Genomic DNA, 93898 nt, shown 5'->3' on the forward strand with positions numbered 1-93898 from the left:
GACGTGCTGGCCGCCAATCGAAGGCAAGCTAGGCCGGTTCAGGAACCTTTGCAAGGAATAATGTTAGCGGTAGCAGACTCGTTTCCATTATCGCTATCGCGCACAACTTTTTCAAATAATCGTTAAATATCAGATTATTATGCGAAATCTTTGCCCCTTACGGCAGAGCCGTTGAAGCTGCCGACTTAAGAGAAATAAGCAGTATCGAGATACCGGTAACAGCAAACGCGCATCTAGGCGAATTCCCCTGGCCCATGGCACAGGCGCCCCCCTGGCAGAGCCGAGCGTCAATCGGAAGGCTCGGCCACGACCGCGTTTGTCATTGCTGGAAGGGCTATGCGTGCCTGCCGCTAGCCAAGATATTTGCTGAGTATCGACATGCCGCCCGAGCGAACCGTTTCGGGAGTCATTTCCTCGACGATCTCGCCATGCGCCATGACATAGAGCCGGTCGCAGACCCGGGTTGCGACATCGATGCGTTGTTCGACGAGCAGCAGCGATGCACCACGCTTGCGCAGTTCCAGCATCGCCTTGACCACGATGTCGACGGCGACCGGCGACAGCGCAACGGAGGGTTCGTCGAGCAGCATGATCTGAGGATCGCTCATCAGCATGCGGCCGATGGCAACCATCTGTTGTTCTCCACCGCTTAGGAACGACGAAAGCCGATGGCGGTAGTTCCTCAGCACCGGAAAAAGGTCGTACACCGAGCTCAGCAGCCTCTCGGCCCTGGGCCGGTCGTGCCGCAAATGCAGCGCGCCCAACAGCAAATTGTCTTCCACCGACTGGTCGAAAAACAGCCGCCGTCCCTCCGGCGCGATGGCGGCGAGGCCTCGCGCTATGCGATGAGTAGGCAGGTCGGAGACATCGGTCGAGCCAATGCGGATCAGGCCGCGGCGCTGCTTGACCAGGCCCATGATCGCGCGCAGCACCGTGGTCTTGCCGGCGCCGTTGGGGCCAAGCAGTGCCACCGCTTCACCCTTGCCAACCGAGAGCCCGATGTCGCGCACGACGTCGAAGCGACCATAGCCAGCGCTCAGCGAGCTGATCTCCAGTACGGGGGACGATTGTTCGTTCATTCGCCGAGATAAACCTGTCTGACCATGGGGTCGGCACGCACCTCGTCGGCCGACCCGGTTAGGATCACTTCGCCGGCGTTGAGCACGGTGACGCGATCGCACAGCGGAAACAGAAAGCGCGTCTGATGCTCGATGATAATCATCGTGACGCCTTGGCTCTTGAGATTGGCGAGGATCGTGGCCAGATGTTTCACCTCCTTCGCCGAGAGGCCGGTCGCCGGCTCGTCGAGAACGATGACATCGGGCCCCGCCACGCAGACCGACGCGAGTTGGGTGAGCTGTTCGATGCCGTGCGGAACATCTCCGACCTGCCGGGAAGTCCATTCGCCGGCCCCGACAAGGGCAAGGGTTTCGGCGGAGCGACGATGCATTGCCGCCAAATCGCGGCCGCCGGACGCAAGCATCGGCCAGAACGCGGCACGGCCCATGATGCGCGGCACCCGATCGAACAGGCCGACCATGACGTTCTGCGTCGGTGTCAGTTCCTTGACCAGTTGCGCGGCCTGGAAAGTTCGCCGGAGCCCGAGTTTCGAGCGGCTGCTCGCGGGCATGCCGTCGACCCGTGTCCCCTTGACCAGAACCTGGCCGGCATGAGGCGTGAGACGGCCGGAAATGACGTTGGCGAGCGTGCTCTTTCCGGAGCCGTTCGGCCCTATGAGGCCGTGAATGTGGCCGCGCTGAACCGTGAGATCGACATTGCGCAGCACCTTCGGCCCAAGTCCATAACCGAATTCGATGCCGCGGCATTCGACGATGATCTCGGGCGGTGTGGTCGGGAGCGCGGTGGCGGGAAGGATTGCCGCAGCGGGGGGCGGTTCGTCGACGGCAACAATCCCGGTCGCCGGTGCAGAACCTCCAACGCGAGGCGCCAACAGGCGCTTGGCCACTCCAACGACGCCATCCGGCAAGAGAGTGATGGCAAGGATGGAGAGTGCGCCGTAGACGATCTCCTGCAGCCATGGATTGATGTTGACGACATTCGGGAACATCGAGACGAACATCGCGCCGATCACAGGGCCGACCGTGGTGTTGATGCCGCCGATAAGCACCATCACCAGCACGTTGAGCGACACCGACCAGTCGAACTGGCCCGGGGATACGACACCAAGAAAGGAAAAGAGCCAACCCGCTCCTCCAGCCATCGCGGCCGAGACGCCGAAGACGCCGACCTTGATCGCGGCTGTCCGCGCGCCTGCGGCCTCGGCAAACGGCTCGGCATCGCGGATCGAGAGCAGGACCGGATAGAACGGCGAATGCCTGACGTTCCAGACCAGCGCGAGACTGAGGAAGAGCCCTGCCATGGTGCACCAGACCAGCGGCGTGCCGAGCCATTGCAAGCCGCCTGGGAAATCCGGAAAGGCCGGGCCAAGCAGGCCCTGGAGGCCGCCCGTGACATTGACCATATCGGTCGCGAGGACGGTCAGCACCAGCGTGAAGATGAAGGTGGTGATGGCGAAGTAGAGGCCGCTGACACGCAACGACATGGCGCCTACCGCCACACCGACGAGGCCGGTCGCGGCAAGGACGAGGACAAGCAGTGCGAAGACATTCCAGCCATAGTCGTTGGCGAGAATTGTCGTCGCATAGGCACCGATCCCGAAAAACCCACCCTGACCAAGAGAATAGAGGCCCAGCATGCCCGCTACGAGGTCCAGGCTGATGGCGAGGATACCGAAGACGGCGGCCACCAGCACGAGGTTCTGAAGGCCGAGATCGGATTGCGCCACATAGGCCGTCGCCGCCAGGTAAGCGAGGCCGACGGCAAGAAGCCCCACGGTGCGCCAGCTGCCGGCTTGTGATCCCGGGATGGCCGCCGATGCCTGGCGATCGCTCGTCAAATTCATACCCCGACCCTCAGCGGCTCGCCGCCGCCGGACGTCGCGGACGGAAGAGCGGATTGCTGGCGCTGAACAGCCCCTTGGGCGAGACGATCAGGATGACGACAAGCACGATGAAAGGAAACCAGTCCGAAGCCTGAGAGTTGATGAGCCCGTTGGCGCCTTCGGCGCAGATGCCCAGCACCAGACCGCCGAACATGGCAGCGATCGGCCGCTCGGTGCCGCCGCCGATCATCATGGCTATGAAGCCGTAGGTGCCGAACGTGTCGCCCAGATAAGGATTGGCGAAGGTCGTCGGCCCGATGAGCAACCCGGCAATGCCGGCAAAGGCGGCGGAGACGGCGAAAGCGATGATGGCGACTACGGTGGTGTTGGCGCCGATGGCGGATGCCATTTCCGGATCCGCCGCCGTCGCCATGCCGAGCTTGCCGAACAGCGTGTATCGCCGCACGATTTCAAAGCCGGCGGCAAGAATGGCGGCCGTGACGATCGCGAGGAGCTGCTGGCCGGTGAGCACGGCACTGCCGATCGGTACGCTGATGTTGTTGAGGATTGGCGGGAAGGCCTGCGACGTCGGACTCCAGATGTAGGCAGCCGCGTTCTCGACGATCACCGCGAAGCCCAGCGTAGATACCAGCCAGCCGAAGCTGAAGCGGTTCGACAGCAGGATTGGCCGCACCGCGATCAGATAGGACAGAATGCCAATGATACACGATGAGACCAGACCGGCAGCCGCGGCCAGCCAGACAGGATAGCCGGACGATACCAACTCGGCAGTGATCATCACCGTCACCATCATCAGCTGGCCCTGGGCGAAATTGATGATGCGGGTGACATAGAACGAAATCGCCAATGCCATGCCGATGAGACCGTAGATCGATCCTATGGCAATGCCACTCAGCAAGAATTGCAGCACCGTTGGCTCCCCCATCATCCGGACGTCACCGGCTTTTTCCCGCTTCAACAGCTCCGCGGAAGTCGCATGGGCCGAGCTTTCCTGTCGCAACGTCCGGATTTGGCATGTTGCGCCGATGCTGAACAACTAGTCGAAAAAGCCCCCGCGGAAATAGCTTATGCCGGTGACATAACAGCTATGAGGAACGCGACGAACGGTGCGCCCGACCCGATCGATGGCGTAAGCCGTAAGCTCTGACAGGAAACGCATGACTGATTTATGAATCAATCGCATGCGAGACGATAAATCATTTAATACCAATGACATAATCTAATGAAGGAGCGCGCTGATATGAGCTTCGACCGCCGAGATCGCGCCAATGGAATTCCTTCCGGAGGCTGGATTTTGAGCGAGGTCCCAACCCGTCTCGAGTGCCTTGCCCCGCGTTGACAAGATGGGGGTCGTGGGTGGCAAAATTCCGGGCGAAGACACGCGCGTCCCGATGAGGCGCAGGGCAAAACGGGCGATCGGATTGTCGGAGACAAGCCCGCCGATCGCAGGGAGGGAACAATATGAATAAGCTCGCGACGACGTCTACCTTGCTGCTGGCCGCAACGGTCTTATGCGGTGCAGCCATCCAGACGAATGCTGCCGACGACTATCTTGTCGGCCTGATCGCGGGCACCACCGGTGCCTACGGTTCGACAGGCGTTGCCACGGTCAACGGGTCGCAGATGGCGGTCGATGAGGTCAACGCCGCCGGCGGCGTCGACGGCCATATGTTCAAGCTTGACGCGCACAATGACAACGCGTCGGCGACACTGTCGGGCCAGCTCTACCAAAAGCTGATGTCGGCCGGTGCCATCGTCATCGCGGGCTCCCCCGATACCGGTCCGGTGACCGCGCAGCTTGCCGAGCGTCACAAATTTCCGACCATCGGCGTCGTCGACGACGGCGGACTGACCGTCAATCCGAAGGGGCCCACGAGCCCGCCCAATCCGTGGGTGTTCGACTTCGGTCTCAACACCTTCGCCTGGGGCGAGAAGATCGGCGAGCATGCTCTGAAGCATTGCCCCGACGGGCTTGCCGTGCTGCACGATCCCTCGACCTACGGACAGGGCGGACTCTTCGGCATCCAGCTGGCCTATGACAAGGCCGGCAAGAAAATTGCGATGGATCACACCATCACAGAAAACTGGTCGACAGGAGCCACCGCCGGCCTGATGCCCGAAGTCAACGCCATCAAGGCGGCGGGGATCAAATGCGTGGATGTATGGCTGACGCCGCAGGACCAGGCCGCCTTCATGCAGGACCTTCATTCGATAGGCTACGAAGCGATCGTCTACGGCAATGACGAGACGAATGCCGACGACACCTTCTCAAGCCTTGCTGGCGACCTGTCCGACGGCATGATCACCGCCATGCTGACCACGGAACTGCACCCGAGCCCGGAACTCCTGGCGTTCCGCGACACCTATAAGAAGAAATTCAGCGTCGATGCCACACCCTTCTCGGCAGGCGCCTACGACAGCATCAAAATGCTGGCGCAGGTGATCAAGGATGTGAAGTCGACGAAGCCGGGGGACCTGCAAAAAGGCTTCAACGCCGTGAAGGACTTCAAGGGCATGACAGGCAATATCGGCTTCTCGGAGACAAGCCATATCACCATCACCGCGGCTCAGGTCACGCTCGTCAAGCATGACGCCAAGAGCAAGACCTGGGTTGAAGTCACCGACTGATCGGACTGTCGCACCTCCCAAGCGCGAACAGAAACGGGCCGGCTCCCCCTGGAGCCGGCCCTTGGCATTTTCATGAACCGCCTAGAGCTGGACCCGCCAGGCTTCGGGTACAAGCCGAAAGCCGTCATCCGCCTTCACCAGATGGGCAAAGCCCGGCAGATGCAGGTGGCCGCCAGTGACGAGCAGGCGCTCGCTTGCGACATGGTTGAAAATCTTGCGGCGGTTTTCAGCTGCCAGCGCCTCATCGACATCGAACTCGCTGGTAATCTGAGGCAGGGGAATCTGGAGTTCCGGCACGTGCACCGTGTCGCCCCACATCACCAGCGTCTCGCCGGCCGAATCGAGTTGATAGCCACTGTGGCCCGGCGTGTGGCCGGGAAGCGGCAACTGGGTGATGCCCGGCATCACTTCGCCTCCGTCCACCGGGCGAAAACGCCCGCGATGGCTTGAAAGCAAGGCGTCGGCGGAACCTGTGTAAGGTACCGCAGCCGCCGAGCGACCGCGTCGCTCGGTATCGGACCAGAAGTCGAAGTCATCCTTGTGGACGATGATGTCGGCGCGCGGGAAGAGTGGCTTGCCGGCTTCGTCCATCAGCCCGCTCGAGTGATCGGGGTGGATGTGGGTCAGAAGAACAGTGTCGAAGTCCGAGAGCTTGAAGCCCGCCGCGGACAGGTTGTGCGGTAGTTGCCCCATCGAATACACCGTTGTCGACCCGCCGCCGGCGTCGACGAGCATCGTGTTCCTGTCGGTCGCGATGACAAACGCATTGACGGTGAGGCGGGGACCGCCCTCGTGGAAATGCTCCCGCATCAATGCTTCCATGTCGCCCCGTTCCGTCCCACGCAGAATGGCCATAGGGATATCGAGAAAGCCGTCATTGATCACGGTGACCATGGCGTCGCCGACCTTGCGTCTGTAGACGCCGGGGGTCTGCTTTCGCGGCTCATCGGTCATTTTTGGCCTCCTCCACCAGACGACGTACGCACGCAGGTCGTCCCTCGCGGGTCGTCGCAATGTGACGCTCACGCACGGCCAAGTGAAGTGAACTCAATGCTCAGCTTTGCGATAACAGATATATCGCTTCCGGCATGAATGGCGCTGATGACCAGGAGAGGGCCGATCCGTTGCTTACGGCTTCGGCTCCCAGATTCCCATTTTGCGCAAAGCGCGCACTTCGTCGCGTATCATGGTCGTCAATGCCCGGATAACGGTGGTGGTTGGCCGCTGACTTGATGTTGCGAGCAGCAGCTCCCTTTCTATCGACGGATTCTGGATCCGCCAGTAACTGATCTTGCCTTGCGCAACCAGGTCGTGGCAGCTCGAATAGGACAAGATCGTATAGCCCATTCCGGCCTCCACGAGGCGCAGTGTCGAAGGCATCGCCTCGACCTCGACTTCGATCCTGGGCTCGATGCCGACCGCGCCGAAGATGTGGTCGAGCAACACCCGCAGTCCATGCGGACGGGCGGGAAGGATCATCGGTATCTTCGAAACCACCGCGGCGTCGACGGGCGAGGAACCGAGATTGCAGGGATCGTTCTTGGCGCCGAGGAGGAATAGCTCATCGCGCAGGATCGGCTCCGCGAGCAAGTTGTTCATGCGTGGCGCATTGTAGAGCACCGCCACGTCGATCTTGCCCATGACGAGCCATTCGAGGAGATGGCCACTGAACCCCTCGACCACCCGCATGCTCACCTGCGGGAACTGCTCGTGAAAATGCTGGACGAGCGGCGCGGTCAGGACAACTCCTACGGATGGCGGCATTCCAAGCACGATCGCGCCGCGCGGGTTCGACCGCATTGCTCCGAGCTCGCTCGTCGCACGCGAGGCCTGCTCGAGGATTGCAGACGCATAGTTCTGCAGAAGCTTGCCCGCCTCGGTCAGGACAATGCCACGACCGTTGCGGTAAAGAAGCGCGATACCGACGCTCTCTTCCAGGGATTTGATTTGCCTGCTGAGAACCGGCTGGCTGACCGACAGCGCGACGGCGGCCCGCGAAAAGCTCCCGAATTCCGCAACTGCTATGAACAGCTGGAGCTGCCTTAGATCGAACATGGGCTTGCCTCGTTGCAAAATGCGGAAGATCGGATTTCCGTTGTCATGCAACGAATTGAGGAGTTTGGGATACATCGAAAGCGTTGACAAGCGTTCGGCGGACCCTTGGCAAAGCTGTTATGCGCGTGGCGAGCATTATCGCAAGGGCAGGAACTGGCCTACTCTGAGTCAATCCGAAGGCTGGCCAAATCCAATATAGTTAGAGAGGAAAAGTCGTGCAGCGTCAAACGCTTGGGTTCATCGGCCTCGGCCGCATGGGTGCGCCGATGGTGCGCCGACTGACCGAGGCCGGTCACCACGTGGTCGTCCACGACACGCGGCCGGACGCTGCGAAGGAGCTGCCTACGGAACACACGACATTTGCCGCATCCCCCAAGGCCGTCGGTGACGAGGCCGGCATCGTTTTCTGCAGCCTGCCAACGCCCGCCATCGTCAAGGATGTGGTGTTGGCTGCGAACGGAATCGCGGCCGGCTCGAAGGTCAAGACCATTATCGATGTGTCCACCACAGGACCGACCATGGCAAAGATCATCTCGGAGTCCTTGGCGGCCAAAAGTATCGCATGGGTGGACGCACCGATATCGGGTGGGATCGCCGGCGCGAGCAACGGCACGCTCGCCGTTATGGTTTCTTGCCCCAAGCAGACCTATGAGGAAGTCGACCCGGTGCTGGCCAATTTTGGCCGCAGGTTTTATTGCGGAGAAACGCCGGGAAGCGCTCAGGTTGCCAAGCTTGGAAACAACATGATCGCCGCCGGCGTCATCCTTCTGTCGGCGGAGGCTCTCGCAATGGGCGTCAAGGCCGGCCTGGATCCCACGGTGATGTGCGACATCATCAATGCTTCGAGCGGGCGAAACAGCGCGACGCAGGACAAATTTCCTCGTGCCGTGTTGCCAGGAACCTTCGACTTCGGATTCTCGACCGCCCTGTCCTACAAGGACGTGCGCATGTGTGTCGATGAGAGCGAGAACTTGGGGGTTCCCATGGTTGGTGGTTCTCTGGTGCGCCAGATGCTCGCCGCCACCAACGCCCGCTTTGGGCCGGAATCGGATTTCACGTCGATGGTGCGCATCATCGAGGAATGGGCCGGCGTGGAGATCCGCGCCTAGGGCCCGCGTTGTGGAGAGCAGCACATGACGACGCGCTCACTGGAACTGGCAACTGCATTGGCCAACCTTGCCGCGCCAGTTTTTGGTCCGGCAACCATCGGCAAGGCCAAGCTGTGCCTGCTGGATTTTCTTGGCTGTGCGTTCGAGGCTTCGGAACTGGAGCCAAGCCGACAGGCGGTCGCGGCGATGCCGGCAGCGCCTGGCGGCCACATGATCGGGGAAAGCGCGACGGCGACCCCGGCGGACGCAGCATTCGTGAATGCCGTGAAAGGCCATGGTCTGGTCAGGGAAGACATGCATGCAGCATCGGTTTGCCATCACGGCGTGGTTGTCTGGCCGCTGCTTCTGGCGCTGGCTGAAACGGATACTGTTTCCGGCATTGAACTGCTCCGGTCGGCGGTGGTCGCCTATGAGGTCGGCGGACGTCTCGGAAGGATGCTGATCGATCCGACGGTGTCCTCACTTTTCCGCCCGACTGGACTGGTCGGCCCAATCGGATCGGCATGCGGTGGCGCCTGGATGCTGAAGCTCGACCAACAGCAGATGGCGGCAGCGATTGCCTTGGCTGCGAACACCGCGTCCGGGCTGAACCAGTGGCCGCACAGCGGCGGCTCGGACATGTTCTTCCATCCCGGCTTTGCGGCCCGAAACGCCTGGATGGCGGTTCGGCTGGCCGAAGCAGGGGCGTTTGGAAGTCCAGACATATTTGAAGGACGTTCGGGATACTTTGCCGCGCTCGCGAGGCGGCCAATGCCTGGCCGGATCGAACTCTTTCCCGATGGGGAGGCGGATATCCTCAACGTCTATCACAAGGCGGCGCCGGCCTGCAATTTTGCCCAGACGGCCTGCCAGACCGCATTGAAGCTCGTCGAGATGATCGGCCCCGATGCCGCACCGGTTGCGCGTATCCGCATCAGCGTTCCCACCGCCGCTGCCGCGTATCCAGGGTGCGACCGGACCGGACCGTTCGACAGAGCGCTTCAAGCGAAGATGAGCATTCCATTCGGCGTGGGAGCCGTGTTTGCACACGGCCGGCTGTCGGAGGATATCTACAGCGATCTCGCCGATCCCGAGACGGTACGCCTGATCGGGGTGAGCGAACTGGTTGCCAGCCCGGATCTGACCGCGCTCTTCCCTGGCCAGCAGGGCGCGGCGATCGATGTGGTGCTCGGCGACGGCCGCAAGCTGTCGATGGGCCTGCCCGACGTCGTGCCCGCTACCGAGGCACAGGTGCGCGAGCGCTTCCGCCTGGCGGCGGCGAACATCCTCGGCGCTGCCGAAGCCGATGCCATCGAGGAATTCGTCGACAGGCTGGACACCAAGAAAGATGCCGGTCGGCTGCTGCCGCTTTGCGCGGCAAAGCGAGTAGCCGGAAGACAAGCAACGCGAACGCGGGCACAAGGGCCTGGCGAAGGTAAGCGTCTGCCGTCGAGGCAGAGTTTATAGACATCCCCAAAACAGGAGCAGTTCATATGTCTAAGGAAGTCCTCGAACGCGGTTTGGCGATCCGCAAGGAAGTGCTGGGCAAGGAGTTCGTCGAGAAGTCGTTTGCCGCGGCGGACGACTTCAACCGTCCCATGCAGGAGCTCGTGACCGAGTATTGCTGGGGTGCAGTCTGGGGTCGCGAGGAACTGCCACGCAAGACGCGCTCGATGCTGAACCTTGCCATGCTCAGTTGCCTCAACAGGCCTCACGAGCTCAAGATGCACACCAAAGGCGCCCTGCGGAATGGCGTCAGCCGCGAAGAGATCCGCGAAGTCCTCTTGCAGGTGGCGATCTATGCCGGAGTGCCCGCCGGCGTGGACTCGTTCCGCATCGCGCGCGACGCCTTCGCCGAGTTCGATGCTGAAGAAGCGTCTGCGCAGCGCTGAAGTCCGAGCATGAACGACGACCGGCAAAGGATCGCTTTCATCACCGGTGCCGCGAGCGGCATCGGACGGGCGGTTTGCCTGAGCCTTCATGGCAAGGGCTGCCGCATCGTGCTGGCGGATCGCGAGGAAGACAGCCTCGCCGTGTTGGCTGGCGAGCTTGGCGCCGGCGTCTTCCCGCTCCACCTCGACATCACCGACGGCAATGCCGTAGCCACCTGCCTCGAGCGCTTGCCGCCGGAATTCCGCGACATCCACATACTGGTCAACAATGCCGGTCATGACATCGGCGGGCGTACCCGCTTCGACATCGGCTCGGCCGACGATTGGGCGGCGATCATCGAGACCAACCTCATCGGCCTGATGCGCGTGACGCGGGCGATCCTGCCCGGAATGATCGAACGCGGCCGCGGCGACATCGTCAACATGAGCTCCATCAGCGCCATCCGGTTGGTGCCGGATCAAGCGCCCTACTCCGCCAGCAAGGCCGGCGTGCATATGCTGAGCGACATCATTCGCGGCGAATTGGCAGAGACCGCCATCCGCGTGATCGAGATCTTGCCGGGGCTCACCCGCACCAACATCGTCGCGTCCCGCCTTCGCGGCGACGAGGAGGCGGCCCAGGAATATTTCGAGCGGTTCGGCATGGCGCTCGACCCTGAAGACATCGCCCGGTGTGTCTTATTCGCGCTTGACCAGCCGCCCCATGTCCAGATCGCGCAAATGTTCGTCGTGCCCACCAACAGGTGGTAGGAACCGGCGCATCGGCGTCACGCAGCACCCGTTCCCGCCAAGGGTTTTCCGATCCATCCCCTCGAAACGAACCGCGGCCGGCCACTGCCGGCCAGCTTGGCATGCTCAGTGAACGGCCGCATACATGATCCGGCTTTCGGTTGCCTCATCGATGTCCATCTCCTCGACGATCCGCCCCTGCCTCGCCACAAGAATCCGGTCTGACAGCGTCTTGATCTCGGGCAGGTAGGACGAAATCACCACCACGGCCATGCCGCTGTCGGCAAGCTCGTTGATGAAGTTGTGAATCTCGACGATGGTTCCGACGTCGACCCCGCGTGTCGGCTCATCGAGGATCACCAGCTTGGGCTTCTGGATCAGCGCCTTGGCCAGAACCACCTTCTGCTGATTGCCGCCGGAGAGTTCGATGACGCGGGCATCGGCATCGATCGCCTTGACGCCGAGCCGCTTCGTCCACTCGACAGCCAGTTCCCGGCCCTGCCGCGGAACGACCGGCGTCAGAAGGTTGTTGCCTTTGGCAAGGTGTCCGAGCTGGATGTTGCCGGCGATCGTCATGGTTTCGAAAAAACCCTCGATCTTGCGGTCCTCGGTGACATAGACGATACCGTCACGCACCGCCGGCCGTGGCGTCCGGTAGCGGACGGGCCTGCCTTCGAAGCGCACCGTGCCGCCGTGGAAATAGTCGCGCTTCAGCACCCCGGCGACAATCTTCATCGTTTCCGTGCGTCCAGCACCGACAAGTCCGAACAAGCCTGTCACCTGGCCGGCGAACACGGAAAACGACGTGTTGCGCACCGTATTGCCCATCGACAGATTTTCGACGCTGAGGATCTTTCTGCCCATCGGCCGCGCCACGCGTGCCTGACCGGAATAGAGTTCGCTGGACAGGCTGCGGCCGACCATTGCCTGCACGATCCGCTCGCGATCGAACTTGCTCGTCTCATCGGTCACGACCACCTTGGCGTCGCGCATCACCGTGATGCGGTCCGCCAGGTGCAATGCCTCCTCCAGCGCATGGCTGATGAAGATGATCGCGATGCCCTCTTCCTTCAGGCGGCGGGCAAGATTGAAGAAATGGAACTTTTCCTCGGGGGTCAGCGTGGCGGTCGGCTCGTCGAAGATGATGAGCCGCGCATTGTGGTGAACGGCGCGTGCGATCTCGACCAATTGCTTCTTGCCGGCTCCCAGGAAAGACACCTGGGCGGTGGGATCGACGTAGAAGTTGAGCGACAGCAGATAGCGCTGTGCCTGAATGTTCAACCCGCGCAGCCGGTTGAACAGCTTCTCGTCGCCAAGGTAGATATTCTGCGCCACCGACATCGATGGCACCAGATTGGTCTCCTGGAAGACCATCGCTATTCCGCGGTTCAGCGCGTCGGACGGCGAATTCAGCGTCACCGGCTGGCCGTCCAGCAGCATCTCGCCGGAGCTCGGCTGATAGACGCCGGCCAGCACTTTCATCAGCGTCGATTTTCCCGCACCGTTCTCGCCCAGAATGGCGTGTATCTCGCCCGGCCGGATTTCGAAATCGACGTTCGAGATCGCCTGGACGCCACGGAAATCCTTGGAAACGCCGCGCAGTTGGACGAGCGGTGTCATGCCATGTGCCCCGCCAGTTCTTGGATCGCCACGATCTTTCCCGATCCCCTTGCACCAACGAGGAGCTGGTCACCGACTTCGCACAGTGAGGTCACGCCGTGCACATCGCCATCGGCGCGGCTTTGATAATTTCGCACCATGGCCATCTCCTTGTCACAGCGCACGACGAGGCCCGTCGACCAGGTCGGCGACCAAGGCTTCAGCATGTTGAGCTTCTTGCGCGCACCGCCCTGTATGGGTTCGAGGAAGCTCCTTCCCGTGGCAAGCGCGGGCGCGATCCAATAGTCCGGGTCGATTGTTTCGATCATGCGCGCGCGATACTCGTCCTCCTTCAGGACGAATTCGACAAGCGGGTTGCGCGGCGCGAACATGGCCAGCCAGAAGCCGCCTTCCGATGCCGGCGCGATGCGCCCGGGATAAGCGGGCAGCGAGCCCAGCGCGGTCTGTTGGCGTGAACCGTCGACACCCATCGAAAGGACACGGTGGCGCCATGCCTCCGAGACGAAGACGCGGTCGTTCGACACGGTGATCCCGGATGGAAACGCGAGCCCCGAAGCGATCGAGACGGCAGTGTGGGTGCCGATGTCGATACGCCAGATCGATCCCGCCGCCGTCTTGGTCATCAGATCGCGCTTCCAGCCATGCGCCGGACTGCGGTCGGACCCGACCGCGACGAGCAAGGTGGAGCGATCGGCGAAAGCCATCGCGGTGACGCAATGCGCATTGAGTGTCCCGATTGCGATCAACTCCGAGGATGCACCGTCGGGGCTCTCGATGCGGATACCCTCGCCTTCGACGGCGACAGCCAGCAGGTCCGCGCCCGCCGCCATGCTGGTCACCGGTTTGTCCATGCTTCTGGATCGGCTGATGGAAAGCCCGTACCCGCTATCGCCGGCCGTCGGCGCCAGCGTATGGATCTCCCGACCGACCGAACAGACGATCCGTTGCCCGCAGACCACGAGGTTGTCGACATCGGCAAGATCCAGCAGCACCGGAGCCGCGTCGAGCTTCGAATTCGGCCGCAGCGGGCCGTCCATCGGCGGCACCGTACTGCCAGTCAGATCGAAGCCACGGAAGTTCGCCCACGCCTGCTTGATGGCGCCGATCATTTACGCGGGCCCCAATAGGCATCCTGCGCGCACCAGTTGGGGTCGGCATCGGGCAGCTTGTAGCGGCCGATCCGGTTGTTCGAAACGCCGCCCAGATACAGCCATCCCTTGTGCTCGCGCATCGAGGTGATCATCGGGTGGTTGCGGCCCCCGAGATCCCACAGATTGTCGAGGATCTCTCCCTTCTCGTTGAACTTCACCACGCAGCCGGTGTTGATGTTCGGATACAGCCACTGATCAGGCGCGACGCGGCGGGCCATGCGCTTGCGGAAGCCGGGCATGCGCATGGCAAGATCGAGCGCCGGCCCGCGCATGCCGAGCAGCGCCAGCCAATAATTGCCGTCCGAGGACCGGTTGATGTTGTCGGGGTAGCCGGGCAGGCTGGAGATGACGCGCTCGGTCTTGCCCTTCTTGGGTCCGTCGAACCAATATCTGCTGATGGAACAGGTCCAGCTCTCCGCGAACATGAAGGACTGTCCGTCGGGACACATGGTGACGCCGTTGGCGAAGACCAGCTTTGGAATCTCGGTGTGGGTCTTGCCCGTCTTCGGATCGTAGCAGATCATGCGCCCGCTCGCCCGGCTTTCCAGTGCGTCGGTTGCCCAGTCCTCCTGCTCGTAACGGATCGTTGCCTCGCTGAAATAGATGCGCCCGTCGGGTGCGACGTCGACGTCATCGGCCAGGCGAAGACGTGAATCGTCCACCACGGACGTCCAACTCCTGTTCGTCTCGTCGGTGAGTTTGGTGACGGTCCTGTCGGGGGCAACCTGGAACAGACCCATGCCGCCGATGCAGACGAGCAGGTTTCCGCTGCGATCGAAAGCCATTCCGAGGGGATGGCCGCCGATATGCGCGAACACTTCGGAACGTTTGTGGTCGGGACCGAAGAAACGGACAATATCGCCATGCCGGGTGCCGCAATAGAGATTGTCGTCACGGTCGAGGATAACGTCTTCGGGGCCCTCGATCTGCCCGAGCCCGATGATCTCAACGGAGCGCAAGCGATCGTTCAGCACATAGGGCGACCCGGGTGCGTCGACCTTCGGAGCCGGCGGCAGGGAAAGGTAGGCGGGCGAGACATAGACCTTGGCGAGAATGCGGTGGCGGTGCTTCTGCCAGCGCATGTCCACGAAGACGGCCGTGAGCAGGATCACCCCCAGGATGGTCGAGGTGATCGGGCCGCTGATGCCGAGGTTGATCAGGCCGTTGGTGAGCATCAGCACCAGCAGGCTGCCGATGATCGCCTTTGCCACCGAACCCCGGCCGCCGCCGATCGCCGTGCCGCCGAGGACGGCCGCGGTGAGCGCCTGCACTTCGAGCCCGACGCCGGTGTCTGATCCGGTGCTGCCCAGCCTGGCTGCGAACAGGAAGCCGGCCAGCGCGCACATGGTGCCGGAGGCGACATAGGTGAGGAACACCATGAAGCGCACGTCGATGCCGGCGTTGAAGGCAGAACGTCGCGCCCCACCCACGGCGGTAAGCCGCCAGCCAGGACGCATCCGCGACAGAACGAGATGCCAGGCAAGGGCAATAACCAGCGTGATCACCAGCGAGGTCGGGACACCGAACACCGTGCCTTCGCCGATGAACAGCCAGAGGTCGGACATGGAGAAGCCCGACATCATGGACGTCGACATCTTCACGAAGACGATCTCATAGATCGAGCGGAAGATGATCAGGCTGACCAATGTGGTCAGGAAGGCGCGCAGCCGCAGATAGCCGACAAGCAGCCCGTTGATGGCGCCGCAGCAAATGCCCATGACCAGGATGCCGGCCAGCACGACCGGTATTGGCAACTCGTAGACGTTTACCCCGATCAGCGAGAAGAGCACCGCCAGCGAGAAAACGGAAGCGACCGAAAGGTCGATGCCGCCTGAAATCATCACGACTGTCAGGGCAAGCACCACGAGCCCGAATTCGGCGAACTGCCGGGCGAGGTCGGAAAGGCTCGACAGGGATAGAAAGTCGGGAATGATCGAGCCCAGTATCACGATCGTGAGCACTAGGGCGGAAAACGGGATCGCATTGTCGACCCAGCGCTTCGACAGGATCTCCCCGATCAGGTGATCGGGGAGATAGCGCGAACGCAGATAGGCAATTGTGTCGCTGCTGGCCATGATGATCTTTGATGTCTTCCGTTGGCCTACTTCAACTGGTCGAGCTGCCAGCAGGTACGCGGACCGATATTGTCCTTCGTCAGCAGCGTGAGAGGCGTGTAGTAAGAGGTCTTGCTCTCTCCGGCCTTGGCTGGCGACAGCAGCGATTGCACGATCTGCTGGTTGATAGCATTGCCCTGGAGCGGGACATCGTAGCTGATGATCAGGTCGAGCAGGCCCTTCGTGATGTTGTCGCAACCGATCTGGTTGCCGCCGCCGGAGGTGACGACATAGACGTCGTCGGCCTTTCCGGCCGCCTGGATCGCGGCGCCCGCGCCGACGTCCTGGTTGTCCCAGTTTCCGACGACACCGCAGAGGTCGGGATGCTGCTGCAGCACCGTCTCCATGATCGCGCGCGCCTTGGCAGGATCATACTGAGCCGCCTGTTCCGACACGATCTTGATCGACGGATCCTTGGCGAAGGTTTGCTTGTAGGCATAAAGCTCGTAAAGGTCGGAAGCAGCGGTAGGCTGGCCACGGATGATGGCGATCTTGCCCGACTTGCCGGAACCGGCCCCGCACTGTTTCACCAGCGCATCTGCCTCGATGTAGCCCACCCGCGACCAGTCGGCGCCGACATAGGCGTCGGTCGGAACAACGGATTCGAGATTGAGCTGGACCACCTTGATGCCGGCGTCCATGGCACGCTTCAGCAAGCGAGCGTAGGATTGCACATCGGGATTGTGCGCGATGATGAGGTCGGGCTTCTCCGCGATCAGCGCGGTCAAGGCCCGCGTACCGGCATCCGTGCTCCAGTTCGGATCGCGGATTTCGAGCGTGTAGCCGAGATCGGCTGCCTGCTTGCGCATGATCGCGGCCCACCCTTCCGTAAGGTCGAAACCCATCGCCAGGGGGATGAAGACAACGCGCTTTCCCTTCAGCCCGTCGTAGAATGGATTGCGCGACGGGTTATCCAAGCCGTCATCGGCATGCGTGGTGCCCACCAGCCCGAGGGCCATCAGCCCTGCGGCCAGAATAGTGCGAATTTTCATGGTTTCCTCCCGTTGAATCGCAAACAAGATATCGTTCAGATGTCCCCTTGGCTTTGTTGCGAGGTCTGCTCGTCCCTGGGGTTGATGAAGCTGTCCACCATGATCGCCAGCAATAGGATCAAGCTCTTGATCAGGTTTTGTGTGGTGTAGGTGATGTCGAGAATGGTCATGCCGTTGAGCAACACGCCGACCAGCAGCGTTCCCACCAGCACGTTGCGCACGCCGCCACGGCCGCCGCTCAGGCTTATACCGCCCAGCACCACGACGAGCAGTACATCGTAGATCATGGTGGAGTTGTAGACACGCGTGCTCATGCCGGACACAGCCGCCGCCATGACGATGCCAGCAAGGAAGGCGATCAGCGAACTCACGACATATTGCACAACGATCAGCGGCCTTAGCGGCAAACCAGTGATGCGGGCCGCCAGCGGATTGTCCCCTGCCGCGTAGACGAACCGGCCAAAACGGGTGCGCAGCAGCAGCAAGGCAATCAGGGCCGCAAGTACGGCGAAAGCGGCGATCGGCATCGGCAGGCCGAACAACAAACCACGTCCGAGAAAGTCGAACCATTCGACGCCGGTCGGGGAGTTCTGCACGTCGATCTCAAACAGGAAGGCGCGCCCGGATCCGTAGATCACCAGCCCCATGGCCAGGGTCGTGAAGATCGCCGGGATGTCCGCATAGGCAATCAGGATGCCGCTCGCCAGACCGATGGCAATGGTGAGCAGGAAGCCGTAGGCAAGGGCGGTATCGAACGGCGTGCCGGACTGCGCCAGGGACAGGACCCAAGACAGGGAGACCACCATCGTGGCGACCATTGCGAGGTCTATTCCCCGACCGATCACCACCAACCCCATGCCGAGCCCGAGGATGCCCAGAATCGAAACACTGCGCACCAGCGCTATGAGGTTGCCGGCGGTCAGGAAATTGTTGAGTGAGACCGCGAAGACGGCGAACATCGCAACGGCCAGTGCGAACACCACGCCCTCTTGCGACAATTGCACCTTCCCCATTCCGGACCTCCCAGACCGGCCGATGCCGATCCGCGGATGCGAACCCGCGCGATCGGCATCAAGCTGGCACAACATCCCTTTTTTGGAGGAGCCGAGACAGACCCGTCGATGGAATATCAGTTATGCTGGCCCGCCGCTCTATCGAGTCCGCGGCCCAAGCGGTGCCAAGCCCGTGTGGGCAGTCCGCGGCCCAGCCGCCGTCGATGATCATGGCGTCCCCGATCATCGAGCAAGACGCGTAGGTTGCATGATGGGACTATTTGGCCATGGGCTGCATTGATGGTCGATTCGAGGGTTTGCCATGTCCGTCATCGACAGCATCACTGGAATTTTCTCCTCGAAGCAAGAGGCCAAGAGGCCGTCTGCAAAGGCTGCTCCTAAGAAAGCCCTGCAAAAAGGCTGTTCCGGCTAAGTCAACAACGAACAAGAACAGCGGCCCCGCACCCGCGATGGCAGCCCATTCCAAAGATGCCGCGAGCAAGGGCAAGTCAGGCCAACCTAAGGCTGCCAGCTCAGAAAAAACCGGTTGAGCCAAGAAGGGAAACCCCGCTTCGGCGGGTTTCGCCGAACGAGAGCCATATGTGCAAGCAAGATGATGCTCGCTGATCTGGCCGCCACGGTCCGCCACTATCGACGGTCGTCCTACAGAACACTGGGCTCCGAGTCGCTGCCTCCTTCTCGCGAAGAGTGCTGCCGAAGGCACCTTGTTTGGCTCGCGGACGTTGCTGGCAAAGGCTACGTTGATCGTAGCATCACAAGGAATGGGTGGCCCGCAGCGCGTCGAACGGTCCTCGAAGGTCGCAGAGGCGACACTGCTTTTCTTTTCGAACGGACCAACAGTCCCGGCCTTGGGGCGGTGTAGACGCGCTTACTGGCGTGACCGGGTCTCAGGATGTTTTCCTGTGTGAAGACTGACGGTAGGGATTGCCGATTGCAAGAGCGGGTCCATAGTGACGGGGATGGGGGCGCAGTACGTTGATCTCGTTTTACTCGAGCAATCGCTGGCCGATACCGGTGGTTCTAATCGCCCGTTCTCTGATCGCGTGACCGACATTGCGCAGAAGACGGCTGGCTCCGTGCTGTTCGATGTTCGCGTCTACGACAATCCTGGCATTCAACGGATCGCGGCAATCGCCTACGGGGCGGACGGCGTCGTCGCGATCGTTATGGCCAGCGATGGAGGACTTGCTTCGGTGCCAGTCGATGATGGCAACTACGTTCTGATCGCGGAACTTAGCGCCTGGTACGCGCTGCCGATGGCCGAACAAATAAACACCAGTTACCTCGAGGCGGCGACCAAGCTGCTTGTCGAGCTCGCCTAGGCTGGCCGCATCCACAGGCGCATTCCGCTGGGAATCCTCGTCGGAAAGCGCCGTCACAAGCTTGATGGCCTCGTTCCAATGTCGCGCCACGTCAGCACGGGTAATGGTGCGGTCAGGTCGATAGGCCGGCAGAGCCCGAAAGTGCCTTCAGGTCGCGCAACACGGACGCAATGTGCGGCCATGGGAAATCGGTCGGATCGCCAATATCCCTGTCGGCGCCAACAATCATCTCCAGCTTTGCGATGACCTAGCGAGCGACAGCCCCATTTGTACCACAATGGGTAACACAAAAATGGAAAATTGCCGCGAGACCGCTCACCGGAATCCGGAAAGTCTATAAAGAATTCAATGGCCTATAGGAAAGCCGATGGTACCGTTGGCTGGGATCGAACCAGCGACCTCCGGATCCACAATCCGGCGCTCTAACCATCTGAGCTACAACGGCACGTTGCCTGAGCGGATCGAAACAGAAACTCATCCGCCCGCTCTGTCGTTCGGCGATGCGTCCTTACGGGCTTATGGATTCTAATTCAAGGCTTTTGGAAAGCAAAGGTCACTTCCCCACATCGGCGCGGCATTCGCCCAGCAAGAAGGCGCAGGCAAGGGCCGGGCGACGGACAAAGAAAAAGGCCGGCGGGAGGAGGTGCCGGCCTTTTCCTGTTACGAGCCAGCGGGAGGAGGTGCTGGCTGGTCACCCCGGGGAGCAGAGGGAGGAGGTTCCACTCACCGGGTATTCCTTGATGGCTGCCATTATACACCTGATCGTTTTTAAGAAAATGCGACCTTTTGTTGCATCTTCAGATCATGCGCAAATGTTAGGCAACCTTGATTTCCTTCATCGCCTTCTCGAAGGCGGTCTTGATCGGCTTGGAGACGTCCTCGGCCGCCTTGGAGGCAACGGCCTGGAAGTCCTTGGCCTGCTCGACGGTCGATTCGACGCGCTTGCGCAGGAAGGCGGTCTGCAACTCGACGACTTCCGACAGCGACTTGGCGCCGATCAGGGCCTCGAGGTGGGAAAAACCTGCCTCGGCATTGGCACGCAAAGCGGAGATGGTCTTGAGCGACAGGTCGTTGGAAACGGTCTTGGCGGTCTCGTAGGTCGACTCCAGAGCCTTCTGGGTCTCCTCGGCGCCGGTCTTCAGCTTGGCATAGGCCTCTTTCGACTGCTCAACGCCCTTTTCGGCGAAAGCGCGGATCTGGTCAGTGGCCTTGGAAGCGTCAAAGCTCGGGAATTCAACGTTTTCGATCGTCTCGGCGGTCTTGGTCCTGGACATTTTCCATCCTTTTCAGCGGCAGCGGCTTTGACAGAAAGCCGTCTCGTTCATGTATGATGGCAATATAAAGGCAAATTTTGTGCATTGCAATATCTTTGTTGCAGTGCACCATAAATTTCTTTTGGGCCGTTAACCAAGAGCCCAGATTCCAGCCTTTGCACGTTCTGGCTTGTGGACCTTCGCGCCTCCGGCTTTTATTAACAAAGCGTTAACTGCAAAATCGCCGCTCCGTGAGGTCCGCCAAGCGCATGCCGTCCGAATATTCCTTCCTTGATGTCGCCGTGCTCGACGCGGTCCGCCAGCGCTTTGCCGCAGGCGACGCGATCGCGATCCTGTCGGCGGATCTGGAGCAGGTTATCTGGGCCAATGGGCCAGGAGCCGCGATGTTCGGTTATCCCGACATCGAGGCGATCATCGGCGCCTCGGCGCAGTTGCCCGTGATCGCCAGGCGCCAGATCATGGCGACCAGCGGATTTCCAGAGATTGGCAGTGACCGTGCCATCATGGTGCGGCTGGCGACCGGAATGACCAGCCGCGCCGTCGGCTTCCTGGCCAGTGCGGTGACCATGCCGGACGCCGAAAAGGCGATCATGCTGGCAGTGCCGGCGGCTCAGACCGGGTCACGCAGTGCCAGCGAAATCGCCGCTCGCGCCATTAGCGGCTTCACCGAGGATGGCCACTTCATCGCCTTTGTCGACGCCGGCGGCCATGTCGAGGCGGCCTCGGAAGGATTTTTGGCACTGGGCATCCTGCCGGAGACGCTGGCTGCGCTCGTCGCCGACGTCGCGGCCGAGAGCGACCGCATCGTCAAGCGCCTCGTCCCCGGCCGCACGGTCTCCTATCCGGCAGGGCTGGCAAGATTGACCGAGGAACGGCATCTGCTGGTGGTGATCGACGAGGACCAACTCGACGACAAAGCCTCTGCCGACGAGAGCGTCGTGGAACCACAGCAGCCAGCCCCAACCGAGATTGCAGCTGCGGAAAGCACGATCGCCCAGCCGGAACCGGATCAGGACAACAGCCCGACAGTCGACAGCGAACACCCGGCTGCAGTGGACGAACCGAGCGTTGCGGAAGCCGCCGAGACCATATCGGTGCCTGCCGAGCCTGAGAATGCCTATCCCGCCGAGCAACCCGCGGAGGCGGCGGACAACGACTTGGGGAGTGCCGACGACACGCCGGCGCAGCATGATCACTGGTACTTTAATGCCGGTCAGGATGATGCACAACGAACCGACCGGCCAGCCGCAACCGATCCCGTTGAGCCTCCCGGCACCGTCGCGGAGGTTGCAGCGGAAAATCCGACGCAGGACGGCACGAAGGCCGCCGGGCCTCTCGAACGCCCGGTGGCGCGGTCGATAGACCGCGCGGCGGCGCCGGTACGCTTCGTCTGGCGCACCGATGCCGAAGGCAAGTTCAGCGCGCTGTCGCCGGAATTCGCCGACATCGTCGGCAAGCCGGCGGCCGACGTGATCGGCCGACGCTTCAGGGATGTCGCCGCTACATTCGGCCTCGACCCCTCCGGCGAGATATCGGGGCTCCTCGAACGGCGCGATACCTGGTCCGGGCGCTCCGTGCTGTGGCCGGTCGTCGGCACCGATCTGAAGATACCGGTCGACCTGGCGGCGCTGCCTGTCTATGGGCGCAGCCGCGCCTTCGAGGGTTTCCGCGGCTTCGGCGTCGCCCGCGCCAGCGACGCGGTCGTCGATCCGGAGGCCATCGGCATGGCGCTGGTGCCCAATGGCGAAGCGCCGGCAGCGCCGGAATCGAAACCCGTCGAGCCCGCGTTCGAAAAGCCGAAGGCTGAAGAGCCGAAGGCCGAGGACGCTCAGGCATCGGATCCGTTCAAAGGTGAGGTGCCGGCGCTGACCATCGTGCCGAAACCGGAACGGCGCTTTGCCGACAAGGTGATCCGACTGGCCGAACATCGCCAGCCAGCCAACGACAAGGGCCTGTCGACGCTGGAACGCAGCGCGTTTCGCGAGATCGGCGAGCGGCTGAAGAAGGACAGCGCCCCGGTCGAGCCGGCAGAGGCCGAGAAGCCGGATGTGCCGACAGCGGAGGCTGAGACTCCGGTCAAGGCGGCCGGCGAGGTTGCGTCGACGCCCGATGCCGTCCAGCAAGAAGGCCCGACGCATACCGGCGAAATCCCTGCGGCAGAACCAAGGAACGAACCGGTCGAGCCATCCGAGACCAATGTCGATGCCGAAGACGAGCAGGATCTGGCGCGGCTTGACGGCGGCCACCCGGACGAAGCGGTTCATGAGGGACCCTCCGAACCGAGTGTGACGGGCTCGTTGCTCGACTATGCCGGCCATGATGACGAACACGGCCCTGTGGTGGCGGAACCAGAAAGCACCAGGCCCGTCGCGACTGGCGAAGGGCCTGAAGCCACTGACGCGCCACATGACGTCCTCGATGATGACAGCATGACGTCAGCAGATTTTCGCGATGCCGAAGACAGTGAGGATTGGGCGCAGCCTGACGAGGAAGCCGCGTCGCCCGACAAGCAGGCGGTTGCCGAGGAAACCGTCGATGCAGGCGACGCCGCGGAAATACGCGTCGAGCGCCCTCGCCTGCAGGTTCCGCCGCTCAAGGCCGAAGGTTTCGTGCCGTCCGCGTTTTCCGCCGGAGATGAACACAAGGCTCCGGACACGTCGCTGCTCTGCAAGCTGCCCGTGCCGCTGCTCATCCATTCAGGAGACCAGTTGCACTATGCGAACGAGGAATTCCTCAGCCTGACCGGCTACGAGGCGCTCGACGATCTGGCGGATGCCGGCGGCCTCGGCGCGTTGTTTGCCGACCCCTATGCCGACGACGGCGTTTCCGACGGCACCGATCGCGCGCTGCGGCTGAAGACGCGTGATGGACAGGAATTCCCGATCGAGGCCATTTTGCGCTCTGTCCCCTGGCGCGACGGCAAGGCGCTGATGCTGGTCGTGCGACGCTCCGGCGAGGATGATGCGCCGGCGAGCCTGCATGTGGTTGGCGACGAGCAGACGCAGCCGGATATTTCCGAGCTCAAGGCGCGCATCGCCGAGATGCGCACCATTATCGACACCGCCACCGACGGCGTCGTGCTGATCGGCCGTGACGGCACCATCCGATCGATCAGCCGGCCGGCCGAAGCACTGTTCGGCTTCGACAGCGACGATGTGACCGGCAAGCCGTTCGCCTCGCTGTTTGCGATCGAAAGCCAGCGCGCGGCACGCGACTATCTCAATGGACTGTCCGAGCCCGGCGTGGCGAGCGTCATGAACGACGGCCGCGAGGTGATCGGGCGCGAATCGCAAGGACGCTTCATTCCGCTGTTCATGACCATCGGCCGGCTGCCCAACGACAGCGGCTTCTGCGCCGTCGTTCGCGATATCACGCAGTGGAAGCGGGCCGAAGAGGACTTGACGCAGGCACGTGCGGTGGCCGAGCGCGCGTCCTCGCAGAAGACCGATTTCCTCGCCCGCATCAGCCACGAGATCCGCACCCCGCTCAACGCCATCATCGGCTTTTCCGAACTGATGGTCGACGAGAAATTCGGACCTGTCGCCAACGACCGCTACCGCGACTATCTGCGCGACATCAACCGCTCGGGCAATCATGTGCTCGACCTGGTCAACGACCTGCTCGACATCTCCAAGATCGAGGCTGGCCAGCAGGAGATGGCCTATGAGGCGGTGTCGCTCAACGACACGCTGGCCGAGACGGTGGCGATGATGCAGCCGCAGGCCAACCGCGAACGGGTCATCATCCGCTCCAGCTTCGCTTCGCGGCTGCCGGAAGTGGTGGCCGACCTGCGCAGCGTGCGCCAGATCGCGCTCAACATCCTGTCGAATGCCATCCGCTACACCCAGGCCGGCGGCCAGGTGATCGTCTCGACCGCCTATGAGACCTCGGGCGACGTCGTCATGCGGGTGCGCGACACCGGCATCGGCATGAGCCATGCCGAGATCGAGCAGGCGCTGAAGCCGTTCAAGCAGATCAACGCGCTGAAGCGCGGACGCGGCGACGGGACCGGGCTTGGACTGCCGTTGACCAAAGCGATGGTGGAAGCCAACCGTGCACGCTTCACCATCAATTCGACACCGGGCGAAGGTACCTTGGTCGAGGTCGCTTTTCCGTCGACCCGTGTGCTCGCGGAATAGATCAGCCCTCTCCGCGGTACGGTCCCGATAAAAAGAAAAGGCGCCCAAAGGACGCCTTAAGAGATGGGATTGCTGTCACAACGGGGGCTTGAGCGAATTCGGATCCTCGGGGCTGAGGAACGGGATTTCTCCCTCAAGTTACCTGCGACTATCGACGCCGGACCTTAACAACTCCTTACCGGGGCGGCGGAAAATTTACGAATGTGTACCACTCATGAAATCTAGGTAAATTCTAGCGAGATATTTCGTTAACCATGCCGGAAAGCCTTTTTCATGCATGTCGTTGTCTCCAAACCGGAGCCACTTTTGAGCGACATGCCGTAGCAGTTACTCGGCCAGCTGCGGCAGGTTCTTGAACAGCTCCAGCGCCTCTGGATTGGCGAGCGCCTCCTTGTTCTTGATGGCGCGGCCATGCACCACGTCGCGTACCGCAAGCTCGGTGATCTTGCCCGACTTGGTGCGCGGGATGTCGGTGACGGCGACGATCCTTGCCGGCACGTGACGCGGGCTCGCGCCGCTACGGATTTTTGCCCGTATGCGTTTTTCCAGATCCTCGTCGAGCTGAACACCGGCGGCCAGGCGCACGAACAGGATGACGCGCACGTCGTTGTCGAAGTCCTGTCCGATGCACAATGCTTCCAGTATCTCAGGCATCTGCTCGACCTGGTTGTAGATCTCCGCCGTGCCGATCCTCACCCCGCCCGGGTTGAGCGTGGCGTCGGAGCGGCCATGGATGATGAGGCCGCCATGCTCGGTCCATTCGGCGAAATCGCCGTGGCACCAGACATTGTCGAAACGCTCGAAATAGGCCGCCCGGTACTTCTTGCCCTCGGGGTCGTTCCAGAAGCCGATCGGCATCGCCGGAAAGGCTTTTGCGCAGACCAGCTCGCCCTTTTCCTGCCGGACCGGCCTGCCGTCGTCGTCCCAGACATCGACCGCCAGGCCGAGGCCAGGTCCCTGGATCTCGCCGGTCCAGACCGGCTGCGTCGGCACGCCGAGCACGAAGCAGGAGACGATGTCGGTGCCGCCGGAGACCGAGGCCAGATGCACGTCCTTCTTGATGCCGTCATAGACGAAGCGGAAATCTTCCGGCGACAGCGGCGAGCCGGTGGAGGAGATTGCCCGCACAGTGGCCAGATCATGCGTGCGGACCGGCTTGAGGCCGGCCTTGCGCACGGAATCGATGAACTTGGCCGAGGTGCCGAAGAAAGTCATCTTCTCGGCATCGGCGAAATCGAACAGCACATTGCCGTCGGGGTAGAAGGGCGAACCGTCATAGAGCAGCAGCGTCGCACCCGAAGCGAGACCCGATACCAGCCAGTTCCACATCATCCAGCCGCAGGTGGTGAAGTAGAAAAAGCGGTCGCCGTCGAGGAGACCGGCATGCAGCCGGTGTTCCTTGACGTGCTGGATCAGCGTGCCGCCGGCCGAATGGACGATGCATTTGGGAATGCCGGTCGTTCCCGACGAGAACAGGATGTAGAGCGGATGCGAAAACGGCAGCGGCTCGAAGGCAACGGGCTTGCCGGCGAAGGGCGACAGCGCCTCTTCCAGCGCTACCGCCTTGTCGATGGTCCCGGCGACATCGCTCGATGTGCCGAGATAGTCGACTAGCAGGATCTTGCGGACAGTGCCGAGCTTGGCCGCGACCGCGGCGATCTTGTCGGCGACTTCGATCGCCTTGCCGTTGTACCAATAGCCGTCCGGCGCGATGAAGACGACCGGCTCGATCTGGCCGAACCTGTCGAGCACGCCCTGCTCGCCGAAATCGGGAGAGCAGGACGACCAGACGGCGCCGATCGAGGCGGCGGCCAGCATGGCGGCGACGGTCTCCGGCATGTTGGGCATCATGGCGGCAATGCGGTCGCCCTTCTTCACCTTGAGCGACAGGAAAAGCTGCTGCAGCAGCGAAGTCAGAGCGTGCAACTCGTTCCAGGACAGCCGGCGCTCGACCTTGTCTTCGCCGCGAAACACGATTGCGTCGCCTGAGCCGGTCTTCTTCAGCAGATTCTCGGCGAAATTGAGTGTCGCATCGGGAAAGAAAGAAGCGCCGGGCATCTTGCCGCCGTCGACGAGCAGCCTATCGCCCTTGTCGCCGACGATGCCGCAGAAATCCCAGACCAGGCTCCAGAACCCTTCACGGTCCTCGACCGACCAGGCATGAAGCTGCGAATACGAGGAAAACGCTGCGCCGGCTTTCACTCCGGCGACCTTGGTGAAGGCGGTCAAGGGTGCTGCGTCAATCTGGTCTTGCGTCGGGGTCCAGAGCGGTTGTCCGGCAGCCATGATCGTTCCTCCACGGTCGCCATCGCTTATGCATATCGCAGCGCAGCAGAGCAAGATTTTGTTCGGCTGATGCGACCAGATGTGCGCAAATGCCATCGCCGGGCCATAAAGACTTGAAATGCCTCAGCCCTAAGTCGTAGTGACAACTTGAAGTCGTAGTGGCGGCCGGAAGTCGTGGTGACGACTGCAGTCGTGGCGACGACTGGGGTTACACCCGTCGGGCGATTTGTCGGAATGGAAGCATACGGGGCCATATGCCATCATCTATGATCCGGCGCGGAATATGGGCGATCGGCGCTGCCGTGATCGTCGTCGCGCTGGTCGTTGCCGCCCTGCCGCTGATTGCCTCCACCCGTATCGTGCGCGACCGCATCGCCTGGGAAATGAGTGCGTGGAGCGGCTTCCGGGTCGCCATCGACGGTTCGCCGCGCATCGAGGTCTGGCCGACATTCCGCGCGATCCTGACCGATGTGACGCTTTCACAATGGACCGACACCGAGGCGCCGCCGGTGGTCGAGGCAGAACGGGTCGAGGTCGACCTTTCCGCCATGGCGGCGCTACGCGGCGACGTGGTGTTTTCGACGGCGCGGCTGGTGCGGCCGACGATCCGGGTTCAGCGCACGCCTGCCGGCCTTTTCCTGCCTGCTGTCCCGACCGGCGGGCGCATCACGCGCTCCATCGACACGGCGCGCGGCCTGGTCAACGCCGACCCCGCCAAGCCGGACCTCGACAAGCTGCCTACCGACACCTTCGGCACGGTCGAGTTTCGCGACGGCCGCATGGTAGCCTCCATCGGCGGCAAGGACGTCGAGATCCTGAGCAGTTTGAACGGTCAAGCGAATTGGGCGGCGATGAACAGCAATGCGACGCTGTCGGCAACAGGGATCTGGCGGGGCGAAAGCGTCGCGCTGGACGTCGCCTCGGCCAAACCGCTTGTGCTGTTTGCCGGCGGCACGGCGCCGCTGACGCTGTCCTTCAAGGCAGCACCCGCCACCTTCTCGTTCGACGGCACGGCCAGCATGTCTGAAAATACCTATTTCGACGGTCAGGCGAAGTTCTCGGCACCCTCGCTGCGGCGCGTCCTGGAATGGTCGCAGGCCGGCATCGCTCCGGGTGCGGCGATCGGCTCGGTCAGCATTTCGAGCAAGATCACCGCGACGGGCGGGCGCGTCAAGTTCGACAACACGGCAATTGCACTCGACAACAATCCGGGGATGGGTGCACTGGACCTCTCGCTTGGTGAAGCACAACCTGTGATCTCCGGCACGCTCGCCTTCGACACGCTCGACCTCAGATCGTTTCTGTCGGCCTTCACCCCGCTGGTGCCGACCGGAGGGGCGGGACCCGGCGAAATCGACACAAGTTTCGCCGACAAGATCAATCTCGATCTGAGGCTGTCGGCAGCCCACGCCACGGCGGGGCCTATCCAGCTCGCCGATGTCGCCGCCACGGCCCAGGTCAAGGATGGTCTGTCCGTCTTCGACATCTCCGATGCCTCGGCCTTCGGCGGCAACATCCAGACCAGCCTTCGCTTCGATCGCAAGCCGGAGGGCTCGCAGGTCGAAATCCGCCTTCTGGCGTCCGACATCGACGGCGGTGCTTTCGGTACGGCGGCAGGGATGACGCGGCTGGTGCCGGTCGGCACGGGCACCGTCTCGGTGATCCTCAAGGGGCCGGGCAGAACCTGGGATTCCATCTTCGACAATGCCGACGGCTCGGTCTCGGCGACGTTCGGACCGGGTGCGTTGAGCAAGCTCAACCTGCCGGCCTTCCTCAAACATACCGAACAGGGCGGCTTCTTCGCGCTCGACGATGTCTCCGACGGAACATTGCCGATCGACGGCGCCGAGATCAAGGCCACCATTTCGAAGGGCGTGGCGCGGATCGACAAGGCCGAGGCCAATTCAGCGAAGTACAAGATCTGGCTGTCCGGCATCGCGTCCTACGCCGGGCGCGGACTGGCTTTGTCCGGCGGCGTCATTCAACCTGACCAGGCGGCAACGCAGGCCAACGGCCAGCAAGGTCCCAACCAGTCATCGTTCTTCGTCGGCGGAACCTGGAGCACGCCGTTCATTTCCCCGATCAGCCGCGGCGTTTCGGGGGAATAGGCCGCCACCGCGCCTTCTGTTTTTCACCCGCGCTGCGCCGCCTGCTCATCGAGCTGGCGCTGCACCTCACGCCGTTTGTTGGCAAGCGAGGCGATGATGACGCCAATCGCCACGACGGCGATCAGGATGGTGCAGGCAGCGTTGATTTCCGGCGTCACGCCGAGGCGAACCTGGCTGTAGATCTTCATCGGCAGCGTCGTCGCGCCCGGCCCCGAGGTGAAGCTGGCGATGACCAGATCGTCGAGCGAAAGCGTGAAAGCCAGCATCCAGCCGGAAACGATTGCCGGCATGATGACCGGCAATGTGATCTGGAAGAAGGTCTTCACCGGCGTCGCGCCAAGATCCATCGCGGCTTCTTCCAGCGAGCGGTCGAAGGTCATGAGGCGCGACTGCACGACCACGGCGACGAAGCACATGGTCAGCGTGATGTGGGCGAGCGTCACGGTGAGGAAGCCGCGGTCTAGCCCGACGGCGACGAAGAGCAGCAGCAGCGACAGGCCGGTGATGACTTCCGGCATGACCAGCGGCGCAAAGACCATGCCGGAGAACAGCACCCTGCCCTTGAAGCGCGTGTAGCGGGTCAAGGTGAGTGCCGCCAGGGTGCCCAGTACCGTCGCAACCGTGGCCGAGATCAGGCCAACACGCGCCGTCACCCAGGTCGCGTCCATGAGACCCTGGTTGTGGAACAGCGAGACGTACCATTTGGTCGAGAAACCGCCCCAGACCGTGACCAGTTTCGATTCGTTGAACGAGAAGACGATGAGCAGCACGATCGGCAGATAGAGAAAGGCAAAGCCAAGCACGATCGAGGTAATGTTGAAGCGGCTCCAGGTGGCGTTCATGAGGTCACCTGTCCATTTCCTGAGCGCGCGCCTGAGCCCGCTGGAAGAGCATGATCGGCACGATCAGCAGCAATAGCAGGATGACGGCAACGGCCGACGATACCGGCCAGTCGCGATTGGCGAAGAACTCGTTCCACAACGTCTTGCCGATCATCAGCGTCTGCGAGCCGCCGAGCAGATCGGGAATGACGAATTCGCCGACAGCCGGAATGAACACCAGCAGACAGCCGGCGATGACGCCGGGCAGCGACAGCGGGAAGGTGATCTTCCAGAACGCGCTGGTCGGCGGACAGCCAAGATCCTTGGCCGCCTCGATCAGCGAATAGTCCATCTTCTCGAGAGCGGAATATAGCGGCAGCACCATGAACGGCAGGTAGGAATAGACGATACCGATGAAGATAGCCGTGTAAGTGTTGAGGATGATCAGCGGCTGGTGGATGACGCCGGTGGCGAGCAGCAGCTGATTGAGCAGCCCTTCGGGCTTGAGGATGCCGATCCAGGCGTAGACGCGGATCAGGAACGAGGTCCAGAACGGCAGGATCACCAGCATCAGCAAGGTTGGGCGGATCGTGGCCGGCGCGCGCGCCATGCCGTAGGCGATCGGATAGCCGACGAGCAATGTCAGGACCGTCGAGACCGCGGCAATGATGACGCTGGTCACATAGGCGTTGAAGTAGAGCGCGTCCTGCGTCAGCCAGGTGTAATTGTCGAGGCTGAGTTGTTTCAGCTGAGCAAGGAACCCTGAAATACCGCCGCTGAAATCGAGCGCCGGCGTATAGGGCGGAATGGCGATAGCCGTCTGCGACAGCGAGATCTTGAAGACGATGACGAACGGAATGAGGAAGAAGAACAGCAGCCAGACATAGGGGATGATGATGACCAGGCGGCCAAAGAAGGCAGCACCCAGCCTGGCGAGGGCGGATTTGCCGGCATTGGTTGCCGGAGGGGCTGAGGCGGTGGTGGCGGTGGCGCTTGACATGGTCGCCCCCTACCGCGTCAGCACGACGCCGGCGTCGGGCCGGAAGGAAACCCAGGCGCGGTCGTTCCAGCTCAACGGATCCTCGGTGATGCGGGCCGCGTTCATGGTGCTGGCGCGCACCACCTGGCCGTCGTCCAGCCTGACATGATAGACGGTCATGTCGCCGAGATAGGCGATGTCGTAGACCTCGCCCTCGATGGCGTTGACCGCCTCGGCCGGCTTCTTCGACGACACCTTGATCTTTTCGGGCCTGATGGCGAAGGTGACGGCCGTCCCGGCGCCGGCGGTGCCGGCATTGTCGGTGCGGATGGTGATGCCGTTGCCGGCATCGATGCTGGCGCTGCCGGCCTCGCCACGCGCGATCTTGCCCTCGAACATGTTCACATTGCCGACGAAGCCAGCGACGAAGCGCGACCCCGGCGCCTCATAGACTTCGGCCGGCGTTGCCACCTGCATCACCTCGCCCTTGTCGATGATGGCGATGCGATCGGCCATGGTCATCGCCTCTTCCTGGTCGTGGGTGACGACGACGAAGGTCAGGCCGAGGTTCTGCTGCAGGTCCATCAGTTCGAACTGCGTCTCTTCGCGCAGCTTCTTGTCCAACGCGCCGAGCGGCTCGTCGAGCAGCAGCACCTTCGGCCGTTTGGCGACCGAACGGGCGAGCGCGACGCGCTGGCGCTGGCCGCCGGACAGTTGATGCGGCTTGCGCTTGGCGAACTGCTCGAGTTTGACCAGCTTCAGCATCTCGGCAACGCGCGAGGCGATTTCGGGCTTCGGCATGCCGTCCTGCTTCAGGCCGAAGGCGATGTTGTTCTCCACCGTCATATGCGGGAACAGCGCATAGGACTGGAACATCATGTTGACAGGCCGCCGGTAGGGCGGGATACCGCGCAGATCCTGGCCGTCGAGCAGGATGCGGCCGGCTGTCGGCTCCTCGAAGCCAGCGAGCATCCTGAGCAGCGTCGACTTCCCGCAGCCGGAAGCACCGAGCAGCGCGAAGAACTCGCGCTCGAAGATGGTCAGAGACAGATTGTTGACGGCGGTGAAGTCACCGAACTTCTTGGTGACGTTGTCGAACTGGATGTACGGCTTGGCGTTCGGGTCGTTCCACGGTGCAAAATCCCTGCGGATGCTGCCAAGCGATTTCATGTCCCACTCCGTCCTGATTTTCTTGCTTCTTGCCCCAGATAGAAACGGTCCCGGCAGGTGGCTGCCGGGACCGTGTCGGATTGCTTACTGGCCAGTGACGATCTTGGTCCAGGTGCGCGTGATGACGCGCTGGGTCTTGGGATCGTAGGGCGAGACGGTGTAGAGCTTCTTTATGGTCTCGGCATCGGGATAGACCGAAGGATCATCCAACAGCGCCTTGTCGACGAATTGCTGCGAAGCCTTGTTGCCGTTTGCGTAGAGCACGTAGTTCGACGACTTGGCGATAACTTCCGGCTTCATCATGTAATTGATGAACTCGAGCGCCTCGGCGACATGAGGTGCATCGGCAGGGATCGCCATCTGGTCGAACCACATCTGCGCACCCTCCTTCGGCACGGAATAGCCGATCTCGACGCCCTGCTTGGCCTCGACCGCGCGGTTGCGGGCCTGGAACACGTCACCCGACCAGCCGACCGCCAGGCAGATATCGCCGTTGGCGAGCGCGTTGATGTATTCGGAGGAATGGAACTTCCTGATGTAAGGCCGCACCTTGAGCAAGGTCTCCTCGGCCTTGGCGATATCATCGGGTGACGTGCTGTTCGGGTCGAGGTTGAGATATTTCAACGCCGCCGGGATGATATCTGCCGGCGAGTCCAGCACGTAGACGCCGCAGTCCTTCAATTTGGCCAGGCTATCGGGATTGAAGAAGACGTCCCAGCTGTCGATCTTGTCAGTGCCAAGCGCCGCCTGCACCTTCTTGATGTTGTAGCCGATGCCAACCGTGCCCCACATGTAGTTGACCGAGTATTCGTTGCCGGGGTCGTACTTGGCGGTGCGCTCGGTAACCGTGTCCCACATGTTGGAAATGTTGGGCAGTTTCGACTTGTCGAGCTTCTGGAACACGCCGGCCTGGATCTGGCGCGCAAGGAAATTGCCGCTGGGCACGACGACGTCATAGCCGCTGCCGCCGGCAAGCAGCTTGGTCTCAAGGATTTCGTTGGAATCGAAGGTGTCATAGACGACCTTGATGCCGGTTTCCTTGGTGAAATCGTCGATGATCGAACTGTCGATGTAGTCCGACCAGTTGAAGACGTTGACGACACGATCCGCGGCGTGACCGCCGACGGTGAACAATGTCAGGAATGCCGAGGTTGCCGAAAGCCAGAGCGCTTTGCGGATCATGCTATTCTCCTTTGATGAGTGTTCCTTCACCGGCTCGTCGCGATATCAGCGCGACCGGCATTTTCTTCAGACTATTGAGCTTTCCAAGGGGCGACAAGCGCGAACTGCCGAGACCATGCAGGCGGTTCGATGAGATGGCTGGACGCCCCTGAGGCGGCCTGGGAGGCGTGCCAATACCGTCATAGGCTTTCGCCGTGGCGCGGGCAGAGATACGACGATATGGTCCGGTCCCGATCGGACCGGCTGGGAGACTTGGCAAGATACGCCTGTCTTGTTGTTGCCGTAATACCAGCCTGCCCGTGCTGCAGCGACGTTGTCAATGGCAAAGCTGCAGGCCGCTTCAATTAGGCGACGGCACCCCGGTGACCCCTGCGCGTTCGGGGCGTGCCTGGCGCTTGAATTCGAGCCCGATATGGACGAGCAGCGCCGTGACCACAACCGCGCCGCCGATGATGGTGCGCCCCGACGGCACCTCGGAATGGATGAGCCAGACCCATATCGAGCCGAGGATCGGCTCGAACGTGCCGAGCAGCGCCGCGATGGCCGCCGGGATCAGTCGCGCGCCGGTGGCGAAGAAGGCGAGGCCGAGGCCGAGATTGACCACGCCGAAGGCAAACAGAAAGCCCATGTCACTGACTGACACGGTGAGGGTCGATGCCTGCGAGACGGCAAAGCCGGCCGCGAGCATGGTGCCGAGGCACGTCGCCGGCGTCATGCGCACGCCGGAAAACCGTCGGGTGATGACGGTGGCGACCGAGAACATGACCGCGATCAACAGCGCCAGCCCATCGCCTATCGGCGAGACGGCGCCATCCAGCGATTCCGACACCATGATGGCGACGCCGGTGATGACGGCCGCGATTGCCACCCAGGTGGCGACACCGACCCTTTCGCGAAACAACGCCCAGGCAAACAGCGCCGCCAGCAACGGCACGCCTGCCTGCATCAAAAGGATGTTGGCGACGGTGGTGTAGGCCAGTGCCACGACGAAGGCGGTCGACGCGGTGGCAAAGCAGATCCCGACGGCAAGGCCGGGCAGACCCATGTCGCGGAACAGGTTCAGCGTGCCACGCCAGCCGTCACGCCAGACCATGAAGCAGACCAGGAAGGCGGCTGCCCAGACGGAGCGCCAGAAAATGACCGTCCAGCTGTCACCGACGGTGATGAAGCGGGCGATGGTGCCGCCGAAGCTCCACATCAGCGCCGACAGGAAGACCAAAAGCATGCCGACGCGTTCCTCGCGCGGCGAGACGGCTGGCGATGCGACGATCGGCGATGCGGTATCGATCATGGCTGCCACTGTCGGGCTTTTGTGGACGGGACGATGCGCAAGGGACGACAAAAAGATGCTCTGTTCGCGTAACGCAAAGGCGCAGGCCGGAACTGAGCCAGCGGCCGGCGACAATTGTGGCACCTTGCCCCCATTCAGAGGACACGGCGTTACTGGAAATCGAAGGCACTCAGGCCCGTCACCATCTCGTCGAGGCCGAGCGGACGCGTCACCGGCGGTTCGGCCCGCGCCAGGCAGCCGACTCGTTCGCAAAGCCGGCAGGCAGGCCCGACCGGCGTCGCCGCGATGCTGCCGGCCTTTGCGGTGATTGCCGCACCGGGTAATGCCGCGCCATAGACGATTTCGTCACGAAAGCCGATGTCGCAACCGAGCAGCAGTGCGGTGCGGCGCGGGCGTTCCGAGAATGCGCCTTGCGGCCCTTCCAGCGTGCGGGCGACGCACAGGAACTCGGCGCCGTCGGGCATTTCCACTGCCTCGACGAAGACCTGGCCGGGCTGGGTGAAGGCGACATGCACGGGCAGCTTGGGACAGCCGCCGCCAAAGCGGCTTTGAGGAAAGCCCTGGCTGCCGGCCTTGCGGAAGCGGTTGCCGGCATTGTCGACCTCCAGCATGAAAAACGGCACGCCCGAGGCACCCTGCCGCTGCAGCATGGTCAGCCGGTTGGCTGCCTGTTCGAAGGAGACGCCGAAGCGCGAGCGCAGGACATCGATGTCGTAGCGGGCGCGCACGGCAGCCGCGTGAAAAGCCTGATAGGGCATCATCAGCGCATGCGCCGCATAACGGCCAAGTTCGAAGCGGGCCAGGCGGCGCGCCTCGTCGGTGCTCAGCTTGAGCGCCTGGATCTCGCCGGCGACCGCGACCGTCATGCGGATCAGGCAGGCCTCCATCGCGACCTCGCGCAGCTGGTCGAACGGCGACAGGCGTTCGGACAGGAACAGGCGCTGCGAATGACGATCATAACGGCGGCGCCAGTTCGGCATGGTGGCGACCGGCAGCACCTTGACCACGATGCCATATTCGCGCTTCAGCCAGGCCTTCAGCGCGCCGAACAGATCGTCGCCGGGATCGAGCACCGAGGTGAACGCCGCGGCCTCCTCCTCGAGGGCAGCAAAATGGTTCGGCCGGCGCTCGAAAATCTCGTGCACCTCGTCGATCGGCAGGCGGGCGCCGGAAAGCGCCGTCGCCCGACCTTCGCGCGCCAAAAGCTCGTTGAGGTCGGACAGGCGCTCGGCCTGCTCGCGATAGGCGCGGAACAGTTTTATCACCGCCGCGGACGCATTGGGCGCCGCCTCAGCAAGCTCGATCAGTTCCTGATCACCCGGCAGCTCGCCGACCAGAAGAGGGTCGGTGAACACTTCTTTCAAGGCAGCGACAGATCCCCTCGCCTCGCCCTGCAGCTCGTGTGGATCGACCTTGTAGACGGAGGCCAGCCTGAGGATCAGCTGCACCGTCAGCGGCCGCTGGTTGCGCTCGATCAGATTGAGATAGGATGGCGAAATGCCAAGACCCTCGGCCATCGCCGTCTGGGTCAGGCCCTTGGCGTTGCGGATGCGGCGGATGCGCGGCCCGGCGAAGATCTTCTGGTCAGCCACGGACTGTCCTTTACAGCATTTACACGAATTTTCTGGGCTTTGGCCTTTTACAACGATGACAAATTTACAACGCACCTCTGTCAAACACAACACAGGTTTTCTCTTATATTGTGCCGGTTTTGTGGATTTATGTAGCTGATTTCGCGCAGAAATGTAAATCCAGTCATACCCAATGACCCCAAATTCTTTACGCCTTGACACAGATCAGCAATCCCTCGGAGTGACCAATGACTGATTTTTACAACCTCGTCCCATCGGCCCCGGAAGGTCGCTTTGACGGTATCGAACGGCCCTACTCCGCGGCGGATGTGAAGCGCCTGCGCGGTTCGGTGCAGATCCGCCAGAGCCTCGCCGAAATGGGCGCCAACCGGCTGTGGAAGCTGATCCATGAGGAGGACTTCATCAACGCGCTCGGCGCCATGTCCGGCAATCAGGCGATGCAGCAGGTGCGCGCCGGGCTGAAGGCGATCTACCTGTCGGGCTGGCAGGTTGCCGCCGACGCCAACACGGCTGGTGCGATGTATCCGGACCAGTCGCTCTACCCGGCCAATGCGGCGCCCGAACTGGTCAAGCGCATCAACCGCACGCTGCAGCGCGCCGACCAGATCGAGACCTCCGAAGGCAACGGGCTTTCGGTCGAGACCTGGTTCGCGCCGATCGTTGCCGACGCGGAAGCCGGCTTCGGCGGACCGCTCAACGCCTTCGAAATCATGAAGGCCTTCATCGAGGCGGGCGCCGCCGGCGTCCACTATGAGGATCAGCTGGCGTCGGAAAAGAAATGCGGCCATCTCGGCGGCAAGGTGCTGATCCCGACCGCGGCGCACATCCGCAACCTCAATGCCGCGCGCCTGGCGGCGGACGTGATGGGCACGCCGACCCTGGTCGTCGCGCGCACCGATGCGGAAGCCGCCAAGCTGCTCACCTCCGACATCGACGAACGCGACCAGCCTTTCGTCGACTACGACGCCGGGCGCACGGTGGAAGGCTTCTACCATGTCAGGAACGGCATCGAGCCCTGCATCGCCCGCGCCATCGCCTATGCGCCTTACGCGGATCTGATCTGGTGCGAGACCTCGAAACCCGACCTGGCACAGGCCAGGAAATTCGCCGAGGGCGTGCGCAAGCATCATCCCAACAAGCTGCTCGCCTACAATTGCTCGCCGTCGTTCAACTGGAAGAAGAACCTCGACGACGCGACGATCGCCAGGTTCCAGAAGGAGCTCGGCGCGATGGGCTACAAGTTCCAGTTCATCACGCTCGCCGGCTTTCACCAGCTCAACTACGGCATGTTCGAACTGGCGCGCGGCTACAAGGCGCGGCAGATGGCGGCCTATTCCGAGTTGCAGGAAGCCGAGTTCGCGGCCGAGGCCAATGGCTACACCGCGACCAAGCATCAGCGCGAAGTCGGCACCGGCTATTTCGACGCCGTGTCGATGGCGATCACCGGCGGCCAGTCGTCGACCACCGCCATGCATGAATCGACCGAGCACGCGCAGTTCAAACCGGCCGCCGAATAGCGAGCCGCAAAGTACAGAGGAAACGCCCAACAGGGCTTGGACACAGGAGAAGACCAATGGCATCGATAAGCCGTGTCAAGGAACGCGCCGAGGAACAGTCGACGACGATGAGCGTCGACCAGCAGGCGACGATCCGCATGCTGGCCAACGACCTGCACCGCCTCAACCAGTCGGTGATGAAGGCGGTCGAGGCGGGCGTCTCGGTGGAACTCGTGCGCTCGGCACGACATCACGGCGGCGACGGCAACTGGGGCGATCTGCTGATCCCGGTGATCGTCACACAGCAGAGCCACGGCTGACTGAAATCCATGCAACCGACCCTTCACCTGCGCAGCCCTTGCGCAGGTGAATTTTCTTTTTATGAAATTCACGTGTGGACAGTTGAGTACAGTAGCGTTGCTTGAAATTCACTGCTCCTGGCGGTGATTTCGGGCACTTTTATTTCAACTTGACATAGGCTCCGATCTCACGCCAATTGCGCTCCGGATTCAACTCTGCATTGAAATAGGGGCGAGCTTCTTGGCCGACTTGTGTGCCCGGTGAATCGCGAAGGCGAGACTCCAAGACATCCGAATCTGGTGACCCGCGACTCAACCACCGAGGCGGTCCGTGATCCGTCGCAGGTGCTTGTCGTCGGCAAATCGCCAATCAATCGCGTGGTGATTTCAAAGATCGTCGAGCGATCCGGACTCAAGCCGATTTCGGAATCTCCCGACACGGCGGCAAGGATCTTGCGGTCGCTCATTCCCGGCGCGGTTGTCCTCGACGGCGGCGCAGACAACAAGGACTGCGACAATCTGATGTCCAGTATCGAGGCGTTGCGCCGTGCCTCTGGCAAATCGCTGCCACCGGTAATCCTGCTGTCAACCAAGAACGGCACGACGGAAAGTCTGGGCCTGTCTGGTATCATCGATGTGGTGGTCGCCAAGCCGATCACGCCCGAACGGTTGCAACCGGTGATCGATCGCCTGATCGGCCGCTAAGGCAATTGCGGGAAAGTGTGTAACGGTTTTCCGTCCGGAATTGAGCGAACTAAGAGTAAGGCCCGGCGATTACGGATCGCCCAGCGATCACGGATCGATGATGCTTTCGATCAGTCCGGGCAGTTGTCCGAGATCGGATATTTGACGGAACCTCGATTCGGTTACCGGCGCCTCGACATGCTCCAGCACCCAGGTCAGTTCGTGCGGCACATGGACACCCCAGCCGCCGGCCTCGATGGCCGGCACCACATCCGACTTCAGCGAGTTGCCGACCATCATGCTTTTCGCCGGACCATCGCCGTGGCGGTTGAAGAGCCTGCTATAGGTGGCGGCATTCTTGTCGCTGACGATCTCGACCGCGTCGAACAGATCGCCAAGGCCAGAGCCAGCCAGCTTGCGCTCCTGGTCGAAGAGGTCGCCCTTGGTGATCAGCACGAGGCGGAATGCGCCGGCAAGCTTTTCGACCGTCTCGCGGGCGTGCGGCAAGGCCTCGATCGGATGGCTCAGCATCTCGCGGCCGGCATCGAGAATCTCCGCTATGACCGAGGCCGGCACGCGGCCTTGCGTGACCTCGATCGCCGTCTCGATCATCGACAGGGTAAATCCCTTGATGCCGAAGCCATAGACGGCGAGGTTGCGCCTTTCGGCCTCCAGCAATCGTGCCGAGATGTGCTCGGCTTCGCCATGGTCGACGAGCATGGCGGCAAAGCGCTTTTCCGTCAGGCGGAAGAACTGCTCGTTCTGCCACAGCGTGTCGTCGGCGTCGAAGCCGATCGTCGTCAGTTTGCCGTCGCGCCGCATGCAATTTCTCGATTAAGATTGGAAGTGGGACGCCCGAAACTAGGCCGATTGGCGTGATTTTCAACCGCGCCGGCCAATGCCCGACGCGGCTCCCCTTCCCTTCCATAGGAGGGCACGGCTATACTCCACAATCCGCAACCCAATCTGGTGAATGATGCCGCCTGCAAAAAAGGAAGTCCGTCCGTCGAGCCGCGGAGGACGCGCCCGCACGCCTGCCTTCGTGAAAAACCAACGGGGCGTCAAGAACTGGAAGGAAGTTAGCGCCTGGCTGGAGTGGCGCGGCATCGAGGACATCGAGTGCATCACGCCCGATCAGGCAGGCGTCGCCCGTGGCAAGATGATGCCATCGAAGAAATTCACCTCCAACACCTCGCTGGCGCTGCCTTCGGCTGTGTTCATGACGACGATTTCCGGCGGCTACCCCGAGGATGGCAATGGCTTCCATTATCCGGAAGACGACGGCGACCTAAAACTGATGCCCGACCTGTCGACGCTGACGGTGGTGCCTTGGGAAGAAGACCCGACGGCAGCGGTCATCTGCGACCTCGTCCACCAGGACGGACGCTCGGTCGAGTTCACGCCGCGCAATGTGTTGAAGCGTGTGGTGGCCGCCTATGACAAGCTCGGCCTGAAGCCCGTGGTGGCGCCCGAGATCGAGTTCTACCTGGTGCGCAAGAATCCCGATCCGGACTATCCGCTGACCCCGCCTGTTGGCCGGTCGGGACGCGCGATCGGCGGCGGCGCCGGCTATTCGATCGCCGGCGTCAACGAATTCGACGAGCTGATCGACGACATCTACCATTTCTCCGAAAGCCAGGGCCTGGAGATCGACACGCTGATCCACGAGGAAGGCGCTGGTCAGCTGGAGATCAATCTGCGCCATGGCGACCCGATCGAACTGGCCGACCAGGTGTTCATGTTCAAGCGCACCATTCGCGAGGCGGCGCTCAAGCACGAGATCTACGCCACCTTCATGGCCAAGCCGATCCAGGGACAGCCTGGCTCCGCCATGCACATCCATCAGTCGATCATCGACAAGAAGACCGGACAGAACATCTTTTCGGCCGCCGACGGATCGGAAACCGACGATTTTTTCCACTTTATCGGCGGCATGCAGAAGCATGTGCCGAACGCGCTGGTGATGTTCGCGCCCTATGTCAATTCCTACCGCCGGCTGACACAGGCGGCGTCGGCGCCGGTCAACAACAAATGGGGCTATGACAACCGCACCACGGCGTTTCGCGTGCCACGCTCGGATCCGGCGGCACGGCGCGTCGAAAACCGCATCCCGTCCTCCGATGCCAACCCCTATCTGGCGCTGGCGGCATCGCTTGCCTGCGGGCTGATCGGCATCACCAACAAGATCAAAGCCGAGCCTCCCGTGCTGACCACAGCCAATGCCGACGAAATCGACCTGCCGCGCGGCCTGCTCGAAGCCGTCGACCTGTTCGAGGGCGACGAGGAACTCTGCGCGCATCTGGGCAAGTCCTTCGCCGCCACCTATGCGGCGATCAAGCGGGCGGAATTCGAGACCTTCATGGAAGTGATCAGCCCGTGGGAGCGGGAGTATTTGTTGCTGAATGTGTAGGGGAATAGCGAATAGCGAATAGCGAATAGCGAATAGCGAATAGAAGCAATATCGGCCGCTTTCCCTATTCGCTACTCCCTACTCGCTATTCGCTTTCCCCCCTCCAAAATCTCTGAGTCTTCACCGCATCATGCCTTACCAATCCCCGATTTCCCCCGGCCGTTCCTGGTACGAGGACACGGCCGGTCCGAGACCTGAATACCCGGCGCTGGATGGCGACCGCACGTGCGACGTCGTCATCATCGGCGGCGGCTTTACCGGCCTGTCGGCGGCGGCGCATCTGGCCAAGGCGGGCACCAATGTCGTGCTGATCGACGCGTACCGCTTCGGCGATGGCGCCTCCGGGCGCAATGGCGGGCAGCTCGGCACCGGCCAGCGCGCCTGGGCCGAGGACCTGGAATCCGAGTATGGCTTGGCCCGCGCCAAGGCGCTGTTTGATCTTGCCGAAGAGGCCAAGGCGCATCTCCTCGAATTCACTGCCGCCAACCAGATCGATATCGACTACATGCCGGGCCAGCTCTCGGTTGCGCACAAGGCGCGCTATGTCGACGACTACAAGGCGCATGCCGAGATCATGGCGAGCCGTTTTTCCTACCCGCATATCTCGTTCATGGATGCCAGGGAGACGGCGGAGCGGTTGGGCTCGACCGCCTATTTCGGCGGCACGCGCGACACCGGCACCGGCCACATCCATCCGATGAAGCTGTTGACCGGTACGGCGCGGGTGGCAGCGCTTGCAGGCGCGCAGCTGTTCGAGGGGACGTCGTCGACCGGCATCATTTCCACTGGCGGCAAGGTCAAGGTTTCGACACCGAGAGGCACGGTGACGGCGCAGAAATGCCTGATAGCGGTCAACGCCTATGGCGGCACGCTCGAGCCGGTGAGTGCCGCGCACATCATGCCGATCGGTTCGTTCATCGGCGCGACGGTGCCTCTAGGAGCGGACTCGAACGTTTTGCCGGGCGGCGAGGCGGTCGACGATTCCCGCTTCGTCGTGCGCTATTTCCGCAGATCGAAGGACGGGCGGCTGCTGTTTGGCGGACGCGAGGTTTACGGCGTCAACGATCCAAAGGATATCCACATCCACATCCGCCGCCAGATCGCGGAACTCTATCCGGCGCTCGGGGATGTCGAGATCACGCATGGCTGGGGCGGCTATGTCGGCATCACCGTGCCGAGAAAGCCTTTCGTGCGCGAAGTGATGCCCAATGTCATCTCGGCCGGCGGCTATTCCGGCCACGGCGTCATGCTGTCCAACTTCTTCGGCAAGCTCTATGCCGAAATGGTTGCCGGCAACCGCGACCGGCTGAAGCTGATCGAGGATCTGAAAATCCCGCCTTTCCCTGGCGGCCGGCGTTTCCGCACGCCGCTGCTGTTCCTGGCGCTCAACTGGTTTGCGCTGCGCGACAGGATCTAGCCGACCGTCCTGATGTAATATTGTAATATTCATTGTAACATTTGTTGCCCGTGCGACGCATTGCGCAATTTCCCGCAAAGGCGCAGAATCCCCTATAATGGCGTACTGATGCCACAATCGCAGGCGAAAGCTGCCGGTTCTGGGCGATTGTTCGGGGATTGTTGCGGGCCTGCCCGCGTTGTTTTTGGGACCTATGCGGATCAGACGCCGGACTTCCGGCACCGACCGATAGAACGTCGGCCCGCTTATGGAGGTGGCAAGAGTGAGAGAGCCCTTCAGTTTCGGTACGCCGGAACGTCGGCGCTTTGCCATGCAGTTCGGATACGACATGCGGCCGTCCTTCTGGCAGGAAGTCCGTTCGAACTCGCATCTGGTGATCGCCGCGATCGGCACAGCCGCGCTGCTTGGCGTCGCCGCCGTGGCGCTGTGGCTGGCATTGCCGGCCAGCGACAGGCAGGCGGCAGCGAGCCCCGAACAGACCATTCCAACGGTTCCGGTGAAGACAACGAAAATAACCCCGGTTGGGGCCGCGGTCGCCGCGGCAGCCGCGCCGCAGGCCCACAAGTCCGACGCGGTTCCAACAACCGTGGCGGCCGCGCAGGCCAACATACCCGCACTCGCCGCCAATGACCCGCGCTGGACCGGTTCCCAGCCGAAGGACGCATCCGCGTCCGATTCGACTGCTCCCAAGGCCGCGGACAAGCAAGCGGCGGCATTCGCACAGCCGGCAGCCGATAGCGATGCCGCCACCGAACTTGCCAAGGTAGCCGCGCCCAGCGCAGCCGCGGGCAACCATCCCGACGGCGCACAAACTGCCGCCATTCCCGCAGTGCAACCGCAAGTGCCGGCGGCGGAAGGCGATGACAGCCAGGCCAAGGCGAAGCCACGGAAAGCCGCCGCCGGAACAGGGCGCATCCTGAGGGCCGTGACCATGCGAAGCGGCCCGAAGAAAAATGCCGCCGCAATCGGTACGGTGCCAGCCAAAACCTCGGTGCAGGTGATGAGCTGCAAGCAATGGTGCCAGATCACCTACAACGGCAAGACCGGCTGGATCTACAAGAGTTACATCAAGACCGGCGCGTGACGCCTGGCACTTTCAAATGCAGCGGCCGCCGTCGACCTCCAGCGCCACGCCGGTGATGAAGGCGGCTTCGTCCGAGGCCAGCCAGAGTGCGGCATTGGCGATGTCGAGCGGCGTCGAAAGCCGGCCGAGCGGGATCGATGCGCGGAACTTCTCGCGGATCTCGGGCGTGTCAGCGCCCATGAATTTCTCCAGCATGCCGGTCTCGCCGGCAACCGGGCAGAGGCAGTTGACGCGGATGTTCTTCGGCGCCAGTTCCACCGCCATCGATTTGGTGGCGGTGATCGCCCAGCCTTTCGACGCATTGTACCAGGTGAGGCCAGGGCGCGGCCGCAGACCCGCGGTGGAGGCCGTGGTCAGGATGACGCCGCCGCCCTGCCGCTCCATGATCGGCACCACGGCCAGTGCCGCGTGATAGATCGCCTTCATGTTGACTGATGTTATCAGGTCGAAGGTCTCCTCGTCGACATTGAGCATGTCGCCGTTGCGATGGGTGTAGCCGGCATTGTTGACCATGATGTCGATGCGGCCGAAGGCGCTTTTGGCGGCATAGATCATCTCGTCGAATTCGGAGCGCAGCGAGACATCGGTCTGGGTCCAGATCGCCGCTTCACCGATCTCGCCGGCGACGCGCTCCGCACCCCTGGCGTTGAGATCGGCGACAACGACCCTGGCGCCCTCCTGCGCAAAGCGCCTGGCGATGCCCTCGCCAAAACCCGACGCAGCACCGGTGATGACGGCAACCTTGTTTTCCAGACGCATGCTTTTCCCGCTCATGATTGGCGCCTATCGACCGGTATGCCAACGGCGCACATCCGCGCGAGGCCACCGCTTCTGACCGGATTGGTCGAAGATGTGGGGCCATCGCCGATTTCTCCTTTGGCTTTCGCGTCGATCCCGCTCTATGCTGCAACTGCGAAGGCTTCCGGAGCCGCGCCTGTCGACAAGCCTCCGGGTCATCGGACTGTCAAGGGGCAGGCGGATACACCCAGATGTGACACCATGGCACTGGAAAATTTAAATCGATTAGATTATATCAGCCGCGTCACAGCGACCGGCGTCAAAGCGGACAGACCATGACCAGCCAGATCATCCCCGTCGAGCCTTTCGACTTCATCATTTTCGGCGGCACCGGCGATCTGTCGGAGCGCAAGCTTCTGCCGTCGCTCTATTATCGCCAGCGCGACCATCAGTTTTCGGAGCCGACACGCATCATCGGCACCTCACGCTCGAAAATGAGCGACGAAGAATTCCAGGCCTTCGCCAAACAGGCGATCTCCGAGCACGTCAAACCGGCCGACATCGACGCCAAGGAACTGAAGACTTTCCTGGCGCGGCTGTCCTACGTCTCCGCCGATGCGACGAGCGGCGCCGGCTTCGACAAGCTCAAGAAGGCAATCGGCGACAGCGACCGCATCCGGGCCTTCTACCTGGCGGTGGCGCCGGCGCTGTTCGGTGACATCTCGCACAAGCTGAAAGAGCACAATCTGATCACGCCGAACTCGCGCATCGTGCTGGAAAAGCCGATCGGCCGCGATCTCGATTCGGCACGCAAGCTCAACGACCTGGTCGGGGACGACTTCCACGAAAGCCAGATCTTCCGCATCGACCATTATCTCGGCAAGGAGACGGTGCAGAACCTGATGGCGCTGCGCTTCGCCAACGCGCTCTACGAGCCGTTGTGGAATTCGGCCCATATCGACCATGTCCAGATCACCGTGGCCGAGACCGTCGGCCTGGAGGACCGCGTCACCTATTACGACAAGGCCGGCGCGCTGCGCGACATGGTGCAGAACCATATGCTGCAGCTGCTGTGCCTCGTCGCCATGGAAGCGCCGTCGTCGATGGATGCCGACGCCGTGCGCGACGAAAAGCTGAAGGTGCTGCGGGCACTGAAGCGCATCAACGGCAACGAGGCGCCGAAGCACACGGTGCGCGGGCAGTATCGCGCCGGGGCTTCGGCCGGCGGACCGGTGAAAGGCTATGTCGAGGAACTCGGCAAGGACAGCAACACCGAAACCTTCGTCGCCATCAAGGCCGAAATCGGCAATTGGCGCTGGGCGGGCGTTCCGTTCTATCTCCGCACCGGCAAACGGCTGGCGACGCGGGTTTCGGAAATCGTCATCGAATTCAAGCCGATCCCGCATTCGATCTTCGGCGACAGCGCCGGACCGATCTTCGCCAACCAGTTGGTCATCCGGCTGCAGCCTGACGAAGGCGTCAAGCAGTTCATCATGATCAAGGATCCGGGTCCGGGCGGCATGCGGCTGCGCCAGATCTCGCTCGACATGAGTTTCGCGCAGTCCTTCGACGGCCGCGCCCCGGACGCCTACGAACGGCTGATCATGGACGTCATCCGTGGCAACCAGACGCTGTTCATGCGCCGTGACGAAGTCGAGGCGGCGTGGAAATGGATCGACCCGATCCAGAATGCCTGGGAAAGTGCCAGGCAGGAGGCGCAGGGCTACACGGCGGGCACCTGGGGCCCATCGGCCTCGATAGCGCTGATCGAACGTGACGGGCGGACATGGCACGAGAGCAATTGAACAGCGCCGCCTATAGCTGGAACGGCTTCACTTCGCGCCAGGAACTGGCGGCAGCCCTTGCAGGCCATGTTGCAGGCAGACTGACCAAGGCGATCGCCGAGCGCGGCACGGGGTTGCTCGCCGTCTCCGGCGGCACCACGCCGGCAAAATTCTTCGCCGCCCTTTCAGCGATACCCATCGCCTGGGACAAGGTGATCGTGACGCTGGTCGACGAGCGTTTCGTGCCGGCCTCCTCGCCACGCTCCAATGCCGGGCTGGTGGCCGCCAATCTGTTGCAGAACGCGGCCAAGGCGGCTCGTTTCGTGCCGCTTTATCACGAAGCCACCAGCATCGAGGACGCGGCCTCGTCCGACGATGCAGCGCTCCGGTCCTTGCCCTGGCCGCTCGATGTCGTCGTGCTCGGCATGGGGCCGGACGGCCACACCGCCTCGTTCTTTCCCGATGCCGACGATCTGGCAACGCTGCTCGACCTGTCCTCCGACAGGATCGTGCTGCCCGTTCATGCGGCAAGTGCGGGCGAGCCGCGGCTGACCCTGTCGCTGGCACGCATCGTCGAAGCCGGCTTCATCGCGCTGCACATAGAGGGTGAGGACAAGCGTGTCGCCTTCGACGGCGCGGTCGCCCCCGGGCCGCGAAAACCAATCCGTGCCGTGCTCGACGCAGCACATAAGCCCGTAGAGGTTTTCTGGGCCCCCTGAATCTCGATTCACTCTGGTCCCGGCAAACGGCGGGAGGATGTTTCCGGGACCTCGCCTGAAAGGACCGACCGCCATGACCGCCAGACGCGACATCGAAGCCATCACCGAACGCATCCGCCAGCGCTCAAAGCCGGGCCGCGAGCGTTATCTCGGCCGCATCGCCGAGGCGTCGAACCGCACCGCCAACCGGGCCGTGCTGTCGTGCGGCAATCTCGCCCACGGCTTTGCGGTGTGCAGCCCCTCGGAAAAGCTCGCGCTTGGCGCCGACAAGGTGCCGAACCTCGGCATCATCACCTCCTACAACGACATGCTGTCGGCGCATCAGCCGTTCGAGACCTTCCCCGCGCTGATCAAGGATGCAGCCCGCGAAGCCGGCGGCATCGCCCAGGTGGCAGGCGGCGTGCCGGCGATGTGCGACGGCGTCACCCAGGGCCAGCCCGGCATGGAGTTGTCGCTGTTTTCGCGCGATGTCATCGCCATGGCCGCCGCGATCGGCCTGTCGCACAACATGTTCGACGCCGCCGTCTATCTCGGCGTCTGCGACAAGATCGTGCCGGGGTTGGTGATCGCCGCATTGACCTTCGGCCATCTGCCGGCGGTGTTCATTCCGGCCGGACCGATGACATCAGGTCTGCCCAACGATGAAAAGGCCAAGGTCCGCCAGCTCTATGCCGAGGGCAAGGCAGGACGCGCCGAACTGCTGGAGGCCGAGTCCAAATCCTACCATGGCCCGGGCACCTGCACCTTCTACGGCACGGCGAATTCCAACCAGATGCTGATGGAGATCATGGGCCTGCACACGCCGGGCGCTTCCTTCGTCAATCCGGGCACGCCGCTGCGCGAAGCGCTGACCCGCGAGGCGACGAAGCGGGCGCTGGCGATCACCGCGCTCGGCAATGCCTATACGCCGGTCGGCCGGATGATCGACGAGCGCTCGATCGTCAACGGCGTCGTCGGCCTGCACGCCACCGGCGGCTCGACCAATCACACCATCCACCTGATCGCCATGGCGGCGGCGGCCGGCATCGCCATCACCTGGCAGGATATTTCCGATCTTTCGGAGGCCGTGCCGCTGCTGGCGCGTGTCTATCCAAACGGCCTTGCCGACGTGAATCATTTCCACGCCGCCGGCGGGCTCGGCTTCCTGATCCGCGAGTTGCTCGATGAAGGCATCCTGCATGAGGATGTGCAGACGATATGGGGCGAAGGCCTGAGGCCCTATGCGGTCGAGGCAAAGCTCGGCGCCGACGGAGGCGTGGTGCGCGAGGCCTCGCCGAAGGCAAGCGGCGACGAAAAGGTGCTGGCGCCGTTCAACAAGGCATTCCAGGCGACCGGCGGCCTGAAGGTGCTGTCAGGCAATCTCGGCCACGCCGTCATCAAGACTTCCGCGGTGAAGCCGGAGCGCCGTATCATCGAGGCACCGGCCAGGGTCTTCGACAGCCAGCAAGGGCTGAACGATGCGTTCAAGGCGGGCACGCTGACCGGCGATTTCATCGCCGTCATCCGCTTCCAGGGGCCGAAGGCCAATGGCATGCCGGAACTGCACAAGCTGACCACGGTGCTCGGCATCCTGCAGGATCGCGGCCAGCGCGTGGCGCTGGTCACCGACGGGCGCATGTCTGGCGCCTCCGGCAAGGTGCCGGCGGCGATCCATGTGACGCCGGAGGCCGTCGAGGAGGGCCCTATCGCCAGGATCCACGAAGGCGACATCATCCGGCTCGACGCCGACGCCGGCACACTCGAAGTGCTGGTGCCGGCCGGCGACTTCGCGCTGCGCCGGACGGCGGATGCCGATCTCATCGGCAACGAGTTCGGTTTCGGCCGCGAGCTGTTTGCCGGCTTTCGGCAACTGGTCGGCCGCGCCGATCATGGCGCCAGCGCCTTCGGCACGGCTTGACGGCAGTTCTGCGTAGTTCATGAAAAAGGGCGGCACATGGCCGCCCTCTTGCGGTCGTGCCTGCGATTCTATTGCACGGTTAGCTCGGCCCGCTCGCCGGCCTTGACCGTCACGTTGCCTTCTTTGGAACTGCTGTCGGATTTCTCCGAGACGACGGCATAGTCGCCCGCCGGGATCGCTGCCTGGTACTTCTGGTCGAATGCATAGCCAAGCGACTTGCGGTTGCCGTTGATGTCCTTCTTGGCCTCGAAAATCTCGATCTTCGAGGCTCCGGGCGCGGTGATCGCCAGCACGCCGGCATTCATTGCGACCTTCAGATTCTGAGATTCGCCCACCTTGACAGTGAACGGCTGCTCGACGACGGCGAGATCAACCGTCGCAATCAACACATAGTCTCCGGGCGGCAGATCGAACTTGCTGTCGGGCCCAAAGGCGTAGGTCACCTCGTCCCTGGTTCCGTCGATCTTCGTTTTCGCCTTCGTGACCTTGAAGCCGATGCCCGAACCGTCCGCCTTGTCGCCGCCGGCAGCATAATAAGCATTGGCAACGACATGGCCGACACCGGCAATCATGTCCTTTTCCACGGTCTTGCCGGCAGCCAGCGGAATCGTCTCGGTAGCCACGCCCTGCCCGATCGTGACAGTCACCTTCTCGTCGCCGGCCGGCAACACGGCTTTCGTGGTTCCATAGAAGGTGGCGGGCATGTCGGCACCAGGATAGTCGATGACGACAGCCGCGCCATCGACGACATCCGCCCCCTCGCTCGGTCGCGGATGGATGATGAGCGTGCCGGCATTCAAGTTGAAGAGAGGCTTGTAGACCTGGCCTGCCTCGATCTTGACCTTCTGCTCGGTCTTCGCCTGGCCGTCACTGGCCACGACGATATAGTCGCCCGGTTCCAGATTGGCCTTGTAGGCGCCGTATTCGGTGCTGACGTAGTCGCCGCGCGTACCGTCGGGTTTCGCCTTGTAGATTTCCCAGGCGTTGCCGTCGGTGACGGGATCGCCGCCCTCGGCAAGCACTGCTATCGGCTGGAAATTGAAGTCCGGTTTGGCCAGCTCCGGTGCGGGCGCTGGCTCCGGTGCCGGAGCGGGTGCCGGTTCCGGCACCGGCGCCGCCACGGTCTCGGCAAGCGCCTCCTGCAGCGCCTTCTCGTCGGAGGCTTGGATGTATTTGCCGCCGGTGTTGTCGGCGAGGCAGGCGATCTGCTTGCCCTCGTCAGCAGTGAGGCCGAAGCCGACGACATCGGCGGTGAAGTCGACGCCGGATGCCTCGAGCTCCTTGCCAAGCGCGCAGGGGTCGCCGCCGCAAGTTTCGAGCCCGTCGGTGATGAGCACGACCGTCGCCTTGTCCTCGGTGTATTTCAGCGCCTCGGCCGCCTGTTTGACCGCCGCCGTCAGCGGCGTCTTGCCGAGGAATTTCAGGCTGTCGGCGGCGGCCGAAATGGCGCTGCCCGAACCTGCCTGCGGCGGCACGATCAGCTGGATGTCGTCGCAGCTGCCCTTTTCACGGTGGCCGTAGGCCATGAAGCCGATGTCGTCGTCGGTGGGGACCGATTGAAGCACGGTTCGAAGCGACTCTCGGGCGATTTCGAGCTTGGGCTTGCCGTCGATCTGCGCCCACATCGAGCCGGACGCATCGAGAATGATGATGACCTTGTTTGCGGCGAAGCCGAACGTCGTCATCGACAAAAGGAGGATCGCCGCAGCGACGCCCCGTGCAAGTCCCGCCATCGAAATCTCCTAAATCCGCCCCTGATCCGGGCGGCAAGCTATTTGACGCGGCGCCGGGACACAAGTCCGGGCGCCCGGTGCGTAGGGCTGCGGACCCAGCTTAACAAAAATACTGGCGACAGCCAGTTCGGCGGTGTCGGCAGCCTTTTTCGCCGGTAATAGGAATTTTTTCTTGACACCATGCCCTCAGCTAAGGTACATATTTGGCTATGGTGCTGATTTGCGCCGGTGGCCCGCCGCAATAGACGGGTTTTTTCGTTTGATGCACCCGTCAGCCTACGCGCGGCGAAGGCTCCGAAAGAACCCATTAACCCGAATTCATGGCCCTGGCCCGATGCGCCGGGGCCGAATGCCGCACTTTTCAACGAAAACGAAACCCGCTCAGTAAGTCGTGCGGCGCTCTTCCGAGGGCGGCCTGCCGAATTGCAGCCGATAGCTCTGGGCGAAGTAGGAATGCGAGGTGAAGCCTGTCGCGATCGCCACGTCGAGGATCGGCATGTTGGTCTGGCGCAGCAGTTCGCGCGCCCGCTCCAGCCGCAGCCGCATATAGTAACGGCCGGGCGTGACGCTGAGATGGCGCAGGAACAGGCGCTCGACCTGGCGCACCGAAAGGCCGGCGGATTTGGCCAGCTGTACCGCCGACAGCGGCTCGTCGAGGTGGTCGGCCATCAGTTCGACGATACGCCTGAGCTTCTCCGACTTGCCGGTCAGGTCGCGTTCCGGCCCGACGCGCTGGCGGTCGCCGGCCGAGCGGATGCGTTCGTGCTGGAACTGGTTGGCGACGCCATTGGCGAGGTTCGAGCCGAAATCGCCGCGCACGATCTCCAGCATCAGGTCGATCGAAGTGGTGCCGCCGGCACAGGTGTAGCGCTTGCGGTCGATCTCGAAGACGTTGCCGGTGCAGTTGATGTCGGGGAAGCGTTCGACGAAGCCGGCACGGTTTTCCCAATGGATCGTGCAGCGATAGCCTTCGAGCTGGCCGGCCTCGGCCAGCAGGTAGGAGCCGACCGACAGGGCACCCAGCGCATTGCCGCGCCGGCCCCAGCTACGCAAAGCCGCCAGCACCTTGCTCTTGCCGGGGAATTCCGTTGTCAGCCCGACCGAGACGAAAAGGATATCGACCGGCGGCAGGTCGGCCACGGCATAGTCGATCTTGAGCGGCAGGCCATTGGAAGCCATCACCGGATCGCCATCGGCCGACACCGTGGTCCAGCCGTAGAAGTCGCGGCCGAGCAACCGGTTCGCCGACCGGAACGTATCGATCGCGGCGGCCAGCGAGAACATGGAGAACTTGTCTACCAGCAGGAAAGCGAACTGCCGGCCGCCTTGAACGGGGTCAGTCATGACCGGCCGTTCCAAGGGAATAGTTGGGTTCGGCAAAGCTGCGGCTTTCTGGCGGGTCAGAAGGACGGCCGTTTCAATCCGGCCGCAAGGTAGGCAGAGGCTAACGTATTGGCCATCAGCATGGCAATGGTCATCGGCCCGACACCACCGGGCACCGGCGTGATGGCGCCGGCGGCCTCGGCCGCTTCGGCATAGGCGACATCGCCGACGAGGCGCGACTTGCCCTCGCCCTTTTCCGGCGCCGGAATGCGGTTGATGCCGACATCGATGACGGTCGCGCCGGGCTTCACCCAATCACCCCTGATCATCTCCGGCCGACCGACGGCCGCGACAAGAATGTCGGCGGTGCGGGCAAGTGCCGGCAAATCCCTGGTACGGCTGTGCGCGATGGTCACGGTGCAGTTGGCGGCAAGCAGGAGGTTGGCCATCGGCTTGCCGACGATGTTGGAGCGGCCGACGACGACGGCATTGAGCCCGGACAAATCCTTGCCGCGCACCCGCTCGATCAGGAGCATCGAACCGGCCGGCGTGCAAGGCACGAAGGCAGTCTCGAGTTCACCGGTGCCGAGCTTGCCTACATTGATGAAATGGAAGCCGTCGACATCCTTTTCCGGCGCGATGGTCTGGATGATCTTGCCGGCGTCGATATGGCCCGGCAGCGGAAGCTGCACCAGGATGCCGTTGATGGCCGGATCGGCGTTGAGGTCGCCGATGATCTTCAGCAATGCCGGTTCCGAGGTTTCGGCCGGCAGCGTGTGCTGGACGGAATGAAAGCCGCATTCCTTGGCGGTGCGCGACTTGGACGCGACATAGACCTGGCTGGCCGGATCCTCGCCGACGATAACCACGGCAAGACCGGGCTTGGCCTTGCCTTTCGCGACAAGCTCGGCCGTCAGGGTCTTGACCGCCCCCACAACGTCCCCGGCAACGCTCTTGCCATCAATCACTTCGGCCATGGACTACCCTCAACACCAGAATGCCCAAGCGCGTCGCTTCCGAAAGCGACGCGCTTTTCGATCTTTCACAGCGTGGCATTTTCACGAAAATTCCAACATGCAATCCCGCCAAAGCGCCGTCCCATGCCGTTTACGCGAAACCGGCATGTTTTTGTACGGCACCGCGCAGATTTTTGTGGCTCAGAAGTAGCGGCGGCGCGCGCGGCTCTCGGTCAGTTCGCGAACCGCTTCGCGGAATTCGCGCAGGCTGGCGCGGATTTCCTCGATCGGCGCTTGCTGCTCGGCATCCTCCACGGCCCGCGACGGCTCCGCCGATCGCTGATGAGGCTGAGGCGCCTGCTGCTGCGGGAGGGGCGGCTGTGGGTAGGACTCGGAAGCAGGCTGAGCCGGATCGGACTGCTGCCCGGCATTGGTGGCCGGCATTGATTGCGGATAGGGATAGCCCGGCTGCTGCGCGTAGCCCAATGGCTGCGCGTAGGGATAGAGCTGCGGCCCGGAATATGGCCGCTGCGTCACCATGGGAGGCGGCAGTGGCGGCGGCGCCGCCTGCTGCGGATGGCCGCCGGGCTGGAAAGGCGGCGACGGGTATGCTGTCGCGGCCGCCTGCCGAGGCTCGAAGGCCGGCGCCGACTGGGGATAAGCAGAGTATGCCGGATCCTGCATTGGCCTCCCGTTTTCGGCAGAGGCCCATTCGACGTTATCGAACGGCTCCTCCCGGGATGGCCTGCGGGAGATGGACTTGTGCAGCCTCGACAGCAAGGCACCGATCCGGCCGGGACCTTCGGCCGGCGAGACCTCGGCTTGCTGGACAGGCGGTGGCGCGGCCGGCGGTGGCGGCGCAGGCGGGGGTGCCGACGGTTGCGGCGCAGGTAGTTGTGGCGGCGCCGGCGGCGGCGCTGCCCGATATGCCTTGTCTTCGTAAGGCGTCCGGCGTTCGTCCGTACCATGGTCGCGGCGCGATCGCGAATTGGCGGTGTCACGCAGGCTCTCGTAGGCGCCACGCATGGCTCCGAGGCCAATGCCGGAGGCGAAACCCAGCAACAGGCCGGCGAGCGCGACCACGACCCGCGACGGCCCGTTCGGCTCGAGTGGCGCGAAGGCCTTCGAGATCACATTGATGTTGGCTGTGTTGATGTCCTTCTGCTCGCCGGTCTCCTTGGCGCGCAGCAGATACTGTTCGTAGACGGAACGCTTGGCGGTGGCCTCGCGCTCCAGTTCGCGCATCGACACGAGGTCGCTGTTGACGTCGCCGCTGCGGACCTTCAGCTGCGCCAGGCGAGAGGCGAGATCCTGTTCGAGCTGGACGGCGCGCTTGAGGTCGACCTGCAGCGACGAGCCGATGCGACGCAGCTCCGAGGCGATGCGGTCGCGTGCGCCGGCAATCTGGGCATTGAGCGCCTGGAGTTCGGGGTGACGCGGGCCGAACCGGATAGCAGCGCGGTCAGCCTCCTGCTTGAGCGACGCATATTGCGAACGCAGATCGCTCATCGTGTTGGAGTTGATCTCCTCCGGCAAGGTACCGGTGAGGACCGAGTTGACGTCGACCGAACGCGCCGAGGCCGCCCGGGCATTGAGTTCCAGGGTCCGGGCGCGCGCGACCGACAGCTGCTCGTTGAGTTTCAGCATTTCGTCGTCGCTGATGAGGTGGCCCTGCGCGTCGACGAGGTCATGGGTGGCCCTGAAATCCTCGACCTTGCGCTCGGCCGCCTCGACCCCCTTGCGCAGCTCGTCAAGCCGGGCCGTCAGTTCGTCGGTGGCGCGGCCTGCGGTGTCCGACTGTATCTGGCCGAAAGTCTGCAGGAAGACATCCGTCATCGTGTTGGCGATGAGGGCGGATTTCTCGCCATTCTGCGTGGTGGCGCTGACGGTGATGACGAAGGTCTTGCCGCCGCGTTCGACCGAAAGGCTCTCGGCCAGATTGCCGACAGCAAGTGCACGGCGGCGGGTGTCGTCGACACCCGCCGGCCCGTCATTGCGCGACAGGACGGAGCGGATGAGCGACATGACGCTGAGGCCGCCGCCGCCTTGCCCATTGAATTCCGGATCGTTGACCAGATTGAGCTTGTCGACGACCTTGTTGAGAACGGTGCCTGAGGTCAGCACCCGAACCTGGTTCTCGACGATGGCCAGCGTGGCATCGGAAGCGACGACCGACTGGGTGAGGTCGCGATCGGTTAGCTTCAGGTCGCGCGGGTCGACGATCAGTTCGGTGGTGGCCTCATATTTCTTCGGCGTCGACAGCGCTATGGTGACGCCGAGCGCAGCGCCCAGTAGTGTCGTCGTCACGATCAGCAGCTTCGACTTGCCGACACCACGCACGACCTGCATCGGATCGATCAGCGGCTTCCACTGCTGACTGTCCGTGCCGTCGTTTCGGGATAACGACGCGTCGCCTGCAGCGTAAGGTTCCGATGCACGATCGGCGCGACGGGCGCCAGCGGTTTCGTCGGCACCAATTTGTGTCCGTGGCGTGGTCTGCGCGCGGTGCGGCGATGAAGCCTGCTCACGATCCCCCTCGGCCGCGACCGGATCCGACAGTTTCGGGTTGCGCGCCTCGCGCTGCGAGCGGGCGAGGCGATGACGCGTGGCGGCATCCTCGCGCCATGACGGGTCTGCCCGGTCGCCGATCGAGACCAGGGACGCGTCGGGTTCGTCGCCACGCACAGCCTGGCCAAGCGCCAGCAATGAGCGCTCGCGCTTCCAGTCTTCGCGGTTTTCCCTGTCGACCATCGTCTGGAACTTTACCCTTGGCGACCTGCAAACGGCGATTGGCCATTCGTTAAGCCACGCTAAACAGGCATGGAAAACAAAAGGTTAATTTTCCCGCGCCGAAGCGTCGGTTTCTCGCTTCGGTTGCATCTATTTTCGACACAGGCTCAGGCTCCAGAACGGCACGTTAAGTTTTCCGGCCTAGGCTCTCCTTGAGACATGACGCAGGCCAGTGACATACCGCAAAGGCGGCCCCTCGCCCGGATCGGCAGCTTTTTGGCCGAACGACGGGGGCTGCTTCGCGACTATTTTTCGGCGATCAGCGGCGCCGGCGGGCGACTGGTGTTTTCGCTGGCCTATTTCATCGCGCTGGCCAACACGCTGTCCATTTCCGAGTTCGGCATGTTCGCCACCGCATCGGCGGCCGGTGTCATGCTGTCGCGCATCCTCGCCTTCGGGTTCATCTCGGCGCTCTACCGCACCGCCACCATCCGTCCCAATCTGATCGGCACCTTTTCCGCCGGCTTCCTGCTGCTCGGCGTGCTGTCGTTGCCGCTGCTGGCCGCGGCCTCGTTCGGCGTCTATCTGCTTTTCTTCGCCGACACCGTGCCGCTGTCGGTGTTTGCGGCAATCGTCTTTGCCGAAGCGCTGTTGTGGCGGCCGGTGGAAGTGGCGCTGATCGTCAACAACGGCCTGGGCAAATTCGGCCGCGCCGCGCTGCTGGCCATCCTGGCGACCGCGTTGCGGGCGCTCGGCGCAGTGCTGTTCATGTTCTCAGCACAACACAGCGTCTGGATATGGTCCTGGTTCTATATCGGCGCCAATGCCGCCTCGCTGCTGATTGCCTTCGGCTTCTTCTACCCGCGCCAGAGGCTGCGGCTGCGCGTCCCGCTGTATCTTCGGCGATTGGCCGATTCCATCTATGTGGCCGGCGCCGAAGTGCTGTTCTACCTGCAGATGGAGTTCGACAAGCTGCTGGTGCTGGCGATCGGCGGCCCGCATCTGGCTGGCATCTACGCCATCATCATGCGCCTGGTAGACCTGACGGCGATTCCGATCCGCACCTTCTCGATGATGCTGGTGCAGCGCATGATGCGCACGCCGGAACTGTTGTCACGGCTGGCGGTCAAGAGCGGCATCGAAGGCGGTGTGTTCGCGGTCTCCACGGCAGCGCTGCTGACGCTCGGCATCGTGCTGCATTTCTTCCCCAATGCGCTCGGCAAGAATGTCGCCGAGGCTGCCCCGCTGGTGGTGCTTGCGATCTGCGTGCCGGGACTGCGCAATCTGGTCGAATACCAGGCCGAGCTTTTGTTCGCACGCGGCCAGACGCTGGTGCGGGCGCTCAATCTCGGCCTGCTCGCCGCGCTGAAGGCGCTGTTGCTGACCTATGTGCTGACGACCATCCTCGACACGCCTAACCTGGTGCTGTCGCTCAATGTCGTGTTCCTGCTTCTGTATCTCGCCTCGACGCTGCTCACCTATTCGGCGATGCGCAAGCCGGCGAAGGCTATCTAGTTAAGCCAATCAGGCGACGGATGCGGCCGATATCAGTGCCGATGAAGGATTGCATGCCGATCGCCACCTGCTCCGGCGCCATGGCGGCAACGAAGCGGCGGAACTCGTCATCCGAAAGCGCTTCGCCGGTCCAGTGGACGCGGCAGAACTCTTCGGAACCGTGGAAGTGGCCGGCACCGTCCAGCAGATCGTCGACATAGCGGCCGTAGATCATGCATTCGGAGAACTTGCGCGCCGAGCCGACGACCTCGACCCAGTCGCGGCCATGGACCTTCTCGATCTCGCCGCACATGGCCAGCACGGTGTCGCGCCGCCACGCGATCAGCGTCGAGATATAGTCATGGATCGACGTCCGGGACGGGTCGATGCCGAGTGCCGAGCCCGCATTGCGCGACCAGATGCGATGCTCCTCATGACCTTCGTCCGCCAGCACGCCGTCGCGGCGGAACAGCCGCACCTTGCCGTCGCGCCAGAAGGCGCCGCAGTCGAAAGGTTTCAGGAAGGCAACATCGGAATCGCAGAAGATGAGCACGTCTTCCCCGGCATGCGCCGAGATGGCGATGCGACGCAATTGCTGCACATGCCAGCCGCGCAGGGGCTGGGTCTTCAGGCTGAGCCAGACGCGCCGGCGAAACAGGCTGAGCGGATCGTCGAAGGCGTGCAGCCAGCGCGGCAGCAATTCACGCTCGTCGACGACCGTGCGGCGGCCGGTTTCCAATTGGCGAAACAGCCTGACGTCGCGATGCTCGACCAGGATGTAATGGTGCGCCGCGCCGGCAACGTGGCGATCAAGTGTCTCGCACAGCAGGCGGCAGCGCTCGAAGTCGGGCGCGTAGCTTGCCGTCACGATTGCCGCCGTCGGCGTCTGCCGCAGCGGGCTTGGCTCGACAGCGGCACCTGGAACGAACCTGCTGTTCACTTGATATCCCTCGCGGCTTCGGGTGTACGCGAGAATTTCTGCCTGACGACGCGCTGCAGGAACAGCGGGTTGCCGACCACATAGCGGCGCCACAGGCGGCCCGGCTCGACAGCCAACCGGAACAGCCATTCGAGCCGCAGCCGGCGCATCCACAAGGGCGCGCGGGGCACCGCGCCGCTCAGGAAATCAAGCAATGCGCCGACGGCGATCGGAAGCGTGCAATGGCGCGCGTCGATATGGCGTTCGATCCACAATTCCTGACGCGGCACGCCCATGGCGACGAGCAGCACGTCGGGCCGAAGCGCGGCAATCCGGTCGACGATTTCCTGCTCCTGCGAAGCGGGGAAATAGCCGTCATGGATCACCACGAACCGGTGCTGCACCGCCAATGCGGCCAGCTTGACCGACGCCGCTTCGGCATTGACGCGCGTCGCGCCGAGCAGCCCGACGGTCAGCGGCGTCGTCGAGGCCTGCAGGAAGGCCGGAACGAAATCGGTACCATTCAGATTGTCGGGAAACGGCGCCCCGTAGAGGAGTCTCGCCGCCAGATCGATACCGATGCCGTCGGGCAGGATGAGGAAATCATCGAGTGCCTGGGCGAAGACCGGATCAGTATAGGCGATGTTGGCGTTGTGGGCGTTGAGGAAACTGACCTTGGTGAAGCGCCGCTCGGCAATCAACCGGTTCAGCAGGGCGATGGCATCGTTCCAGCGGACCGCAACCACCGGGATGCCAAGGATCGTCTTCAGCTTGTCGAGCCCGAACGCGGCGCGGGCGGAATGCATGTTCATGCAAACGCCTCCTGCCTGACGGGTGCGAGCTTTTCGAGGCCGAGCCGGATGGCAGCGTCAAGCGCCTTGACCTGCGAGCCCCGGAACGCGCTGCCGTCAACGTCGCGGATGTCGGCCGCCGCAGCCTCGAGAGCCCTGGCGAAGGCAACGGGATCGTCGGTGACGAAGCAATTGGCGGGACGGTGGTCGATGCCGCGCAGCGAACGGCTGGTGGCGACGGAAGGCAGGCCGAGCTCGAAGGTTTCGATTGTCTTCAACTGGACGCCGCTGCCGGCGGTGCTGATCAGCGGAATGACGGCAGCACCGCGCACGAAAGCCTGCGCGTCGGGCACGCGGCCGACAAATTCAACACCGGGATGCTTGGACGCGACGCCCGAAGGCATGTGGCCGGCGATGCGGATGCGGAAATCGGGCCGCAGATGCGGCACGACCTTGCCCAGGAACCAGTCGAGGCCGATGCGGTTCGGCTGCCAGGTCCAGGTGCCGATCAGGGCGGCGTCGCAGTCGGTGCGGCGCGGGTCTTTCAGGGTTGGCGCCTGGGCACCGGTCACCAGCGGCAGCACCGCCGAGCGGTTGTCGGAGGCGACACCGAGAGCGGCGCGGTCTTCCTCGGCCAGGGTGAAGACGAAGCGCGCCCGGCGGCAGAGACGCTCTTCGACGGCCTTGAGCAGCCTTGCCTCGCGGCGAAACAGCAGGCGCTGGAAGAGGCTGCCGGCGGCAGCGGCATTCTCCCGCGCCGAAAGATGCTCGACATTGTGGGCAACGAAGATCGAAGGCCGCCCAGTGAACAGCTTTTCGAAGGCGCCGGCGAACTGCACCGAATTCAAGACATAGCCATCAACCGGTCCAGCGCGCTCGATGGCAGCGAGAACATCGCTGTCGGACACGGCGCGCAGCTTGACCGACGCGAAGGTGAGACCCGAAAGCAGCGCCTTGCCGACCCAGGCCAGCTTTTGCCGCGCGGAGGCATTGTCCGTGCGCACGTCTATGGCACCCAGCACCACGGTGTTTTCGGGGTCGGCCGCGGGTTTCCCCGGCCAGGTGAAACCAATGACGGTTACGCGCGCGCCAGCGCGCCGCAAGGCAGCGATGATCGCAGCGTTGGCGATCTCGTAGCCCGAGGCGAGAGCGCCGTCGGGCACGATCGATGTGGCGAACAGCAGATGCATCTCACCTATCCAGTGGTGTAGCCGGTAGCAAAGCGCGGTGAACCCTTGATTAAGCCAGCACATTCGACGGCCGAAAGTCCCTGCCTGGCGGGCTTCTCCGTGCAAGGTGATTAACGAAAGCTTATCAACCGTGGTGCTACCTGAGCCCAACTCACCATGTGGCTGGACACGGATGATCCCTTTGCCATCGGACGGTTCGGTATCGGTCGCGGGACGCACGCCGCGGCTTGACGTCGAGGCCGTCGAAGCCATCGTCACCTTGCCGACCTTCAAGCGCCCCGAGCAGGTGCTCGAAACGCTGGCGTCGCTGCGCGCGCAGCAAACCGGCAGGCGCTTTGCCGTCATCGTCATGGAAAACGAAGCCGAGGCGCGGGCCGGTGCCAAGGCAGCGCTGCCGCTGTTCGAGCGGGGCGAAATGTCGGGCCTGGTGATCATCGCGCATGAGCGCGGCAATTGCAGCGCCTACAATGCCGGCTGGCAGACGGCCATCCTGCAATTCCCGAACTTCAGACACCTGCTGGTCATCGACGATGACGAAATCGCCGATCCGCAGTGGCTGGAACGGATGTGCACCGCAGCCGAGACGCTCGGCGCCGATATCGTCGGCGGCCCGCAGGTGCCCGTGTTTGCCGACCCCACCCATGCGCGATGGGCAGAGCATCCGGTGTTCGCGCCGCCTTACCGGGAAACAGGACGCGTGCCGGGGCTCTATTCGTCCGGCAATCTTCTGGTCGGGCGCAACGTGCTGATCGCCATGGGTCCGCCCTTTCTCGATCTCAGATTCAACTTCATGGGCGGCGGCGATTCCGACTTTCTCAGCCGGTCGGCGCAAAAGGGCTTTGTTCTGGGATGGTGCGCCGAGGCCAAGGTGCTGGAAACCGTTCCGGCGCGGCGTATCGAAGCCGACTGGATCCGTGCCCGCAGCCTGCGCAACGGCGTCATCTCGACACTGGTCGAAAAGAAGAAGCGCGCCGGCACGCCAATGGCCGGCGCCAAAGTGTTGCTGAAGAGCCTGGCACTGCTTGCCGCCTCGCCGTTTCGCGGCCTGATCCGGCTGGCGCGGACCGGATCGCCTGATATCGCCATCTACCCCATCCATGTGGCGCTGGGCCGCGTGCTGGCCGAATTCGGATATGCCAATGAGCAATACCGCCAGCCTGAGAAAAACTGAGCGCGCGCCGCTCAGCGACGCGTTCACGCGCGAAGGCGTGGCCACCGCCATTGCCGCGCTGCTGTTCACCGTCATCATGGTGTCGTTCCGGCCGTTCCAGCCGGGCGGCGCCGAACTCACCGGTCAAGGCGGCGACATCGTCAACCAGCTTGGCTTCGGTTCGCTCGGCGCCTTGTCGATCTTCTCGCTGATGGCCTTTGCCGATCCGCGCGTGGTGCGCTCGCTGCTCAGCCCGTCCTGGGTGCTGATGCTGGGTTTCTTTTTCCTCTCGGTGATCCTGTCGACCGATCCGCCTTCGGCGATGCGCGCCGCCTCCTTCACCCTGATCGGCATCCTGACGATGGCGACGATCCTGGTGCTGCCGCGCGACGCCGAGGCCTTCTCGAAGGTGATCATCTTCACCGCCGTCGTGGTCATGGGCCTTTCCTATCTCGGCATCATCGTCTTTCCGCACGAGGCGATGCACACCGCCGACTCGCAGGAGCCCGAACATGCCGGCCTATGGCGCGGCGTGTTCACCCATAAGAACATCGCCGGGCCGATCATGGCCTGCCTCAGCTTCGCAGGCCTTTATCTCTACCGGCGCGGGCAGCGCTACTGGGGTGCCGGGATCTTCTTCGCTGCGATGATCTTCATGCTGCACACCGGCTCCAAGACGACAGCCGGCCTGGTGCCGTTCTCGATCCTGATCGTCATGTTTCCGAGCCTGATAGGCATGCGGCTCGGCACGCCGATCCTGTTTGCGCTGGCCATCATCGCCACGGCGGTCGGCACGCTGGGCATCGTCTTCCTGCCGCCGGTAAAACATCTGGCGGCGATCTATTTCCCCGGCATGACCTATACCGGACGCACGACGCTGTGGGAGTTCGCCGGCAGCATGCTGGCGAAGAAGCCATGGACCGGCTACGGCTATGAGAGCTTCTGGGGCACGCCGCTGCTGCTCAACCAGGACCAGCCCTTCGACCGGCCGTGGGATATCAGAACCATCGTGCATGGCCATGACGGCTATCTCGACATCGCCGTGCTGATGGGCATCCCGGCACTGTGTGTGGCGGTCTACACCTTCCTCATCGCGCCGCTGCGCGACTACATGCGCATTCCGTTGCGCAGGGAAAACATCTTTCTCGGCGACTTCTTCATGATGGTGGTGCTGTTCACGGCGCTGAACGCCTTCCTCGAAAGCTTCTTCTTCCATCGCGGCGACCCGGTCTGGCTGTTCTTCGTGCTCGGTGTGCTTGGCCTCAGGCAAGTGTCGCTGCGGCCAATCGCGTTGCGCGATCCCGATCGTGGCTCGCGATCCTGATGGGGCTTCCCCAGAGAAGCGCCAGCGTCTATGTGAAGGCCTTCCTTCGGAGGGCTTTTGATGACGATTAGGCTTGTTCTCGCCGGCTGCGGCAATATGGGTTACGCCATGCTCTCGGGCTGGCTGAAATCCGGCAAGCTAGCGCCGTCGGCGGTTTTCGTGGTCGAGCCCAATGCCGATCTGCGCAATCGCGCGTCGACGCTGGGCTGCGCGACATCAGCCGATGCCGGTAGCATTCCGGCCGATGCCGTGCCCGATCTCGTCGTCATCGCGGTGAAGCCGCAGGTGATCCGCGACGTCACGGCCGCCTACAAGCGCTTCGGCGACGGCCGCACCACCTTTGTCAGCATCGCCGCCGGCACGCCTGCCGCCACCTTCGAGGAGATCTTGGGCAACCGCGCGCCGATCGTGCGCTGCATGCCCAACACACCCGCGGCGATCGGCAAGGGCATGATGGTGGTGTTCTCCAACAGGCTGGTTTCCGAAGACACCAAGCGTTTCGTCGCCGACCTTTTGTCGGCGAGCGGCGAAGTGACCACGATCGACGACGAGGGCCTGATGGACGCGGTGACCGCCGTATCCGGATCGGGGCCGGCCTATATCTTCCATTTCATCGAAGCGCTGACCGTGGCAGCCGAGAAGGCCGGTCTGCCGACGGCGACCGCCAAGCTGCTCGCCATGCAGACCGTCTATGGCGCCGCCTCGCTCGCCGCCGAAAGCGGCGAGGAACCGGGCGTGCTGCGCCAACAGGTCACCAGCCCCAAGGGGACGACGGCCGCGGCGCTGGACGTGCTGATGGGCGAGGATCGGCTGACCAATCTGCTGACGCAGGCGGTGGAGGCGGCAAGGGTGAGGTCGGTGGAGCTGGGGAAGTAGAGTCGCTGACCCCAGTGCAAGGGTCTCGAAGGGTCGGCCGTGCTTGTGCCGACGGATGGCCAAGCCTTGAGGATTAGCGGAAACGCCTATCGTTTCGTCATCCACGGGCGGAGCAAGGAGCGCAGCGACGCAGCGCAGACCCGAGGATCCATGCCGCGACTTCAGAGCGCCGCCACGGTGCAGAATTCTGCTCCGCTGCATTCCCCGATCAAGGTCATGGCATGGATCCTCGGGTCTCCGCGACGGAGCTTCGCTCCTGCTCCGCCCGTGGATGACGAAGTTGAGCCGGCCGCGATCATCTCAGGCCCCGTACAGCATTTCGTCCTGCAGCCGGCGCAAAGCGAACAGCCTCGTCGTCTGGTCGGGCGACGCATTGTCTGACGTCAACAACCCGCCTTTCCTGACCGGTTTCAGCACCTTGCCGCCCTCGAGCAGGCCGACCGGCACCGCGCGCTGGGCACGGGCCTCGCCGACGGTCATCGTCCAGGAACGGTAGCAGGTCTCGCCGATCGCATCGAAGGTCTCGTCGGCGGCGAGATCCCGCTTGGCAACGGCGCAGACTTCGGCAACGGGTCGCGGCAGCGGCACCATGTCGGGCTTGCCGAAAAGCATGATACGGGCGGCGGTCAGCGGCACCTCCAGTGAGGTCAGATGATACGGCCGGAACAGGCTGTAATAGGGGCCGTGGCCGATATGCAGATCGTCCATGCGCTCGATGATGCGCGGATGCGTCGCCTCGACGATGACGAAGACGCCAGGCGCGACGCCCTTGCCGACCGTGTAGTCGACGACGCCCTTCTTTAGCAAAAGCCCGCCATCCTCGCGCGGGATCAGCACCTTGGCGAGGTCATCGCGGTCGGCCTTCGGGCCGTGCATGCCGGGCACATCGGGCACCAGCCCGGTGGCGTTGGCGATGGCGCACATCTCGACCATGGTCTTAGAGCCGTCGACGAACTCGACCAGCATGCGCGGGTTCATGTTGCGGCGGATCGCTTCGGCGCGATAGTCGTCCGGCACGGCATCGTGGTTGAGCGGGTTGTTCTTGCCCTTGCCGGCCGAGACGATGGTCAGCCCGAGTGCCGACGCAAACTCGATCAGTTCCATGCAGCTCGACGGCTCGTCGCCCGCACCAACCGAATAGACGACGCCAAGCCGGTCGGCCTGCTGCTTGAGATAGCAGCCGATGGTGACGTCGGCCTCGACGTTCATCATCACCAGATGCTTGCCGTGCTCCATCGCCATGAGGTCGAAATCGGCGGCGACGCCCGGCTTGCCGGTGGCGTCGATGACGACGTCGATCAGCGGGTTGGTGACCAGCATCTCGTTGGATGTGATGGCGATCTTGCCGCTCTCGATGGCGCCGGTGACTTTCGACGCGGTGTCGGCCTCGACCGCCATGGCTTCGTCACCATAGGCGATGCGGATGGCGTCACGCGCGGTGTGCGGGCGGCGCGTCGAGACGGCGCAAACCGAAATGCCCGGCATCAGCATGCCCTGCGTGACCAGATCGGTGCCCATTTCGCCCGAGCCGATGACGCCAATGCGCACCGGGCGGCCCTCGGCGGCACGCTTGGCGAGATCACGGGCAAGCCCGGTCAGGGCGACGTTGGTCATGCAGGAAATGTCCACAGCTTCGTGATTTGGGATCGGATAGCAGGGAACGGGTTCTATTTGCCAACGAAACCCGGGCGCGACCGGCAATTTCCAACGAAATCGTCTGGGAAAGGACGTCCGCCGAGGCTCGATTGGCCGAAGCGCAACCAATTGACAATGCAGCGGACAACCCCAATAAAACATTCGTTTGTCAACAAAGGCAAATGTTCACCGACGCGACAGTCGGGAAGCATTCGCCTCTGGGGCAATTTGGGGAGTGTCTTTGCGCCACGGCGTCAAAGGCTGGATGGAGCATCATTGCGAGGCGTCGAGCGAAGGCTCGCGGCTCCAGGGGAGGAAAAATGGATACTGTTCTCGCGGGCCTAAAAGGGGCCATCGATACGCTTGGCCCGACGATCCTGCTGCCAATTGTCATTTTCATCATCGCCGTGGTTCTCGGCGCCAAGGTCAGCAAGGCCTTTCGCGCCGCCGTCACCATCGGCGTCGCCTTCATCGGCATCAATCTGGTGCTTGGCCTCATGTTCACGTCAATTGGCGACGTTGCCAAGGCCATCGTCACCAACACCGGCATTCATCGCGACATCATCGATGTCGGCTGGCCCTCCGCGGCCGCGATCGCCTTCGGCTCGTCGGTCGGCCTTTGGGTCATTCCGGTCGGCATCCTCGTCAACATCGTGCTGTTGCTGACACGCATGACGCGCACGCTCAATGTCGACGTGTGGAATTTCTGGCACTTCGCCTTTGTCGGCTCGCTGGTCGTCGCCGCAACCGACAATCTGGCCTATGGCATCGCGGTCGCAGCGCTTGTCGCAGCACTCTCTCTGCTGTTCGCCGACTGGTCGGCGCGCGCGGTGCAGCAGTTCTACGGCGTGCCCGGCATTTCCGTGCCGCATCTCGCCTCGGCGCAGATCCTGCCGATCGCCATTGTGCTCAACTGGATCATGGACCGCATTCCCGGGATCAATCGCATCAACATCAACACCGACACCATCGAGCGCAGGTTCGGGGTGTTCGGCGAACCTGTCGTGATGGGCCTGATAATCGGCCTCGTCCTCGGCGCGATCGCCTTCTACAATGCGGGTGATCTCAGCGTGGTGCTGGCCAAGGTTCTGGGCACCGGCATGACGCTGGCCGCGGTGATGCTGCTGCTGCCGCGCATGGTCAAGATCCTGATGGAGGGGCTGATCCCCGTCTCCGACGCCGCACAGGCGTTCGTGCGCAAGCGCACCGGTGACCGAGAGCTTCTCGTTGGTCTCGATTCGGCGATCCTGATCGGCCATCCGGCCGCGATCTCGTCGTCGCTGATCCTGGTGCCTATCGCGATCATTCTGTCCATCATCCTGCCGGGCAACCGCGTCATCCTGTTCGCCGACCTCGCGGTCATCCCCTTCATCGTCGCCATGACCGCGCCGCTGGTCAAAGGCAACGTGTTCCGCATGGTGGTGATCGGCACGGTGACGCTGGCCATCGGCTTCTACGTCGCCAACGCGCTGGCGCCGCTGTTCACCAGCGCAGCAGTCTCGTCGGGCTTCAAGCTGCCGGCGGACGCGCTGCAGATCACCTCGGTGGTCGATGGCTTCCTGTGGGTGCCTTACGTGGTCATCGAGGCTATCCAGGGGATGGGGCTTGTCGGCATCATCGTGATCGCGGTGGTCATCGCGGCATTGTTTGTCCTCTACCGCCGCAATCCGCTCGGCTGGGAGCGGGCCGCGGGCGCCGAGGACGAGCCGGCCGAAGAGACGGCCTGAACCTGATAGCGTCCACCCTTCAAACCGATCGTGCGCCCCACGTGGGGCGCACGATTTCATAGACGGAGCAAAGAATGTCCGACGGCCTCATGCAGCTTCTGGACCCCGACGCGATCGTGCTCGGATCCGATGCCTCGACCAATGAGGAGATCATCCGCATCCTGGCGGGCCGGCTGGAGAGACTTGGCTATGTCAAAAGCAGCTATGCCGACGCGGTCGTGCGCCGCGAATTGACCATCCCGACCGGACTGCCGCTGGAACGCTCCGACAATGTCGCGGTGCCGCACACCGATCCGGAGCATGTGCTGAAGCCTGGCATCGCGATGGGCACATTGACGCAACCAGTGACCTTCGCCAACATGGAGGATCCCGACGAGATGCTGCCGGTCGGCTTCGTCTTCCTGCTTGCCATCAACGACAAGGACAAGCAGATTGAGGCGCTGCAGGCCGTCATGGCCACCATCCAGAACCCGCGAGCCTTGGATGATTTGAGGTCGGCCAGAACCCTCGAAGACGTGCGAGCCGTACTCGGCTGATAACCAAGGAGAAGCAGAGATGTCCAGACAGAAAACCATTCTCTTTGCCTGCGGCACGGGCATCGCCACCTCGACCGCGGTCAATGTCGCCGTCACCGAGGAAATGAAGAAACGCGGCCTCACCTTCAACGCCCAGCAGGCAAAGGCCACCGAAGTGCCCGGACTGGCCGACAACGTCGACTTCATCGTCTCAACCACCCCGATCTCCGCTTCGGTGACCAAGCCGGTGATCAAGGGCCTCGCCTTCCTCACCGGCATCGGCAAGGACAAGGTGCTCGACGAGATCGAGGCGCAATTGCGCAAGTGACGGCCCAGACGCCACGCGCAGGCTGACGCGGCTTCACACCACCGTGACGTAGCTCGTCATGCCCGATTTCTGATGCTCGATGATGTGGCAGTGCAGCAGCCAGTCGCCGGGATTGTCGGCGACGAAGCCGAGCTGAACCTTTTCGTTGGGCTGGATGAGATAGGTGTCGGAAATCACAGGCTGAACCTGGCGCGTCGAGGATGACAGCACCTTGAAGCTCATGCCGTGCAGATGCATCGGATGGGATTGCGGCGTCAGGTTCTCCATATCGATGACGTAGCTTTGGCCAAGCTTCAGTTCGGCCAGAGGCGCGGTCGGATCCTTGGTGTCGCCGGGCCACGGCACTTTGTTGATGGCCCAGAAACTGTAGCCAAGCGAACCGCAGATGCCATCGCTCGGGACATTTTCCGCCGTGGCACTCAGTGCCAGGGAAATATGCCTGGCGCTGGCGAGATCCACTTCCGCCACCGGATTGAGCTCCAGTGGAGCGACATCGCGAATGTCCCGTTTGAGGGATTTTCCTGTTGCGTGCAGGGTTGCCAGGATTTTTGGCTTGGTGCCCCTGACGTCCCTCAAGCTGACGATCGCGCCTTCCTCGTCGGGCATGCGTATGGCCAGCTCCATGCGCTGGCCGGGTCCAAGCAGCAAGGCATCGGGCGAAAAACGCTCAGGCACCGGATTGCCGTCGAGCGCTATGACACTCGCCTGCGCACCGTCGACGCGAAAAGCGTAGATGCGCGTCACGTCGGTGATGGCGACGCGCAGCCGCGCCAGTCCGCCGGCCGGCGCATCATATTGCGGCTGATCGAGCCAATTGGCGGTGCGCACCGTGCCGTAAGTGCCGGTTCTCGCGGCATCGCGCGGCCGGAACTGGTCGATGAACTGACCGTTGTCGCCGAGGCGCCAGTCGCGCAAATTGAGGACGATTTCGGCATCGAATTTCGGATCGTTGGGATTCTCGACCACGATCACGCCGGTCAGGCCATGGCCCATCTGCTCCAGCGTGTTGCAATGCGGGTGGTACCAGAAGATGCCGGCATCGGGCGGCGTGAAGGCGTAGTCGAAATGATCGCCGGTGTAGACGTAGGGCTGGACCAGGAACGGCACGCCGTCCATCTTGTTTGGAACGCGAATACCGTGCCAGTGGATCGTCGTCGGATCGTCGATCGCGTTGACAAGGCGTGCAGCGAAGGGCTCGCCCTTTTTCATTCTGAGCACGGGCGGCATTCCGGCGTTGCCATAGGTCAGCACATCCCTGGTCTGGCCGACATCCATCAGCTTCGCCTGGATCTTTGCCGTCTGCAAAACCACCGGCTCAGGCGTGGCAGCGGCCCAGCCACTAAGCCGGCCCATGGCCGAGAACCCGACCCCGCCCGCGCCGGCAATCGCTGCCGTTTTCAAAAGCCTGCGGCGTGTGAGTACGGTCATTCGGCGCTCCAACTGCAAAGACGGCTGCCCGCGAAGGTGTAACCGCCGCGCCACGGATCACAAGCCGGGAACCCGCGCAAATTCTGTTGAACGCATGGCGCCGCTATTCAGCCGCCTCGGCATAGTGTGCCGGCACGTAGTTGAGGATGGGGCCGAGCCAGCGCTCGACCTCGGCCAACGGCATCGCCTTGCGGCGTGCATAATCTTCGACCTGGTCGCGTTCGACCTTGGCGACGCCGAAATAATAGCTTTCGGGATGCGCCAGATAGATCCCCGAGACGGATGAGCCCGGCCACATCGCATAGCTTTCGGTCAAGCTCACGCCGGCATTGCCTTCGCCGTCGAGCAGCCGGAACAAAGTCGCCTTCTCGGTGTGGTCGGGCTGCGCCGGATAGCCGGGCGCAGGACGAATGCCGCGATAAGGTTCGCCGATCAGTTCGTCCGGCGCCAAGGCTTCGTCGGGAGTATAACCCCAGAATTCCTTGCGCACCTTCTCATGCATGCGCTCGGCAAAGGCTTCGGCGAAGCGGTCGGCCAGTGCCTTGACCATGATCGACGAATAGTCGTCGTTCGCCCGCTCGAAACGCTCCGCGATCGCCACCTCCTCGATGCCGGCGGTGACGATGAAGCCGCCGATGTAGTCCGGCTTGCCGCTGTCCGCCGGCGCGACGAAATCCGACAGTGCGACATTGGCCTTGCCGTCGCGTTTGGTCAGTTGCTGGCGCAGCGTGAAGAACGTCTCCAGTTCCTGCGAACGTTCCTCATTCGCGAACAGCCTGATGTCGTCACCGACGGTATTGGCCGGCCAGAAGCCGATGACGCCGCGCGGCGCGAACCATTTCTCGGCGATGATTTTTTTCAGCATCGCCTGCGCATCCTCGAACAGCTGGCGTGCGGCGGCACCTTGCGCCTCATCCTCCAATATCTTGGGATAGCGGCCCTTCAGCTCCCAGGTCTGGAAGAACGGCGTCCAATCGATGTAGCGCGCGAGCTCGGTCAGGTCCCAACTCTCGAAAACCTTCACCCCTGTGAAGGACGGCTTCGGCGGCTCATAGGCAGACCAATCGATCCGATGCGCATTGGCCCTCGCCTTGGCCAGCGGCAGCCGCTGCTTGTCGGCTTCGGAGCGGGCATGCGCGTCGGCGACCTTCTTGTATTCGGCGCGCACCGCGTCGACATAGCCGCCCTTGGTCTCGTTCGACAGCAAGGCCGAGACAACGCCCACCGCCCTGCTGGCGTCGGTGACATAGACCGTCTGGCCCTTGGTGTAGCGCGGGTGGATTTTCACCGCCGTGTGCACGCGGCTGGTCGTCGCGCCGCCGATCAGCAGCGGAATGTCGAAACCTTCACGCTCCATCTCGGCGGCCATGTGTGCCATCTCGTCGAGCGACGGGGTGATCAGGCCGGACAGGCCGATGATATCGACATTTTGCTCACGGGCCGTCTGCAGGATTTTCGCCGCCGGCACCATGACGCCGAGATCGATGATCTCGTAATTGTTGCAGGCCAGCACGACGCCGACGATGTTCTTGCCGATGTCGTGGACATCGCCCTTGACCGTCGCCATCAGGATTTTGCCCGCCGTCTGGCGCTCGCCATTGTCGATGCCGTTGGCGGCGTTGGCCAGCTTCTCGGCTTCCATATGCGGCAGCAGTCCGGCGACAGCCTGCTTCATCACCCGCGCCGACTTCACCACCTGCGGCAGGAACATCTTTCCCGCGCCGAACAGATCGCCGACGACGTTCATGCCGGCCATCAGCGGGCCTTCGATGACATGCAGCGGACGCTCGGCGGCCAGCCGCGCTTCCTCGGTGTCGGCATCGATGAATTCGGTGATGCCGTTGACCAGTGCATGGCTGATCCGCTGTTCGACAGTCCATTCGCGCCAGGCGAGATCGCGCTCCTGCGCTTCCTTGCCGGCCGTGCCCTTGAAGCGTTCGGCGATCTCCAGCATGCGTTCGGTGGCGGTGCCGCCGGCCTTCGGCACGCGGTTGAGCACGACATCCTCGCAGGCCTCGCGCAGATCAGGCTCGATCGTATCGTAGACGGCGAGCTGGCCGGCATTGACGATGCCCATGTCCATGCCGCGCTGGATGGCATGGTAGAGGAACACGGCATGCATGGCCTCGCGCACCGGCTCGTTGCCGCGGAACGAGAAGGACAGGTTCGACACGCCGCCAGAAATGTGGACATGCGGCAGCGTCGCGGTGATCTCGCCGGCTGCCTCGATGAAGTCGACACCGTAATTGTCGTGCTCCTCGATGCCGGTGGCAATGGCGAAGACATTGGGATCGAAGACGATGTCCTCGGGCGGGAAGCCGGCCTGTTCGGTCAGGAGCTTGTAGGCGCGGGTGCAGATCTCGACCTTGCGCGCCTTGGTGTCGGCCTGGCCGTCCTCGTCGAAGGCCATGACGACGACGGCGGCGCCATAGGCGCGCACCAGCCTGGCATGATGCAGGAAGGCCTCTTCGCCCTCCTTCATCGAGATGGAGTTGACCAGCGGCTTGCCCTGCACGCATTTCAAGCCGGCTTCGATGTTCTCCCATTTCGAACTGTCGACCATGACAGGAACGCGGGCGATGTCCGGCTCGGCGGCGATCAGGTTGAGGTATTCGACCATGGCCTTCTTCGAATCGATCAGACCCTCGTCCATGTTGATGTCGATGATCTGCGCGCCATTGGCGACCTGGTCGCGGGCGACGTCGAGCGCGGCTACATAGTCGCCCGCCGTGATCAGTTTTCGGAACTTGGCCGACCCCGTGACATTGGTTCGCTCGCCGACATTGACGAAGGGGATCTCGTCGGTGAGCGTGAACGGCTCCAGCCCGGACAGGCGCATCCTGGGCTCGATGTCCGGAATGGCGCGCGGCGGATATTTCTTCACCGCCTCTGCGATGGCGCGGATGTGCTCGGGCGTCGAACCGCAGCAGCCGCCGACGACATTGACCAGTCCCTCGCGGGCAAACTCCTCGATCTGCGCGGCCATGAAGTCCGGGCTCTCGTCATACCGACCGAATTCATTGGGCAGGCCGGCATTCGGATAGGCGCAGGTGAAGGTGTTGGCGACGCCTGAAATCTCGGCCAGATGCGCCCGCATCGCGTTGGCGCCGAGCGCGCAGTTGAGGCCGATGGTGAACGGGCTGGCGTGGCGCACCGAATGCCAGAAGGCCGTCGGCGTCTGGCCCGACAGCGTGCGGCCGGAGAGGTCCGTGATGGTGCCCGAAATCATCACCGGCAGGCGCACGCCCTTCTCGATGAATATCTCTTCCGCTGCGAAGATCGCCGCCTTGGCGTTCAGCGTGTCGAAGATGGTCTCGATCAGGATGATGTCGGCGCCGCCATCGATCAACCCGCGCAGCTGCTCGCCATAGGCGAGGCGCAGGTCGTCGAAGGTCACGGCGCGGTAGCCGGGATTGTTGACGTCGGGCGACATCGAGGCGGTGCTGTTGGTCGGCCCGAGTGCGCCGGCGACAAAGCGGCGCTTACCGTCCTGCTGCTCGGCACGAACAGCAGCGCGGCGTACCAGCCGCGCGCCATCGCGGTTCAGCGCGTAGACGGCATCTTCCATGCCGTAGTCGGCCTGTGCGATCGAGGTCGAGGAGAAAGTGTTGGTTTCGAGGATGTCGGCGCCCGCGATGGCGTATTGATAGTGGATCTCCTCGATCGCCCCGGGCTGCGTCAGGATCAGAAGATCGTTGTTGCCTTGCTGATGGCAGGCGCAGCCGGCGAAGGCCTCGCCGCGAAACTGGTCCTCGTCAAAGCCGAGGCCCTGGATCTGTGTGCCCATGGCGCCGTCGAGGATGAGAATGCGCTCGCGTGCTGCCGCAGTGAGCGCCGCAAGCACTTCCGAACCGTCGGGTTTTGCCGCTACGGGGCCGAACAATGCGTCCAGCGATGCAGAATTCTGCGACATTTTTTATCCCTTTGGCGACAGACCTTTTCATGTCACATAAGGATATCTTTATGTCAATATACGACAGATGCTCGCCATTGTCACCCCACCCATCACGAAGGTGGGGTCTGAGGCGCGGTTTACTACGAACCTACGCTCTGTCGACGCTTGCCAGGAAGCGGGCGAAGATCGGATCAAAACGATCCGGCGAATCCCAGAACGGCGCGTGGCCGGATTTGTCGAGCAGATGGGCCTTGCCTTCCCATAGATTGGAGAATTTCACAGCGGAGACGAAATCGGTGTTGACGAATGGCTCGTCGATGCCGTTCAGAACGGCGATCGGCGGCGTCTTGCCGGCCACGATTTCGCGCTGGTTCCGGCCGGTGCCGGCCGCGAACTTTTCGAACATCAGGCGCCGCGCCCGCCCATCGGTGCGCGCCACCGTGTCGATGAGAAACGGCTCGAACGGCTCGCCGCAAGTGCTGCGCGCATAGGCCTCGACATCGGCGCCGCTGAAGGTTTCCTGCCCCGCGAGGTGCATATGCGGGCTCGGCTTGAATCCGTTGCCGACCTCCTCGGGCGAGACGGGCGGCGTGCCGGTGATCATCAGGCCAAGCAGGCCGGGAAAGCGGTCGATCATCTCAAGCCCGATATGGCCGCCGAGCGACCAGCCGAAGACGATGGCCTTGTCGATGCCGAGCAGCCCAAGCACTTCGGTCATGGCATCGGCATAGCCTTCCATGCTGTAGGAACGCTCCGGATCGATCGCATCGGCGGACGCTCCGTGGCCGGGCAGGTCGGGAGCGATCAGGTGGTAGCGCTCGCCCAACGGGCCGTCCAACTGGTTGCGGAAAACGGCGCTGGAAGATGAATTGCCGTGGATCAGCATGACAGCGGTGCCCTGGCCACTGGTCTGGCGCACCGCGATCTTGCCGTGGCTGGTGTCAAGGGTCTTCTGCGCGATCGTCATTGTCCGCTCCGTTATAATTGCCTTGTTTTAGTGCAGTTGCGCAGCAAAGCGCCACGGCTTCCATACCTTTGCGGGAACCATCTTCCCGGCCAGGTTGCGTTGAAAAATCCTTTTCAAATAAGAACAATTATGCGTAGATTGTCAATTATCCAACTCCCGATGAACGGGAGGAAAACAGGGAACCGCACGATGAAGCCCAAATCCGCCGCAAGTCGAATCCGCCATATGCTGATGAGCACCACGCTGATCGGCATGTTTGCCGCATCAGCCGCTCCCGCCTTTGCCGACGTCGTCAAGATCGGCCTGCTTGCGCCGCTGACCGGCCCTGCCGCGGCGGACGGCCAGGAATTCCAGCGCGGCGTGCAGATGGCCATCGACGAGGCCAACGCAGCCGGCGGCGTTGCCGGGGATACGTTCGAACTGGTGGTCGGCGACGTCAAGGATCAGTCCGCCGGCAACGTCACCAGCGCGGTCGAGCGCCTGCTTGGGGATCCGGGCGTGCATTTCATGCTGACCGGCTATGCCAGCCTGACCAATTTCGAGATCGACAACATGGCCGAAGCGGAAATGCCCTATATGCTCGCGGCGACCTCGCAGCAGACCAGGGACATCATCGCGCCGAGCCCCGACAAATACATGTGCTGCTGGTCGCTGACGCCTTCCTTCGACGCCTACAACACCGACGTCACCCTGTTCGTCGAGAAGCTCGCAGCCGACGGCAAGATCACCCTGCCGACCAAGAAGGTCGCCATCATCTCGTCCGACAACGCCTATTCGAAGACCATCTCCGAAGGCATGAAGAAGACCTTCAAGGAGAAGGGCTGGACCATCACCGTCGACGAGATCGTGCCGTTCGGCGAAGTGACCGACTGGCGTTCGATCCTCGCCAAGGTGCGCGAGAACGTTCCCGATGTCGTCATCAACACCGACTATCTGCCGGGCAATTCGGCGTCCTTCCTCAACCAGTTCCTCGAGCAGCCGACCAAGAGCCTCGTCTTCCTGCAATATGCGCCGAGCGTTCCGGAGTTCGTCGAGCTGACCGGCAAGAAATCGGATGGTGTTATCTACAATCTGCTCGGCGGCGCGCTGACGACGCCGAAGAACCCGCGCGCCGATGAGGTGGCGGCCAAGTTCAAGGCAAAATACGGCGTCGAGAGCGGCACCTATGGCGTTGGCCTCTACGAAATGACCAATGTCTATTTCGACGCAGTCAAGAAGGTCGGCGGTGCATCCGACCATGCGGCGATCATGAAGGCGCTGTCGGAGACCGACAAGCAGGTCGCCGAAGGGCGTCTGAAGTTCGATCCCGCCACCCACCTTGCCACACAGGGCGACGACTATATTCCGATCACCTTCTTCCAGATCTGGGATGGCCAGCGCACGCTGATCTCGCCGGAAAAATACGCCACCGGCGCCTTCAAGCTCCAGCCCTGGATGAAGTAGGGAATGGCCCTGCTTGAACTGGACGACGTGTCGAAGGCCTTCGGTTCGCTGAAGGCCGTCGACGGCGTGTCGTTCAAGGTCGAAGCCGGCGAGATCTTCGGCATCGCCGGCCCGAACGGCAGCGGCAAGAGCACGCTGTTCAACATCATCACCGGCATCCCGTTCGGCCCCGACCGGGGCCAGATCCGCTTTGACGGCCTTGCCATAAACGGCAAATCGGGACACGCGATCGCGCGCCTCGGCCTTGCCCGCACGTTTCAGCGCGAGACCAGCTTCGACGGGCTGACCGTGTTCGAGAATGCGCTGATCGGCGCCAGCTACGGCAAGCAGGAAAAAACGGCCGTGGCAGCTCGCGATGCCGCCGCCGAGGCGCTGGAATTCGTCGGGCTCGGGTCCGCGTCCTTCGGGCGGCTGGCCGGAGAGTTGTCCGTCTTCGAGCGCAAATGCCTGATGCTGGCCACCGCGATCGCCATGAAGCCACGCATGCTCTTGCTCGACGAGCCGGCATCGAGCCTGACCAAGCCCGAGATTGAGACGTCTATCGGCCTGATCCGCCGCACCGCCGAACGCGGCATCACCATCCTTCTGATCGAGCACGTGCTGACCTTCCTGATGAGCCTTTCGCAACATCTGCTGGTGCTCAACAATGGCCGCGTCCTGGCCGCCGGCGACCCGGCCGGCGTGATCGCGGACCCGCGCGTCATCGAAGCCTATCTCGGCACGAGGAGATCGGCGGCGTGAACCCCATTCTCAGCGTCGAAGGTGTCACCGCCGGCTATGGCCGCGTCACCGTGCTGCACGATATCTCGCTAGAGGCCGGCCGCTTCGGCAATGTCGGCCTGTTCGGCCCCAACGGCCATGGCAAGACGACGCTGCTGCGTGCGATCTCCGGGCTGCTGCAGCCGAAGAGCGGCCGCATCCTGTTCGACGGACAAGACATTGCCGGCCACAGCGCACGCGCCATCGTCGGCGCCGGCCTGATCCATGTGCCGCAAGGCAACCGGCTGTTTCCCGATCTCTCGATCGCCGACTGCATGGCGCTCGGCGCCTATTCGCCGCGGGCCCGGCCGCATGAGGCGGAGAACCGCGAGAAGGTGATCAAGCTGTTCCCGAAACTGGCGGAACGCTGGCGCCAGCGCGTGCGCACGCTGTCGGGCGGCGAGCGCCAGATGGTGTCGATCGGCACAGCACTGATGAGCCATCCGCGCCTGCTGATCCTGGACGAGCCGACGCTGGGGCTGGCGCCCAAGATCAAGGACGAGCTCTGCGCCTCCGTCATGGACATTTCGCGCGGCGGCGTGCCGCTCATCGTCGTCGAGCAGGACATCGAATTCCTGCTGGAGCTGACGCAGCAACTCTACCTCGTCAACCATGGCGCGGTGGCGACCGAGATCAAGCCGGGTGAAAGCCTCGACCACGGCGAGATCATGTCGATGTATTTTGGCCATTAGGAAAATCCGAAGATGAGCGCATTGGCGGAAATCCTGTTCGGCGGCCTGTTCCAGGGCTCGCTCTACGCCATGATGGCGGTCGGGCTGGCTCTGGTGTGGACGACGATCGGCGTGTTCAATTTCAGCCATGGCGTGTTCATGATGCTGGGCGCCTACATCGCCTGGCAGCTGGTCGAACTCGGCCTGCCGGCGGCGGTCGCCTTTCCCATCGCCGTCGTCGTCATGGCCGGCGTCGGCTGGATCCTGCAGGCGAGCGTCGTGCGGCCGCTGATCGGCCGGCCCAACATCGTGCTGGTCGTCGTCATCACCACGCTGGCGGCCGGGTCGCTGATCGAGAACGGCGCGCTGACCGTCTGGGGACCGCGCTCGAAACAGATCCCGGCGCTGATCGCCGGCAACACCACCATCGGCGGCGTCGGCGTCTCCCTGCACCAGATCGCCATCATCGTCATCACGCCGCTGATCCTGGCCGCACTTTGGATGTTCCTCAACCGCACGCGGCTGGGGCTGGCGCTGCGCGCCGTGGCGCAGAACGAAGATGCCGGCCACCTTGTCGGGCTGAACGTCACCGCGCTCTATGGGCTGGCCTTTGCCATTGCCGCGTCGCTCGCCGGTCTCGCCGGCATCTTCATGGGCGGCTACCGCTTCATGTCGCCGGTGATGGGCAGCGACCCGCTGCTCAAGGCGCTGATCGTCGTCGTTTTCGGCGGCATATCGAGCATATCGGGCCCGATTTTCGCCGCCTATCTGATCGGCTTCTTCGAGGCCGCCTGCAGCTATTATTTCGGCTTGTACTGGACGCCGGCACTGCTGTTCGGCGTGCTGATCCTGACCCTGATGGTGCGCCCCGAGGGCATCTTTGCCAGCCGCTCCCGAGGCCTAGCATGACCGACACGACATCGCCGATCACCCGTGGCCACGCGGAGGCGGCAACCCCGATCGCTCCCGGCCGCACGCCGTGGAAGCAGGAGGCCATCGGCTTCGTGCTCGGCTTCGCCTTGCTGGCATTGCTGCCACTGATCTTCGGCGACACCTATGCCCGCCACATCCTGATCATGGCCTTCATCTATGCGATCGTCGCATCGAACTGGGACCTCAGCCTCGGCTATGGCGGCGTCTTCAACTTCGGCCATCTGGCGCTGTTCGGCATCGGCGTCTATGCCTACAGCCTGCTGACCAAGCTGGCCGAATTCGACCCGTGGATCGCGCTGTTTGCCAGCGGTGTCATCGCCACGCTGGCAGCGATCCTGGTGACCATCCCGATCCTGCGGCTGAAGGGCATCTACATCATCCTGGTCACTTTCGGCTTCGCGCAGCTGGTCATGCAGGTGATCATCAGCCAGTCCGCCATCACCGGCGGCACGCAAGGGCTGGTGCGCATTCCCGGACTTTACGTGTTCGACCACAACATGGTCCGCGATGGCAAATCAGCCTATTTCTACATCGCGCTGGCGCTGCTGGTGGCGAGCACGCTGTTCCTGCGCGTGTTCGTGCGCTCACGCGCCGGGGCCAGCATCGTCGCCTTGCGCGACAATGAGGAATACGCCGTCAGCCGCGGCGTCTCGATCGTGCGCCAGCGCATGCTGACGCTTGCCGCGAGCGCCTTCTTCACCGGCATCGCCGGCGCCTTTTACGCCGCTTACCAGCGCAATGCCTCGATCGACGTCTTCGGCATGAGCTTGGCGACCATCATCCTGTCGATGGTGCTGCTCGGCGGCACCAGCACCATTTATGGCGCCATCATCGCTTCTTTCGTGCTGACGATCTTCGCCGAATGGATGGCCGATTTCGGCGCGTGGCGGCCGATGATCACGGCGGTGCTGATCATCGGCGTGATGCTGGCCTACCCGAGCGGACTGGTCGGCATGATCAAGGCTTCATGGGGCGCCATCGCCGGACGCCTGAAACGCCCGGGCTGATCGTTTCGGAATAGCGGCTCCGCCTCAGCGGATGCCGCACCAATCGATTACGGACGCGGCGATCACCTTGGCCGTCTCGACCACCGATTCGACCTCGACATATTCGTCGGAACCATGAAAACCGTCGCCCGACGGGCCGAAGATCACACCGTCAACGCCGGCGCCGGCATAGTGCGCGGCATCGCACACGGCGACGAAGCCGCGCGCCTGCGGCGCCTTGCCGACCACCGCCTTGCGCTTCATCAGCGATGTCACCAGCGGATGATCGACCGGCGTGTTCATCGGCGGGAAATACAGCCCGCCGAGCTCCCATTGGATCGCAGGCGGGTTGTCGCGCAGCCACGCATCGGTTTGCGCGAAATGGTGGACGAACGTCTCGAAATCGCGGCGGTAGTCGGCCGAGTTCTCATCGGGCAGGAATTTCATGTCGAGATCGAGCACCGCGACGTCGGGAATGATGGCCGGGTTGGTCATGACGGTCGGTAGGCCGTGTTCGCCAAGGCCGGTGCCGCCATGCATGACGCCGATGTTGATGGTGTTCATGCCGAGCGGCAGCAGCGGATGGGATTTCGCCCGCGTCCGGTCCAGCTCATACTGACGCACGGCGGCAATGAAGCGGGCGGCGATCTCGATGGCGTTGACGCCCGGCTCCAGCCGGTCCTTGTCGTGGCGCTGCGGATAGATCTCGTTGTAGCGCAGCGCCGAATGGGCGTTGCGCCCGCGGATCGTCACCCGCGCCCATTCAAGCCCGCCTTCGACCGGCAGGACATCGCCCCAGGTCGGTTCGGCGACCAGCACCGCCTTGGCGAGCTTGCCCTTCTTGACCGCATCCATGGCGCCGAAGCCGCCGGCTTCCTCGTCGACGACGGAGTGGATGGCGAGCCGGCCCTGCAGCGTGATGCCCGCCTTGCGGATAGCGCGCGCGGCGGCGATGCAAGCGGCGACGCCGCCCTTCATGTCGACAGCGCCTCGGCCATAGAGGCGGCCATTGGTGATCTCGCCGCCGAACGGATCGACCGACCAGTCCTTCATCGCGCCGACCGGCACCACGTCGATGTGGCCGCACAGGATCAGGCTGCGGTCCTCGTCTCCCGCCCATTCGCCGACCAGATTGGGCCGCCCGGGCAAGGCATCCCATTGCTCGGTCCTGAACCCGTCCTGCTTGAGGATCGGCTCGAGCAGCGCCTGGACATCCGCCTCGCGATTGATCGCCGGGTTGGGCTCGAATTTGGGGTTGACCGAAGGGATGCGGACCATGTCGCGGGTCAGGCCGATCAACCAGTCGCGATCGGTCTCGATCTCAGCCTGCACGGCGTCGATGATGGTCTGGTTGTCAGGCATTGTCGTTCCTTCTCTGCGTCACGGCGCCAAGCGCATCGACGCTATTTCCTTGGGGGTTTGGCGGCGTCATCCGCCGCAGGCGACAGGGCGGCATCGAGCTGCGGATCTTCTCGATGTCCTCGATCCGCTTGCGGACCCCGGCGCCATGACCCTCCAGCGCATGGGCAAACACGGTTTCCATCTGGGCGACGGCGGTCGCCAGCGTGTCGAAAGGTGAATTGGCGTCGATCGCCGCGACCATGGTCAGGTCCGCTATGTCAGATATCGGCGACAGCCAGACATCGGTGAACAGCAGGATGGAGACGCCGCGCTCCTTGGCCTGCTGGGCAAAGCTCACCACGTCCGACTGGTAGCGCCGGTAGTCGAACACGACGAGGAGGTCGCGCTTGCCAAGGTCGATCAACAGGTCGAAATCGGCGGGGCTCAACGAACCGATGTCGCGCACGCCGGAGCGGAACTGCAGGAGGTAGCCGGCCAGCATGGAGGCGATGTGACGGCTGAAACGGCCGCCCAGCAGCACAACCTGGCCCTTGCTTTCGAGCAGCATGTTGACGGCGCGCGTGTAGGCCTGCACCGGCATCGCTGTGCGCGTGCGCTCCAGGCTGTCGGAAACCGAATGGAAATAGGCAAGTGCGGTGCCTTCGCTGGAGCCGCCCGGGCGCTTGGCTTCCATCATCAGCAGCGGCGAATGCAGCCTGGATTCGACTTCGGTGAGCAGGCGTGCCTGGAAGTCGGCAAAGCCGACATAGCCAAGCTTGGTCATCAGCCGCGTCACGCTCGGGTCACTGACGCCAGCGCGCCGTGCCAGCCGGGTCGCCGTGCCCAGCCCCGACATCGGGTAATCGGCGAGCAGGACCTGGACGATCTTGTCTTCCGCGGAGGTGAACGCCACGGTCGTGTTGGCCAGTTCTTCGCGGATCGACATTGTCATCGCCTATCGTCGATAGAAAGACGATTATCTTACAATTTCGCACATGTTTGTCAAATTTGGAAATTTTCTTACAGAGCCATCCGAGAGCGTTCGGCGTGGCTTGCAATCCCGTGACGGCCGAGCCATCGCGTGCAACACATCCACGTCGGGTCGAACGAAGGCTTGCGTCTATTTGAAGCTGGCGATGGGCAGGAACTTGACCGCGGAACCGGTGAAGTGCCGGTGATCGGACGTCTGTCCTCGCGGCTGGAATCCGTCGAGGTAGATGTGCTTCGGCGCTGTGCGGATGAGATTGGCGGCAATGACGGGCGCCGTCGCGGGGCTGGCTCCGCCGGCGATGCCGCGACCTGTCTCAATCAACCGGCCGGACAGCGCGGCCGGCACGGTGACCGCGGTGGCTTCGGGATCGAGATTTGGCTGGACACGGTCGGCCTTCGGGCTGGTCCTGACGCGATCTTCGGGCTTCGGTTGGGCAACCGAGACCCGCTGGCCGGCCAACCCATCAAGGCCGTCATCGGCGTGGTTCAAGGCCAGCAAGGCAGCGAGCGCATCGCCGGATTTGTCTGCGTCAGGCTGGCGCGTCGGGCTTGTCGGGCTTTCCGGCCGCCATGTCGGCAACGGGATGTTGAGCGCCACCAGGTCCGGCCCGCCGCTCGCGGGGCCGGCATCCGACTTGCCCGAGGGAATTTCAGCATCGGTTGCTGCTGGATTGGCCAGTTCGGCCCGCGCCGTGGAAGCGTCGGCTGTTGCAAGTGGCGCGATTTGCGGGGTCGGAATGCTGGCCGTTGACCCGGTGCGCGGGGCGAAGGCTGGCAGCGGCACTGAGCCCGGCGCCATCGCCATGACTATCGCTTCAGGCGTCTTTCCCTCCGCTCCAATCGGCGATTCTTCGGCCCGATCGACGGAAGCCGTCTGGATGTCGGCGCGCTGGGCATCCTGCGGCGGCACGATAGCGATGCCGGCAGGCCTGGGTTCAACGGACTTGGCCGGCTTGCGTGGCGCCGGCACCGCTTCGGCGGCATCGTCGGTTTCGTCCGCGCCGCGCCCACCCAAAAGCGTCGCCAGCAGGCCGCGCGGCCTGCGTTGGCCGTCGTCGGCACTTGCCAGTTCGATGTTGGGCGTGCCGGCGCCCTTGCGCGATTTGTAGGCGGCAAACGCCTGCCCATAACCGGGCAGCGGTTTGCCGTCGCTGGGCACATGCAGCGTATTGCCGTTCGGGAATACCCTTGCGAGTTCCCGGCGGCTGATGCCAGGCCAATGCCGCACATTGCCGACATCCATATGTATGAAAGGCGAGCCGGAGGTCGGGTAATAGCCTACGCCGCCGCCCTGCATCTTGAGGCCGATGTCGCGCAGCTTCTTCAACGGCACATCCGGCAGGAAGAAGTCCATCGCGCGGCCAACCATATGTTGGCTCTCCCGAGCCACACCCTTCGAGCGGCTGCGCAGCATGGCGTTCGTCGCTGGCGACCGATAGGCGCTGACCACGTGGATATAGGTTCTCGAGCCGCTGGCGCGATAGGCCTGCCAGACAAGATCGAGCAGGCGCGGATCCATCTTCGTCGGTTCGTTGCGACGCCAGTCGCGCAGCATCAAATTGATCTTCTTCAATCCCGCCGGATCATACCGCCCATTGCGCTTGAAGACGATTTCAGCCTTCTCGCCCGTATGGAGATGTTGAATCTTCAAAGCACGCGTCTCCGCGAACGCGCCGGTAACGAACAGACATAAGAACGCTGCCATGATGGCTGGCAGTGTCCAAAGACGGGAAGCACCGGGGGCGTTTTGCACGTTTTCGCTCACGTTCATGCCTTGCACGTTCTTTTGTTTCGGCGACTTCAGGTTCCCGCCCAGATGAAGAGCCTTTCAGCCCTCTTCCTGACAAGCATGGACTTGACCGACGCAGACAGGCGTCCATGCCACAATACGTCATGTCGATGAACAGCATCTTGGTTGATGAATCGTGTCTTGCCGGGAACGCGCTTCGGCTGGAGTTGCCTGTGGCAGCCATTTTCTGGAGCAATGCACCGCTGATGGGGTCCGCCAGCACGATGGCCGCGCCATTCCCATGTACCCGCCTCGCCCTCGCAAATGCAGAGGACGATCGTGCGGCAACAGGGATGTTGGAACCTGGTGCTGCGAGAGAGGATTGAACTCTCGACCTCTCCCTTACCAAGGGAGTGCTCTACCACTGAGCTACCGCAGCCGCTGATGGCGGGGCTTCTGCCATATCGAACCGGCAAGCGCAAGGCCAAGTGCAACGCTTCTGTGAAAGGCTTTGCCGGATAGCTTTTAATGACATGGCCGTGCCACAATGTTGGCTATCCCTGAACGGCAAGCTGGTGGGGTCGCCGGCGGGGACGGGGCGATGGACGACAAGACAATTCCAGTGAAAAAGGATGGTCCACCGAAAAACAGCGCAACAATCCGCAAGGACCGGCTTGCCGAGCAATTGCGCGCCAATCTGCAGAAGCGCAAGGCGCAGTCGCGCTCGCGGCGCACCGGCGAAGCCGACCTGCGCCCGGACGGACTCGCTGCCTCGAAGGAAATACAAAAAGATTAACTCAAATCGGCCACTCTTGGCCCGGATACGAGGAAATCCTATTTCTTGAACCAAGCCGGCCAATGGTCTAGACGGGCCGCTACTCAAACGATTGAACCGGCCCTTTTTGGCCGAGAGGGACGTTCTTCCATGGATCGCATCAGAATTGTCGGGGGCAACAAGCTCTCCGGAAGCATTCCGATCTCGGGCGCGAAAAACGCGGCGCTGCCCCTGATGATCGCCTCGCTTTTGACCGACGACACGCTGACGCTGGAGAACGTGCCGCATCTGGCCGATGTCGAGCAGCTGATCCGCATTCTGGGCAATCATGGCGTCGATTATTCGGTCAATGGCCGCCGCGAGAAGCAGAATGAGGGCTATTCGCGCACCATCAATTTCTCCGCCCGCAACATCGTCGACACCACAGCGCCCTACGAACTGGTGTCGAAGATGCGCGCCTCGTTCTGGGTGATCGGCCCGCTGCTGGCCCGCATGGGCGAAGCAAAGGTGTCGCTGCCGGGCGGTTGCGCGATCGGCACGCGGCCGGTCGACCTGTTCCTCGAAGGCCTGCAGGCGCTGGGTGCCGATATCGACGTCGACACCGGCTATGTCATCGCCAAGACCCGGAATGGCCGCCTTGTCGGCAACCGCTACATCTTCCCGAAGGTCTCGGTCGGCGCCACCCATGTGCTGATGATGGCCGCGGCACTCGCCAAGGGCGAGACGGTGCTGGAAAATGCCGCCTGCGAGCCCGAGATCGTCAACCTCGCCGAATGCCTCAATGCCATGGGCGCCAAGATTCATGGCGCCGGAACCCCGACCATCACCATCGACGGCGTCGAATCGCTGTCGGGAGCGCGCGTGCGCGTCATCCCCGACCGCATCGAGACCGGCACCTATGCCATGGCCGTCGCCATGACAGGCGGCGACGTGGTGCTCGAAGGTGCGCGTGCGGACCTGCTGCAGACAGCACTGGACGTGATCGCCCAGACAGGTGCGGAGATCACGCCGACCAATTCCGGCATCCGGGTGAAGCGCAACGGCGCCGGCATTTCGCCGGTCGACGTGACGACAGCGCCGTTCCCGGCCTTCCCGACCGATTTGCAGGCGCAGTTCATGGGCCTGATGACCATGGCCAAGGGCAAGTCGCGCATCACCGAGACGATCTTCGAGAACCGCTTCATGCATGTGCAGGAACTGGCGCGGCTCGGCGCTCACATCACGCTTTCGGGCCAGACGGCGATCGTCGACGGCGTGCCGAAATTGAAGGGCGCGCCGGTCATGGCGACCGATCTTCGCGCCTCTGTCTCGCTGGTCATCGCCGGCCTGGCGGCGGAAGGCGAGACCACGGTCAACCGCGTCTACCACCTCGATCGCGGCTTCGAGCGGCTGGAAGAAAAGCTGTCCAACTGCGGCGCGGTGATCGAACGTATTTCGGCGTAGGCCAATCGCAAGGCCTTGCGGTGCGGTTGCGCGGACGGGAAAGACCGCCTAACAGAAGGTTCAGTTATCAACCTTCAGGTGCGAAATCCGCATGGCCCTTAAGCTTATCGCGCTCGACGACCAGGATCTGAGCATCGTATCGGCTCATGTCCAGGATGCCGTGCTGAAAGTCAGCGACCTCGAATTCCTGCCCGCGGCCAAGCGTTTCCTGCTGACCATGAACCGTTTCGTCTGGGAGGCAAAATCCGGCCTGTTTCGCCAGCACAATGAGCGGCGGCAGGCCGTGCTGCATTTCGACCGCGTGCTCGGCGCCAAGACCAGCGGCATCGACCGCGACAAGCCTGCCGAAGTCCTGTCGCTGCTGGCGATCAGCTTCATCGAGATCAGCAAGCCGGCCGGCATCGTCGAGCTGATCTTTGCGGGCGGCGGCGCGATCATGCTCGACGTCGAATGCATCGAGGCCCGTCTTGCCGACATCGGCGGCGCCTGGGAAGCCACCTCGCGCCCCATCCACAAGGCCTGAGCGTCCGATGGCCATTACGCTTCGTCAGTCCGATGCCGATTTCGAGCAACGTTTCGCCGCCTTCCTCACGACCAAGCGGGAAGTGTCCGCCGATGTCGATGCCGCGGTGCGCGACATCATCGCGCGCGTGCGCGCCGAGGGCGACGCGGCGCTGATCGATTACACCAGGAAATTCGACCATGCCGACCTGAAAAGCCTTGGTATTGCGATTTCGAAGGACGATGTCGCCCAGGCCTACAAGGCGGCCGACCCAAAAACGATCGAGGCGCTGGAATTCGCGCGCGACCGCATCCGCTCCCATCACGAGCGGCAGCGGCCGAAGGACGATCGCTATACGGATGCCGCCGGCGTCGAGCTCGGCTGGCGCTGGACGGCGGTCGAAGCCGTCGGGCTCTATGTGCCGGGCGGCACGGCAAGCTATCCGAGCTCGGTGCTGATGAACGCCGTGCCGGCCAGGGTGGCCGGCGTCGAGCGCATCGTCATGGTGGTGCCGGCGCCGGGCGGCATCATCAATCCGCTGGTGCTGGTGGCCGCGGATATCGCGGGTGTGTCGGAAATCTACCGCGTCGGCGGCGCACAGGCGATCGCAGCCCTTGCCTACGGCACCGAAACGATCGAGCCGGTCGCCAAGATCGTCGGCCCGGGCAACGCCTATGTCGCGGCTGCCAAGCGCCAGGTGTTCGGCACCGTCGGCATCGACATGATCGCCGGGCCGTCGGAAGTGCTTGTGGTGGCCGACGGCAGCAACGATCCGGACTGGATCGCGGCCGACCTGCTGGCCCAGGCCGAGCACGATGCATCGGCGCAATCGATCCTGGTCACAGACGATTCAGCCTTCGGCATCGCTGTCGAACAAGCCGTCGAGCGCCAGTTGCAGAGCCTGCCACGCGGCGAGACGGCGGCGGCGAGCTGGCGTGATTTTGGTGCGGTGATCCAAGTGTCGACCATCGACGCCGCGCTGCCGCTGGTCGACCGCATCGCCGCCGAACACGTCGAACTGGCCATCGACGACGCCGAGGGCTTCCTGTCGCGGATGCGCAACGCGGGTGCGGTCTTTCTCGGCCGCCACACGCCGGAAGCCATCGGCGACTATGTCGGCGGCTCCAACCATGTGCTGCCGACGGCGCGCTCGGCGCGCTTCTCGTCCGGTCTGTCGGTGCTCGATTTCGTCAAGCGCACGTCGATCCTCAAGCTTGGACCGGAGCAGCTGCGGTTCCTGGCGCCGGCGGCGATCGCGCTCGCCAAGGCGGAAGGCCTTGATGCGCACGGACGCTCCGTCGCCATACGGTTGAACATGTAGGCGGCGATGTCTGGCCCCGATCAAACCCGCGCCAGGCTGATCGATGTCGAACTCGACGAATCGATCGGCCGTTCGACACCCGATGTCGAGCATGAGCGTGCGGTGGCGATCTTCGACCTGATCGAGGAAAACAGTTTTCAACCCGTCAATGACAGCGGCGCCGGCCCTTATCGGCTGAAACTGTCGCTGGCCGAGCAGCGCCTGGTGTTTGCCGTGGCGCGCGAGGACGGCGCCGCCGTCGTCACCCATATCCTGTCGCTGACGCCGCTCAGGCGCATCGTCAAGGACTACTACCTGATCTGCGAAAGCTATTACGACGCCATCCGTTCCTCGACACCGAGCCATATCGAGGCGATAGACATGGGCCGCCGCGGTTTGCACAATGAGGGTTCGCAAACGCTAATGGACCGGCTATCCGGCAAGATCGACATAGACTTCGATACGGCGCGCCGGCTGTTCACGCTGGTCTGCGTGCTGCACTGGCGGGGCTAGCCCTGGCACCCGGCGCCCTGCCCCGTTCGATCCTGTTCCTGTGCGGCATGAATGCCGTGCGCTCGCCAATGGCAGAGCAACTGGCGCGCCGCATGCTGCCGGCCACCGTCTTTGTCGCTTCGGCAGGCGTTCGCGCTGGCGAGCGCGATCCATTCGTCGATGCGGTGCTGGCCGAAGACGGTCTCACGCTGGGCGAGCGCCACCCAAGGACGATGGACGATCTCGAGGACGACTATTTCGACCTCATCGTCACGTTGGCGCCGGAAGCACACCACGCCGCACTCGAACTCACCCGCTCGCTCGCTGTCGAGGTCGAATACTGGCCGACGCCGGACCCGACCGACGCCAGCGGCACCCGCGAACAGATCATGGCCAGTTATCGCGACGTGCGCGAGCGGCTGAAGGTGCGCATAGGCCGACGTTTTCTGCTTCCAGGAGCAAAAAACGCGACGGATTAAGCGTGTTCACAAGCGGACGATTATCATATAGGTTCCGCCGAAATTCCGGCCAGGGTGCTGGAACTACCATCCAAGCAAAGGTATCGAATGCCGAAGGAAGAAGTCCTCGAGTTTCCGGGTGTCGTGACGGAGTTGTTGCCGAACGCGATGTTCCGGGTAAAGCTCGAAAACGAACACGAAATCATCGCCCATACGGCCGGCCGCATGCGCAAGAACCGCATCCGCGTGCTGACCGGCGACAAGGTTCTGGTCGAGATGACGCCATACGACCTGACCAAGGGCCGCATCACCTATCGTTTCAAGTAAGCAAAGCCCGACTGGTCCGCGATGAGCATTTTGCAGAAGCTGGTGCTTGCCTCGGGTTCGCCGCGCCGGATCGAGCTCTTGCAGCAGGCCGGCATCGAGCCGGACCGCGTGCTGCCGGCCGATGTCGACGAAACGCCGCTGCGTGCCGAGCATCCGCGCTCGCTGGCCAAGCGGCTGTCGAAGGAAAAGGCCGAGAAGGCGTTCGCGTCGCTGAAGTCTGAGGCCGACTATGCGCCGGGCTTCGTGCTGGCCGCGGACACGGTGGTTGCCGTCGGACGGCGTATCCTGCCCAAGGCTGAAACCCTCGACGACGCCGCCAACTGCCTCGGGCTGTTGTCGGGCCGTTCGCACCGGGTCTATTCCGGCATCTGCCTGATCACCCCGGGCGGCAAACTGCGCCAGCGGCTGGTCGAGACGCGGGTGCGCTTCAAGCGGCTGCCGCGCGAAGAGATCGACGCCTATGTCGCCTCGGGTGAATGGCGCGGCAAGGCCGGTGGCTACGCCGTCCAGGGCCTCGCCGGCGCCTTCGTCGTCAAGCTGGTCGGCTCCTACACCAACATCGTCGGCCTGCCGCTCTATGAGACCGTCGCGCTGTTGAGCGGCGAAGGCTTCAAGGTGCATGGTGGCTGGCTGGCGGGACCCCGGCTGTGAATTCCGATCCCAAAGTCACGCCCTTGCGCCCGAAGCGCCCCTGCCCTGAATGCGGCAAGCCCTCGGCGCGCGACACCTTTCCGTTCTGCTCGACGCGCTGCAAGGACATCGACCTCAACCGCTGGCTGAAGGGCGCCTATGTCATCAAGGCCCGCGACGACGAGGAAGAGACGGACCCGGACGCTCCGAAATGAGCCGAGCGCCGAGTGACCAGATCTGGTCGTGATCGAGCTCGGCTGATGTGTGCGGGCCGGCGGCGCAGCCGGCGATCGACTTGTCGTAAGTCGGCTGGTTGCCGAGAGCCTGGACCGTGACCTTGATGTCGGGAAATTGCTTGTTGAAGCCGGCAATGGTCGCCTTCAGCGATGAAGCCGCGACATTCCAGCTCCAGATGGTGATTTCGCCGGATTGCGCGAAGGCCGGGGCTGAGCCCAAGGCAAGCGCGAGCGCGGCGCTTTTGATGCATCAGGACGCCAATGTGCTGCGCGTCGCCATGGATTCGGGCTTCGGCTCGCTCAGCGCCTTCAACAAGTCGTTCCGCAAGCTCGCCGGCATGTCGCCCTCCGATTTTCGTAGAGGCGTGACCGGCGCAAGATAGGTGGCGGCGACCAATGCGGGTCTGAGCCGCGAAGCATTGTGCGTCTCGATCGCCGGCTAAAGGCAGTGCCACGGCATGTCAGCCGGCAATAGCGGCACGGACAGGAATGGCGGAGGCCGCATTGTGCCATGCCGTGCCCGATTCCCGCCCGCAAGCGGCATGGAAACCGGGGCACCGCACGGCGTCGCTTTTCCTGCCTGAAATCGCCCACTAGGCGCTGGACAGGCCGAATTCCCGTGCTATAACCCACGCGCTTTCAAGGGGCGCCCCACGGCGCCTCGATGAATTCCGGTCTGCGAGTTTTCGTTGCCGGAACAGGCCCAGATAGCTCAGTTGGTAGAGCAGCGGACTGAAAATCCGCGTGTCGGTGGTTCGAATCCGCCTCTGGGCACCATTGCCTCTTCTCCCGACACTCCCTTTCGCCGAAGCTTGTACGCTTATGTTTGTGCAAACACCTGAAATCGTTGATGTTTTCGGCTCGCTTGGCGCACTTCGGCGCATTTCGAGGAGTTTCAGCGTATTTGGTCCAACGCGCCGGCCGGTTGGTATTTCCGTTGGTATCGGACATCCTGTTGGTATCGAAGCAGCCAAAAGGAAGTCCCAGAAATGGCCCTTTCCGATGTGAAATGCCGAAGCGCCCGACCAGCTTCCAAGCTCTTGAAACTGTCTGACGGTAGCGGATTGCAGCTTTGGGTGCAGCCTACCGGAACCCGGCTATGGCGCCTCGCCTATCGGTTTGACGGCAAGCAAAAGCTTCTGGCACTGGGCAGCTATCCTCTCATTTCTCTCGTCGAGGCACGCCAAGCGCGCGATGACGCGAAACGTCTTTTGCTGGCTGGAATCGACCCCGCACAGGAACGCAGTTTGCGAAAGGCCGGCTCGGCAAAGGACACCTTTCGCTCAATCGCAGATGAATATGTTGACAAGCTGAAGAAGGAGGGCCGTGCCGACCGGACGATCAGCAAGGTCAAATGGCTGCTCGACTTTGCCTATCCGACAATCGGCGACAAGTGCATTCGGGAGATCGATACGGCCACCATCCTTACCGCCCTCCGTCGCGTGGAGATTCGCGGCCGATACGAGTCGGCCAGGCGACTGCGCTCCACCATTGGCAGCGTGTTTCGATACGCAATCGCGACCGCACGCGCCGAGGCAGATCCGACGATCGCCCTGAGGGGTGCACTCGTCAGTCCGACGGTGACGCCGCGTGCCGCGGTTGCCGAGCCTACGGCCTTGGGCGGTTTGCTGAGGGCGATCGATGCATTTGACGGACAGCCTACAACCAGAGCCGCCCTGAAGCTGATGGCGCTGCTGTTTCCTCGCCCCGGCGAGCTGCGCGCCGCGACATGGGACGAGTTCGATTTCGAAAGGTCGGTGTGGAGCATCCCTGAAGGACGCATGAAGATGCGAAGGCCGCACCGTGTACCTCTTTCCAGGCAGGCGGTCGGTGTCCTGACCTCACTTAGAGAAATCTCTGGTGCTGGATCGCTGTTGTTTCCTAGTGTTCGATCGGGTTCGCGTCCGATTTCCGACAACACGCTTAACGCCGCCCTGCGCCGCATGGGCTACGGTAAGGAAGAAGCTACCGCGCACGGTTTTCGAGCAACGGCATCAACTCTGCTAAACGAATGCGGAAAGTGGCATCCGGACGCCATAGAGCGGCAGCTGGCCCATATTGAAAACAACGACGTTCGTCGCGCCTACGCCCGGGCAGAGCACTGGGAAGAGCGCGTAAAGATGATGCAATGGTGGGCCGACTATCTGGATGAACTCGAGAGCAAACGCGCGGTGAAAATTGCCGGCGATTGAAGAACGCTAACCTGGGCGACCTATGGTCTAGCGACCAATGACCAGGGCTTAGAGTGATTGAAGTGCCAGTACCGACTGTACTGAATCAAACCCGCGAAAGGGTGATCGCTCCTGCTTTCGGCCCATGCATGGCAGGAATGAAAGTGAGCTTTGCGCCGCATCTCGGTGCCCGGCGTGCTCGATTATGTCGAGGTGACCGTTGTCTGACCCGAGTAACACCATCTATCTCAGCCTCGGCAGCAATCTGGGCATCCGGCGGCCTCGATGGCCGCGGCGCGGCGCATTCTCGACGCCGATGCGGATACGCGCGGACGTTGGAGTCGCCAAATTCAGGTACCGAAACCTGACGTTTTTTCAGTTTAGTCCGACGCACGAGCCATGCTGAAACAGCAGCGCCTCTCGATCCGACGGGCGAGTCAGGCAGCCGTCGAAGCGGGCGGAGCCTCCCCGACAGCAGCCTTTGTTGTAGTAGTCGCCGCCGGCAGCGGCTGGACCACTTCCGAAGGGCTAGTTTCGGCCGAGAGTTCAACTGCCTCAGTTGAGGCGGCCTCGCCCTTGACCGGGCTCGATACGGATGCGGCCACTTTGGTCTTGCCCTTCGTGTCAGGCTCGACAACCTCCTGCATGGGCAATCTGAGATTCGCCAGACTCTCCACAAACGCCTCGAAGTGAGGTATCGCCGCTGAAAGATCCTCGTCCAGGGCGAACTCGCGGCGGATGACTTGGATGCGGATGCGGACGTCGTCGGACTGCGGCGTGTCATCGAGCTGGCTCTGGATCTCCTCGAGGATCTCGGCACCCTGCTCGCAAGTCCCGCTGCTCTTGTGATCGCGGATGAATATCCTGTAATAGCGCATGATCATTGCCCCGAGGCGTTCGCGGTTCGCTTCCCGCTGTGCCTGCCGCCTCGCCTTGTTTACAGCCTTGAAGAGGCTGGACATGCGCTCAAGAAAGATGTCGATGGGTCCTTGGAGCTCACCGTTGTCTCGCTCGATTGTCTCGACGACGGCGCGCGCGAAGCCGAGCTTCTCGATATGTCCGCTCTCCGCTTTGGCGACCGCCTGAATGGCGGCGAACATCGACTTGCCGGTTTCAATCTGGGCCTGAATGCTTTGCCGCGAGATGGTAGGAGCTTCCGTATCGCGAAATCGTGTGATCTCGCCGACGCATGCGTTCATCGCGGCGGTGGCAAGTTCAACGGGGATCAGGTCCTCGATCTCCTTCACCTCGATACCGTCTGCGAGTTCCAGTTCTCCCAGCTGCAAGACGTGTTGGCTGTCGATCAGGCGCTTCGCCTTCTTGTCCGTCCTCATATGGTTGGCCGCCTCGTTGCCTGCGGTGTCAGAGTCGAGGAGGGCGACAACGGGAGGCTTATCGGTATCCCGGCCTCTGATCAGGTAAAGCATGTAAGGGATCTCGCTCGCCGATCCGCACGGCACGATTACTAAATTGTTGAGGTCGAGGGTCCCGGCGGTTACGCTAGGGCGCTTCTGCCGCATGATTCGGGCGGCTCCCGCAAGAAGCACCTGGTCCGTGACCCCCTCGACGAGCAAGTTGACTGACCCCACGAAGGCTGTCTCGCCGACGAACGCACCAAAGGCAGAGCGAAGGGGCTCATAGTGGTTTCGCGAAACGTTTCGAACAACCCGAGTGCCATCATAGCCACGCCCCTTCTCAAGCACTCGGATACGCTCGGCGTAGTTTTTGTCCAGCAGGAACGGCGAGTGCGTGACGTAGATCACCTGCACCGGTGGGCGGCCGTCCCGAGGTTCGGCAAGATCCTGGAGGACTTTCATGAGGTCCTGCTGAGCCTCGGCGGAGAGGTAGGTGTCTGGTTCGTCCATTAGTAAGAGGCTTTCGCGCTCTGTCTGTGGACGGTGTGACTGGGCTTGGATGAGGTACGATAGGAAATATTTCAGTCCGCTGCTGCGCTCGTCAAACGTATACTCGGTCCCCGTACGGTCCCTGATCGTGAATACCAACTCGTGCTCGCGCGGTGTAACCTTCAGCGAGAACTCGCGGTCCTGGACCCACCACTTTTTGAAGTTAAGGTAGCGCTCCAGTTGGTCATTAATGGCTTCCACTAGCGCGTTGGCGTAGCCCTCCTTGCCGTCCGCAATCGCCTCCCGCAGATCCATCAGACGGGCCGGCTCGACGTTGCCGAGTTTCAAGAGCAAATCGCGCGCGAGAGAGAGCGACTTCTCGGCGCCATCTACGCGGCGAGCCTCGCGGAGGGCGTCCGCTATTGGTGACAGCGCCAGCCGTATATTGGGAGCGTGGGCGGCGAATATCTTATCGTCTCCCAGCATCTCCGCGAAGCTGGCGGCGACTTCGAGGAGCGTTGTGCGCTGTCTGCGGTCGGAGATGCTGCTCGGCTGGGCATCCCGATTGGCTAGCCAGTGCAAGGGGACGGCTGCGGGCAAGGCGACATCCGGCATGATACGGAAGGGCTTCGGCAGGATGTCGGCGAGCGGTCGTGCCACCGAGGAGGCCTCTACCACGCGTGTAGCGCGACAATCTGGGGATCTTCCGCATATTTGGTGCAGGTGCCGGGATTCACGGGCGGTGCGAATGAGTCCATAGAGTCGGAATCGCAGTCGACGCCGGTGATTCGCCCGTGCTCCATGCCTTCCGCTCGCTGGTCTCGCCCGAGCTTTCGATTGTCCAAATTCTCCCACAGGCCGACAAGGTGGTGCTTGTAGCCCGGCCGAAGGCGACAGAATCGTGCTGTCCCTCCTGCGGCTGCCGAACCGGACGCGTCCACAGCCACTACATGCGCCGGGTGGCTGATCTGCCGTGGCAGGGACGGGTTG

75 protein-coding genes, 3 tRNA genes and 2 pseudogenes are annotated in these 93898 nt (G+C 62.9%); 42 read left to right on the forward strand and 38 right to left on the reverse strand.

Annotated features, from left to right (window positions below):
• Positions 1–350: 350 nt before the first annotated feature.
• The 3 genes from MESCI2_RS0105535 to MESCI2_RS0105545 are packed head-to-tail and all read right to left on the reverse strand — an operon-like array spanning position 351 to position 3833.
• Positions 351–1079: an ABC transporter ATP-binding protein gene (locus MESCI2_RS0105535; RefSeq protein WP_027035696.1), complete on the reverse strand. Its 729-nt coding sequence runs from the start codon at positions 1077–1079 to the stop codon at positions 351–353.
• The gene (locus MESCI2_RS0105540) at positions 1076–2923 is read right to left on the reverse strand and encodes a branched-chain amino acid ABC transporter ATP-binding protein/permease (protein ID WP_027035697.1); all 1848 of its coding nucleotides are present in this window, start codon (positions 2921–2923) and stop codon (positions 1076–1078) included. Before MESCI2_RS0105540 ends, MESCI2_RS0105535 begins: the two co-directional genes overlap by 4 nt.
• Before the next feature lie 10 nt (positions 2924–2933).
• Positions 2934–3833 carry a branched-chain amino acid ABC transporter permease gene (locus MESCI2_RS0105545; protein ID WP_197031515.1) on the reverse strand — a complete coding sequence of 300 codons (900 nt, stop codon included), beginning with the start codon at positions 3831–3833 and terminating at the stop codon, positions 2934–2936.
• Positions 3834–4384: 551 nt separating this feature from the next.
• Here MESCI2_RS0105545 and MESCI2_RS0105550 point away from each other — a divergent pair.
• A complete protein-coding gene (locus MESCI2_RS0105550) occupies positions 4385–5551 on the forward strand; it encodes an ABC transporter substrate-binding protein (RefSeq protein WP_027035699.1) in 1167 nt (388 codons plus the stop codon).
• A gap of 81 nt (positions 5552–5632) precedes the next feature.
• Here the strand turns inward: MESCI2_RS0105550 and MESCI2_RS0105555 are convergent, their stop codons facing one another.
• Entirely contained in the window at positions 5633–6505 is an 873-nt protein-coding gene (locus MESCI2_RS0105555) for an MBL fold metallo-hydrolase (RefSeq protein WP_027035700.1), read from the reverse strand.
• A gap of 174 nt (positions 6506–6679) precedes the next feature.
• Positions 6680–7696: a LysR family transcriptional regulator gene (locus MESCI2_RS0105560; RefSeq protein WP_245270227.1), complete on the reverse strand. Its 1017-nt coding sequence runs from the start codon at positions 7694–7696 to the stop codon at positions 6680–6682.
• Positions 7697–7821: 125 nt separating this feature from the next.
• On the opposite strand from MESCI2_RS0105560, the gene MESCI2_RS0105565 reads away from it, so the two are divergent.
• Genes MESCI2_RS0105565 through MESCI2_RS0105580 form a run of 4 tightly spaced genes read left to right on the forward strand, consistent with a single transcriptional unit; the run spans position 7822 to position 11336 of the window.
• On the forward strand, positions 7822–8715 hold the full coding sequence (locus MESCI2_RS0105565; protein ID WP_032900332.1) for an NAD(P)-dependent oxidoreductase: 894 nt from the start codon (positions 7822–7824) through the stop codon (positions 8713–8715).
• A 24-nt stretch (positions 8716–8739) separates the two neighbouring features.
• Entirely contained in the window at positions 8740–10161 is a 1422-nt protein-coding gene (locus MESCI2_RS01000000134345) for an MmgE/PrpD family protein (protein ID WP_081738602.1), read from the forward strand.
• 26 nt (positions 10162–10187) lie between these two features.
• A complete protein-coding gene (locus MESCI2_RS0105575) occupies positions 10188–10586 on the forward strand; it encodes a carboxymuconolactone decarboxylase family protein (protein ID WP_027035703.1) in 399 nt (132 codons plus the stop codon).
• A 9-nt stretch (positions 10587–10595) separates the two neighbouring features.
• Positions 10596–11336 carry an SDR family oxidoreductase gene (locus MESCI2_RS0105580; RefSeq protein ID WP_027035704.1) on the forward strand — a complete coding sequence of 247 codons (741 nt, stop codon included), beginning with the start codon at positions 10596–10598 and terminating at the stop codon, positions 11334–11336.
• Positions 11337–11441: 105 nt separating this feature from the next.
• Here MESCI2_RS0105580 and MESCI2_RS0105585 read toward each other — a convergent pair whose 3' ends face one another.
• Genes MESCI2_RS0105585 through MESCI2_RS0105605 form a run of 5 tightly spaced genes read right to left on the reverse strand, consistent with a single transcriptional unit; the run spans position 11442 to position 18205 of the window.
• Entirely contained in the window at positions 11442–12935 is a 1494-nt protein-coding gene (locus tag MESCI2_RS0105585; protein ID WP_027035705.1) for a sugar ABC transporter ATP-binding protein, read from the reverse strand.
• Positions 12932–14044 (reverse strand): hypothetical protein, encoded by a 1113-nt coding sequence (locus MESCI2_RS01000000134350; protein ID WP_050596476.1) that lies wholly within the window; start codon positions 14042–14044, stop codon positions 12932–12934. Before MESCI2_RS01000000134350 ends, MESCI2_RS0105585 begins: the two co-directional genes overlap by 4 nt.
• Positions 14041–16161: an ABC transporter permease gene (locus MESCI2_RS0105595; protein WP_027035706.1), complete on the reverse strand. Its 2121-nt coding sequence runs from the start codon at positions 16159–16161 to the stop codon at positions 14041–14043. The genes MESCI2_RS01000000134350 and MESCI2_RS0105595 overlap by 4 nt, the downstream gene beginning before the upstream one ends.
• 26 nt (positions 16162–16187) lie before the next feature.
• Positions 16188–17192, reverse strand: a complete 1005-nt coding sequence (locus tag MESCI2_RS0105600) for a sugar ABC transporter substrate-binding protein (RefSeq protein WP_027035707.1) — start codon at positions 17190–17192, stop codon at positions 16188–16190.
• Positions 17193–17227: 35 nt separating this feature from the next.
• Positions 17228–18205 (reverse strand): ABC transporter permease, encoded by a 978-nt coding sequence (locus tag MESCI2_RS0105605; RefSeq protein ID WP_027035708.1) that lies wholly within the window; start codon positions 18203–18205, stop codon positions 17228–17230.
• A 959-nt stretch (positions 18206–19164) separates the two neighbouring features.
• On the opposite strand from MESCI2_RS0105605, the gene MESCI2_RS01000000134355 reads away from it, so the two are divergent.
• On the forward strand, positions 19165–19527 hold the full coding sequence (locus MESCI2_RS01000000134355; protein ID WP_032900334.1) for a hypothetical protein: 363 nt from the start codon (positions 19165–19167) through the stop codon (positions 19525–19527).
• Between the two features lie 368 nt (positions 19528–19895).
• On the opposite strand, the gene MESCI2_RS0105625 is transcribed toward MESCI2_RS01000000134355, so the two are convergent.
• Both MESCI2_RS0105625 and MESCI2_RS0105630 read right to left on the reverse strand, forming a co-directional pair.
• Positions 19896–19972 (reverse strand) — tRNA-His (locus tag MESCI2_RS0105625).
• 370 nt (positions 19973–20342) lie between these two features.
• Positions 20343–20801: a phasin gene (locus MESCI2_RS0105630; RefSeq protein WP_013530255.1), complete on the reverse strand. Its 459-nt coding sequence runs from the start codon at positions 20799–20801 to the stop codon at positions 20343–20345.
• 248 nt (positions 20802–21049) lie between these two features.
• On the opposite strand from MESCI2_RS0105630, the gene MESCI2_RS0105635 reads away from it, so the two are divergent.
• Entirely contained in the window at positions 21050–24940 is a 3891-nt protein-coding gene (locus MESCI2_RS0105635) for a PAS domain S-box protein (RefSeq protein ID WP_027035709.1), read from the forward strand.
• A 327-nt stretch (positions 24941–25267) separates the two neighbouring features.
• On the opposite strand, the gene MESCI2_RS0105640 is transcribed toward MESCI2_RS0105635, so the two are convergent.
• Positions 25268–27226: an acetoacetate--CoA ligase gene (locus tag MESCI2_RS0105640; protein ID WP_027035710.1), complete on the reverse strand. Its 1959-nt coding sequence runs from the start codon at positions 27224–27226 to the stop codon at positions 25268–25270.
• A gap of 254 nt (positions 27227–27480) precedes the next feature.
• On the opposite strand from MESCI2_RS0105640, the gene MESCI2_RS0105645 reads away from it, so the two are divergent.
• The gene (locus MESCI2_RS0105645; protein WP_027035711.1) at positions 27481–29334 is read left to right on the forward strand and encodes an AsmA family protein; all 1854 of its coding nucleotides are present in this window, start codon (positions 27481–27483) and stop codon (positions 29332–29334) included.
• 23 nt (positions 29335–29357) lie between these two features.
• Here the strand turns inward: MESCI2_RS0105645 and MESCI2_RS0105650 are convergent, their stop codons facing one another.
• From MESCI2_RS0105650 to MESCI2_RS0105675, 6 genes are all read right to left on the reverse strand, one after another.
• Complete coding sequence (locus MESCI2_RS0105650) at positions 29358–30176, reverse strand: ABC transporter permease (protein WP_013530251.1); 819 nt, start codon at positions 30174–30176, stop codon at positions 29358–29360.
• 4 nt (positions 30177–30180) lie between these two features.
• Complete coding sequence (locus MESCI2_RS0105655) at positions 30181–31155, reverse strand: ABC transporter permease subunit (RefSeq protein ID WP_027035712.1); 975 nt, start codon at positions 31153–31155, stop codon at positions 30181–30183.
• Between the two features lie 9 nt (positions 31156–31164).
• Positions 31165–32304 carry an ABC transporter ATP-binding protein gene (locus MESCI2_RS0105660; RefSeq protein ID WP_013530249.1) on the reverse strand — a complete coding sequence of 380 codons (1140 nt, stop codon included), beginning with the start codon at positions 32302–32304 and terminating at the stop codon, positions 31165–31167.
• Between the two features lie 84 nt (positions 32305–32388).
• Positions 32389–33486, reverse strand: a complete 1098-nt coding sequence (locus MESCI2_RS0105665) for a polyamine ABC transporter substrate-binding protein (protein WP_027035713.1) — start codon at positions 33484–33486, stop codon at positions 32389–32391.
• Positions 33487–33826: 340 nt separating this feature from the next.
• Positions 33827–34777 (reverse strand): DMT family transporter, encoded by a 951-nt coding sequence (locus MESCI2_RS0105670; protein WP_027035714.1) that lies wholly within the window; start codon positions 34775–34777, stop codon positions 33827–33829.
• 149 nt (positions 34778–34926) lie between these two features.
• The gene (locus MESCI2_RS0105675) at positions 34927–36369 is read right to left on the reverse strand and encodes a helix-turn-helix domain-containing protein (RefSeq protein ID WP_027035715.1); all 1443 of its coding nucleotides are present in this window, start codon (positions 36367–36369) and stop codon (positions 34927–34929) included.
• Positions 36370–36596: 227 nt separating this feature from the next.
• Between MESCI2_RS0105675 and aceA the strand changes: the two genes are divergently transcribed.
• From aceA to MESCI2_RS0105690, 3 genes are all read left to right on the forward strand, one after another.
• The gene (aceA, locus tag MESCI2_RS0105680; protein WP_027035716.1) at positions 36597–37886 is read left to right on the forward strand and encodes an isocitrate lyase; all 1290 of its coding nucleotides are present in this window, start codon (positions 36597–36599) and stop codon (positions 37884–37886) included.
• A 56-nt stretch (positions 37887–37942) separates the two neighbouring features.
• Positions 37943–38185, forward strand: coding sequence for an SMc00767 family acetate metabolism repressor (locus tag MESCI2_RS0105685; protein WP_006202762.1), 243 nt, complete (start codon positions 37943–37945; stop codon positions 38183–38185).
• Positions 38186–38425: 240 nt separating this feature from the next.
• The gene (locus MESCI2_RS0105690; RefSeq protein ID WP_430981652.1) at positions 38426–38869 is read left to right on the forward strand and encodes a response regulator; all 444 of its coding nucleotides are present in this window, start codon (positions 38426–38428) and stop codon (positions 38867–38869) included.
• Positions 38870–38956: 87 nt separating this feature from the next.
• On the opposite strand, the gene MESCI2_RS0105695 is transcribed toward MESCI2_RS0105690, so the two are convergent.
• Positions 38957–39670 carry an HAD family hydrolase gene (locus MESCI2_RS0105695; protein WP_027035718.1) on the reverse strand — a complete coding sequence of 238 codons (714 nt, stop codon included), beginning with the start codon at positions 39668–39670 and terminating at the stop codon, positions 38957–38959.
• Positions 39671–39821: 151 nt separating this feature from the next.
• Here MESCI2_RS0105695 and MESCI2_RS0105700 point away from each other — a divergent pair, with 151 nt between their 5' ends.
• From MESCI2_RS0105700 to MESCI2_RS0105710, 3 genes are all read left to right on the forward strand, one after another.
• Entirely contained in the window at positions 39822–41258 is a 1437-nt protein-coding gene (locus MESCI2_RS0105700) for a glutamine synthetase family protein (RefSeq protein ID WP_027035719.1), read from the forward strand.
• Positions 41259–41388: 130 nt separating this feature from the next.
• Entirely contained in the window at positions 41389–42675 is a 1287-nt protein-coding gene (locus MESCI2_RS0105705; RefSeq protein WP_027035720.1) for an NAD(P)/FAD-dependent oxidoreductase, read from the forward strand.
• Between the two features lie 262 nt (positions 42676–42937).
• On the forward strand, positions 42938–43759 hold the full coding sequence (locus MESCI2_RS0105710) for an SH3 domain-containing protein (RefSeq protein WP_027035721.1): 822 nt from the start codon (positions 42938–42940) through the stop codon (positions 43757–43759).
• Between the two features lie 12 nt (positions 43760–43771).
• Here the strand turns inward: MESCI2_RS0105710 and MESCI2_RS0105715 are convergent, their stop codons facing one another.
• Positions 43772–44518 carry an SDR family oxidoreductase gene (locus tag MESCI2_RS0105715; protein ID WP_027035722.1) on the reverse strand — a complete coding sequence of 249 codons (747 nt, stop codon included), beginning with the start codon at positions 44516–44518 and terminating at the stop codon, positions 43772–43774.
• A 314-nt stretch (positions 44519–44832) separates the two neighbouring features.
• On the opposite strand from MESCI2_RS0105715, the gene zwf reads away from it, so the two are divergent.
• From zwf to edd, 3 genes are all read left to right on the forward strand, one after another.
• Positions 44833–46302 (forward strand): glucose-6-phosphate dehydrogenase, encoded by a 1470-nt coding sequence (gene zwf / locus MESCI2_RS0105720; protein ID WP_027035723.1) that lies wholly within the window; start codon positions 44833–44835, stop codon positions 46300–46302.
• Positions 46284–47000, forward strand: coding sequence for a 6-phosphogluconolactonase (gene pgl / locus MESCI2_RS0105725; RefSeq protein WP_027035724.1), 717 nt, complete (start codon positions 46284–46286; stop codon positions 46998–47000). The genes zwf and pgl overlap by 19 nt, the downstream gene beginning before the upstream one ends.
• A 73-nt stretch (positions 47001–47073) precedes the next feature.
• Entirely contained in the window at positions 47074–48897 is a 1824-nt protein-coding gene (gene edd, locus MESCI2_RS0105730) for a phosphogluconate dehydratase (RefSeq protein WP_027035725.1), read from the forward strand.
• Positions 48898–48965: 68 nt separating this feature from the next.
• On the opposite strand, the gene MESCI2_RS0105735 is transcribed toward edd, so the two are convergent.
• The 4 genes from MESCI2_RS0105735 to MESCI2_RS0105750 all read right to left on the reverse strand — a co-directional run bounded on the left by MESCI2_RS0105735 (position 48966) and on the right by MESCI2_RS0105750 (position 55660).
• Positions 48966–50630 carry a vWA domain-containing protein gene (locus MESCI2_RS0105735; protein ID WP_027035726.1) on the reverse strand — a complete coding sequence of 555 codons (1665 nt, stop codon included), beginning with the start codon at positions 50628–50630 and terminating at the stop codon, positions 48966–48968.
• Between the two features lie 381 nt (positions 50631–51011).
• Complete coding sequence (locus MESCI2_RS0105740) at positions 51012–51974, reverse strand: GlxA family transcriptional regulator (RefSeq protein ID WP_013530232.1); 963 nt, start codon at positions 51972–51974, stop codon at positions 51012–51014.
• 56 nt (positions 51975–52030) lie between these two features.
• A complete protein-coding gene (gene folD / locus MESCI2_RS0105745; protein WP_027035727.1) occupies positions 52031–52930 on the reverse strand; it encodes a bifunctional methylenetetrahydrofolate dehydrogenase/methenyltetrahydrofolate cyclohydrolase FolD in 900 nt (299 codons plus the stop codon).
• A gap of 180 nt (positions 52931–53110) precedes the next feature.
• On the reverse strand, positions 53111–55660 hold the full coding sequence (locus MESCI2_RS0105750) for a GumC family protein (protein WP_027035728.1): 2550 nt from the start codon (positions 55658–55660) through the stop codon (positions 53111–53113).
• Positions 55661–55858: 198 nt separating this feature from the next.
• Between MESCI2_RS0105750 and MESCI2_RS0105755 the strand changes: the two genes are divergently transcribed.
• Entirely contained in the window at positions 55859–57154 is a 1296-nt protein-coding gene (locus MESCI2_RS0105755; protein ID WP_027035729.1) for a lipopolysaccharide biosynthesis protein, read from the forward strand.
• On the opposite strand, the gene MESCI2_RS0105760 is transcribed toward MESCI2_RS0105755, so the two are convergent.
• The 3 genes from MESCI2_RS0105760 to MESCI2_RS0105770 are packed head-to-tail and all read right to left on the reverse strand — an operon-like array spanning position 57147 to position 60033.
• Entirely contained in the window at positions 57147–58073 is a 927-nt protein-coding gene (locus MESCI2_RS0105760; protein WP_027035730.1) for a DUF6492 family protein, read from the reverse strand. The two genes, MESCI2_RS0105755 and MESCI2_RS0105760, sit on opposite strands and share 8 nt — an antisense overlap.
• The gene (locus tag MESCI2_RS0105765) at positions 58070–58864 is read right to left on the reverse strand and encodes a WecB/TagA/CpsF family glycosyltransferase (RefSeq protein WP_027035731.1); all 795 of its coding nucleotides are present in this window, start codon (positions 58862–58864) and stop codon (positions 58070–58072) included. The genes MESCI2_RS0105760 and MESCI2_RS0105765 overlap by 4 nt, the downstream gene beginning before the upstream one ends.
• Positions 58861–60033 carry a glycosyltransferase family 4 protein gene (locus MESCI2_RS0105770; protein WP_027035732.1) on the reverse strand — a complete coding sequence of 391 codons (1173 nt, stop codon included), beginning with the start codon at positions 60031–60033 and terminating at the stop codon, positions 58861–58863. The genes MESCI2_RS0105765 and MESCI2_RS0105770 overlap by 4 nt, the downstream gene beginning before the upstream one ends.
• A 172-nt stretch (positions 60034–60205) precedes the next feature.
• Between MESCI2_RS0105770 and MESCI2_RS0105775 the strand changes: the two genes are divergently transcribed.
• Genes MESCI2_RS0105775 through proC form a run of 3 tightly spaced genes read left to right on the forward strand, consistent with a single transcriptional unit; the run spans position 60206 to position 63383 of the window.
• On the forward strand, positions 60206–61204 hold the full coding sequence (locus tag MESCI2_RS0105775) for a glycosyltransferase family 2 protein (protein ID WP_027035733.1): 999 nt from the start codon (positions 60206–60208) through the stop codon (positions 61202–61204).
• Entirely contained in the window at positions 61173–62507 is a 1335-nt protein-coding gene (locus tag MESCI2_RS0105780; protein ID WP_027035734.1) for an O-antigen ligase family protein, read from the forward strand. The genes MESCI2_RS0105775 and MESCI2_RS0105780 overlap by 32 nt, the downstream gene beginning before the upstream one ends.
• A gap of 60 nt (positions 62508–62567) precedes the next feature.
• On the forward strand, positions 62568–63383 hold the full coding sequence (gene proC, locus MESCI2_RS0105785) for a pyrroline-5-carboxylate reductase (protein WP_027035735.1): 816 nt from the start codon (positions 62568–62570) through the stop codon (positions 63381–63383).
• A 300-nt stretch (positions 63384–63683) separates the two neighbouring features.
• Here the strand turns inward: proC and MESCI2_RS0105790 are convergent, their stop codons facing one another.
• The gene (locus tag MESCI2_RS0105790) at positions 63684–64997 is read right to left on the reverse strand and encodes an NAD(P)H-dependent oxidoreductase (RefSeq protein WP_027035736.1); all 1314 of its coding nucleotides are present in this window, start codon (positions 64995–64997) and stop codon (positions 63684–63686) included.
• A 341-nt stretch (positions 64998–65338) separates the two neighbouring features.
• Between MESCI2_RS0105790 and MESCI2_RS0105795 the strand changes: the two genes are divergently transcribed.
• The 3 genes from MESCI2_RS0105795 to MESCI2_RS0105805 all read left to right on the forward strand — a co-directional run bounded on the left by MESCI2_RS0105795 (position 65339) and on the right by MESCI2_RS0105805 (position 67588).
• Complete coding sequence (locus tag MESCI2_RS0105795; RefSeq protein ID WP_027035737.1) at positions 65339–66745, forward strand: PTS galactitol transporter subunit IIC; 1407 nt, start codon at positions 65339–65341, stop codon at positions 66743–66745.
• Positions 66746–66819: 74 nt separating this feature from the next.
• On the forward strand, positions 66820–67281 hold the full coding sequence (locus tag MESCI2_RS0105800) for a PTS sugar transporter subunit IIA (RefSeq protein ID WP_027035738.1): 462 nt from the start codon (positions 66820–66822) through the stop codon (positions 67279–67281).
• A 19-nt stretch (positions 67282–67300) separates the two neighbouring features.
• Positions 67301–67588, forward strand: coding sequence for a PTS sugar transporter subunit IIB (locus MESCI2_RS0105805; protein WP_024504797.1), 288 nt, complete (start codon positions 67301–67303; stop codon positions 67586–67588).
• A gap of 33 nt (positions 67589–67621) precedes the next feature.
• On the opposite strand, the gene MESCI2_RS0105810 is transcribed toward MESCI2_RS0105805, so the two are convergent.
• From MESCI2_RS0105810 to MESCI2_RS0105820, 3 genes are all read right to left on the reverse strand, one after another.
• On the reverse strand, positions 67622–69016 hold the full coding sequence (locus MESCI2_RS0105810) for a multicopper oxidase family protein (RefSeq protein ID WP_027035739.1): 1395 nt from the start codon (positions 69014–69016) through the stop codon (positions 67622–67624).
• Positions 69017–69119: 103 nt separating this feature from the next.
• Positions 69120–72929 carry a methionine synthase gene (gene metH / locus MESCI2_RS0105815; RefSeq protein WP_027035740.1) on the reverse strand — a complete coding sequence of 1270 codons (3810 nt, stop codon included), beginning with the start codon at positions 72927–72929 and terminating at the stop codon, positions 69120–69122.
• Positions 72930–73059: 130 nt separating this feature from the next.
• Entirely contained in the window at positions 73060–73878 is an 819-nt protein-coding gene (locus tag MESCI2_RS0105820; RefSeq protein ID WP_027035741.1) for an alpha/beta fold hydrolase, read from the reverse strand.
• 189 nt (positions 73879–74067) lie between these two features.
• Here MESCI2_RS0105820 and MESCI2_RS0105825 point away from each other — a divergent pair, with 189 nt between their 5' ends.
• The 5 genes from MESCI2_RS0105825 to MESCI2_RS0105845 are packed head-to-tail and all read left to right on the forward strand — an operon-like array spanning position 74068 to position 78691.
• Complete coding sequence (locus MESCI2_RS0105825; protein ID WP_027035742.1) at positions 74068–75321, forward strand: ABC transporter substrate-binding protein; 1254 nt, start codon at positions 74068–74070, stop codon at positions 75319–75321.
• Between the two features lie 3 nt (positions 75322–75324).
• Positions 75325–76062: an ABC transporter ATP-binding protein gene (locus tag MESCI2_RS0105830; RefSeq protein ID WP_027035743.1), complete on the forward strand. Its 738-nt coding sequence runs from the start codon at positions 75325–75327 to the stop codon at positions 76060–76062.
• On the forward strand, positions 76059–76772 hold the full coding sequence (locus MESCI2_RS0105835; RefSeq protein WP_027035744.1) for an ABC transporter ATP-binding protein: 714 nt from the start codon (positions 76059–76061) through the stop codon (positions 76770–76772). Before MESCI2_RS0105830 ends, MESCI2_RS0105835 begins: the two co-directional genes overlap by 4 nt.
• 12 nt (positions 76773–76784) lie before the next feature.
• A complete protein-coding gene (locus MESCI2_RS0105840; protein WP_027035745.1) occupies positions 76785–77660 on the forward strand; it encodes a branched-chain amino acid ABC transporter permease in 876 nt (291 codons plus the stop codon).
• Positions 77657–78691, forward strand: a complete 1035-nt coding sequence (locus tag MESCI2_RS0105845; RefSeq protein ID WP_027035746.1) for a branched-chain amino acid ABC transporter permease — start codon at positions 77657–77659, stop codon at positions 78689–78691. The genes MESCI2_RS0105840 and MESCI2_RS0105845 overlap by 4 nt, the downstream gene beginning before the upstream one ends.
• 24 nt (positions 78692–78715) lie before the next feature.
• Here the strand turns inward: MESCI2_RS0105845 and MESCI2_RS0105850 are convergent, their stop codons facing one another.
• The 4 genes from MESCI2_RS0105850 to MESCI2_RS0105865 form a co-directional block, all read right to left on the reverse strand.
• On the reverse strand, positions 78716–80032 hold the full coding sequence (locus MESCI2_RS0105850) for a M20 family metallopeptidase (protein ID WP_027035747.1): 1317 nt from the start codon (positions 80030–80032) through the stop codon (positions 78716–78718).
• Positions 80025–80957, reverse strand: a complete 933-nt coding sequence (locus tag MESCI2_RS01000000134365) for a MurR/RpiR family transcriptional regulator (RefSeq protein WP_245270229.1) — start codon at positions 80955–80957, stop codon at positions 80025–80027. Before MESCI2_RS01000000134365 ends, MESCI2_RS0105850 begins: the two co-directional genes overlap by 8 nt.
• Before the next feature lie 174 nt (positions 80958–81131).
• Positions 81132–82772 (reverse strand): DUF882 domain-containing protein, encoded by a 1641-nt coding sequence (locus tag MESCI2_RS0105860; protein ID WP_027035748.1) that lies wholly within the window; start codon positions 82770–82772, stop codon positions 81132–81134.
• A gap of 322 nt (positions 82773–83094) precedes the next feature.
• Positions 83095–83169 (reverse strand) — tRNA-Thr (locus tag MESCI2_RS0105865).
• Between the two features lie 162 nt (positions 83170–83331).
• On the opposite strand from MESCI2_RS0105865, the gene MESCI2_RS01000000134370 reads away from it, so the two are divergent.
• The 9 genes from MESCI2_RS01000000134370 to yacG all read left to right on the forward strand — a co-directional run bounded on the left by MESCI2_RS01000000134370 (position 83332) and on the right by yacG (position 88872).
• Complete coding sequence (locus MESCI2_RS01000000134370) at positions 83332–83526, forward strand: hypothetical protein (protein WP_032900336.1); 195 nt, start codon at positions 83332–83334, stop codon at positions 83524–83526.
• A gap of 129 nt (positions 83527–83655) precedes the next feature.
• Complete coding sequence (gene murA / locus MESCI2_RS0105875; RefSeq protein WP_027035750.1) at positions 83656–84948, forward strand: UDP-N-acetylglucosamine 1-carboxyvinyltransferase; 1293 nt, start codon at positions 83656–83658, stop codon at positions 84946–84948.
• Positions 84949–85039: 91 nt separating this feature from the next.
• Positions 85040–85471 (forward strand): DUF2948 family protein, encoded by a 432-nt coding sequence (locus MESCI2_RS0105880; RefSeq protein ID WP_027035751.1) that lies wholly within the window; start codon positions 85040–85042, stop codon positions 85469–85471.
• Positions 85472–85478: 7 nt separating this feature from the next.
• Positions 85479–86771, forward strand: a complete 1293-nt coding sequence (gene hisD, locus MESCI2_RS0105885; RefSeq protein ID WP_027035752.1) for a histidinol dehydrogenase — start codon at positions 85479–85481, stop codon at positions 86769–86771.
• Between the two features lie 6 nt (positions 86772–86777).
• Positions 86778–87263 carry a UPF0262 family protein gene (locus MESCI2_RS0105890; RefSeq protein ID WP_027035753.1) on the forward strand — a complete coding sequence of 162 codons (486 nt, stop codon included), beginning with the start codon at positions 86778–86780 and terminating at the stop codon, positions 87261–87263.
• Positions 87251–87721: a low molecular weight phosphatase family protein gene (locus MESCI2_RS0105895; RefSeq protein WP_081738604.1), complete on the forward strand. Its 471-nt coding sequence runs from the start codon at positions 87251–87253 to the stop codon at positions 87719–87721. The genes MESCI2_RS0105890 and MESCI2_RS0105895 overlap by 13 nt, the downstream gene beginning before the upstream one ends.
• A gap of 87 nt (positions 87722–87808) precedes the next feature.
• Positions 87809–88027: a translation initiation factor IF-1 gene (infA, locus tag MESCI2_RS0105900; protein ID WP_006200926.1), complete on the forward strand. Its 219-nt coding sequence runs from the start codon at positions 87809–87811 to the stop codon at positions 88025–88027.
• 21 nt (positions 88028–88048) lie between these two features.
• Complete coding sequence (locus MESCI2_RS0105905) at positions 88049–88678, forward strand: Maf-like protein (protein WP_027035755.1); 630 nt, start codon at positions 88049–88051, stop codon at positions 88676–88678.
• Positions 88675–88872 (forward strand): DNA gyrase inhibitor YacG, encoded by a 198-nt coding sequence (gene yacG, locus MESCI2_RS0105910; protein ID WP_027035756.1) that lies wholly within the window; start codon positions 88675–88677, stop codon positions 88870–88872. The genes MESCI2_RS0105905 and yacG overlap by 4 nt, the downstream gene beginning before the upstream one ends.
• A 55-nt stretch (positions 88873–88927) precedes the next feature.
• Here yacG and MESCI2_RS1000000138755 read toward each other — a convergent pair.
• Positions 88928–89140: pseudogene (locus tag MESCI2_RS1000000138755) on the reverse strand (ABC transporter substrate-binding protein); the annotation flags it as partial.
• Between MESCI2_RS1000000138755 and MESCI2_RS0105915 the strand changes: the two are divergent.
• The 3 genes and pseudogenes from MESCI2_RS0105915 to MESCI2_RS01000000134375 form a co-directional block, all read left to right on the forward strand.
• A pseudogene (locus tag MESCI2_RS0105915) lies at positions 89124–89276 on the forward strand (helix-turn-helix domain-containing protein); the annotation flags it as partial. The pseudogenes MESCI2_RS1000000138755 and MESCI2_RS0105915 overlap by 17 nt on opposite strands.
• 318 nt (positions 89277–89594) lie before the next feature.
• A tRNA-Phe gene (locus MESCI2_RS0105920) sits at positions 89595–89670 on the forward strand.
• A 212-nt stretch (positions 89671–89882) separates the two neighbouring features.
• Complete coding sequence (locus MESCI2_RS01000000134375; RefSeq protein ID WP_032900339.1) at positions 89883–91085, forward strand: tyrosine-type recombinase/integrase; 1203 nt, start codon at positions 89883–89885, stop codon at positions 91083–91085.
• A gap of 416 nt (positions 91086–91501) precedes the next feature.
• On the opposite strand, the gene MESCI2_RS0105930 is transcribed toward MESCI2_RS01000000134375, so the two are convergent.
• Complete coding sequence (locus MESCI2_RS0105930) at positions 91502–93568, reverse strand: ATP-dependent nuclease (RefSeq protein ID WP_155936581.1); 2067 nt, start codon at positions 93566–93568, stop codon at positions 91502–91504.
• Positions 93569–93702: 134 nt separating this feature from the next.
• Here MESCI2_RS0105930 and MESCI2_RS1000000136570 point away from each other — a divergent pair.
• Positions 93703–93898: transposase family protein (locus MESCI2_RS1000000136570; RefSeq protein WP_197031516.1), on the forward strand; the 196-nt coding region annotated here is incomplete at its 3' end.

Source organism: Mesorhizobium ciceri WSM4083 (assembly GCF_000519305.1).
Classification (GTDB): domain Bacteria; phylum Pseudomonadota; class Alphaproteobacteria; order Rhizobiales; family Rhizobiaceae; genus Mesorhizobium; species Mesorhizobium ciceri_B.

Coding starts and splice junctions, on each gene's coding strand:
- MESCI2_RS0105535 (WP_027035696.1), bottom strand. CDS start 1,079: ATGAACGAACAATCGTCCCCCGTACTGGAGATCAGCTCGCTGAGCGCT.
- MESCI2_RS0105540 (WP_027035697.1), bottom strand. CDS start 2,923: ATGAATTTGACGAGCGATCGCCAGGCATCGGCGGCCATCCCGGGATCA.
- MESCI2_RS0105550 (WP_027035699.1), top strand. CDS start 4,385: ATGAATAAGCTCGCGACGACGTCTACCTTGCTGCTGGCCGCAACGGTC.
- MESCI2_RS0105555 (WP_027035700.1), bottom strand. CDS start 6,505: ATGACCGATGAGCCGCGAAAGCAGACCCCCGGCGTCTACAGACGCAAG.
- MESCI2_RS01000000134345 (WP_081738602.1), top strand. CDS start 8,740: ATGACGACGCGCTCACTGGAACTGGCAACTGCATTGGCCAACCTTGCC.
- MESCI2_RS0105575 (WP_027035703.1), top strand. CDS start 10,188: ATGTCTAAGGAAGTCCTCGAACGCGGTTTGGCGATCCGCAAGGAAGTG.
- MESCI2_RS0105580 (WP_027035704.1), top strand. CDS start 10,596: ATGAACGACGACCGGCAAAGGATCGCTTTCATCACCGGTGCCGCGAGC.
- MESCI2_RS0105585 (WP_027035705.1), bottom strand. CDS start 12,935: ATGACACCGCTCGTCCAACTGCGCGGCGTTTCCAAGGATTTCCGTGGC.
- MESCI2_RS01000000134350 (WP_050596476.1), bottom strand. CDS start 14,044: ATGATCGGCGCCATCAAGCAGGCGTGGGCGAACTTCCGTGGCTTCGAT.
- MESCI2_RS0105595 (WP_027035706.1), bottom strand. CDS start 16,161: ATGGCCAGCAGCGACACAATTGCCTATCTGCGTTCGCGCTATCTCCCC.
- MESCI2_RS0105600 (WP_027035707.1), bottom strand. CDS start 17,192: ATGAAAATTCGCACTATTCTGGCCGCAGGGCTGATGGCCCTCGGGCTG.
- MESCI2_RS0105605 (WP_027035708.1), bottom strand. CDS start 18,205: ATGGGGAAGGTGCAATTGTCGCAAGAGGGCGTGGTGTTCGCACTGGCC.
- MESCI2_RS01000000134355 (WP_032900334.1), top strand. CDS start 19,165: ATGGGGGCGCAGTACGTTGATCTCGTTTTACTCGAGCAATCGCTGGCC.
- MESCI2_RS0105630 (WP_013530255.1), bottom strand. CDS start 20,801: ATGTCCAGGACCAAGACCGCCGAGACGATCGAAAACGTTGAATTCCCG.
- MESCI2_RS0105635 (WP_027035709.1), top strand. CDS start 21,050: ATGCCGTCCGAATATTCCTTCCTTGATGTCGCCGTGCTCGACGCGGTC.
- MESCI2_RS0105640 (WP_027035710.1), bottom strand. CDS start 27,226: ATGGCTGCCGGACAACCGCTCTGGACCCCGACGCAAGACCAGATTGAC.
- MESCI2_RS0105645 (WP_027035711.1), top strand. CDS start 27,481: ATGCCATCATCTATGATCCGGCGCGGAATATGGGCGATCGGCGCTGCC.
- MESCI2_RS0105650 (WP_013530251.1), bottom strand. CDS start 30,176: ATGAACGCCACCTGGAGCCGCTTCAACATTACCTCGATCGTGCTTGGC.
- MESCI2_RS0105655 (WP_027035712.1), bottom strand. CDS start 31,155: ATGTCAAGCGCCACCGCCACCACCGCCTCAGCCCCTCCGGCAACCAAT.
- MESCI2_RS0105660 (WP_013530249.1), bottom strand. CDS start 32,304: ATGAAATCGCTTGGCAGCATCCGCAGGGATTTTGCACCGTGGAACGAC.
- MESCI2_RS0105665 (WP_027035713.1), bottom strand. CDS start 33,486: ATGATCCGCAAAGCGCTCTGGCTTTCGGCAACCTCGGCATTCCTGACA.
- MESCI2_RS0105670 (WP_027035714.1), bottom strand. CDS start 34,777: ATGATCGATACCGCATCGCCGATCGTCGCATCGCCAGCCGTCTCGCCG.
- aceA (WP_027035716.1), top strand. CDS start 36,597: ATGACTGATTTTTACAACCTCGTCCCATCGGCCCCGGAAGGTCGCTTT.
- MESCI2_RS0105685 (WP_006202762.1), top strand. CDS start 37,943: ATGGCATCGATAAGCCGTGTCAAGGAACGCGCCGAGGAACAGTCGACG.
- MESCI2_RS0105695 (WP_027035718.1), bottom strand. CDS start 39,670: ATGCGGCGCGACGGCAAACTGACGACGATCGGCTTCGACGCCGACGAC.
- MESCI2_RS0105700 (WP_027035719.1), top strand. CDS start 39,822: ATGATGCCGCCTGCAAAAAAGGAAGTCCGTCCGTCGAGCCGCGGAGGA.
- MESCI2_RS0105705 (WP_027035720.1), top strand. CDS start 41,389: ATGCCTTACCAATCCCCGATTTCCCCCGGCCGTTCCTGGTACGAGGAC.
- MESCI2_RS0105715 (WP_027035722.1), bottom strand. CDS start 44,518: ATGCGTCTGGAAAACAAGGTTGCCGTCATCACCGGTGCTGCGTCGGGT.
- zwf (WP_027035723.1), top strand. CDS start 44,833: ATGACCAGCCAGATCATCCCCGTCGAGCCTTTCGACTTCATCATTTTC.
- pgl (WP_027035724.1), top strand. CDS start 46,284: ATGGCACGAGAGCAATTGAACAGCGCCGCCTATAGCTGGAACGGCTTC.
- edd (WP_027035725.1), top strand. CDS start 47,074: ATGACCGCCAGACGCGACATCGAAGCCATCACCGAACGCATCCGCCAG.
- MESCI2_RS0105735 (WP_027035726.1), bottom strand. CDS start 50,630: ATGGCGGGACTTGCACGGGGCGTCGCTGCGGCGATCCTCCTTTTGTCG.
- MESCI2_RS0105740 (WP_013530232.1), bottom strand. CDS start 51,974: ATGACTGACCCCGTTCAAGGCGGCCGGCAGTTCGCTTTCCTGCTGGTA.
- folD (WP_027035727.1), bottom strand. CDS start 52,930: ATGGCCGAAGTGATTGATGGCAAGAGCGTTGCCGGGGACGTTGTGGGG.
- MESCI2_RS0105750 (WP_027035728.1), bottom strand. CDS start 55,660: ATGGTCGACAGGGAAAACCGCGAAGACTGGAAGCGCGAGCGCTCATTG.
- MESCI2_RS0105755 (WP_027035729.1), top strand. CDS start 55,859: ATGACGCAGGCCAGTGACATACCGCAAAGGCGGCCCCTCGCCCGGATC.
- MESCI2_RS0105765 (WP_027035731.1), bottom strand. CDS start 58,864: ATGAACATGCATTCCGCCCGCGCCGCGTTCGGGCTCGACAAGCTGAAG.
- MESCI2_RS0105770 (WP_027035732.1), bottom strand. CDS start 60,033: ATGCATCTGCTGTTCGCCACATCGATCGTGCCCGACGGCGCTCTCGCC.
- MESCI2_RS0105775 (WP_027035733.1), top strand. CDS start 60,206: ATGATCCCTTTGCCATCGGACGGTTCGGTATCGGTCGCGGGACGCACG.
- MESCI2_RS0105780 (WP_027035734.1), top strand. CDS start 61,173: ATGAGCAATACCGCCAGCCTGAGAAAAACTGAGCGCGCGCCGCTCAGC.
- proC (WP_027035735.1), top strand. CDS start 62,568: ATGACGATTAGGCTTGTTCTCGCCGGCTGCGGCAATATGGGTTACGCC.
- MESCI2_RS0105790 (WP_027035736.1), bottom strand. CDS start 64,997: ATGACCAACGTCGCCCTGACCGGGCTTGCCCGTGATCTCGCCAAGCGT.
- MESCI2_RS0105795 (WP_027035737.1), top strand. CDS start 65,339: ATGGATACTGTTCTCGCGGGCCTAAAAGGGGCCATCGATACGCTTGGC.
- MESCI2_RS0105800 (WP_027035738.1), top strand. CDS start 66,820: ATGTCCGACGGCCTCATGCAGCTTCTGGACCCCGACGCGATCGTGCTC.
- MESCI2_RS0105805 (WP_024504797.1), top strand. CDS start 67,301: ATGTCCAGACAGAAAACCATTCTCTTTGCCTGCGGCACGGGCATCGCC.
- MESCI2_RS0105810 (WP_027035739.1), bottom strand. CDS start 69,016: ATGACCGTACTCACACGCCGCAGGCTTTTGAAAACGGCAGCGATTGCC.
- metH (WP_027035740.1), bottom strand. CDS start 72,929: ATGTCGCAGAATTCTGCATCGCTGGACGCATTGTTCGGCCCCGTAGCG.
- MESCI2_RS0105820 (WP_027035741.1), bottom strand. CDS start 73,878: ATGACGATCGCGCAGAAGACCCTTGACACCAGCCACGGCAAGATCGCG.
- MESCI2_RS0105825 (WP_027035742.1), top strand. CDS start 74,068: ATGAAGCCCAAATCCGCCGCAAGTCGAATCCGCCATATGCTGATGAGC.
- MESCI2_RS0105830 (WP_027035743.1), top strand. CDS start 75,325: ATGGCCCTGCTTGAACTGGACGACGTGTCGAAGGCCTTCGGTTCGCTG.
- MESCI2_RS0105840 (WP_027035745.1), top strand. CDS start 76,785: ATGAGCGCATTGGCGGAAATCCTGTTCGGCGGCCTGTTCCAGGGCTCG.
- MESCI2_RS0105845 (WP_027035746.1), top strand. CDS start 77,657: ATGACCGACACGACATCGCCGATCACCCGTGGCCACGCGGAGGCGGCA.
- MESCI2_RS0105850 (WP_027035747.1), bottom strand. CDS start 80,032: ATGCCTGACAACCAGACCATCATCGACGCCGTGCAGGCTGAGATCGAG.
- MESCI2_RS01000000134365 (WP_245270229.1), bottom strand. CDS start 80,957: ATGTCGATCCGCGAAGAACTGGCCAACACGACCGTGGCGTTCACCTCC.
- MESCI2_RS0105860 (WP_027035748.1), bottom strand. CDS start 82,772: ATGAACGTGAGCGAAAACGTGCAAAACGCCCCCGGTGCTTCCCGTCTT.
- MESCI2_RS01000000134370 (WP_032900336.1), top strand. CDS start 83,332: ATGGACGACAAGACAATTCCAGTGAAAAAGGATGGTCCACCGAAAAAC.
- murA (WP_027035750.1), top strand. CDS start 83,656: ATGGATCGCATCAGAATTGTCGGGGGCAACAAGCTCTCCGGAAGCATT.
- MESCI2_RS0105880 (WP_027035751.1), top strand. CDS start 85,040: ATGGCCCTTAAGCTTATCGCGCTCGACGACCAGGATCTGAGCATCGTA.
- hisD (WP_027035752.1), top strand. CDS start 85,479: ATGGCCATTACGCTTCGTCAGTCCGATGCCGATTTCGAGCAACGTTTC.
- MESCI2_RS0105890 (WP_027035753.1), top strand. CDS start 86,778: ATGTCTGGCCCCGATCAAACCCGCGCCAGGCTGATCGATGTCGAACTC.
- infA (WP_006200926.1), top strand. CDS start 87,809: ATGCCGAAGGAAGAAGTCCTCGAGTTTCCGGGTGTCGTGACGGAGTTG.
- MESCI2_RS0105905 (WP_027035755.1), top strand. CDS start 88,049: ATGAGCATTTTGCAGAAGCTGGTGCTTGCCTCGGGTTCGCCGCGCCGG.
- MESCI2_RS01000000134375 (WP_032900339.1), top strand. CDS start 89,883: ATGGCCCTTTCCGATGTGAAATGCCGAAGCGCCCGACCAGCTTCCAAG.